This is a genomic window from Streptomyces sp. NPDC001732 (assembly GCF_053596315.1).
In genome coordinates this window covers 56,812-171,358 of record NZ_JBSFFY010000003.1, presented here as the reverse complement: position 1 = coordinate 171,358, position 114,547 = coordinate 56,812, and the positions used below count along the sequence as shown (strand labels likewise).

Annotated in this window: 91 protein-coding genes and 5 pseudogenes (2 of these 96 running past the window's edge); 53 read left to right on the top strand and 43 right to left on the bottom strand. The window is 72.8% G+C overall.

The genetic code is table 11. The annotated features are described in order from the left end of the window. Positions 1 to 1,768, top strand: partial view of a phosphodiester glycosidase family protein gene (locus ACWCXX_RS05760; protein WP_451124669.1) — the 3' portion only. Its footprint begins 1,661 nt before the window's first position; only the last 1,768 of its 3,429 coding nucleotides appear in the window; its start codon lies off the left edge, out of view; the stop codon is at positions 1,766 to 1,768. 177 nt (positions 1,769 to 1,945) lie between these two features. On the opposite strand, the gene ACWCXX_RS05755 is transcribed toward ACWCXX_RS05760, so the two are convergent. From ACWCXX_RS05755 to ACWCXX_RS05740, 4 genes are all read right to left on the bottom strand, one after another. Next, positions 1,946 to 2,356, bottom strand: a complete 411-nt coding sequence (locus ACWCXX_RS05755; RefSeq protein ID WP_451124667.1) for a PTS-dependent dihydroxyacetone kinase phosphotransferase subunit DhaM — start codon at positions 2,354 to 2,356, stop codon at positions 1,946 to 1,948. Next, the gene (dhaL, locus tag ACWCXX_RS05750; protein ID WP_451124665.1) at positions 2,353 to 2,979 is read right to left on the bottom strand and encodes a dihydroxyacetone kinase subunit DhaL; all 627 of its coding nucleotides are present in this window, start codon (positions 2,977 to 2,979) and stop codon (positions 2,353 to 2,355) included. Before dhaL ends, ACWCXX_RS05755 begins: the two co-directional genes overlap by 4 nt. Positions 2,980 to 3,026: 47 nt before the next feature. Then, on the bottom strand, positions 3,027 to 4,019 hold the full coding sequence (gene dhaK / locus ACWCXX_RS05745; RefSeq protein WP_451124663.1) for a dihydroxyacetone kinase subunit DhaK: 993 nt from the start codon (positions 4,017 to 4,019) through the stop codon (positions 3,027 to 3,029). Positions 4,020 to 4,259: 240 nt separating this feature from the next. Beyond that, positions 4,260 to 5,189, bottom strand: a complete 930-nt coding sequence (locus tag ACWCXX_RS05740) for an LLM class F420-dependent oxidoreductase (RefSeq protein ID WP_451124661.1) — start codon at positions 5,187 to 5,189, stop codon at positions 4,260 to 4,262. A 324-nt stretch (positions 5,190 to 5,513) separates the two neighbouring features. Here ACWCXX_RS05740 and ACWCXX_RS05735 point away from each other — a divergent pair, with 324 nt between their 5' ends. The 5 genes from ACWCXX_RS05735 (at position 5,514) to ACWCXX_RS05715 (ending at position 12,515) form a co-directional block, all read left to right on the top strand. Continuing rightward, the gene (locus ACWCXX_RS05735; RefSeq protein WP_451124659.1) at positions 5,514 to 7,736 is read left to right on the top strand and encodes an NADP-dependent isocitrate dehydrogenase; all 2,223 of its coding nucleotides are present in this window, start codon (positions 5,514 to 5,516) and stop codon (positions 7,734 to 7,736) included. A 195-nt stretch (positions 7,737 to 7,931) separates the two neighbouring features. Next, positions 7,932 to 8,669, top strand: coding sequence for an SDR family oxidoreductase (locus tag ACWCXX_RS05730; RefSeq protein ID WP_451124657.1), 738 nt, complete (start codon positions 7,932 to 7,934; stop codon positions 8,667 to 8,669). Between the two features lie 253 nt (positions 8,670 to 8,922). Then, on the top strand, positions 8,923 to 10,650 hold the full coding sequence (gene ctaD, locus ACWCXX_RS05725; RefSeq protein ID WP_451124655.1) for an aa3-type cytochrome oxidase subunit I: 1,728 nt from the start codon (positions 8,923 to 8,925) through the stop codon (positions 10,648 to 10,650). Positions 10,651 to 10,679: 29 nt separating this feature from the next. Beyond that, the gene (locus tag ACWCXX_RS05720; protein WP_451124929.1) at positions 10,680 to 11,021 is read left to right on the top strand and encodes a hypothetical protein; all 342 of its coding nucleotides are present in this window, start codon (positions 10,680 to 10,682) and stop codon (positions 11,019 to 11,021) included. A 132-nt stretch (positions 11,022 to 11,153) separates the two neighbouring features. Beyond that, a complete protein-coding gene (locus ACWCXX_RS05715; RefSeq protein ID WP_451124653.1) occupies positions 11,154 to 12,515 on the top strand; it encodes an NAD(P)/FAD-dependent oxidoreductase in 1,362 nt (453 codons plus the stop codon). Between the two features lie 59 nt (positions 12,516 to 12,574). On the opposite strand, the gene ACWCXX_RS05710 is transcribed toward ACWCXX_RS05715, so the two are convergent. Then, entirely contained in the window at positions 12,575 to 13,573 is a 999-nt protein-coding gene (locus ACWCXX_RS05710) for an aldo/keto reductase family protein (protein ID WP_451124651.1), read from the bottom strand. Positions 13,574 to 13,803: 230 nt separating this feature from the next. On the opposite strand from ACWCXX_RS05710, the gene ACWCXX_RS05705 reads away from it, so the two are divergent. Then, positions 13,804 to 14,685, top strand: a complete 882-nt coding sequence (locus tag ACWCXX_RS05705) for a GNAT family N-acetyltransferase (protein WP_451124649.1) — start codon at positions 13,804 to 13,806, stop codon at positions 14,683 to 14,685. 54 nt (positions 14,686 to 14,739) lie between these two features. On the opposite strand, the gene meaB is transcribed toward ACWCXX_RS05705, so the two are convergent. Genes meaB through ACWCXX_RS05690 form a run of 3 tightly spaced genes read right to left on the bottom strand, consistent with a single transcriptional unit; the run spans position 14,740 to position 19,802 of the window. Next, the gene (gene meaB / locus ACWCXX_RS05700) at positions 14,740 to 15,729 is read right to left on the bottom strand and encodes a methylmalonyl Co-A mutase-associated GTPase MeaB (protein WP_451124647.1); all 990 of its coding nucleotides are present in this window, start codon (positions 15,727 to 15,729) and stop codon (positions 14,740 to 14,742) included. A 12-nt stretch (positions 15,730 to 15,741) separates the two neighbouring features. Continuing rightward, a complete protein-coding gene (gene scpA, locus ACWCXX_RS05695; RefSeq protein WP_451124645.1) occupies positions 15,742 to 17,943 on the bottom strand; it encodes a methylmalonyl-CoA mutase in 2,202 nt (733 codons plus the stop codon). Further along, positions 17,943 to 19,802, bottom strand: coding sequence for a methylmalonyl-CoA mutase family protein (locus ACWCXX_RS05690; protein ID WP_451124643.1), 1,860 nt, complete (start codon positions 19,800 to 19,802; stop codon positions 17,943 to 17,945). The genes scpA and ACWCXX_RS05690 overlap by 1 nt, the downstream gene beginning before the upstream one ends. Positions 19,803 to 20,008: 206 nt before the next feature. Between ACWCXX_RS05690 and ACWCXX_RS05685 the strand changes: the two genes are divergently transcribed. The 8 genes from ACWCXX_RS05685 to ACWCXX_RS05650 all read left to right on the top strand — a co-directional run bounded on the left by ACWCXX_RS05685 (position 20,009) and on the right by ACWCXX_RS05650 (position 27,813). Next, positions 20,009 to 20,404, top strand: coding sequence for a TOBE domain-containing protein (locus ACWCXX_RS05685; protein ID WP_451124641.1), 396 nt, complete (start codon positions 20,009 to 20,011; stop codon positions 20,402 to 20,404). A 48-nt stretch (positions 20,405 to 20,452) separates the two neighbouring features. Beyond that, positions 20,453 to 21,244, top strand: a complete 792-nt coding sequence (gene modA / locus ACWCXX_RS05680; RefSeq protein ID WP_451124639.1) for a molybdate ABC transporter substrate-binding protein — start codon at positions 20,453 to 20,455, stop codon at positions 21,242 to 21,244. Between the two features lie 278 nt (positions 21,245 to 21,522). Next, complete coding sequence (locus ACWCXX_RS05675; RefSeq protein ID WP_451124637.1) at positions 21,523 to 23,466, top strand: ABC transporter permease; 1,944 nt, start codon at positions 21,523 to 21,525, stop codon at positions 23,464 to 23,466. Between the two features lie 525 nt (positions 23,467 to 23,991). Continuing rightward, complete coding sequence (locus tag ACWCXX_RS05670; RefSeq protein WP_451124635.1) at positions 23,992 to 24,789, top strand: tyrosine-protein phosphatase; 798 nt, start codon at positions 23,992 to 23,994, stop codon at positions 24,787 to 24,789. Positions 24,790 to 24,965: 176 nt separating this feature from the next. Continuing rightward, positions 24,966 to 25,907: a hypothetical protein gene (locus ACWCXX_RS05665; RefSeq protein ID WP_451124633.1), complete on the top strand. Its 942-nt coding sequence runs from the start codon at positions 24,966 to 24,968 to the stop codon at positions 25,905 to 25,907. Positions 25,908 to 26,069: 162 nt separating this feature from the next. Then, on the top strand, positions 26,070 to 26,474 hold the full coding sequence (locus ACWCXX_RS05660; RefSeq protein WP_451124927.1) for a DnaJ family domain-containing protein: 405 nt from the start codon (positions 26,070 to 26,072) through the stop codon (positions 26,472 to 26,474). A 57-nt stretch (positions 26,475 to 26,531) separates the two neighbouring features. Further along, the gene (locus ACWCXX_RS05655; RefSeq protein ID WP_451124631.1) at positions 26,532 to 27,074 is read left to right on the top strand and encodes a GNAT family N-acetyltransferase; all 543 of its coding nucleotides are present in this window, start codon (positions 26,532 to 26,534) and stop codon (positions 27,072 to 27,074) included. A 208-nt stretch (positions 27,075 to 27,282) separates the two neighbouring features. Next, positions 27,283 to 27,813, top strand: coding sequence for a DUF6328 family protein (locus ACWCXX_RS05650; protein ID WP_451124629.1), 531 nt, complete (start codon positions 27,283 to 27,285; stop codon positions 27,811 to 27,813). 82 nt (positions 27,814 to 27,895) lie between these two features. On the opposite strand, the gene ACWCXX_RS05645 is transcribed toward ACWCXX_RS05650, so the two are convergent. Together ACWCXX_RS05645 and ACWCXX_RS05640 are read right to left on the bottom strand one after the other, a co-directional pair. Continuing rightward, entirely contained in the window at positions 27,896 to 28,720 is an 825-nt protein-coding gene (locus tag ACWCXX_RS05645; protein WP_451124627.1) for a VOC family protein, read from the bottom strand. Positions 28,721 to 28,910: 190 nt separating this feature from the next. After that, positions 28,911 to 29,243, bottom strand: coding sequence for a DUF6479 family protein (locus ACWCXX_RS05640; RefSeq protein WP_451124625.1), 333 nt, complete (start codon positions 29,241 to 29,243; stop codon positions 28,911 to 28,913). Between the two features lie 350 nt (positions 29,244 to 29,593). Between ACWCXX_RS05640 and ACWCXX_RS05635 the strand changes: the two genes are divergently transcribed. From ACWCXX_RS05635 to ACWCXX_RS05605, 7 genes are all read left to right on the top strand, one after another. Continuing rightward, positions 29,594 to 30,025, top strand: a complete 432-nt coding sequence (locus ACWCXX_RS05635) for a hypothetical protein (RefSeq protein WP_451124623.1) — start codon at positions 29,594 to 29,596, stop codon at positions 30,023 to 30,025. Between the two features lie 83 nt (positions 30,026 to 30,108). Then, positions 30,109 to 30,675, top strand: coding sequence for a 2Fe-2S iron-sulfur cluster-binding protein (locus ACWCXX_RS05630; RefSeq protein ID WP_451124621.1), 567 nt, complete (start codon positions 30,109 to 30,111; stop codon positions 30,673 to 30,675). Continuing rightward, positions 30,672 to 31,658 carry an FAD binding domain-containing protein gene (locus tag ACWCXX_RS05625; RefSeq protein WP_451124619.1) on the top strand — a complete coding sequence of 329 codons (987 nt, stop codon included), beginning with the start codon at positions 30,672 to 30,674 and terminating at the stop codon, positions 31,656 to 31,658. The genes ACWCXX_RS05630 and ACWCXX_RS05625 overlap by 4 nt, the downstream gene beginning before the upstream one ends. Positions 31,659 to 31,698: 40 nt before the next feature. After that, positions 31,699 to 33,798 carry a xanthine dehydrogenase family protein molybdopterin-binding subunit gene (locus tag ACWCXX_RS05620; protein WP_451124617.1) on the top strand — a complete coding sequence of 700 codons (2,100 nt, stop codon included), beginning with the start codon at positions 31,699 to 31,701 and terminating at the stop codon, positions 33,796 to 33,798. 152 nt (positions 33,799 to 33,950) lie between these two features. Next, positions 33,951 to 34,454, top strand: coding sequence for an ATP-binding protein (locus ACWCXX_RS05615; RefSeq protein WP_451124615.1), 504 nt, complete (start codon positions 33,951 to 33,953; stop codon positions 34,452 to 34,454). Between the two features lie 201 nt (positions 34,455 to 34,655). Beyond that, complete coding sequence (locus ACWCXX_RS05610; RefSeq protein WP_451124613.1) at positions 34,656 to 36,092, top strand: NADP-dependent succinic semialdehyde dehydrogenase; 1,437 nt, start codon at positions 34,656 to 34,658, stop codon at positions 36,090 to 36,092. Next, positions 36,089 to 38,476 carry a phosphoketolase family protein gene (locus ACWCXX_RS05605; protein WP_451124611.1) on the top strand — a complete coding sequence of 796 codons (2,388 nt, stop codon included), beginning with the start codon at positions 36,089 to 36,091 and terminating at the stop codon, positions 38,474 to 38,476. The genes ACWCXX_RS05610 and ACWCXX_RS05605 overlap by 4 nt, the downstream gene beginning before the upstream one ends. A gap of 28 nt (positions 38,477 to 38,504) precedes the next feature. Here ACWCXX_RS05605 and ACWCXX_RS05600 read toward each other — a convergent pair whose 3' ends face one another. Continuing rightward, positions 38,505 to 38,810, bottom strand: coding sequence for a plasmid stabilization protein (locus ACWCXX_RS05600; RefSeq protein WP_451124609.1), 306 nt, complete (start codon positions 38,808 to 38,810; stop codon positions 38,505 to 38,507). A 151-nt stretch (positions 38,811 to 38,961) separates the two neighbouring features. Next, the gene (locus ACWCXX_RS05595) at positions 38,962 to 39,786 is read right to left on the bottom strand and encodes an endonuclease I family protein (RefSeq protein WP_451124607.1); all 825 of its coding nucleotides are present in this window, start codon (positions 39,784 to 39,786) and stop codon (positions 38,962 to 38,964) included. A 250-nt stretch (positions 39,787 to 40,036) separates the two neighbouring features. On the opposite strand from ACWCXX_RS05595, the gene ACWCXX_RS05590 reads away from it, so the two are divergent. The 3 genes from ACWCXX_RS05590 to ACWCXX_RS05580 all read left to right on the top strand — a co-directional run bounded on the left by ACWCXX_RS05590 (position 40,037) and on the right by ACWCXX_RS05580 (position 42,767). After that, positions 40,037 to 40,237, top strand: coding sequence for a hypothetical protein (locus ACWCXX_RS05590; protein WP_451124606.1), 201 nt, complete (start codon positions 40,037 to 40,039; stop codon positions 40,235 to 40,237). 93 nt (positions 40,238 to 40,330) lie between these two features. Continuing rightward, positions 40,331 to 41,488 carry a methyltransferase gene (locus ACWCXX_RS05585; RefSeq protein WP_451124604.1) on the top strand — a complete coding sequence of 386 codons (1,158 nt, stop codon included), beginning with the start codon at positions 40,331 to 40,333 and terminating at the stop codon, positions 41,486 to 41,488. A gap of 100 nt (positions 41,489 to 41,588) precedes the next feature. After that, a complete protein-coding gene (locus ACWCXX_RS05580; protein ID WP_451124602.1) occupies positions 41,589 to 42,767 on the top strand; it encodes an acyl-CoA dehydrogenase family protein in 1,179 nt (392 codons plus the stop codon). Positions 42,768 to 42,947: 180 nt separating this feature from the next. Here the strand turns inward: ACWCXX_RS05580 and ACWCXX_RS05575 are convergent, their stop codons facing one another. Beyond that, positions 42,948 to 43,613: a CBS domain-containing protein gene (locus ACWCXX_RS05575; protein WP_451124600.1), complete on the bottom strand. Its 666-nt coding sequence runs from the start codon at positions 43,611 to 43,613 to the stop codon at positions 42,948 to 42,950. A 109-nt stretch (positions 43,614 to 43,722) separates the two neighbouring features. Then, a complete protein-coding gene (locus tag ACWCXX_RS05570) occupies positions 43,723 to 44,400 on the bottom strand; it encodes a CBS domain-containing protein (RefSeq protein ID WP_451124598.1) in 678 nt (225 codons plus the stop codon). A 338-nt stretch (positions 44,401 to 44,738) separates the two neighbouring features. Here ACWCXX_RS05570 and ACWCXX_RS05565 point away from each other — a divergent pair, with 338 nt between their 5' ends. From ACWCXX_RS05565 to ACWCXX_RS05550, 4 genes are all read left to right on the top strand, one after another. After that, positions 44,739 to 45,644 (top strand): universal stress protein, encoded by a 906-nt coding sequence (locus tag ACWCXX_RS05565; RefSeq protein WP_451124596.1) that lies wholly within the window; start codon positions 44,739 to 44,741, stop codon positions 45,642 to 45,644. Then, positions 45,641 to 46,552 (top strand): universal stress protein, encoded by a 912-nt coding sequence (locus ACWCXX_RS05560; RefSeq protein ID WP_451124594.1) that lies wholly within the window; start codon positions 45,641 to 45,643, stop codon positions 46,550 to 46,552. Before ACWCXX_RS05565 ends, ACWCXX_RS05560 begins: the two co-directional genes overlap by 4 nt. A 404-nt stretch (positions 46,553 to 46,956) precedes the next feature. Then, positions 46,957 to 47,415 carry an Hsp20/alpha crystallin family protein gene (locus ACWCXX_RS05555; protein WP_451124592.1) on the top strand — a complete coding sequence of 153 codons (459 nt, stop codon included), beginning with the start codon at positions 46,957 to 46,959 and terminating at the stop codon, positions 47,413 to 47,415. 118 nt (positions 47,416 to 47,533) lie between these two features. Continuing rightward, the gene (locus ACWCXX_RS05550) at positions 47,534 to 48,127 is read left to right on the top strand and encodes an Rv1733c family protein (protein ID WP_451124590.1); all 594 of its coding nucleotides are present in this window, start codon (positions 47,534 to 47,536) and stop codon (positions 48,125 to 48,127) included. Positions 48,128 to 48,169: 42 nt separating this feature from the next. Here ACWCXX_RS05550 and ACWCXX_RS05545 read toward each other — a convergent pair whose 3' ends face one another. Continuing rightward, a complete protein-coding gene (locus tag ACWCXX_RS05545) occupies positions 48,170 to 48,775 on the bottom strand; it encodes a CBS domain-containing protein (RefSeq protein ID WP_451124588.1) in 606 nt (201 codons plus the stop codon). Between the two features lie 350 nt (positions 48,776 to 49,125). Here ACWCXX_RS05545 and ACWCXX_RS05540 point away from each other — a divergent pair, with 350 nt between their 5' ends. From ACWCXX_RS05540 to ACWCXX_RS05515, 6 genes and pseudogenes are all read left to right on the top strand, one after another. Continuing rightward, complete coding sequence (locus ACWCXX_RS05540) at positions 49,126 to 49,530, top strand: alcohol dehydrogenase catalytic domain-containing protein (RefSeq protein ID WP_451124586.1); 405 nt, start codon at positions 49,126 to 49,128, stop codon at positions 49,528 to 49,530. Beyond that, positions 49,527 to 50,300: an HAD family hydrolase gene (locus ACWCXX_RS05535; protein ID WP_451124584.1), complete on the top strand. Its 774-nt coding sequence runs from the start codon at positions 49,527 to 49,529 to the stop codon at positions 50,298 to 50,300. The genes ACWCXX_RS05540 and ACWCXX_RS05535 overlap by 4 nt, the downstream gene beginning before the upstream one ends. Next, positions 50,297 to 50,488 (top strand): annotated as a pseudogene (locus ACWCXX_RS05530) (hypothetical protein); the annotation flags it as partial. The gene ACWCXX_RS05535 and the pseudogene ACWCXX_RS05530, both read left to right, overlap by 4 nt. Continuing rightward, positions 50,413 to 50,967, top strand: a pseudogene (locus ACWCXX_RS05525) (hypothetical protein); the annotation flags it as partial. The pseudogenes ACWCXX_RS05530 and ACWCXX_RS05525, both read left to right, overlap by 76 nt. After that, a pseudogene (locus ACWCXX_RS05520) lies at positions 50,961 to 51,844 on the top strand (hypothetical protein). The pseudogenes ACWCXX_RS05525 and ACWCXX_RS05520, both read left to right, overlap by 7 nt. A gap of 47 nt (positions 51,845 to 51,891) precedes the next feature. Continuing rightward, positions 51,892 to 52,029 (top strand): annotated as a pseudogene (locus tag ACWCXX_RS05515) (hypothetical protein); the annotation flags it as partial. Positions 52,030 to 52,298: 269 nt separating this feature from the next. Here ACWCXX_RS05515 and ACWCXX_RS05510 read toward each other — a convergent pair. Next, positions 52,299 to 52,922: a CBS domain-containing protein gene (locus ACWCXX_RS05510; RefSeq protein ID WP_451124582.1), complete on the bottom strand. Its 624-nt coding sequence runs from the start codon at positions 52,920 to 52,922 to the stop codon at positions 52,299 to 52,301. A 435-nt stretch (positions 52,923 to 53,357) separates the two neighbouring features. On the opposite strand from ACWCXX_RS05510, the gene ACWCXX_RS05505 reads away from it, so the two are divergent. Both ACWCXX_RS05505 and ACWCXX_RS05500 read left to right on the top strand, forming a co-directional pair. Beyond that, complete coding sequence (locus ACWCXX_RS05505) at positions 53,358 to 54,218, top strand: universal stress protein (protein ID WP_451124580.1); 861 nt, start codon at positions 53,358 to 53,360, stop codon at positions 54,216 to 54,218. Between the two features lie 220 nt (positions 54,219 to 54,438). Further along, the gene (locus ACWCXX_RS05500) at positions 54,439 to 56,208 is read left to right on the top strand and encodes a GAF domain-containing protein (protein WP_451124578.1); all 1,770 of its coding nucleotides are present in this window, start codon (positions 54,439 to 54,441) and stop codon (positions 56,206 to 56,208) included. On the opposite strand, the gene ACWCXX_RS05495 is transcribed toward ACWCXX_RS05500, so the two are convergent. From ACWCXX_RS05495 to ACWCXX_RS05470, 6 genes are all read right to left on the bottom strand, one after another. Further along, entirely contained in the window at positions 56,205 to 56,906 is a 702-nt protein-coding gene (locus tag ACWCXX_RS05495) for a response regulator (protein WP_451124576.1), read from the bottom strand. The two genes, ACWCXX_RS05500 and ACWCXX_RS05495, sit on opposite strands and share 4 nt — an antisense overlap. 255 nt (positions 56,907 to 57,161) lie before the next feature. Then, positions 57,162 to 57,986, bottom strand: a complete 825-nt coding sequence (locus tag ACWCXX_RS05490; RefSeq protein WP_451124574.1) for an ABC transporter ATP-binding protein — start codon at positions 57,984 to 57,986, stop codon at positions 57,162 to 57,164. Further along, on the bottom strand, positions 57,983 to 59,008 hold the full coding sequence (locus ACWCXX_RS05485; protein WP_451124572.1) for an ABC transporter ATP-binding protein: 1,026 nt from the start codon (positions 59,006 to 59,008) through the stop codon (positions 57,983 to 57,985). The genes ACWCXX_RS05490 and ACWCXX_RS05485 overlap by 4 nt, the downstream gene beginning before the upstream one ends. A 5-nt stretch (positions 59,009 to 59,013) precedes the next feature. Then, complete coding sequence (locus ACWCXX_RS05480) at positions 59,014 to 59,910, bottom strand: ABC transporter permease (protein ID WP_451124570.1); 897 nt, start codon at positions 59,908 to 59,910, stop codon at positions 59,014 to 59,016. Then, positions 59,907 to 60,860 (bottom strand): ABC transporter permease, encoded by a 954-nt coding sequence (locus ACWCXX_RS05475; RefSeq protein WP_451124568.1) that lies wholly within the window; start codon positions 60,858 to 60,860, stop codon positions 59,907 to 59,909. Before ACWCXX_RS05475 ends, ACWCXX_RS05480 begins: the two co-directional genes overlap by 4 nt. Continuing rightward, the gene (locus tag ACWCXX_RS05470) at positions 60,860 to 62,494 is read right to left on the bottom strand and encodes an ABC transporter substrate-binding protein (RefSeq protein WP_451124566.1); all 1,635 of its coding nucleotides are present in this window, start codon (positions 62,492 to 62,494) and stop codon (positions 60,860 to 60,862) included. The genes ACWCXX_RS05475 and ACWCXX_RS05470 overlap by 1 nt, the downstream gene beginning before the upstream one ends. A 132-nt stretch (positions 62,495 to 62,626) precedes the next feature. Here ACWCXX_RS05470 and ACWCXX_RS05465 point away from each other — a divergent pair, with 132 nt between their 5' ends. Further along, positions 62,627 to 63,691, top strand: a complete 1,065-nt coding sequence (locus ACWCXX_RS05465) for a LacI family DNA-binding transcriptional regulator (protein WP_451124564.1) — start codon at positions 62,627 to 62,629, stop codon at positions 63,689 to 63,691. A gap of 54 nt (positions 63,692 to 63,745) precedes the next feature. Here ACWCXX_RS05465 and ACWCXX_RS05460 read toward each other — a convergent pair whose 3' ends face one another. After that, a complete protein-coding gene (locus tag ACWCXX_RS05460) occupies positions 63,746 to 65,380 on the bottom strand; it encodes an amidohydrolase (RefSeq protein ID WP_451124562.1) in 1,635 nt (544 codons plus the stop codon). A 145-nt stretch (positions 65,381 to 65,525) separates the two neighbouring features. Between ACWCXX_RS05460 and ACWCXX_RS05455 the strand changes: the two genes are divergently transcribed. From ACWCXX_RS05455 to ACWCXX_RS05445, 3 genes are all read left to right on the top strand, one after another. Continuing rightward, entirely contained in the window at positions 65,526 to 66,236 is a 711-nt protein-coding gene (locus ACWCXX_RS05455; RefSeq protein ID WP_451124560.1) for a TetR/AcrR family transcriptional regulator, read from the top strand. 120 nt (positions 66,237 to 66,356) lie between these two features. Then, entirely contained in the window at positions 66,357 to 67,748 is a 1,392-nt protein-coding gene (locus ACWCXX_RS05450) for an NAD(P)/FAD-dependent oxidoreductase (protein ID WP_451124558.1), read from the top strand. Between the two features lie 38 nt (positions 67,749 to 67,786). Further along, entirely contained in the window at positions 67,787 to 69,133 is a 1,347-nt protein-coding gene (locus tag ACWCXX_RS05445; RefSeq protein ID WP_451124556.1) for a carboxylesterase/lipase family protein, read from the top strand. Between the two features lie 69 nt (positions 69,134 to 69,202). Here the strand turns inward: ACWCXX_RS05445 and ACWCXX_RS05440 are convergent, their stop codons facing one another. Next, a complete protein-coding gene (locus tag ACWCXX_RS05440; protein ID WP_451124554.1) occupies positions 69,203 to 70,333 on the bottom strand; it encodes a carboxylate-amine ligase in 1,131 nt (376 codons plus the stop codon). 278 nt (positions 70,334 to 70,611) lie between these two features. Here ACWCXX_RS05440 and ACWCXX_RS05435 point away from each other — a divergent pair, with 278 nt between their 5' ends. Both ACWCXX_RS05435 and ACWCXX_RS05430 read left to right on the top strand, forming a co-directional pair. Next, the gene (locus ACWCXX_RS05435; RefSeq protein WP_451124552.1) at positions 70,612 to 72,876 is read left to right on the top strand and encodes a tetratricopeptide repeat protein; all 2,265 of its coding nucleotides are present in this window, start codon (positions 70,612 to 70,614) and stop codon (positions 72,874 to 72,876) included. Positions 72,877 to 72,898: 22 nt separating this feature from the next. Further along, complete coding sequence (locus tag ACWCXX_RS05430; RefSeq protein ID WP_451124550.1) at positions 72,899 to 74,443, top strand: phytoene desaturase family protein; 1,545 nt, start codon at positions 72,899 to 72,901, stop codon at positions 74,441 to 74,443. A 39-nt stretch (positions 74,444 to 74,482) separates the two neighbouring features. On the opposite strand, the gene ACWCXX_RS05425 is transcribed toward ACWCXX_RS05430, so the two are convergent. The 11 genes from ACWCXX_RS05425 to ACWCXX_RS05375 are packed head-to-tail and all read right to left on the bottom strand — an operon-like array spanning position 74,483 to position 88,441. Further along, positions 74,483 to 75,457 carry an acetylxylan esterase gene (locus tag ACWCXX_RS05425; protein ID WP_451124548.1) on the bottom strand — a complete coding sequence of 325 codons (975 nt, stop codon included), beginning with the start codon at positions 75,455 to 75,457 and terminating at the stop codon, positions 74,483 to 74,485. 4 nt (positions 75,458 to 75,461) lie between these two features. Further along, positions 75,462 to 77,873: a polysaccharide lyase 8 family protein gene (locus tag ACWCXX_RS05420; protein ID WP_451124546.1), complete on the bottom strand. Its 2,412-nt coding sequence runs from the start codon at positions 77,871 to 77,873 to the stop codon at positions 75,462 to 75,464. A 10-nt stretch (positions 77,874 to 77,883) separates the two neighbouring features. After that, entirely contained in the window at positions 77,884 to 79,032 is a 1,149-nt protein-coding gene (locus ACWCXX_RS05415) for an SGNH/GDSL hydrolase family protein (RefSeq protein ID WP_451124544.1), read from the bottom strand. Next, the gene (locus ACWCXX_RS05410; protein ID WP_451124542.1) at positions 79,029 to 80,108 is read right to left on the bottom strand and encodes a DUF1565 domain-containing protein; all 1,080 of its coding nucleotides are present in this window, start codon (positions 80,106 to 80,108) and stop codon (positions 79,029 to 79,031) included. The genes ACWCXX_RS05415 and ACWCXX_RS05410 overlap by 4 nt, the downstream gene beginning before the upstream one ends. Continuing rightward, positions 80,105 to 80,710, bottom strand: a complete 606-nt coding sequence (locus tag ACWCXX_RS05405) for a hypothetical protein (protein ID WP_451124540.1) — start codon at positions 80,708 to 80,710, stop codon at positions 80,105 to 80,107. The genes ACWCXX_RS05410 and ACWCXX_RS05405 overlap by 4 nt, the downstream gene beginning before the upstream one ends. 2 nt (positions 80,711 to 80,712) lie before the next feature. Further along, entirely contained in the window at positions 80,713 to 82,692 is a 1,980-nt protein-coding gene (locus ACWCXX_RS05400) for a hypothetical protein (protein ID WP_451124538.1), read from the bottom strand. Between the two features lie 3 nt (positions 82,693 to 82,695). Then, a complete protein-coding gene (locus ACWCXX_RS05395) occupies positions 82,696 to 84,486 on the bottom strand; it encodes a heparinase II/III domain-containing protein (RefSeq protein WP_451124536.1) in 1,791 nt (596 codons plus the stop codon). Next, positions 84,474 to 85,238, bottom strand: coding sequence for an SDR family NAD(P)-dependent oxidoreductase (locus ACWCXX_RS05390; protein WP_451124534.1), 765 nt, complete (start codon positions 85,236 to 85,238; stop codon positions 84,474 to 84,476). The genes ACWCXX_RS05395 and ACWCXX_RS05390 overlap by 13 nt, the downstream gene beginning before the upstream one ends. 44 nt (positions 85,239 to 85,282) lie before the next feature. Next, positions 85,283 to 86,206, bottom strand: a complete 924-nt coding sequence (locus tag ACWCXX_RS05385; RefSeq protein ID WP_451124532.1) for a carbohydrate ABC transporter permease — start codon at positions 86,204 to 86,206, stop codon at positions 85,283 to 85,285. After that, complete coding sequence (locus ACWCXX_RS05380) at positions 86,193 to 87,161, bottom strand: carbohydrate ABC transporter permease (RefSeq protein ID WP_451124530.1); 969 nt, start codon at positions 87,159 to 87,161, stop codon at positions 86,193 to 86,195. Before ACWCXX_RS05380 ends, ACWCXX_RS05385 begins: the two co-directional genes overlap by 14 nt. 11 nt (positions 87,162 to 87,172) lie before the next feature. Continuing rightward, entirely contained in the window at positions 87,173 to 88,441 is a 1,269-nt protein-coding gene (locus tag ACWCXX_RS05375) for an ABC transporter substrate-binding protein (protein ID WP_451124528.1), read from the bottom strand. Positions 88,442 to 88,667: 226 nt separating this feature from the next. On the opposite strand from ACWCXX_RS05375, the gene ACWCXX_RS05370 reads away from it, so the two are divergent. Together ACWCXX_RS05370 and ACWCXX_RS05365 are read left to right on the top strand one after the other, a co-directional pair. Next, a complete protein-coding gene (locus tag ACWCXX_RS05370) occupies positions 88,668 to 89,774 on the top strand; it encodes a LacI family DNA-binding transcriptional regulator (RefSeq protein ID WP_451124526.1) in 1,107 nt (368 codons plus the stop codon). A 320-nt stretch (positions 89,775 to 90,094) separates the two neighbouring features. Further along, positions 90,095 to 91,900, top strand: coding sequence for a protein-arginine deiminase family protein (locus ACWCXX_RS05365; RefSeq protein WP_451124524.1), 1,806 nt, complete (start codon positions 90,095 to 90,097; stop codon positions 91,898 to 91,900). Positions 91,901 to 92,013: 113 nt separating this feature from the next. On the opposite strand, the gene katG is transcribed toward ACWCXX_RS05365, so the two are convergent. Beyond that, positions 92,014 to 94,242, bottom strand: coding sequence for a catalase/peroxidase HPI (gene katG, locus ACWCXX_RS05360; protein WP_451124522.1), 2,229 nt, complete (start codon positions 94,240 to 94,242; stop codon positions 92,014 to 92,016). A 430-nt stretch (positions 94,243 to 94,672) separates the two neighbouring features. On the opposite strand from katG, the gene ACWCXX_RS05355 reads away from it, so the two are divergent. Next, the gene (locus ACWCXX_RS05355; protein ID WP_451124520.1) at positions 94,673 to 95,083 is read left to right on the top strand and encodes a Fur family transcriptional regulator; all 411 of its coding nucleotides are present in this window, start codon (positions 94,673 to 94,675) and stop codon (positions 95,081 to 95,083) included. A 43-nt stretch (positions 95,084 to 95,126) separates the two neighbouring features. Here the strand turns inward: ACWCXX_RS05355 and ACWCXX_RS05350 are convergent, their stop codons facing one another. The 4 genes and pseudogenes from ACWCXX_RS05350 to ACWCXX_RS05335 form a co-directional block, all read right to left on the bottom strand. Next, positions 95,127 to 96,347 (bottom strand): MFS transporter, encoded by a 1,221-nt coding sequence (locus tag ACWCXX_RS05350; protein WP_451124518.1) that lies wholly within the window; start codon positions 96,345 to 96,347, stop codon positions 95,127 to 95,129. Positions 96,348 to 96,401: 54 nt separating this feature from the next. Then, positions 96,402 to 96,880 (bottom strand): annotated as a pseudogene (locus ACWCXX_RS05345) (diadenosine tetraphosphate hydrolase). A gap of 38 nt (positions 96,881 to 96,918) precedes the next feature. After that, complete coding sequence (locus ACWCXX_RS05340) at positions 96,919 to 97,794, bottom strand: aminoglycoside phosphotransferase family protein (RefSeq protein ID WP_451124516.1); 876 nt, start codon at positions 97,792 to 97,794, stop codon at positions 96,919 to 96,921. 189 nt (positions 97,795 to 97,983) lie between these two features. After that, positions 97,984 to 99,834, bottom strand: coding sequence for a serine hydrolase (locus ACWCXX_RS05335; RefSeq protein ID WP_451124514.1), 1,851 nt, complete (start codon positions 99,832 to 99,834; stop codon positions 97,984 to 97,986). Positions 99,835 to 100,016: 182 nt separating this feature from the next. On the opposite strand from ACWCXX_RS05335, the gene ACWCXX_RS05330 reads away from it, so the two are divergent. The 3 genes from ACWCXX_RS05330 to ACWCXX_RS05320 are packed head-to-tail and all read left to right on the top strand — an operon-like array spanning position 100,017 to position 103,840. After that, positions 100,017 to 101,126, top strand: a complete 1,110-nt coding sequence (locus ACWCXX_RS05330) for an NAD(P)H-dependent flavin oxidoreductase (RefSeq protein ID WP_451124512.1) — start codon at positions 100,017 to 100,019, stop codon at positions 101,124 to 101,126. After that, positions 101,123 to 102,673 carry an acyl-CoA synthetase gene (locus ACWCXX_RS05325; RefSeq protein WP_451124510.1) on the top strand — a complete coding sequence of 517 codons (1,551 nt, stop codon included), beginning with the start codon at positions 101,123 to 101,125 and terminating at the stop codon, positions 102,671 to 102,673. The genes ACWCXX_RS05330 and ACWCXX_RS05325 overlap by 4 nt, the downstream gene beginning before the upstream one ends. Positions 102,674 to 102,733: 60 nt before the next feature. After that, positions 102,734 to 103,840, top strand: a complete 1,107-nt coding sequence (locus ACWCXX_RS05320; protein ID WP_451124508.1) for a calcium:proton antiporter — start codon at positions 102,734 to 102,736, stop codon at positions 103,838 to 103,840. Between the two features lie 39 nt (positions 103,841 to 103,879). On the opposite strand, the gene ACWCXX_RS05315 is transcribed toward ACWCXX_RS05320, so the two are convergent. Further along, complete coding sequence (locus ACWCXX_RS05315) at positions 103,880 to 106,300, bottom strand: penicillin acylase family protein (protein ID WP_451124506.1); 2,421 nt, start codon at positions 106,298 to 106,300, stop codon at positions 103,880 to 103,882. A gap of 150 nt (positions 106,301 to 106,450) precedes the next feature. Here ACWCXX_RS05315 and ACWCXX_RS05310 point away from each other — a divergent pair, with 150 nt between their 5' ends. Further along, complete coding sequence (locus tag ACWCXX_RS05310; RefSeq protein WP_451124504.1) at positions 106,451 to 107,953, top strand: acyl-CoA synthetase; 1,503 nt, start codon at positions 106,451 to 106,453, stop codon at positions 107,951 to 107,953. A gap of 70 nt (positions 107,954 to 108,023) precedes the next feature. Here the strand turns inward: ACWCXX_RS05310 and paaK are convergent, their stop codons facing one another. Then, positions 108,024 to 109,313, bottom strand: a complete 1,290-nt coding sequence (gene paaK / locus ACWCXX_RS05305) for a phenylacetate--CoA ligase PaaK (protein WP_451124502.1) — start codon at positions 109,311 to 109,313, stop codon at positions 108,024 to 108,026. Positions 109,314 to 109,485: 172 nt separating this feature from the next. Here paaK and ACWCXX_RS05300 point away from each other — a divergent pair, with 172 nt between their 5' ends. Further along, positions 109,486 to 111,009 (top strand): alpha/beta fold hydrolase, encoded by a 1,524-nt coding sequence (locus ACWCXX_RS05300; RefSeq protein ID WP_451124500.1) that lies wholly within the window; start codon positions 109,486 to 109,488, stop codon positions 111,007 to 111,009. 57 nt (positions 111,010 to 111,066) lie between these two features. Here ACWCXX_RS05300 and ACWCXX_RS05295 read toward each other — a convergent pair whose 3' ends face one another. Next, positions 111,067 to 112,695, bottom strand: coding sequence for an FAD-dependent oxidoreductase (locus ACWCXX_RS05295; RefSeq protein ID WP_451124498.1), 1,629 nt, complete (start codon positions 112,693 to 112,695; stop codon positions 111,067 to 111,069). Between the two features lie 266 nt (positions 112,696 to 112,961). Between ACWCXX_RS05295 and ACWCXX_RS05290 the strand changes: the two genes are divergently transcribed. After that, the gene (locus ACWCXX_RS05290) at positions 112,962 to 114,083 is read left to right on the top strand and encodes a SchA/CurD-like domain-containing protein (protein WP_451124496.1); all 1,122 of its coding nucleotides are present in this window, start codon (positions 112,962 to 112,964) and stop codon (positions 114,081 to 114,083) included. Positions 114,084 to 114,159: 76 nt separating this feature from the next. Next, positions 114,160 to 114,547 carry the 5' portion of a cupin domain-containing protein gene (locus ACWCXX_RS05285; protein WP_451124494.1) on the top strand. It continues 47 nt past the right edge of the window, so the window shows 388 of its 435 coding nt (coding positions 1-388); it begins with the start codon at positions 114,160 to 114,162; the stop codon falls past the right edge of the window.

Genomic DNA, 114,547 nt, shown 5'->3' with positions numbered 1-114,547 from the left:
CCGCGCGCTCTTCGACATCCGCGACGACGGCCGGGGCTCCTTCACCGTCGCCTCGCGCACCGGCTCCGGCGCCGGGCAGATCAAGGCGACCGTGGCGGGCACCACCACCGTCCTCGCCGTCGGCGTCGGCCTCACCGAGCAGGCGGTCTCCTCCTTCGACGACGCCGGATCCTGGAAGTTCAGCCAGGCCCGCGCGAGCGGATCGCTGGAGGCCACCCCCGACGGCCACACCGGCACCGGGCTGCGGCTCCGCTACGACTTCACCGGTTCCACCGCCACCCGCGCCGCCTACGCCACACCGCCCCGGCCGGTCGCCGTGGACGGTCAGCCCCAGTCGTTCAAGCTGTGGATCAAGGGCGACGGCAAGGGCGCCTGGCCGACCCTGCACCTCAAGGACGCCGCGGGCTCCGACCAGTTGCTGCGCGGTCCGTACCTCACCTGGACCGGCTGGCGGCAGGTCACCTTCGCCGTGCCGCAGGGAGCCGCCATGCCGCTCTCCGTGCACCGCTTCTACCTCGCCGAGACCGCGGCAGCCAAGCAGTACACGGGCGACGTCGTCATCGACGACCTCACCGCCCAGGTGCCGCCCACCGTCGACCTCCCCGAACAGGCCGCGCCCGCCGACGACCTGATCGACACCGCGGCCGTGACCGGGCGCCGGGACTGGCGGTTCGCGGTGATGTCCGACGCCCAGTTCGTCGCCCGCGACCCGGACAGCGCGATCGTCGCCCAGGCCCGTCGCACCCTGCGCGAGATCAAGGCGGCCGCCCCCGACTTCCTGGTCGTCAACGGCGACCTCGTCGACGAGGGCGCGCCCGAGGACCTGGCCTTCGCCCGGCGTGTCCTCACCGAGGAACTCGGCGACTCGCTGCCCTGGTACTACATACCGGGCAACCACGAGGTGATGGGCGGCAGGATCGACAACTTCGTCGGCGAATTCGGGCCCGCCCAGCGGACGTTCGACCACAAGAGCACCCGCTTCGTCACGCTCGACACCTCCAGCCTCAGCCTGCGCGGCGGCGGCTTCGCCCAGATCCGGCAGCTCCGGGCCCAGCTGGACGCGGCGGCGAAGGACCGCGCCGTGGGCTCGGTCGTGCTGATCGAGCACGTGCCGCCGCGCGACCCCACCGTGCAGAAGGGCAGCCAGCTGGGAGACCGCAAGGAGGCGGCCCTGGTCGAGCAGTGGCTCGCCGGCTTCCGCCGTACGACGGGCAAGGGCGCGGCCTTCATCGGCAGCCACGTGGGGGTCTTCCACGCCTCGCACGTCGATGGAGTGCCGTATCTGATCAACGGCAACTCCGGCAAGGCACCGGCCGGGGCCACGGACGAGGGCGGCTTCACCGGCTGGTCGCTGGTCGGCGCCGACCGCGTCACCGCCGACGAGCAGGCCGCCGCGCGCCTGAGGCCGTGGCAGGGCGGGCCCGACTGGGTCTCCGTGCAGACCCGGGCACACGTCGACGCGCTGAGCATCGACGCGACCCCGGTGCTCGGCACGGGAAGCCGTACGAAGGTGACGGCGACGGCCACCCAGGGCACCCGCGTCGTCCCGGTCGGCTTCCCGATGGCCGCGGACTGGACCGGCTCCCCGAACGTCCACATCGGTGACCGGAACGGCGCCCGCCCCCGGCACACCGCCGTCCTCGACCCGTCCACCGGAACGCTCACCGCGCTCCGGCCGGGCACGATCACCCTCGCCGTGACGGTCAACGGCACGACGCAGCGGACACGGATCGGGATCGTCGCGACCGGAGCCGCGCCGGCGGCCTGACGGGCCGGAGCCCCGCCGACGTCGCCATGCTCCGACGCCGCCCCGCGCCCACGACACGGCGCGGGGCGGCACCGTACGACGGAGGCATCCACCCCGGTACGGCGGGCGGGCCGCACCCGTGGCCCGGTGCGGCCCGCCCGCCGTGGGGTTTCGGCCGCCCCACGCCTTCCGGTCGCCTCACACCTTGCGGTAGCCGTACGCCTCCGTCGCCGCGGCCTCCACCGCCGCGATGTCGCCACCCGCCGACGCGGTGACCACCGCGGCCACCGCGCCCTCCACGAACGGCGCGTCCACCAGCCGCGAGCCCTCCGGCAGCTCGTCGCCCTCGGCCAGCAGCGACTTGACCGTGAGCACCGCGCTGCCCAGGTCCACCAGCAGCGCGACACCCGCACCGGAGTCCACCGACCTGGCGGCCTCGGTGATCAGTTCCGCGCTCGTCCCGAGACCACCCGCGGGAGTGCCGCCGGCGGCCGCCACCGGCGCCGTCGCACCACCCGCGGCAAGCTCCCTGGCCAGTTCGGCGACGGACTCGGCCACCGGGCCGCTGTGCGAGACCAGTACGATCCCGACCTGCTTCCCGCCGCTCATGCCCGCTCCCCGTCCGTCTCCCCGCCGGTCTCCCCGGTCCCGGCCAGCGCGGCGATCAGCAGGGCCGAGGACGTCGCCCCCGGGTCCTGATGACCGATGCTCCGTTCACCCAGATAGCTCGCCCTGCCCTTGCGGGCCTGCATCGGCACCGTCGCCGCGGCCCCCGCCTCCGCCGCCTTCCGGGCCGCCTCGAACGAGGTGCCCAGCACCTCGGCGGCCGGCAGCAGCGCGTCGAGCATCGTCTTGTCCCCGGCCTGCGCCCCGCCCAGCTGCGCCACGGCCGCCACACCCACCCCGAAGGCCTCCGCCAACTCCTGCGGCGTCACCTCCGGGGCGTCGCCCAGGGCCTTTCCGGTACGGCGCAGCAGCGTCCCGTACAACGGGCCCGAGGCCCCGCCGACCGTCGAGATCAGATTCCGGCCGGCGAGCATCAGCAGGGCGCCCGGCGTCTGCGGCCGTTCCTTGTCCAGAACGGCGGTCATCGCGGTGAACCCGCGCTGCATGTTGCTGCCGTGATCGGCGTCCCCGATCGCCGAGTCGAGCTCGGTGAGACGGTCCGCCTCGCGGCCGACCAGGGCGGCGGCCCCGGTCATCCAACGGTGGAAGAAGTCGGCGTCGAGCACATGATCTCCTTGTCGCTCCGGCATGACGGGATTGCGGTACGGACGGATCAGCGGCCCCAGCGCAGCGCGGGCGTCTCCACCGGCGCGTCCCAGAGCCGCAGCAGCTCCTCGTCCACCTGGCAGAGCGTCACCGAACAGCCCGCCATGTCGAGCGAGGTCACATAGTTCCCCACGAGCGTACGAGCTGCCACCACGCCCCGCTCGGACAGCACCCGCTGAACCTCCGCGCCGAACCCGTACAGCTCCAGCAGAGGCGTCGCCCCCATGCCGTTGACCAACACGATCACCGGACCGGTCGGCCGCAGGTCCTCCAGCACCGTGTCCACCGCGAAGTCCGCGATCTCCCGCGACGTCATCATCGGACGCCGCTCCCGCCCCGGCTCGCCGTGGATCCCGATGCCGAGCTCCAGCTCACCCGGCGGCAGATCGAAGGTGGGGGAGCCCTTGGCCGGTGTGGTGACGGCGCCGAGAGCCACCCCGAAGCTCCGCGACGCCTCGTTCACCCGCCGGGCGACGGCCGCCACCCGTTCCAGCGGCGCCCCCTCGTCGGCCGCCGCCCCGGCGATCTTCTCGACGAACAGGGTCGCGCCCGTGCCCCGTCGGCCGGCCGTGTACAGGCTGTCGGTCACCGCCACGTCGTCGTCGACGAGCACCTGGGTCACCTGGATGCCCTCGTCCTCGGCGAGTTCGGCGGCCATCTCGAAGTTCAGGACGTCACCCGTGTAGTTCTTGACCACGAACAGCACCCCCGCCCCGCTGTCGACCGCGGCCGCCGCCCGCACCATCTGATCGGGCACGGGCGAGGTGAACACCTCTCCGGGGCAGGCCGCGGACAGCATGCCGGGGCCGACGAACCCCGCGTGCAACGGCTCGTGCCCGGAACCGCCGCCGGAGACGAGCGCCACCTTCCCGGCCACGGGCGCGTCGCGCCGCACGACGACTCGGTTCTCGACGTCCACGGTCAGCTCGGGGTGGGCGGCGGCCATGCCGCGCAGCGCGTCCGCGACGACGGTCTCGGGAACGTTGATCAGCATCTTCAACGGGATCTCCTGGTGGGGTGGGAGGGACGGGAAGAAGAAGGAGAGCGGCGCCGGGCAGGGGTCTTTGCGGCGAGGCCGTCGGCCCGCCGCCGACTCTACTGACGGGGCGTCGTGTTGTGGCGGAGGCGGCGGAACCGACCTCCGGCCGACGTCCACGGACCCGGCCGGGCAGCCGAACCCACGGGTGCTCCGGGCCGCGCAGGGGTACCGGCCCCGCGGACGCGCCCCGGCGTCGTGCCGTCAGACGCCCGCCGCACGGGCCGCCGCGTACACCTCGGCCGCCACGTCGATCAGCTCCGCGGCGTCACGCGTCGTGCCCTGGAGATCGATCAGGAACTCCGGGACACCCGTTTCGGCATGGGCCACCAGGTCCTCGACGATCTGGGCGACATCGCCGTGGAAGGGGGCGCGGCCCGCACCGGTGACCGGCTCGGCGCTGTACCTGGCGTTCACCCGGGCACAGACACGGAGCGGTCGCTCCCGGCCGCGCTCGGCCGCCAGGTCCCGCACCTGCTTCCACTGCTCGGCCAGCCGGCCGGCGCCCATCGCGACGGGCATCCAGCCGTCCGCCCGGTCGACCAGCCGGCGCGTGGCCCGCGGGCCGGTCGCCGGCAGATAGACCGGAATGGGACGCGCCGGCTTCGGACCGACCTCGGACGGGGCGATCGTGGTCAGTTTGCCCCGGTACGAGACCGGGTCCGGCCCCCAGACGGCCGCGCACACGTCCAGCAGCTCGTCCAGGACCGCGCCCCGCTTCTCGAAGGGGGCCACGGAGGCCGCCGCGTACTCGTCGAGCGACCAGCCCGTGCCGAGCCCCGCGACCACCCGGCCGCCGCTCGCGGCGTCGAGCGAGGCGAGCGAGCGGGCCAGCTGGAACGGTACGTGCAGCGGCGCGACCAGGACGCTGGTGCCCAGTCGGGCCCGCTCCGTCGCCCCGGCGGCGAGCGCGAGCGTGATCAGCGGGTCGGCGACACTGCGGTACTGGTCGGGCCACGGCAGACCCGGTACGCCGTACAGCCCCTGCGTGGCGGGTTCGGGGAAGATGATCCGCTCGAAGACCCACAGGCTCTCGTAGCCGGTCTCCTCCGCCGCGCGTGCCACGGCGGCCACATCGCGGCCGATGTCGTACTGCTTCATCTGCGGAAGACCGAGACCGAGCGAGACCGGCATGTGTGCACTCCTTCGGACGGGCAGTGGGACAACCACCGTATGGCACCCGTCTGTTGAGCGGTCGGCATGATGTCCGGAGCGGCGCCGGAAAGGCGGTGGACGGCCCGCGCGGCGTGCGGCGGGAGCGGTGCCCGGCACGGTGCGCGGGCCGGGCGGGGAGGGGCGGCGACGGGCCCGCCGGGCAGGGAACGGGGCGGTCCGGACCGGCCCGCGGCAGGGGTGACGCGTGTCGCCCGCCCGCGGGGACGGGGTCCTGTCGAGTCGGGGGCGATCACGAGATATCTTGATGTCAAGCAATGTTGTAGACGTGGAGCGGAGCACAGGGTGACTGACTCGACCATCATCTATACGCACACCGACGAGGCCCCGGCCCTGGCGACCTATTCGTTCTTGCCCGTGGTCCAGGCCTACGCCTCGACGGCCGGTGTCAACGTCGAGAGCCGTGACATCTCGCTGGCCGGACGCATCATCGCGGGCTTCCCCGAGCGTCTCGAGGAGGGCCAGCGCATCGAGGACGCGCTCGCCGAGCTCGGTGAGCTGGCCAAGCGGCCCGAGGCCAACATCATCAAGCTGCCGAACATCTCGGCGTCGATCCCGCAGCTGAAGGCCGCCATCGCCGAGCTCCAGGCGCAGGGCTACGCGCTTCCGGACTACCCGGACGACCCGCAGACCGATGAGGACAAGGACGTCCGCGCGCGCTACGACAAGGTCAAGGGCAGCGCGGTGAACCCCGTGCTGCGCGAGGGCAACTCCGACCGCCGTGCCCCCGCCTCGGTCAAGAACTACGCCAAGGCGCACCCGCACCGCATGGGCAAGTGGAGCGCCGACTCGAAGACGAACGTCGCCACCATGGGCGTCGACGACTTCCGCTCCACCGAGAAGTCCGTGGTCGTCCCCGAGGCCGGTTCGCTGCGCATCGAGCTCGCCGGCGACGACGGCAGCACCACCGTGCTGCGCGAGTCGGTGCCGGTGCTCGCGGGCGAGGTCGTCGACGCCGCGGTCATGCGCGTCGCCGCCCTGCGCGAGTTCCTCGCCGCGCAGGTGGCCCGTGCCAAGGCCGAGGGCGTGCTGTTCTCCGTCCACCTCAAGGCCACCATGATGAAGGTCTCCGACCCGATCATCTTCGGCCACGTGGTCCGCGCCTTCTTCCCGAACACCTTCGCCAAGTACGGCGACGTGCTCGTCGCGGCCGGTCTCTCCCCGAACGACGGCCTCGGCGCCATCCTCAAGGGCCTGGACTCGGTGCCGCACATCGGCGCCGAGATCAAGGCCTCCTTCGAGGCCGAGCTCGCCGAGGGCCCCGCGCTGGCCATGGTCGACTCGGACAAGGGCATCACCAACCTGCACGTGCCCAGCGACGTCATCGTCGACGCCTCCATGCCGGCCATGATCCGCACCTCCGGTCACATGTGGGGCCCCGACGGCCAGGAGGCCGACACCCTCGCCGTGCTGCCCGACAGCAGCTACGCGGGCGTCTACCAGGTCGTCATCGACGACTGCCGTGCCAACGGCGCCTTCGACCCGTCCACCATGGGCTCGGTGCCGAACGTCGGCCTGATGGCGCAGAAGGCCGAGGAGTACGGCAGCCACGACAAGACCTTCGAGATCCCGGCCACCGGCACGGTGCGGGTCCTCGACGGCAACGGCGACGTCGTGCTGGAGCAGGCCGTGGGCGCGGGCGACATCTTCCGCATGTGCCAGGCCAAGGACCTGCCGATCCAGGACTGGGTCAAGCTCGCCGTCACCCGGGCCCGCGCCACCGGCGTCCCGGCCGTGTTCTGGCTCGACGAGGACCGCGCCCACGACGCGCAGCTGATCACCAAGGTCAGGAAGTACCTCGCCGACCACGACACCGAGGGCCTGCAGATCGAGATCATGTCGCCGGAGAAGGCGACCGCGTTCTCGCTGGAGCGCATCCGCCGGGGCGAGGACACCATCTCGGTCACCGGCAACGTGCTGCGCGACTACCTGACCGACCTGTTCCCGATCCTGGAGCTGGGCACGAGCGCGAAGATGCTCTCCGTCGTCCCGCTCATGAACGGCGGCGGCCTGTTCGAGACCGGGGCCGGCGGCTCCGCGCCCAAGCACGTCCAGCAGCTCGTCAAGGAGAACTACCTCCGCTGGGACAGCCTGGGCGAGTTCTTCGCGCTCGCGGCCAGCTTCGAGCACCTGTCGACGACCACGGGCAACGCCCGCGCCAAGGTCCTCGCCGACACGCTCGACCGCGCGACCGGCACCTTCCTCAACGAGGACAAGTCGCCGAGCCGCAAGCTGGGCGGCATCGACAACCGCGGCAGCCACTTCTACCTGGCCCTGTACTGGGCCCAGGAGCTGGCGCAGCAGACCGAGGACGCGCAGCTCGCGCAGGCCTTCGGCGAGCTCGCGAAGACGCTGGGCGAGCAGGAGCAGACCATCGTCGACGAGCTGATCGCGGTGCAGGGCTCGCCGGCCGACATCGGCGGCTACTACCAGCCCGACCCGGCCAAGGCCGCCGCCGTCATGCGGCCGTCGGAGACGTTCGTCCGGGCCATCGCCTCCATCGGCTGACGGAACGACCGAAGGAACAGCCGCGGAACGGGGTGCGCCCGCGCACCCCTTCCCCGCCCCGGCCGGCACCGCGCCCGGCCGGGGCGGTTCCGTGTCCGGGACCGGTGCGGGGCGATCCGCGCGAACCGGGTACGGGAAACCGCCCCGGCGTGTAGGTTCGCAGCCCGGACCGACCGTCACTGGAGGGCAGGAACCGTGCTGACAGGCAGGAACGCCGTGGTCACCGGAGGATCGCGGGGCATCGGCCGCGCCATTGTCGAACGGCTCTGCCGCGACGGGGCGCGCGTGGTCTTCAACTACGCCACCGACGACGAGGCGGCCCGGGAGGTCGTCCGCGCGGTACGGGAGGGCGGTGGCGAGGCACGGGCCGTCCGGCAGGACCTCGCGGACCCGGACGGCCCGGAGCGGCTGATGGCGGTCGCCGAGGAGGAGCTCGACGGGCTGGACATCCTGGTCAACAACGCCGCCCTCTGCCCCGCCCCGTCCCTGATCGCGGACACCGACCCGGAGCTCTTCGACCGGGTGATGGCGGTCAACACCCGCGCGGTCTTCCTGACGATCCGTCACGCGGCCCTGCGGATGCGCGACGGCGGCCGCATCGTGAACATCTCCACGGCCAACACCGTGCGGCCGGGCCCCGGCATCTCCGCCTACGCCGCCGGCAAGGGCGCGCTCGAACAGCTCACCGCCGTGGCGGCCCACGAACTCGGATCCCGCGCGATCACCGTCAACACCGTCTCGCCCGGAGCCACCGACACCGACATGCTGCGCGCCGCCAACCCGCCGCAGGCACTGGAGACGGTCGTCGGCATGACCCCCCTGCGGCGGCTGGGGGAGCCCGCCGACGTGGCCGACGTGGTGGCCTTCCTCGTCGGCCACGACGGGCGCTGGATCACGGGACAGAACGTACGGGCGACGGGCGGGCTGGCCTGAACGACGCCCTGCGGACCCGTGACGGCACCGGTCGCGGACGCGCCCCGGGCCCCCCGCGTCCGGCGGCGCCCTGACGGGTGAAAGTCGCGCGACGGCGGGTGCAGGGCCGCGCACGGCCGCTTCGCGGCTGATTTGCTGCACCTGGAATCCGGCGTGACGCGCGCGGACCGGTCCGCGCGTCGGCCGGGTGGGGCCGGGCGCCCCTGCCGGGTGCCCGGCCCCACCCGCGCATGACGATCGAAGGAGCGTCCCAGTGACGACGACGGGCACAGCAGGGGAGACCGAGGAGGAGGAGTACGAGAACGAACTCCCGGTCCGGCGCAAGCGGCCGGGAAACGTCGTCGTCAAGTGGCTGACCACCACCGACCACAAGACGATCGGCACGATGTACCTGGTCACGTCGTTCGCGTTCTTCGTCCTCGGTGGGGTGCTGGCCCTGGCCATGCGCGCCGAACTGGCCCGTCCGGGAATCCAGATCCTGTCGCCCGAGCAGTTCAACCAGGCGTTCACGATCCACGGCACGATCATGCTGCTGATGTTCGCGACGCCGCTGTTCGCCGGGTTCACCAACTGGATCATGCCGCTGCAGATCGGTGCGCCCGACGTGGCGTTCCCGCGGCTGAACATGTTCGCCTACTGGCTGTACCTCTTCGGCTCGGTCATCGTCGTGGCGGCCTTCCTCACGCCGAGCGGGGCCGCGGACTTCGGCTGGTTCGCCTACTCCCCGCTGACCGACGCGGTCCGCTCGCCGGGCATCGGCGGCGACATGTGGATCATGGGCCTGGCCTTCTCCGGCTTCGGCACGATCCTCGGTTCGGTCAACTTCATCGCCACGATCATCTGCATGCGTGCCCCCGGCATGACCATGTTCCGCATGCCGATCTTCACCTGGAACGTCCTGCTGACCGCTGTCCTGGTCCTGATGGCCTTCCCGGTGCTCGCCGCGGCCCTGCTGGTGCTGGAGGCCGACCGCAAGTTCGGTGCCCACGTCTTCGACCCGGCCAACGGCGGCGCACTGCTCTGGCAGCACCTCTTCTGGTTCTTCGGCCACCCGGAGGTGTACATCATCGCCCTGCCGTTCTTCGGCATCGTCAGCGAGGTCATCCCGGTCTTCAGCCGGAAGCCGATCTTCGGCTACGTCGGACTGATCAGCGCGACGATCGCCATCGCGGGCCTCTCCGTGACCGTGTGGGCGCACCACATGTACGTCACGGGCGGTGTGCTGTTGCCGTTCTTCTCGTTCATGACATTTCTCATCGCGGTACCGACCGGTGTGAAGTTCTTCAACTGGATCGGCACGATGTGGAAGGGCTCGTTGTCCTTCGAGACCCCGATGCTCTGGGCCGTCGGCTTCCTGGTCACCTTCCTGTTCGGTGGTCTGACCGGTGTGATCCTGGCGTCGCCCCCGCTGGACTTCCACGTCTCGGACTCGTACTTCGTCGTCGCGCACTTCCACTACGTCGTCTTCGGCACCGTGGTCTTCGCGATGTTCTCCGGATTCCACTTCTGGTGGCCGAAGTTCACCGGGAAGATGCTGGACGAGCGGCTCGGCAAGATCACGTTCTGGACGCTGTTCACGGGCTTCCACGGCACGTTCCTGGTGCAGCACTGGCTCGGTGCCGAGGGCATGCCGCGTCGTTACGCGGACTACCTCGCCGCGGACGGCTTCACCGCGCTGAACACGATCTCGACGATCGCCTCGTTCCTGCTCGGCCTGTCGATGCTGCCGTTCTTCTACAACGTGTGGAAGACCGCCAAGTACGGCAGGGACGTCGCCACCGACGACCCGTGGGGCTACGGCCGCTCGCTGGAGTGGGCGACCTCCTGCCCGCCGCCGCGGCACAACTTCCTCACCCTGCCCCGGATCCGTTCCGAATCCCCGGCCTTCGACCTCCACCACCCCTCGCTCCGCGCACTCGACGAGGTCCTCAACCGCCCCGGCGCCGGGACGACCGGCACCCCGGGGGACACCCGGGCGTGAGTACGGCGCCCCGGGACGAGGAGGGACGAGTGGACCCGGCCGAGGAAAGCGCCCGCGGACTGGCGCAGCTGCAGGGCTATCTGCTGTGGAGCGCCGAGATCGAGGAGGCCCGCCGCCGGGCGGCCCGCTTCACCGACGAACTGCCCTGGCTCACCACCGCCCAGCGCGAGGACGTGGAACGGGTCTACACGGCCGACCGGCTCACGGCGGCACGGACGACGCTCGCCCGGATCGCCGCCCGGTCCACCGCGCTGCGCGACGAGTACGAGACGCGCTACCGCAGGCTCAAGGCCCGCTGCGTGGCCACCGGCGTCGTGCTCGTCGGCGCGGCCGGCGGCACCTGCGCGGCGCTCGCCCTGCTGTCCCGCTGACCGCGCGCCGTCGTCCGTCCGCCGCCCTCAGCAGGCGAAGTCCGCGCCGACTCGTAAGGATGAGTGACGACGGGCGCGTGCGACGTGGCAGGCGAACGGACGACCGTGCAGGCCCGAGAAGGGACGAACACCGTGGCACGACCCAGGATTCTCGTTGTCGGCGCCGGATTCGCCGGGGTGGAATGCGTACGCCGGCTGGAGCGCGGGCTCCTCCCGGGCGAGGCGGAGATCGCACTCGTCGCCCCGTTCTCGTACCAGCTCTACCTCCCCCTGCTGCCCCAGGTGGCAGCCGGTGTCCTCACCCCGCAGTCGGTCGCCATCTCGCTGCGCCGCAGTCAGAAGCACCGCACCCGGATCGTCCCGGGCGGGGCGATCGGGGTGGACCCCAAGGCGAAGATCTGCATCATCCGCAAGATCACCGACGAGATCGTCCACGAGCCCTACGACTACATCGTGCTCAGCCCCGGCAGCGTCACCCGCACCTTCGACATCCCCGGCCTGCTGGACCACGGCCGGGGCATGAAGACCCTGGCCGAGGCCGCGTACGTACGCGACCACGTGATCTCCCAGCTCGACCTCGCCGACGCCAGCCAGGACGAGCACGAGCGGGCCTCGCGGCTGCAGTTCGTGGTGGTCGGCGGCGGGTACGCGGGCACCGAGACGGCCGCCTGCCTGCAGCGTCTCACCAGCAACGCGGTCAAGCGCTACCCCCGGCTCGACCCGGATCTGATCAAGTGGCACCTCATCGACATCGCCCCGAAGCTGATGCCCGAACTGGGGGACAAGCTCGGCCGCAGCGCCCTGGAGGTGCTGCGCGCCCGGGGCATCGAGGTGTCGCTCGGCGTCTCGGTCGCCGAGGCCACCGCCGACACGGTCACCTTCACCGACGGCAGGGTGCTGCCCTGCCGCACCCTGATCTGGACCGCCGGAGTAGCCGCGAGCCCGCTCGTCGCCACCTTCGACGCGGAGACGGTGCGCGGCCGGCTCGCCGTGACGGCCGAGTTGCGCCTGCCCGGCCTCGACGGCGTCTTCGCGCTCGGCGACTGCGCTGCCGTACCGGACCTGAGCAAGGGCGACGGGGCGGTCTGCCCGCCCACCGCGCAGCACGCCATGCGCCAGGGCCGCAGGGCTGCCGGCAACCTCATCGCGGCGTTGCGCAACCAGCCGTTGAAGCCGTACGTCCACAGGGACCTCGGCCTCGTCGTGGACCTCGGCGGCAAGGACGCCGTCTCCAAGCCGCTCGGCATCGAGATGCACGGAGTTGCCGCACAGGCCGTCGCCCGCGGCTACCACTGGTCGGCGCTGCGGACCAATGTCGCCAAGGCGCGGGTCATGACCAACTGGATGCTGAACGCCGTCGCGGGAGACGACTTCGTCCGCACCGGTTTCCAGGCCCGGAACCCGGTCAAGCTGCGGGACTTCGAGTACACGGACGCCTATCTGACCCCGGCCCAGGTCCGCGAGTACACCGCCGCACTGCACACCGGCACCTGAGCCCGCACCGCGCCGCTCCGGCCCCCCTCGCGGCGGGGCCGGAGCGGCGGCCGGCCGGATCAGCCGCCGTTCGCGTGCCCGGCCGTCAGCCGGGGGTCCCGCTCGACCACCGGGTCCAGGATGCTGTCGATCCCCTTCATCAGCTCCTCGTCGAGCGTCACCCCGGCCGCCGCGGCGTTCTCCGTCACCTGCTCGGGCCGGGAGGCGCCGATGATCGCGGCGGAGACGTTCGTGTTCTGCAGGACCCACGCGACCGCGAGCTGGGCCAGGCTGAGACCGGCGCCGTCGGCGAGCGGCCGCAGTCGCTGGACGCGCTCCAGCACCTCGTCGCGCAGCCAGCCGGCGACCATGTCCGCGCCGCCCTTCTCGTCCGTCGCCCGGGAACCGGCGGGCAGCGGCGCACCGGGCTTGTACTTGCCCGTGAGCGCGCCCTGGGCGATCGGGGACCAGACGATCTGGCCGATGCCCAGCTCTTCGGACGCGGGCACCACATCGCTCTCGATCACCCGCCAAAGCGCCGAGTACTGCGGCTGGTTGGAGATCAGCGGCACCCGCAGCTCGCGGGCCAGCCCGTGCGCGGCGCGGAGCTGGTCGGCGGTCCACTCCGAAACACCGATGTACAGGGCCTTGCCGGAACGGACGACGTCGGCGAACGCCTCCATGGTCTCTTCCAGCGGCGTGGTGTGGTCGTAGCGATGGGCCTGGTACAGGTCCACGTAATCCGTCTGCAGGCGGCGCAGCGAACCGTCGATGGACTCCATGATGTGCTTGCGGCCGAGCCCCCGGTCGTTGTGTCCGGGACCGGTCGGGAAGTAGACCTTGGTGAACACCTCCAGACCTTCACGGCGTTCGCCCCTGAGCGCCCGGCCCAGGACGGCCTCGGCCCGGGTCTCGGCGTAGACGTCCGCGGTGTCGAAGGTGGTGATCCCGGCGTCCAGGGCGGCGCGGATGCAGGCGACCGCCGCGTCCTCCTCCACCTGGGAACCGTGGGTGAGCCAGTTTCCGTAAGCGATCTCACTGATGGTCAGGCCGCTGCGGCCGAGCCGGCGGAACTCCATGTGACTGCTCTCCCTGCGTTCGTGAGGCGCATCGTGCAATGGTCCGGCCATGCTATTGCGCCGGACCGGTGCCGTCCGGGCGGACCCGGGCCTCCGGAACGGCGCGGTGCACGGCGCGGAGGAGGGCCCCGATATCCGGTTGCCGCGGCGTTCGCGGAGTGATGTGGTTCTCCGGGGCACCCGCCCGCTCCACTCGTTCCGGCCTGCGCCCCGGGTGCGGAGGAGTCAATTTGTCGCTCTGCATCACCGCACTGACCGACCCCGATCGGTCCGGCGGGAGCCACCGCCTGGTCTGGCTCGCCTCCGATTCCGGGGGCAGCCCGCTCGGCTCGGCGTTCCTGCGCGTCTTCACCCGCGAGGGCCAGGACCACCTCGCCGAACTGGAGCTCCACGTCCATCCGGCGGAGCGCCGCAAGGGGGTCGGATCGCGGCTGTTCGACACGGCGGTCGCCGCCGCCCGCGAGAAGGGGCGGCGCAGCGTCATCGCGCAGGTCGAGGCCGATTCCCCGGGGGACGGTTTCCTGCGGGCCAAGGGGCTGCGCAAGGTGCTGACCCTCACCTACGTCCGGCTTACGCTGGCGAAGGTTGACACCGGGGCCCTGCGCCGGACCGTCGGGCAGCCGCATCCGGGCTACCGGCTCATCTCCTGGGACGGCCCCGTCCCCGACGAACTCGCGCCGACGTTCGCCGCGTCCCGCCGGGCCATGGACGACATGCCCATGGACGACACCGACTTCGGCACGGTCGTCTGGGACGTGGACCGGGTCCGGTCCGCGGCGGCGGCCGTCGCGGCACGCGGCGACCTGCTCCACACGGTCGCGGCGGTCGACGAGTCCGACGACACGATCGTGGGCTTCACGGAACTCGTCGTCCCGGGCGACGGGAAGGGCGACGGTCAGCACTACGGCACCGGGGTTCTTCCCGAGCACCGGGGACACGGCCTCGGCCGGTGGATGAAGGCCCGGTCCATCCTCGGGGCCCGCGAGCACCACCCGGACCTGGCAGGGCTGTTGACCGACACCGCCGACAGCAATGCGCACATGCGACGCATCAACGACGAGCTCGGCTACGAACCGACCCGCAAATCGGTCGAGTACCAGCTCGATCTGTAGGAACCGTCCGTCCGGTGGCCGGGGCGAGGCCCCGGCCACCGGCCTGCTTCCGGATCAGGCCGTGCCCCGGAACGCGCCCAGGATCTGCTCGGCCGCGAGCGTGGCCGTCAACTCGCCGTCCCGTACCCGCTGTTCGAGCGACGGGGCGAGCGCACGCACCGCCGGATGGCCGTGCAGGCTCTCCAGCAGCTCGTCCCGCACCATCGTCCACGTCCAGTCGATCTGCTGGTCGCGCCGCTTCGCGGCGAGCCGACCGGTCGATTCGAGCAGTGCGCGGTGCTGCTCCAGCCGCTCCCACAAGGTGTCGAGACCGGTGGACTCGCGCGCGCTGCAGGTGAGCACCGGCGGCGTCCACGCCGCGTCCGCCGGGTGCATCAGCCGCAGCGCACCGGCCAGTTCCCGGGCCGCCGCCCGCGCGTCGCGCTCGTGCGGGCCGTCCGCCTTGTTGACCGCGACGGCGTCCGCCAGCTCCAGGACGCCCTTCTTGATGCCCTGGAGCTGATCGCCGGTACGGGCCAGGGTCAGCAGCAGAAACGTGTCGACCATGTTGGCCACCGCCGTCTCCGACTGGCCCACGCCGACCGTCTCCACCAGCACCACGTCGTAACCCGCGGCCTCCATCACCACGATGGACTCCCGGGTCGCCTTCGCCACCCCGCCGAGCGTGCCGGCCGTGGGGGACGGGCGCACATACGCCGCCGGGTCCACCGCGAGACGCTCCATCCTGGTCTTGTCGCCCAGGATGGAGCCCCCCGTACGGCTGGAGGAGGGGTCGACGGCCAGCACCGCGACCCGGTGCCCGAGCCCGGTGAGCATCGTGCCGAGGGCGTCGATGAAGGTGGACTTGCCCACGCCCGGCACCCCGCTGATGCCGATCCGCCGGGCCGCGCCGGAGTGCGGCAGCAGCTCGCGCAGCAACTGCTGGGCCAGCACCCGGTGATCGGGGCGGGTGGACTCGACGAGAGTGACGGCCCGCGCGATCTGCGCGCGCCTCCCGTCGAGCACCCCCTTCACATAGCTGTCGATGTCGATCTTCGGAGCCATCGGGTCAGCGGCTCACAGCTCGTGGCCGAGCACGGCACCGAGCCGCGTCACCAGGTCGTACGCGGCGTCCGGGATCACCGTGCCGGGCGGGAACACGGCCGTGGCGCCCGCCTCGTGCAGCGCGTCGACGTCCTGCGGCGGAATCACCCCGCCCACCACGATCATGATGTCCTCGCGCCCCTCGGCCGCCAGCTCCTCACGGAGCGCCGGCACGAGCGTGAGGTGCCCGGCGGCCAGCGAGGAGACGCCCACGACGTGCACGTCCGCCTCCACCGCCTGCCTCGCCACCTCGGCCGGCGTCTGGAACAGCGGGCCGACGTCCACGTCGAAGCCCAGGTCCGCGAAGGCCGTCGAGATCACCTTCTGGCCGCGGTCGTGACCGTCCTGCCCCATCTTGGCGACCAGGATGCGCGGACGGCGTCCCTCGGCCTCCTCGAACCTGTCCACCAGTGCCCGGGTCCGGTCCACGGAAGGGGACTCACCCGCCTCGTTGCGATACACACCGGAAATCGTACGGATCTGGCCGGCGTGCCTTCCGTAGACCTTCTCCAGTGCGTCCGAGATCTCACCCACGGTCGCCATCGCGCGGGCCGCGTCGACGGCCAGCGCCAGCAGATTGCCCTCCAGACCGGGGCCGGGCTCCCGCTCGGCCGCCGCGGTCAGCGCGCGCAGCGCGGCCCGGCAGGCCGACTCGTCGCGCTCCTCGCGCAGTCGGCGCAGCTTCTCGATCTGCTGGGCACGCACCGAGGAGTTGTCGACCTTGAGCACCTCGATCTGCTCGTCGGTCTCCACCCGGTACTTGTTGACCCCGATCACCGGCTGGCGGCCGGAGTCGATCCGCGCCTGGGTGCGCGCCGCGGCCTCCTCCACCCGGAGCTTCGGGATGCCCGCGTCGATGGCCCGCGCCATGCCGCCCGCCGCCTCGACCTCCTCGATGTGCTGCCAGGCCCGGCGCGCCAGGTCGTACGTCAGCTTCTCCACGTACGCGCTGCCGCCCCACGGGTCGATCACCCGGCCGGTGCCCGACTCCTGCTGGAGCAGCAGCTGGGTGTTGCGGGCGATCCGCGCGGAGAAGTCCGTCGGCAGGGCCAGCGCCTCGTCGAGCGCGTTGGTGTGCAGCGACTGGGTGTGCCCCTGGGTGGCGGCCATCGCCTCCACACAGGTCCGGGTCACGTTGTTGAACACGTCCTGCGCGGTCAGCGACCACCCGGACGTCTGCGAATGGGTGCGCAGGGAAAGGGACTTGGCGTTCTTCGGCTCGAACTGACCGACCAGCTTGGCCCAGAGCAGCCGGGCCGCCCGCAGCTTCGCGATCTCCATGAAGAAGTTCATGCCGATCGCCCAGAAGAACGACAGCCGCGGCGCGAACGCGTCCACGTCCAGCCCCGCCTCCCGCCCGGCCCGCAGGTACTCCACCCCGTCCGCCAGGGTGTACGCCAGCTCCAGATCGGCCGTCGCACCCGCTTCCTGGATGTGGTAGCCGGAGATGGAGATCGAGTTGTAGCGCGGCATCTTCTGCGAGGTGTACGCGAAGATGTCGGAGATGATCCGCATCGAGGGCTTGGGCGGATAGATGTAGGTGTTGCGGACCATGAACTCCTTCAGAATGTCGTTCTGAATGGTCCCGGCCAGCTTCTCCGGCCCGACGCCCTGCTCCTCCGCGGCCACGATGTACAGCGCGAGCACGGGCAGCACCGCGCCGTTCATCGTCATCGACACCGACATCCGGTCCAGCGGGATGCCGTCGAAGAGCTGACGCATGTCGTAGATCGAGTCGATCGCCACGCCCGCCATGCCGACGTCACCGGTCACCCGCGGGTGGTCGCTGTCGTAGCCGCGGTGGGTCGGCAGGTCGAAGGCGACGGACAGCCCCTTCTGCCCGGCCGCGAGATTGCGGCGGTAGAAGGCGTTGGACTCCTCGGCGGTGGAGAACCCGGCGTACTGCCGGATCGTCCAGGGCTGGTTGACGTACATCGTCGGGTACGGGCCCCGCAGATACGGGGCGATGCCCGGGTACGTGCCGAGGAAGTCGAGCCCTTCCAGGTCGCGCCCGGTGTACAGCGGCTTGACCGCGATGCCTTCCGGGGTCTGCCACAGCAGGTCGTCGTCCGAGCCGCCGGAGGACTCCTTCACCGAGGCACGCCACTGGTCCTCGGACACTTCGGCGGCACCGCCCGGACCGAGCTCGATCCCGGAGAAGTCGGGGATACGCATTACGCCACATCCATACGGTCGAGGAGGGAGGAGAGCACGGCCACCACGTCGGAGCCGGCGAAGACGTACTCGTCGACACCGGCGTGCTCGCCGGGCCGGCCCGCCAGGAACACCCGCCGCGCACCCGCCGACCGCAGCGCCCCGGCGACCGCCGCGGCCTGCTCGACGTAGAGCGCGTCGCTGGAACACAGACACGCCACGGTGGCCCCGGAGGCCGAGAACGCCTCGGCGGCCGTCGTCGCGTCGACGGAGACCGGGTCGTGGACCGGCTCGATGCCGCCCGCCTGGAACAGGTTCGAGGCGAACGACGCCCGCGCGGTGTGGGCCGCGGCGGGCCCGAGCGCGGCGAGGAACACCTTCGGCCGCTGCCCGGTCGCCGCGAGATGCGCGTCCGACCGGGCGCGCAGCGCTTCGAACGCCTCGTCGCGGCGGACCCTGGGCAGACCGCCCCGGGCCACCGGATCGGCGGGGGCCGCCTCGCGCTCCACCGGGCGCTCCGCCAGCAGCGGGAACTCGCTCACCCCGGTGATCGGCTCCTTGCGGCGCGCCAGGTCCTTGCTGCGCGCCGCCCAGGTGGCCGCGAGACGCTCACCGATCATCCCGGAGCGCAGGGCGGCGGCCTGACCGCCGGAGCGCTCGATCTCCTGGAAGAACGACCAGGCGGCATCGGCGAGTTCGGCGGTGAGCCGCTCCACGTACCAGGAACCGCCGGCCGGGTCGATCACCCGGGCCAGGTGCGACTCCTCCAGCAGGATCGTCGACGTGTTGCGGGCGATGCGCCGGGCGAACGCGTCCGGCAGCCCCAGGGAGTGGTCGAACGGCAGCACGGTGACGGAGCCGGCCCCGCCGACCCCCGCACCCAGACAGGCCAGCGTCGTCCGCAGCATGTTCACCCACGGATCGCGCCGCGTCATCATCACCGGGGACGTCACCGCGTGCTGGCGCTGCGCCCCGGCACCGGCGGCCCCGCACACCTCGGCCACCCGGGACCAGAGCCGTCGCGCGGCCCGCAGCTTGGCGATGGTCAGGAACTGGTCGGCGGTCGCCGCGTACCGGAACTCCAGCTGCCCGCAGGCCTGTTCGACCGTGAGACCGGCCTCCGTCAGCTCCCGGAGGACGGCGACGCCGGTCGCCAGCGAGGCCCCCAGTTCCTCGGCGGCCGAGCCCCCGGCCTCGTGGTACGGCAGCGCGTCCACGGTCAGTGCCCGCAGTCCGGGGAACTCCCGTGCGCACCGCAGCGCCCAGCGGATCGCCTCCGACGGGTCGGGTTCGGCGCCGCTGCGGGCCGCCAGACCGAACGGGTCCGCGCCGAGGTTTCCGCGAAGGTCCGGGGCTCCGACCCCGCGCTCCGCGGCGATCCGCAGCAACTCCGCGGCTGCGGCGTCGAGTTCGCCACCGGCGTCGAGGACCACGGGGGCCAGGTCGAGGTAGACGCCGTCCAGCGCTCTCGCCAGACCGGGCACCGGAACACCTCCGGCGCCGCCCACGGTCAGCCACAACGAGGTGACGCCGTTCTCCAGATCGGCGAGCACCGCCTCGTTGAGCCGTGCGGGATCGGCGAGGCTGTGCCGCTGCCGTACGTCCCAGCCGCCCGCCGCATTGCCCTCGGCCTTGCTGCCGCGGGTGAAGGGGACGAAGCCCGGACGTCCGGCATCGGGTGCGCTGTCGCGCGAAGTGTAGAGAGGGCGGGTGATGAGCCCGTCCTCCACCGTGGTGGACAGCGCTTCCTCGGCGGCCGTACCCGCGACCTCCTTGCCCGACTTGCGCAGCACGCCCTCGACGAGGCGTTGCCACTGCTCATGGGCGGGGGCGGGGAATTCGGCGGCCAACGAAAGCCCGTCGGCAGGCAGGACCGTCATGCCCAGATGCTAGGTCAGGTCACTGGAGGGCAGCATGCGTTCCGCTTGTGACCTTGCACTCTCCGACCGCACTTGATCCTTCACGCACCGTGGCGTAGCCCGGCCGCTGCCGATGCCCGGTGCTTCCTCCATCCCGCCTGGCATTTGCTCCGTAGAACGCCGCAACGCATTGCAGCTGCCAGATCAATTCGAATATCTTGTCGCACATGCAGTCCTACACCATCGGGCAGGCAGCGCGCCTGCTGGGAGTGAGCCCCGACACGGCGCGCCGCTGGGCGGACGCCGGAAGGGTCGCGACCCACCGTGACGAAAGCGGCCGCAGGCTCATCGACGGCCGCGACCTGGCCGCGTTCTCCATCGAGATCGGCCAGGGCGGCGGGAGCGAGGACGACCCCTCGTACACCTCGGCCCGCAACGCCTTCCCGGGCATCGTCACCGCGGTGAAGCTCGGCGACGTCGCGGCACAGGTCGAGATCCAGGCGGGCCCGCACCGGCTGGTCTCCCTGCTCACCCGGGAGGCCGTCGAGGAACTCGGGCTGGAGGTCGGCATGCGGGCCACCGCCCGGGTGAAGTCCACCAACGTGCACATCGACCGCATCTGATCGCACACCGCCCACGACGCACCCCCTCCCCAAGGAGCCACCGTCACCATGACGACCACCCCCGGCAGACGCCGCGTTGCCGCCGTGCTCGCGACCGCCGCCCTGCTGCTCCCGCTCGCCGCCTGCGGCAGCGGTGACGAGAAGGAACCCGCCGGAAAGTCCGCGCCGTCCTCCGGTGCCCGGCTGACGGTGCTCGCGGCGGCCTCCCTCACCGATGTGTTCAAGGCGGCGGGCGCCGCGTACGAGAAGGAGCACCCGGGCACGAAGGTGACCTTCTCCTTCGCCGGTTCCCAGGAGCTGGCCGCGCAGGTGAAGCAGGGCGCCCCCGCCGACGTGCTGGTCACGGCGGACACCAGGACGATGGACGGGCTGGGGGACGACACCGGGGCCCCCACCGTCATCGCCAAAAACCGCCTGGTCATCGCCACCGGCGAGGGCAATCCGAAGAAGATCGACGGCCTGAAGGACCTGACGGACCCCGGGTTGAAGGTCGTCCTGGCCGCCCCCGAGGTGCCGGTCGGCCGCTACAGCGAGCAGGTCCTCGACGCCCAGAAGCTCACCGTGAAGCCGGTCTCCCAGGAGCCCAGCGTCCGCGCCGTCCTCAGCAAGGTCGAGCTCGGCGAGGCGGACGCGGGCATCGTCTACCGGACCGACGCCGCCACGGCCCCCGACAAGGTCGACGCCGTCGACATCCCCGACGCGCAGAACGCCGTCGCCTCCTACCCGGCCGCCACCCTGCGCCAGTCCGGGAACACCAAGGCCGCGACGGCGTTCGTGAAGTGGCTGAGCACCCCCGCCGCGCAGAAGATCCTCCGGGAGGCGGGCTTCCAGCAGCCGTAGCCCCGCCACGGCCGACCGCCCGCCGGACGGGCGCCGGGGCGACATGCGTGCCGCGCTGCGGTCGGCCGGCGCACGTACCGCACGACGGCCGGTCGCCGCACGCCCCCGCGGGGCGGCCGACCGGCGCCCCCGCCGCGCGACCGCCGGCCGGCGCCCCCGCCGCGCGACCGCCGGCCGGCGGTCGCGCCGTGCGACCGCCGGCCGGCCCGGGGATGCGACGGCCGCGCCCGGACCCCCGCCTCCGTACCCGTACCGACCGACCGATCCAGGGAATTTCGATGAGAGTCCTCCGCAGCCGTGCGCCCGGTGTGCGCACCCCCGTCGCCCTGGCTCTCCCCGCCCTGCTCGCCGTCGCGTTCCTGCTGGTGCCGCTCATCGGGGTCCTGGCCAGCACCCCCTGGGCCGACCTCGGTACCCATCTGACCGGGCCGGACGTCACCCAAGCGCTCAGGCTGTCCCTGCTCGTCTCCTTCTGGGCCCTGGGACTGTCCCTGCTGCTCGGGGTGCCACTGGCCTGGCTGCTGGCCCGGGTCGACTTCCCCGGCAAGGCGCTCGTCCGTTCCCTGGTCCTGCTGCCGATGGTGCTGCCGCCCACCGTCGGAGGCGTGGCCCTTCTCCTCGGCTTCGGCCGACGGGGACTGCTGGGACCCTGGCTGGAGGACACCTTCGGCATCACCCTGCCCTTCCACACGTCGGGCGCGGTGGTCGCGGCGACCTTCGTCGCGATGCCGTTCCTCGTCATCAGCCTCGAAGGGGCACTGGCCGGTCTGCGCCCCGCGTACGAGGAGACCGCGGCCTCCCTCGGGGCCCCGCCCGTCCGGGTGTTCCTCACCGTCACCCTCCCGATGGTCGCCCCCGGACTCGCCGCCGGGGCCGCCCTCACCTGGGCGCGCGCATTGGGCGAGTTCGGGGCGACCATCACCTTCGCGGGCAACCTGCCGGGCACCACACAGACCCTGCCCCTCCAGGTCTACCTGCTGCTCCAGGAATCCCCGGAGGCCGCCACCTCCGTCTCGTTGCTGCTGCTCGCCATCGCCATGGCCGTACTCGTCGCACTGCGCGGGCGCTGGACCGGAACGTCGCGCGACCGCTCGCCCGCCCCCCGCCCGGCCCCGGACGGCCCGGAGGAGGCGGGTGCGACGGAGCCCCCGGCCGGGCGGGAGACGCCCCCCGCCCGACAGGAGCCCCGGTCGCTGCACGCCGAGGTGACCGGCTTCAACCGGCTGACCCTCGACGCCGGACCCGGCACCACGATCGCCGTCGTCGGCCCCAACGGCGCGGGCAAGACGACCCTCCTGCGCGCACTGCTCGGCCTGACCCCGCGCGCCAGGGCGCGACTGCGCCTCGGCGACACCGACGTCACCGCGCTGCCCCCGCACCGCCGCCAGGTCGCCTGGGTGCCGCAGGACGGCGCGCTCTTCCCGCACCTGAGCGCGTTGACGAACACGGCGTACGGGCTCCGCGCCCGCGGCGTCCCCCGGGCCGAGGCCCGGCGCGAGGCGCAGCGGTGGCTCGCCCGGCTGGGCGTCGGCCATCTCGCCCACCGCAGGCCCGCCCAGCTCTCCGGCGGCCAGGCCCAGCGCGTGGCCCTGGCCAGAGCGCTCGCCGCCCGCCCCTGGCTGCTGCTGCTCGACGAACCCCTCGCGGCCCTCGACCAGACCACCCGTGCCCAGGTCCGGCACACCCTGCGCACCCACCTCGCCGGGTTCGGCGGCGTCTGCCTGATCGTCACCCACGACCCCGTCGAAGCGGCGTCGCTGGCGGACCGGGTGCTCGTGCTCGACGAGGGCCGCACCCTTCAGTACGCGACCCCGGCCGAGGTGACCCGGCACCCGCGCTCGCCGTGGGTCGCCCGGATGCTCGGCCGCAACGCCTGGCCGGGCACCGCCGCCGGGGACGGGGCCCTCGCCCTCGCGGGCGGCGGCCGACTGGTCGTCGCGGACGCGCCCGCCGAGGGGACGGACGTCCTCGCGGTCATCGCGCCGGAAGCGGTCGCGGTGCACCACGACCGGCCGGCGGGAAGCCCGCGCAACGTCTGGCCCGGCACCGTCCGGGAACTCACCGCCGTGGGAAGCCGGCTCCGGGTGGTCGTCGTCTCCGACGAGGCACCCGACCTGGTCGCCGAGATCACCCCCGAGGCGGCGGCCGAGCTGGGCCTCGGCGAGGGGACGGACGTGTGGACGAGCGTCAAGGCGACCGAGGTCACCGTCGTCGCCCTGTGAATGCGGGAGACGGCCGCGTCCCGCGAGAAACGCCGCTGCCCGCGGGAGCCGGATTCCCGGAAGGAGCCGGGGCTCCGGGAAGGGGGAGGAACGCACGGACCGGAGCGGAGGAGAGCGGACCGGACCGGAACGGAGAGGAGCGGACCGAAGCGGAGAAGAACGCGGACCGGATCCGTTCCGGGCCGGATGCGTACGGCCGGGAAACCCGGGTCCGGAAATCGGCTGAGGAAAGCGGGTCCGGAAAGCAGTACCGGAAAGCGGCGCCGAAAATTTGATTCCCTTCGCCCGGCCCGTTCGGCGAAAGCACCTCGGGCCGCTCGGCAAGGCCGGAAAAGGGCTGTCTTCCCCCGAGGAACGCCCCTGACCTGGGTACAGGGGGTGCGACTTCACACTTCCTTTATCTCCATCGGGGTTCCCGGTCGCCGCCCACCGGCGTTTTACTTTGTCGATTTCCCGAGCGCGTGCGACGTTTGACCGGCCAGGTCGAATCAATGCGCACACGCGTCGGGAACAGGGGAATTCATCGTGCAGACCGCCAGGGCCGTCCCGGCATCCACCGTCCTCAACCTGCGCGACCTGGGCGGCATCGCCCTGGGCCCGGACCGCCGGGTCCGGCCGGGTGCCGTGCTGCGCTCCGGGCAGCTCAGCGGGCTCGACGCGGCGCAGGACTCGGAGGTGGCCGCGCTCGGCATCCGTACCGTCGTCGACCTGCGGACCGCCGACGAGCGCTCCGCGGCACCGGACCGGCTGCCTGCCGGGGCGCGGCTGTTCGTCGCCGACGTGCTCGGGGACAACCCGGGCGTGGCGCCCACCCGGCTGCGCGCGCTGCTCACCGACCCCGCCGAGGCGGAGCGGCTGCTGGGAGGCGGGAAGGCGGAGGAGATGTTCGCCGGGACCTACCGGCAGATGGTCCTCTCGCCGGGGGCCGCTGCGGCCCACCGGGCCTTCGTCGAGACGGTCGCCGACGACCGTGCCCGTCCGGTGCTCTTCCACTGCACGGCCGGCAAGGACCGGACCGGCTGGGCCGCCGCGCTCCTCCTGATGATGCTCGGCGCGTCGCGCGAGGTCGTACGGGCCGAGTTCCTCGCGGTGAACCCCGTGGTGCGGGCCGCATTCGCCCCCTATGTGCAGGACTTCCTCGACGCGGGCGGCGACCCGGAGATCGCGTCCGCGATCGTCGAGGTCCGGCCCCGGTACCTCGACACGGCGCTGGACGCCATGGACGAGCGGTGGGGCGGGCTGGAGGGCTATGTGCGCGACGGCCTGCGGATTCCGCGGGCCGCGATGGAGCGACTGCGCGACGGGCTCGTGATGTCCGCCTGAGCCGCACACGGGGCGCCCCGTGGCCTCGCCGCAAGGCCCCGATCCCCGTGAATCCCCGCGAATCCCCGCGAGGGGAGGAGGATGGCGCGCCGCCGGGTTGACTTGATACCCCCAGGGGGTATCTTGTGGTGTGTCGGGGGGCGCGGCCTCCCGGTCCACCCGAGGAGGAAACCGTCATGAACAACGCACTGAGGATCACCGCCTTCGCCGCCGCGCTCGCCGCGACCTTCGGGACCGCGTACGGCGTCGGCAAGAGCGTCGACCCGCTGGTGGCCGCCGAGGAGCGCCCCGCGCAGCACGGCGGCCACGGCGGGGGAGAGGAGGCGGGCGGGGGCAGGAAGGCGGCGGCGGACCACGCGGCCGGCGGCCTGGAGATCTCCGAGGGCGGGTACACGCTGGCGCTCGAGAACCCGGTGATCCGCGCCGGGGCCCCGACCCGGCTCCGGTTCACCGTCAAGGACGACAACGGGCGCAAGGTCACCGCCTACCGGCGCGAGCACGGCAAGGAACTGCACTTCATCCTCGCGTCGAGCGACCTCACCCAGTACCGGCACCTGCACCCCGTCCGCGCGGCCGACGGCACCTGGTCGACCCCCGTCGAACTGCCCGAGGCCGGTGGCTACCGGGCGTTCGCCGACTTCACCCCCGCGGTCGCGGGAGCCGAGAACCTCACCCTGGGCGCGGACCTGGCCGTCTCCGGCTCGTACCGCCCCGCCGCTCTGCCCGCCCCGCGCGCCACCGTCGGGGTCGACGGCTACGAGGTCGAGCTCGGCGGCGACCTCCGGGCCGGGCGGGCGGACGAACTGAAGCTGACCATCAGCAGGAACGGCCGCCCCGTCACCGACCTCCAGCGCTACCTCGGCGCGTACGGGCACCTGGTCGCCCTGCGCTCGGGCGACCTGGCCTACCTCCACGTCCACCCGAACGAGGGAGGTCCGGGGCCCGAGGTGTCCTTCACGGCGACGGCGCCCAGTGCGGGCACGTACCGCCTCTTCCTCGACTTCCAGCACGAGGGCAAGGTGCGCACGGCCGCCTTCACCGTCCGGGTGCCTGCGTCCGGCGAGAAGGGCGAGGACCACCGGGAGAGCGGTGCGGAGGGCGCCGGACACGCGCACTGACGCGGGCGCGGCGGTCCGCGACGGGTCCGCACCACCAGGCAGGGCCCATGGGCCACCGCCGCGACGGACCCCGCCGGAGGCGGCTGCCCGCCCGCGGCGGCCGATCACCGGCCCTGGGTATCGTGAGGACACCGGATGGTGGAACTCCGAGAGGGGCGTACGTTGACCGAGCGCAAACCCGCGGGCATCAGCTTCGAATCCTGGGTCGACAAGCAGATCCGGGAGTCCGAACAGCGGGGAGACTTCTCGCAGTTGCCGGGCTTCGGCAAGCCGCTCGACAGCGTCGAGGCCCCCTACGACGAGAACTGGTGGATCAAGCGGAAGATGCAGCGCGAAGGGGTCTCGGTGCTCCCGCCGGCCCTGGCCCTGCGCAAGGAGGCGGAGGACGTGGCCGCGGCCGTGCCCGGTGTGCGCACGGAGGCCGAGGTGCGGCGCATGCTCACCGGGATCAACGAGAAGATCCGGGCGGCCGTCAGGCGTCCGCCGCCGGGACCACTGCTGAACCTCCGGCCGTTCGACGTCGAAGCCGTGGTCGAGGAGTGGCGCGCCACGCGCGACTCCGCGTGAGGGCGTCTGCGCCACGGGCCGTCCGGTCCCCGGGCCCGGATGCGCAATACTCGGCCCATGACATCGAGCACCACCCGTCCGGGCGGCGCGCCACGCCGGGGAACCGTGCACGTCAGACGGGCGACCGCCCGGGACGCGAAGCGGCTCACCCGGCTGGTCAGGACCTCCCGCGCCTACGAGGGGCACTACGCCGCGATGGTCTCCGGCTACCGGGTGGGGCCCGACTACATCGAGACCCACCGGGTCTTCGCGGCCGTCGAGGCCGACACCGGGCGACTGCTCGGCTTCTACTCGCTCGTCCTCTCGCCGCCGGAACTCGACCTCATGTTCGTCGCCGACGACGCGCAGGGGCTGGGCATCGGGCGCCTCCTCGTCGGGCATCTGCGCGGTGAGGCGCGCCGCGCCGGACTGAGCGGTGTCCGGGTCGTCTCGCACCCGCCCGCCGAGGGCTTCTACCGGAGCATGGGCGCCCTGCGCACCGGCACGTCGGCGGCCCGTCCGCCCGCGGTGATGTGGGACCGGCCCGAACTGCTGCTGCCGGTCGGGGCGCCGGAGGAAAGGGCCCGCCCGGATTCCGGCGCGGTCCCGCACCACAGGTGATCCCGGGCTCCTCGGGCTCACCGGACCCCTCGACCCCTCGGGCCTCCTGGGCCTTCCGGTGCGGGCGTACGCGATGCCGGACCCGGCCCCGGGGCGGGAGGGCGCCCTGCCGCATGTCGAGGAGCATGCACATGCCCTCGCCCGCCGTCGGTACTACGGTGGGGGAGGAGGGGGACACCTACGGGGGGTGCGCGGACGGAGGCTCCCGGTGACCCCGACAGCAGGCCCCTCCGGCGGGCCGGGCCGCCACGAGACGCCCGAGGAACGGGCGGACCGGCGGTGGACGGACCTGCTCCAGGAGCTGCGGGTGGCCCAGACGGGCGTCCAGATCCTGTTCGGCTTCCTGCTCGCCGTGGTGTTCCAGCCGCGCTTCGCCGGACTCCCGGACGTCGACCGCAACATCTACGTGGTCACCGTGATGCTGGGATCGGCCACCGCGGGCGCCCTGATCGGGCCCGTCTCGTACCACCGGCTGCTCACCGGGCGGCGGCTCAAGCCGCAGACGGTCACCTGGGCGTCCCGGATGACCGTCCTCGGGCTCGGCCTGCTGTTCTGCACCATGTGCTCCACCCTGCTGCTCATCCTGCGGGTGGCCCTGCACAACTCCGTCGCCCTGTGGCTGGTGGGCGGCATGGCGCTGTGGTTCCTGGCCTGCTGGCTGGGGTTCCCGGCCTGGGCCCTGGCCCGCCCCTCGCCGCCCGACCGCGGGGGACGCCCCAGGAGCGACCGCAGGGAATGACCCGGGCGCGGGGAAGGGCCTCGACCACGGGGAAACGGTCCCGGCCGTACGGCGAACGGCCCCGTGCGCGGGGCGGGTCCGGTCAGGGGGAATCCGCCACGGCGAGTTCCGGGACGTCCGTGACCGTGAAGAGGGCGCCGTCCGGGTCCAGCAGGGTCGCCTCGTCGCCCCGGCCCAGCGGTCGCCGCTCGACCAGGCCACCGCCGTTCTCCCGCGCCGCGGCGACCGTGGCCGCCACGTCGGCGACCGGGAAGTACACCTGCCAGTGCGGGCGGACCATCGGATCGGGGGCCGCCTCCACCGCGCCCGAGCCGATCCGGGCGAGCCGTCGGCCGCGGCAGTCGACGACGACCTCGTCCTTCTCGTACGACACCTCGCAGCCCCCGGGGCGTCCGCTCGCCCAGTCGAGCACCTCCCCGTAGAAGATCGCGGCGTCGAAGGCGTTCCGGGTGTGCAGCCGGAGCCAGGCGTGCGAGCGGGCGTCCGGTGCGGGCGAGGTCGCGGGCTCGGTCCGCTCCCAGATGCCGAACACCGCGCCGTCGCGGTCCGCCGCCAGGGCCCCGCGTCCCTTGCCGAGCGCCAGCGGCCCCACCGCGACCGTGCCGCTGCGTTCCCGGATGCGCGAGGCGGCCGCGTTCGCGTCGGGGACGGCGAAGTAGGGCGTCCAGGCCACGGCCACCTGGTAGGCGGTCGCCACCGCGCCGATCCCGGCGACCGGTACGTCGCCGCGGCGCGCGACCGAGAACTCCTGCCCCAGCCTGCCCGGCCGGAAGGACCATCCCAGCACGGCGCGGTAGAACTCCTGCGCCGCCTTCAGGTCGCGGGTCATGAGGTTGACCCAGCAGGGCGCCGCAGATCCGGTCAGCGGCGCCGGCGTCGGTGCCTTCCCCGGGTGGCTTCCGGTCATGGTCCCACTGCCTTCGTCGGTTCCGCGGTCCGCTTCTGCCCGGCGGTCGGGCCTCCACCAGCCTCACCGCGGGCGACCGCCCCCGCAACACGCGACAGGGCCGCCCGCCCCGTGCGTCACCGGCCCGGCGGCCGGGTGCACGGAGGCGCCGGCCCGCGCCCCGGGGAGTCGTCGTGAGGGAACCCGGGGTTCATTCGCGGCGTTCGTCGCCGTTGCGGTGGATGATCTCGTTCCCGTGGTCCCCGAGTTCGTAGGGGGAAAGGCCCCTGCCGTTGGGCGGGAAGCTGTCGTCGCCGTGCACGTCGTGCGCCTCGACGTGGCTCCGATGGTCCGGATGCGGTGGCTGCTCATCGGGTCTGGGGGGTGGCAGCTCCTGGTCCCGGCGCCGCTTGCCCAGCCAGAAGCCACCGATCAGCATGGCCACCAACGCCACTCCGACGACGCCCATCACCGCTCCGGTCGCGCCCCGGCCGTCGGCGAGGGTGGAGGCCAGTGAACTCAGGTCCATGTGCGATACGTCCATGTGAGATCCGTCCATGTGTGCCGGATACCCCGGGATGAGCCACGCACTCGGCAAGTGCCATGAATTCATATTTTAAGCGGATATAGCCTGAAAAGCGTTTCGCTCAAGGGGGCGGGCACGCCCCCGCGGGCGGCGCAGGGGCGGATGAGCGGGCCCACCCGATCAGCGGGTTCCCGGGAGGGGAGGGGTCCGTGGCGGCGTCCTCGTGTCGCTGTCGCACCGCCGGGGAGCGAGGCTGGAGACAGCTCCCGAATCGCCGGAGAGGAACGGAGGGGCGCCGGGCCCGTCCGGCCGACGGGCCGGCTTCGGCGCGGGAACGTGCGGCGCCACACCGACCGGAAGGAACCGCGGTGAACACGATCAAGGAGAAGCAGGCGGCGGCGAGCGGATACGGCCAGGAGGTGTCGGTCGTCATCACCGGGTGCGAGAAGGACGACGCGAGGATGGTCTTCGACGTGCTGCGGGCGGCGTTCACCACCGACCGGGCCTCGGTCGACGTCCCGCAGGATCTCGCGGACAAACGCCCCACCGCATGGGTGGTGACCGTCGACGTCACCGAGGCCCGGGTGGTCTCCGGGACGGTCGCGCTCGGCGCGCCCGTGAGCGTCGACGCGCAGGGCGGCTACTGGGCGGTCGAACGGCTCCGGCGGAGCCTGGCGCACGCCTTCGACGTCCAGGTCGTCGGCACGGTCTCCGGCGACCAGGAGGAAGAGGTGTGCCTGCGCCTGCGGAGCCGGTCGGGCGACCGTCCGGCGGGCCACGGCACGGGGACGGGGCAATGAGCCGGGAAGGCGCCCCGCTTCTGGTAGAAAACGGATCATTCATGAGGAAACACGCAAAAGTCACCCCTGAAAGGTGCGAGTGAGTGGACCTCTCCCACGGGCGGGACGACGGCGCCCGGCAGCAGGCGGCGACCGGTGACCGTTCCACCCTGACGCTGCAGATCAACGGAATCGGGCGGACCCTCACGCTGGACCACCGCACCACGATCCTGGACGCCCTGCGCGAGCACCTCGGGCTGACGGGCACCAAGAAGGGCTGCGACCACGGCCAGTGCGGAGCGTGCACCGTCCTCGTCGACGGCCGGCGCGCCAACAGCTGCCTGCTGCTCGCCGTCGCCCACGACGGCGCCGCCGTCACCACCGTCGAGGGCCTCGCCGACGGCGACCGGCTCCACCCGCTCCAGGCGGCGTTCCTCGAACGCGACGCCCTCCAGTGCGGCTACTGCACCCCCGGCCAGCTCTGCTCGGCCGTCGGCATGCTCGGCGAGGCGGCGGACGGCTTCCCGTCCCACGTCACCGCGCGCACCGCGCCCGTCACCGCCCCGGCCCCCCTCGACGCCGCGGAGATCCGCGAACGGATGAGCGGCAACCTGTGCCGCTGCGGCGCCTACCCCCGCATCGTCGAGGCGATCGAGGACGTGGCGCCGTGAAGCCCTTCGCCTACCTCCGCGCCCGCTCCGCCGAGGAAGCCGTCCGCGAGCACGCCGCCCACCCGGGCGCCGGTTTCCTCGGCGGCGGCACCAATCTCGTCGACCTGATGAAACTCGGCGTCGAGACCCCCGCCCTGCTCATCGACGTCAGCCGGCTGCCCCTGGACCGGGTGACCGGCACCGACGACGGCGGACTGCGCATCGGCGCCACCGTGCGCAACAGCGACCTGGCCGCCCATCCCACGGTGCGCACCCGCTACCCCGCCCTGTCGCAGGCGCTGCTGTCCGGCGCCTCCGGACAGCTCCGCAACACCGCCACCACCGGTGGCAACCTGCTCCAGCGCACCCGCTGCCCGTACTTCCAGGACACCTCCAAACCCTGCAACAAACGGGAACCCGGCACCGGCTGCCCCGCCCGCGAGGGTGCCCACCGCGACCTCGCCGTGCTCGGCCACTCCGAGCACTGCGTCGCCACCCATCCGTCCGACATGGCCGTCGCGCTGTCCGCCCTCGACGCCACCGTCCACCTGCACGGGCCGGACGGCGAACGGACCGTGCCCGCCACCGGATTCCACCGGCTGCCGGGCGACACCCCGCACCGCGACACCGAGCTCCGGCCGGGCGAACTCGTCACCGAGGTGCTCCTGCCTCCGCCCCCGGACGGCGCCGCCTCCCTCTACCGCAAGGCCCGCGACCGCGCCTCCTTCGCCTTCGCCCTCGCCTCGGTCGCCGTCGTGCTGAGCGTCCGCCACGGCCGGATCGAGCACGCGGCGCTGGCCTTCGGCGGGCTCGCCCACCGGCCCTGGCGCGCACACACCGCGGAAGCGGCGCTCCGGGGCGCACCGGCCGTCCGCGAGAGCTTCGAACAGGCCGTGGACGCCGAACTCGCCGCGGCCCGGCCGCTGCGCGACAACGCGTTCAAGGTGGGGCTCGCCCGCGCCCTGGCTGTCGACGCGCTGACCGGACTCGCCGCCGACAGCTGAACCCCAGCCCCCGCCGACCCGCAGACGTGAGGACCCCGTCATGAGCCAGGCCCCGTCACCACTGGGCACCCCCGTCGTCCGCCGCGAGGGCCGGGACAAGGTCACGGGCGCCGCCCGGTACTGCGCCGAGCACACCCCGCCGGGGTGCCTGTACGGGCGGCCCGTCCCCGCCACGATCGCCCGCGGCCGGGTCACCGCCGTCCACGCGGACGAGGCCCTGGCCCTGCCGGGCGTGCGCGCCGTGCTCACCCACGACAACGCCCCCCGGCTCAAGGAGCCCGACGACCCGGTCCTCGCCGTCCTCCAGAACGACCGGGTCCCGCACCGGGGCTGGTACGTCGCACTCGTGGTGGCCGACACACCCGAGGCCGCCCACGCCGGGGCCGAGGCGCTGCGGATCACGTACGAGACCGCCGGGCACGACGTTGTCCTGACCGAGGACCACCCCGGCCTGTACGTCCCCGAGGCGGTCAACGGCGGCTACCCCGCCGTCCGCGAGCGCGGCGACACCGACCGGGCCTTCCGCGCGGCCCCCGTACAGGTCGACGCCACGTACACCATCGGCCCCCTGCACAACCACCCCATGGAGCCGCACGCCACGACGGCCCGGTGGGACGAGGACGGACACCTGACCGTCCACGACTCCAGCCAGGGCTCCACGACGGTCCGCGACAGCCTCGCCGCCGCGTTCGGGCTCCGGCCGCATCAGGTCACCGCGGTCTCCGAACACGTCGGCGGCGGCTTCGGCTCCAAGGGCACCCCGCGCCCGCAGGCCGTCCTCGCCGCCATGGCCGCCCGCCACACCGGACACCCGGTCAAGATCGCCCTGCCCCGCCGTCAGATGGCCACCGCGGTCGGCCACCGGGCCCCCACCGTTCAGCGCGTCCGGCTCGGCGCCGAACTCGACGGCACCCTCACCGCGGTCGACCACGAGATCGCCACCCACACCTCCACCGTCAAGGAGTTCGTGGAGCAGGCCGCCGTACCGGCCCGGGTCATGTACGGATCCCCGGCCGGCCGCACCGTCCACCGGGTGGCCGCACTGGACGTGCCGACCCCCTCCTGGATGCGCGCACCGGGCGAGGCCCCCGGCATGTACGCGCTCGAATCCGCCATGGACGAACTCGCCGCCGCCCTCGGCATGGACCCCGTCGAACTGCGCGTCCGCAACGACCCGGCGTACGAACCCGACTCCGGCCGGCCGTTCAGCAGCCGCGGCCTCACCGCCTGCCTGGAGGCGGGCGCCGCACGCTTCGGCTGGTACGACCGCGACCCGCGCCCCGCCGTCCACGAGGAGGGGCCGCTGCTCGTCGGTACGGGCGTCGCAGCCGCCACCTACCCCGTGTACATCACCGCCTGCGGCGCCTCGGCGCACGCGGCCCCCGACGGCTCGTACCTCGTCCGGGTCAACGCCACCGACATCGGCACCGGCGCCCGCACCGTGCTCGCACAGATCGCGGCCGACGTACTGGGCACCCCCGTGGACAACGTCCGGACCGACATCGGCAGCAGCGAACTGCCCGACGCCCCGGTGGCCGGCGGCTCAGCGGGAACCGCCTCCTGGGGCTGGGCCGTGCACAAGGCGTCCACCCTTCTGCTGCGGCAACTGGGTGAGCACACCGGCCCCCTCCCCGAGCGGGGGCTCACCGCCACCGCCGACACCCGGCAGGAGACCGCCGAGGAGTCCCCGTACGCGCGCCACGCCTTCGGGGCGCACTTCGCCGAGGTCGCCGTCGACTCCCGCACCGGAGAGGCGCGGCTGCGCCGGATGCTCGGCGTCTTCGCCGCCGGACGCATCCTCAACTCCCGTACCGCACGCTCCCAGTTCATCGGCGGCATGACCATGGGAGTCGGCATGGCCCTGACCGAGGGCAGCACCGTCGACCCCGTCTTCGGGGACTTCACCGAGAACGACCTCGCCTCCTACCACGTGCCGTCCTGCGCCGACGTGCCGGAGATCGAGGCGCACTGGATCGACGAGGACGACCCGCACCTCAACCCGATGGGCAGCAAGGGCATCGGCGAGATCGGTATCGTCGGCGCCGCCGCGGCGGTCGGCAACGCGGTCCGGCACGCCACCGGCATCCGACTGCGCAGCCTCCCGCTCACCCCGGACAAGCTGCTGCCCTACCTGTTGTGAACGCGCAGGGCGGCGCTCCTCGTGTTGCGCGCCGGGCCCCGCCGGGCCACGCTGAAAGTGACCCAGAAGAGACATCTGCTCACTCTTCGTGTTCGGGGGGCGTTGGTTCAACGGGGCGAAGCCAGTGGGCCTCGATGTGAGGAGCCTCGACGATGACCGTTCCACTCGACCGGCACTATCTGGTCGAACTCCAGGTTTCGGCAGAGCGTGTGACCCAGCTGCGGCGAATAATCGCCGCGCATCTGCGTCACTGGAGTCTCGAACTCCACATCCGGCCGGTGTGCCGCGGTGTGGAGGAGCTGCTGACCAATGTCCACCGGCACGTCGGTGACGACAACAACTGCATCGTCGAACTCCGATGGTCCGGACGACATCTCACGGTCTCCGTCGCCGACAACGGCTCCGGCATGCCGCGGCTGCTCAGCACCGGCGGCGGTGGCCTGAGCCGGGTCATGGCCCTGAGCGACAGCTGGGGCACCTGCCGTACCGCCGAGGGCAAGGTCGTCTGGTTCACCCGGTACGCGAAGGAACCGAACGGCATCGACCGGGTGCCGCTGTCGCCGCTGCCCGGCGTGCGCGAATTCCGCCGCCCGCCCGCCGAGGCCGCCGCCCCCGGCCCCGCGACCGCCCCGGAACCCGCCGCCGCCCTCGTCTGAGCCGGGAGCAGAGCCGCGGGCACCCGCCCCGCCGGGCCCGCACCCGCCGGACGCCGCCCCTTCCGGCCACCTCCCGGCCCCCTTCCGGCGCGGACGGCACGCACCCCGCCCGCGCCGGCCGGGCGTCCGCCCGGCGGGCCCGCGTTGCGGTGCGGCGCGGGGCGCGGCACGGTCGAAGGACCGAGGCAAGGAGACACAGCCATGCCCATCGCGACGGTCAACCCCGCGAACGGCGAGACCCTCAGAACGTTCGACGCGCTGGGGGAGGCGGAGATCGAACGCCGGATCGCGGTCGCCGACACCGCGTTCAGGCAGTACCGGACCACCGGATTCGCCGAGCGGGCCCGGCTGATGGAACAGGCCGCGGACCTGCTCGACGAGGACCGGCGGGACATCGCCCGCACCATGACCACCGAAATGGGCAAGCCCGTCACGGCGGCCCGCGCGGAGGCCGCCAAGTGCGCCAAGGCGATGCGCTGGTACGCGGCGCACGCGGAGGAACTCCTCGCGGACGAGCACCCCTCCCCGGCCGACGTGCGGGACTCCGGCGCCTCCCGGGCCTACGTCCACTACCGGCCGCTCGGCCCCGTCCTCGCCGTGATGCCGTGGAACTTCCCGCTGTGGCAGGTCGTGCGGTTCGCCGCCCCCGCGCTGATGGCCGGGAACGTCGGCCTGCTCAAGCACGCCTCCAACGTCCCGCAGACCGCGATGTACCTGGAGGGCCTGTTCCGCCGGGCGGGATTCCCCGACGGCTGCTTCCAGACCCTCCTCGTGGGATCCGCCGCGGTCGAGTCGATCCTGCGCGACCCCCGGGTCGCCGCCGCCACCCTCACCGGCAGCGAACCGGCCGGCCGCTCGGTCGCCTCGATCGCCGGCGACGTGGTGAAACGGACCGTCCTGGAACTGGGCGGCAGCGACCCGTACCTCGTCATGCCGTCCGCGGACGTCGTCCGGGCCGCCCGCACTGCCGTGACCGCCAGGGCGCAGAACAACGGCCAGTCCTGCATCGCCGCCAAACGCTTCATCGTGCACGCGGAGGTGTACGAGGAGTTCGCCGAGCGGTTCACCGTCGGCATGCGCGACCTGACGGTCGGCGACCCGCTCCAGGAATCCACCGACATCGGCCCCCTGGCCAGCGAACAGGGCCGCGCCGACCTGGAGGAGCTGGTGGACGACGCGGTACGGCAGGGCGCGGACGTGCTGTGCGGCGGCGGCCGTCCCGAACGCCTCGGCCCGGAACTGAAGGGCGGCTGGTTCTACGCCCCCACCGTCCTCACCGGCATCACCCCCGCCATGCGCATCCACCGCGAGGAGACCTTCGGCCCCGTCGCCGCGCTCTACCGCGTCGAAGGGCTCGACGAGGCCGTGGAGCTCGCCAACGACACCCCCTTCGGCCTCAGCTCCAACGTGTGGACCAGGGACCCGGACGAGGCCCGCCACTGCGTGCGCGACCTGCAGACGGGCGGGGTCTTCTTCAACGGCATGACGGCCTCCCACCCCGCGCTGCCCTTCGGCGGCGTCAAGCACTCCGGCTACGGGCGGGAACTCGCCGGCCACGGCATCCGTGAATTCTGCAACGCCACCACCGTCTGGTACGGCCCCGACCCGGTCGGCACCGCACCCCGGGAGACCGCATGAGCGACGGCGCCGGCCCGGTGCACGCCCCGGGCCCGTCCGACGAGGAGATCGCGGCACTCGACGCACACTGGCGGGCCGCCAACTACCTGGCCGTCGGCCAGATCTACCTGATGGACAACCCGCTCCTCGTCCGGCCGCTCGCCCGGGAGCACATCAAGCCGCGACTGCTCGGCCACTGGGGCACCTCACCCGGACTGAACCTGGTCCACACCCACCTCAACCGCGTCGTCAAGACCCGCGGCCTGCGCTGTCTCTGCGTCTGGGGTCCCGGCCACGGCGGGCCCGCCGTCCTCGCCAACTCCTGGCTGGAGGGCAGCTATTCGCAGACGTACCCCGACGTCGGCCGCGACGCCGAAGGCATGAGACGGCTGTTCCGGCAGTTCTCCTTCCCCGGCGGCGTGCCCAGCCACGTGGCACCGGAGACCCCCGGCTCCATCCACGAGGGCGGCGAACTCGGCTACGCCCTCGCCCACGCCTACGGCGCCGCCCTCGACCACCCGGACCTGCTCGTCGCCTGCGTCGTCGGCGACGGCGAGGCCGAGACCGGACCGCTCGCCGCGTCCTGGCACTCCAACAAGTTCCTCGACCCGGTGCACGACGGGGCCGTCCTCCCGATCCTCCACCTCAACGGCTACAAGATCGCCAACCCGACCCTGCTCGCCCGCCTCCCGGAGACCGAACTCGACGCGCTGCTGCGCGGCTACGGGCACGACCCCCTGTACGTCGGCGGCGACGAACCGCTCAACGTCCACCGGGCGATGGCCGCCGCGACGGACCGGGCCGTCGACCGCATCCGGGAGATCCAGGCCGCCGCCCGCGACGGCGGCGACACCCGGCGTCCGCACTGGCCGATGATCGTGCTGCGCACCCCCAAGGGCTGGACCGGCCCGGCCGAGGTCGACGGGGTGCCCGTCGAGGGCACCTGGCGCGCCCACCAGGTCCCGCTGTCCGGGGTCCGGGACGACCCGGAACACCTGCGACAGCTGGAGGAGTGGCTGCGCTCCTACCGGCCCGAGGAACTCTTCGACACGTCCGGACGGCCCCGCCCCCAGGTCCTCGACTGCGTGCCCGAGGGCGACGCCCGGCTCGGCTCGACCCCGTACGCCAACGGCGGCCTGCTGCTGCGCGAACTGCCCCTCCCGCCGCTGGAGGAGCACGCCGTCGAGGTCCGGGTGCCGGGCACCGTGCTCCACGAGCCGACCCGGGTGCTCGGCGGTCTGCTGGAGGCCGTCATGGCCGCCACCGCCGAGCGCCGCGACTTCAGGGTCGTCGGCCCCGACGAAACCGCCTCGAACCGGCTCGGCGCCCTCTACGGGGCCACCGCCAAGAACTGGCAGGAACGCATCCTGCCCACCGACGAGGCCCTCTCCCGCGACGGGCGCGTCATGGAGGTGCTCTCCGAGCACCTGTGCCAGGGCTGGCTGGAGGGCTACCTCCTCACGGGCCGGCACGGCCTCTTCTCCTGCTACGAGGCGTTCGCCCACATCGTCGACTCGATGGTCAACCAGCACATCAAATGGCTCAAGACCTCCCGCGGACTGGTCTGGCGCCGCCCCGTCGCCTCGCTCAACTACCTGCTCACCTCGCACGTCTGGCGCCAGGACCACAACGGCTTCTCCCACCAGGACCCGGGCTTCGTCGACCACGTCCTCAACAAGAGCCCCGAAGTCGTGCGGGTCTATCTGCCCCCCGACGCCAACACCCTGCTCTCGGTCGCCGACCACGCACTGCGCAGCCGCGACCGCGTCAATGTGATCGTGGCCGGCAAGCAGCCGGCCCTCGACTGGCTCACGATGGACCGGGCCCGCGTGCACTGCGCCCGCGGCGCCGGGGTGTGGGAGTGGGCGGGGACGGAGGACGGCAGCCGCGAACCCGACGTGGTGCTCGCCTGCGCCGGTGACGTGCCCACGCTGGAGACCCTGGCCGCGGCGGACCTGCTGCGCAGGCATCTGCCGGAGCTGGCCGTGCGGGTGGTCAACGTCGTCGACATGACACGGCTGCTGCCCCGCGAGGAGCACCCGCACGGCATGCCGGACGCCGAGTACGACGCCGTGTTCACCCGGAACGTCCCGGTGATCTTTGCCTACCACGGCTATCCGTGGCTGATCCACCGGCTCACCTACCGCCGCGCGGGCCACGCGAACCTGCACGTACGGGGCTACAAGGAGGAGGGCACCACCACGACGCCCTTCGACATGGTGGTCCGCAACGACCTGGACCGCTACCGGCTGGTCATGGACGTCGTCGACCGGGTGCCCGGTCTCGGCGTCCGGTCCGTGGCCGTGCGCCAGGCGATGGCGGACGCCCGCACCCGCCACCACGCCTGGATCCGGGAACACGGCACGGACCTGCCCGAGGTGGCCGACTGGACCTGGGGCGGCTGACCCGCGCACCGGGCCCCGCGCGGCGGGTTCAGCGGCCGACCGCCCGTGCCAGTTCGGCCTTGGTCATGGCCGACCGTCCATGGACGTTCTTCCGTTTCGCCTCTTCGTAGAGCTGGTCGCGGGTAGGGCTTCCGGCCCCGCCGCGCCGCGAGGGCGGCATGCTCTCGGCGGACGCGCGGTTGGCGGCTCCCGGCCCGCCCGCGCGGAGGTGCTCCTCGCCGACCGTACGGACCGCGATCTGCTCGGCCCGCTCCTCGCCGACCCCGCGCTCCTGTGCGCTCTCCTTGACGTGCTCGTACTGGCGTCGCCGTCCGGTGTCCGATCCGCGTGACATGGTGCGGTCACCCCTCTTCCCGGCACCCGCGCCGGGGTTCGGTACGGGTCCGGCCGGGACCCTCTCCAGTGTCCCAGCGCCCGCGGGGTCCCGCACGCCTGCCGGGCCCGGCGGCGCCGGGACGCCGTGCGGCGTCCCGGCGCGACACCGGCTACCAGATGGACTCGACCCACTCGGGGTGGTCGATGAACGGGTTCCGGTTGTGCTGGTACTTGTCGAATATGACGTCGTTGCGACGCTTCTCGAAGCTGTCCGGCGGGTCCTGCTGGCTCCACGCCTTCAGTACCGACAGCCGGCCCATGTACGGGGCGGAGCCGTTGGACACCCGGTCGTTGGGCTCCAGGTCGGCGAAGCCGTCGCCGCCGTCGTAGCGCACGGCCATGTAGAGGATCATGCGGGCCACGTCGCCCTTGACCGCGTTGCGCGGCTCGAAGGAGTCGCTGTCGGTGTAGTTGCCCGGGGCGCCGCTGACCGCGCTGCCGCCGTTGTCGAAGTCCTTGTTGCCGCGGATCGAGTTGACGGTGACGTCCTCCGGGCGCAGGTGGTGGACGTCGGTGCCGGGACCGGTGGCGGTGCCGAAGTCGCCGTGGGACTTGGCCCAGACGTGCTCGCGGTTCCAGTTCCCGACCGAGCCGCCGCTGGCGTTCTTGGACAGGGAGCGGCCGGTGTAGAGCTCGATCACGTTCGAGCTGTTGGCGGGGTCCTGGTCGGTGTCCTTGAGGGCTTCCCAGACCTGGCTGTAGGAGATCTTGGTCTGGTTGCTGATGATCCCGTGCAGCGCGCTCTTCAGCTGGGTCCCGCTCTTGCCGAGCGCGGCCTGGTAGTACGTGTCGTCGAGTACCCGGAGCGAGGTCGTGGAGGTCGGCGCGTCCTGGGGTGTGGCGGCCGGGGCGGCGGCAGCGGTGCCGCCGAGTACCGCGAAGGCGGCAAGGGTCGCCAGCAGCGTGCGCCGGTGGCGAGGATGACGACGGGACATGGGGGGTGTCCTCTCCGGAAATACGTGCGCCGCGACACCACCACAAGGTGGGGGTGGCCCCGCGGCGGTCGTGTGGTATTTGGTAAGCGGGAGCGTGCCACACGCACAGTGACCATGGTGTGAACGCTCCGTACCTATCATGTGCAGGTCAAGTGAGAGTCGGTCCTCTGCGGAGGAAAGGGGGTCCGAGGGCCTCGGATGCGGTGCGTCGGGCGCGGGGCGAGAATGACCGAAAGAACGAGGAGGCGGCATGAGCGACGAGCCCGAATCCGTATCCGCATCCCGGGGAGTGACCCCCGACAGCCTCTTGCACACGGGCGGCAGCGACCATCCGTCGGCGGAGGACCTGGTGCTCGCCTCCGGGCGGGACCTCACTCCGGAGAATCTCCAGTGGGCGGAGCGCAGGCTCGCCCGGGAGGGCCGGTCGGCGATCGACAAGGCGCTGCCCTAGAACGTGTTTCGAACAGTGGCGTGGTCCGCCCGGCGGCCGGGCCGCGGGGAGTGTTGTGGGCGCTCCCCGCGGCTCGGCTAGCCTGGGTGCACGATGAACCGTTTGACGACGTCAGGGGCCGGGTTCGAACTGGCCCGCTTCCCCGAGAACCCGCGCGACCCGTTCCGTGCCTGGGATGCCGCCGACGAGTATCTGCTGCGGCGGCTGGAGGGGGGCGAGGAGGCGGAACCGGTCGACCTGTCCGGCACCGTGGTCGTGGTGGGCGACCGGTGGGGAGCCCTGAGCACCGTACTGGCCGACCACCGGCCCGTGCAGATCGCCGACTCCTACCTGGGGCGGCGCGCCACCCTGGCGAACCTGGCCCGCAACGGCGCGGACGCGGACGCCGTACGCCTGCTGTCGGCCAGGGACGCACCGCCGGACCGCGTCGACGTCCTGCTGGTGCGCGTGCCGAAGAGCCTCGCGTTCCTGGAGGACCAACTGCACCGGCTCGCCCCGGCCGTCCACGCGGGCACCGTCGTCATCGGCACCGGCATGGTCCGGGAGATCCACACCTCCACCCTCGAACTCTTCGAGCGGATCATCGGCCCGACCCGCACCTCCCTCGCGGTGAAGAAAGCCCGGCTCATCCTCTGCACCCCGGACCCCGGCCTGGCCCGGACCCCCAGCCCCTGGCCCCGCCGCTACGAGCTGCCCGAGGGGATCGGCCCGGTCTCCGGCCGGACCGTCGTCAATCACGCGGGCATCTTCTGCGCCGACCGCCTCGACATCGGCACCCGCTTCTTCCTCGGCCACCTGCCCGCACGCAGCGGCCCCGACCGGGTCGTCGACCTCGGCTGCGGCAACGGCGTCGTCGGCCTCGCCGCGGCGCTCGCCAACCCCGAGGCGTCGGTCACCTTCATCGACGAGTCGTACCAGGCGGTCGCCTCCGCCGAGGAGACCTTCCGGGCCAATGCCGGCCCGGAGGCCGAGGCCGAGTTCAGGGTCGGCGACGGGCTGGCGGACGTGCCGCCCGCCAGCGTGGACCTGGTGCTCAACAATCCGCCGTTCCACTCCCACCAGGCCACCACCGACGCGACGGCCCGCGCCATGTTCCACGGGGCCCGTGCCGCGCTGCGGCCCGGCGGCGAACTCTGGGTCGTCGGCAACCGGCACCTCGGCCACCACACCCGACTCCGCCGCATCTTCGGCAACTGCGCCACGGTCGCGGGCAACCCGAAGTTCGTCGTCCTGCGCGCCGTCAGACGCTGACCCGCACGAGGAGCACCGGCCCTTCCGGATTCCTGCAACACGTTCTACTGTGTGCGCCGCCGCACACGGGCGACGCGAACGCGAGACTCCTGGAGGGGCCGTGCACCTCGAATACACGCCTGAACAGCAGCAGTTGCGCGCCGAACTGCGCGCCTACTTCGCCGACCTGGTCCCCGGCGACGCACATGCGCGCCACACCGACCCCGAGGACCGGAAGCGCTTCTACCGGGAGACGATCCGTCGCCTCGGCGCCGACGGCCGGCTCGGCGTCGGCTGGCCGACGGAGTACGGCGGACAGGGCCTGTCCGCGATGGAGCAGTTCATCTTCTTCGACGAAGCCGCCCAGGCGGGCGTGCCGCTGCCGCTGATGGCCCTCAACACCGTGGGGCCGACGATCATGCGGTACGGCACCGACGAGCAGAAGGCGTACTTCCTGCCGAGGATCCTCAGCGGTGAGATCGACTTCGCCATCGGCTACAGCGAACCGGATGCGGGCACCGACCTCGCCGCCCTCAGGACCCGGGCCGTGCGCGACGGCGACGACTACGTCGTGAACGGGCAGAAGATCTGGACGACCAACGGCGACACCGCCGACTGGGTCTGGCTCGCCGTCCGCACCGACCCGGACGCGCCGCCGCACAAGGGCATCACCATGCTGCTCGTCCCGACCACGGACCCCGGCTACTCCTGCACCCTGATCAACACCCTCGCCTCGCACGACACCACCGCCAGTCACTACGAGAACGTCCGCGTCCCCGTCTCGCACCGCGTCGGCGACGAGAACCGGGGCTGGCGGCTCATCACCAACCAGCTCAACCACGAACGCGTCACCCTCGCCGCCCACGGCACCATGGCCATCCGCGCCCTCCACGACGTCCAGCGCTGGGCGGTGGACACCCGCCTCGCCGACGGCCGCAGGGTCGCCGACCTCGGCTGGGTCCGCACCCTCCTGGCCCGCACCCACGCCAGGCTCGACGCCATGAAACTGCTCAACTGGCAGATGGTCTCCGCGGTCCAGTCCGCAACCCTCACCCCCCAGGACGCCTCCGCCGTCAAGGTCTACGGCTCCGAGGCCCGCCGCGATGCCTACGCCTGGCTGATGGAGATCGTCGGCTCGGCGGCCCCCCTCAAGGAGGGCTCGGCGGGCGCCGTGCTGCACGGCGAACTCGAACGCGGCTACCGCTCCGCCGTCATCTTCACCTTCGGCGGCGGCAACAACGAGATCCAGCGGGAGATCATCTCGTGGATCGGCCTGGGAATGCCGCGCGTGCGGCGCTGAGCGCGTGGTCACAGCGCGTGTGGTCCCAGCACGTGCGACGAAGCCGCCCGGCCGGCCCGGGAGGGACATGGGCGGACCTGCCCCGAGGGCGTTCGCCGGCCCGGGGTGTCCGTCCTCCTCGTGGGCCCGTGAAGGGGGAGTCGGTCCGGGCCCACGACGTCCGGCGCCGGGGCCGTCCGCCTACCGGTCGGTGTCGTCGACGTCGTAGGCAAGGCGGGCCGTGGAGACCGAGACAACTCCGTCGACCATCGCGCACATGCGCTCGACGGCCGGGATCATGCCGCGGAACGGCAACTTCCCGCCGAGCTCCACCCGCCCCTCGCCCACCTCGACGGTGAGCGAGGCCGGGTCGAGGCGCAGGGTGCCGACGAGTACGGCGTCGACGATCTCGCGGCGGATGTCGTCGTCCTCGCGGAGGAAGACCCGCATCAGGTCGCGGCGGCTGACGATTCCCCTGAGCCGGTCCTCCTCGTCGACCACGACGAGGCGCTTGATGCCCTGGATCTCCATCAGCCGGGCCGCCTCCGCCACGGTCCAGTCGGGGCGGCCACACACGGCGGGGGCCGACATCAGCTCCTCGGCACGGGTCCCCTCGGCCTTCGCCCGCTCCCACCCCTCCAACCCCGGCACGGGCGGCAGATCGCCCGGCGCGGCGGCCCGGTCGGCGGCCTTGCGCAGCAGGTCCCCCTCGGAGACCACGCCGACCACCCGGCCCTCGCCGTCCAGCACGGGCACCGCGGTCACCCGGTGCTGTGCGAGCACCCGGGCGACCTCCTTGAACGAGGCGTCGCCGTGGACGCTCACCACGTCACGGGTCATCAGCTCTGCGATCCTGCTGTGGCGCATCATCCGCTCCTTCCGTGTGCGGGCGCCCCTGCCGCGGCCTGCGGGCGGGCGACGCAACGCGGCCCGGACGCCGTCGCAGCCGGGCACCACGGGGCCGCCCGCAGGGCGTTCATCGCGGTGGCTCCACGTCGAGGGCGAGGTTGTCGTAGGCGTAGTCGATCGACTCGTGCAGGGCGACGACTCCGTCGACGGAACGGCACAGCCCCACGATCACGGGGATGTCGGCCCGCCCGTCGACGCGGCCCGTCAGGGTCACGACTCCATCGGCGACAGCGACGCGAAGAGCGCCGGGGGCGAGCCGCAGGGTGCCGGCCAGGACGTCGTGCTCGATCTCGTCACGGATGGCGGAGTCACTGCGGAGGAACGGCCGCAGCAGATCGCTGCGGCTGACGATCCCGACGAGCCGACCGGTCCCGTCGGTCACGGGAAGCCGCTTCACCCCCTTGCGGTGCATCGTCCGGGCCGTCTCGACGAGGTTCCATCCCGGCTGTGCCGTGACGGCCGGCGAGGTCATCAGCTCGGCCGCCGTCTCCGCGTCGGGCAGCCCGCGCTCCCGGGACAGGGGCCGGGCGCCCGTCCAGCGGCCCTCCCGGCCGGGGAGTCCGGCGGTGGCCCGCAGCAGGTCGCCCTCCGAGACCACGCCCAGCAGACGCCGGTCCTCGCCGACGACCGGGACCGCCGAGACGTCGTTCTCGGCGAAGAGACGGGCGATCTCCTTGAACGAGGCGGAGGGAGTCGCGGTGACGACGTCGTGCGTCATCACTTCGAAAACCGTTCGATGCCGCATGACGTTCCTCCTCACGGGGCACGGGGTCCGGGCAGATCCCACCCTGCTGCGCCGATGCCGCAGGCGGGCAGTGCCGAACGGTCCCCTTCCGGGACCGATGGCCCCCATGAGGGGAAGCCGGCCGGGCGCAGGGCGGACCGGGCCCTCGGCACCGTCTCCCCGGCCGTGCCGGTTCGGGACTCCGGGCTCGTACCGCGTCTTCCTGCGGAGAGAGGGCCGGGCAGGTCTCGATCGGGGCCGAACGGCCCATGCCGGTGAAGCCCGCAGGGATGCCAGCGTGAGGAGTGTCGTCCGCGGGGACGGGTGCGAACCCCCCCGGGCGGACCGAAGGAGGAATCATGAACAGCGAGACCCCCGTCCGGCCCGAGCTCGCCGACGTCGTCGTGGGAATCGACGGATCCCCTTCCGCGCGGACGGCCGCGCTCTGGGCCGCCGCGGAGGCGGACCGACGGTCCCGCACCCTGCACCTCGTCCACGCCGCCGACACCGACCGACGCGCCTACTGGAGCGACGCGGAGACGATCCAGGCGGTACGGGAAGCGGGGCGCGACCTGCTGATCGAGACCGCGCACGCCGTCCGGGAACGCTTCCCGGGCCTCACCGTCACCAAGGAGCTCGGCCGTCAGGAGCCGGTCGCCGGACTCGTGGCCGCCGCCGGCAGACGGGGAACGATCGTGGTCGGCAACAGAGGACTCGGAGGTTTCTCCGCCCTTCTGCTCGGCTCCGTGGGACTGGGCGTGGCGGCCCGCGCCGAGGCGCCCGTGATCGTCGTGCGAGGAGAACCGGAGCGCCCCGAGTCGGGCTCGGTGACCGCGGCCGTGCACGACTCCGCGGACCTGGGATGGCTGCTCCTCGCAGCCGAGGAGGCGGACATCCGCAAGGCGGCACTGCGCATCGTGAGCGTGTGGAACGTGCTCACCCACATCGGCAGCGTCGCGACCATGCTCGACGACCTCGACGAGATCGCCCGGCGGCGGGTGCACGACATGAAGGCGCTCGCCGACCGCGTCCGCGAGCGGTACCCCGACCTGATCGTCGGGCACCATGTGGAGACCGGCACGAGCACCCCCGGAATCCTGATCGAGGCCAGTGCCCACACCGACCTGCTGGTGATGGGCCGGGGCCGCCGCCCGCTGGGGGCGGGGCCGTCCCTCGGCCGCGTCGCCCACACGCTCATCCACCACGCGCACTGCCCCGTGGAGATCGTCCCCTCGGGCTTCGCGAACCGGGACGGCACGACATGAACGACCTTCTGTTCGGCGTCGATCCAGGAGGACCGGCCGTCCCGGCTCTCACCTGGGCCGCCGCCGAGGCAGACCGAAGACGACTGCGGCTGCGTCTCGTCGTCGCGTTGCCCCCCGTCCACGACCGGCTGTGGTACGACGCCGTCGGCCACTGGAGCGCCCTGCGGCTCCGGGCGGAGTCGGCACTCGCCAACGTGGAGGACCTCGTACGGGAACTGCACGGCGACGTGCGGACCTCGACGGAACTCGTGGACGGGGCGCCGGCCACGGTACTGCTCGACCGGGCGGCCGACGCCACCCTGGTCGTCCTGGGGTCGCGCCGGCTCGGCAGGGCCGCCGAGCTGCTCGGCGAAGGCTCGGTGGCCGTCCCGCTCACCGCGCGTGCTCCCTGCCCCGTCGTCGTGGTCCGTACGCCGGAGCACACCGCGGTGCACCCGCCGACCCTCGTCGTCGGTGTGGACGGCAGCGAGTCGAGCCGGGAGGCCGTCGCGTTCGCAGCCGAGGAGGCGAGTCTGCGCGAGGCGCGGCTGCGGGCGGTCTGGGTCTGGCCCCGCCCGGTTCTCACCCACGACGAGGCCGAGGCGGGACTGGCCGAGCGGCGGCGCCTGCTCGCCGAGTCCGTGGCCGGTCCGGCGGAGCGGTACCCGGACGTGGTCGTCGCCGAGGAGGTCCGCCGGGGACATCCGGTCGAACAACTCGCCCTGGCCGCACAGTCCTCCCTCGCCCTCGTCGTCGGACGTACGGGCCGGGGCGGCTGCACGGGCATGCGCCTCGGCTCGACGGTCCACGGCCTGCTGCGCCACGCGGACTGCCCGGTGATCACCGTCCCCTCCGCCGGGTGGGACGGCGCCCCCGCACGGGCCGGAGGGTCCCGGCCCCGCACCACCGACCGGCACCCGCCGTACTGACCCGGGACCGCCCGGGAGCCGTGGGGGACGCGGTGGGAGCCGGGCTGCGCGTCGTACCCTTCGCCGGGCTGATCCGGGCTGATCCGGGCTGATCCGGGCTGATCCGGGCTGATCCGGGCTGATCCGGGCTGATCCGGGCTGATCCGAGCCGGGCCGAGCCGGGCCGAGCCGCGACCGGGCCTCGGACCGGTGACGGTGTTCTGTGCGGAGGGCGGCACCGGTCGTGGCATGGGCCGGTCGGTCCCCCGTGGATCGGGCCCGTTCGGCCCTCCCCGACAGCCCCCTTGGGCACTGCGCCGCGCACCGCGCGGGCGGAAGGTGGAGGAGTGGAGCCGGACCGGGCTCCGTGACCCGATCCGCCCGTGGGGCGGCGCCCCCGGGCCCCGGACACGAGGAGCAGAACGATGGCCGGAGCGAAGGTGGAACGCAGGCACAACTTCTTCCCCGACTTCAACGACTGGTTCAGCAGGGAGTTCCCCGGCCTGCCCGGCTGGCGTCCCGCCATGGCCGCCCACTCCATTCCGATGGAGGTCACCAGCGGCGACGGCGCATACGTACTGCGGGCCGAACTTCCCGGAATGGACCCGGACGAGGACATCACCATCACGGTCGACGGCCACCTGATCACGGTGAGTGCCGAGCACGGCGAGAGCACGGAGGACAAGGAGCACTCGGAGTTCCGCTACGGAGCGTTCCGCAGGACCGTGCGCCTCCCGGACCCCGTCCCCGCCGAGGGGGTCGAGGCCTCCTACGCGGACGGCATCCTCACCATCCGTGTCCCGATGCCCGACCAGGAGACCCGGGCGGCACGGACCATTCCGGTGAAGCGGTCCGATACCCCCGACGACGGGGCCCGGTCATGAACCCGGAGCACGACCCGGTCGCCCCCGGCCGGGCCCGCCACGCCGGAACCGGACGCGGCACCGCCCGCTGAGCCCTGCCGAGTCCCCGTCCGGTGGGACATCCGCCCGGAGGTGCGCCATGACCGACCACGAGCAGTCGGACCGCGGGTTCAGCCCGTCGGGCCGTGAGCCCGGCGGGCGGGCAGCCGTGGTCCTCGTCCTGACCATTGCCCTGATCTGCGGCGCGGTCGCCGCCGGGTGGCTGTGGAGCGCCGGAGGCTGGGCGGACCGCGCGCTCGTCGAGCACCTCCACCGGGTGACGGCGACCACCACGGGGCCGGCCAGGGAGCTTCCCGACCCGGCCGGGCACGGCGTACAGCCGCGGGCCGTCGCACCGGCGGTCTGGAAGTACCCCGAGCACGTCCGCCGGTCCGGAACCGTCCAAGTGCCTCCCCGAACGCCCCGGGGCCGCACCGTGCCCATTTGGGTGGACGCCACCGGCGCCCCCGTCCGTCCGCCGGACAGGGGCACGGAACGCATGCTGGCCTCGCTCACCGCGGGCACGGCCGCGGCCGGGGTCGTCGGGGCGGCCGGTGCCGGTGCCCTCGTCCTCGTACGACGGCGCACCGAAGGCCGTGCCCTCGCGGCCCTGGAGCGCGAGTGGGAAGAGGTGGAACCCGTGTGGTCCGGCCGGCTCCGGTGGGGCAGTGGGTCCGGGACCGACGAGGAATGAACGCGACGGCGGCCGGTGTCGCGCGACACCCGGCGGCGACCGTCACTTCCCCGCGGCGGCGCCGTCCTCGTGGCGGAGTCTGTCGACGACCCCCACGACACCGTCGACGCTGTTGCAGAGCCTGAGGAGAACAGGCACGAGTCCGGGGCGCCGGACCGCGCCGCTGAGCGTGACCCGGCCGTCCTCGACGGCCACCGACAGATCCGACGGGCTCAGCCCGAGGGTGCGGGTGACCACGTCCTCGACGATCTCCTCCTGGATCGCCCGGTCCCTGCGGAGAAACAACTGGACGAGGTCGCTGCGGCTCAGCACACCCACGAGCCGCCCCTCGTCGTCCACCACCGGCAGGCGCTTCACCCGGGACCGGTCCATCACCCGGGCGGCTCGCACCACACTCCATTCGGGCCGGGCCACCACAGCGGGGCTCGACATGAGCGCTCCCGCCGTATGGAGCCCGGATCCGACGGCGCGGGGGCGTACGAGATCGGCTTCGGAGACGACACCGAGCGGCCGGTTCGCCTCGTCCACCACACAGACGGCGGTGATGTCGAACTCGTCCAGGAGCCGGGCGATCTCCTTGAAGGAGGTGCCCGGCACGACGCTGACGGCCGTGGGCGTCATCAGCTCGGCGACACTTCGGTGCCTCATCCCCGGTCACCTTTCCCGTGCCTCGGTCCTCTGGCTTCCACCTCTCAGGATCACCCGTGCCCGGCGGCCGGGGGAGGGCCGACCGGCCCTCGGGGGGCCCGGGACCGTCCTGCGGGTGCCGCTCCGGCTCCTTTCGGTGCGTTCGTGCCCCGCGTCGGGGCCGCCGAAGACGGCCGGTGCGTGTGCGTCCTTCAGGGTGAGACGCGCCCGGTTGCGTCGCCGCGGGTTCGCGAAACCCTGGAAGAGACCGCAGTCGAGGAGGACCCGTGCACGGCCGCTCCCGACCAGGAACCTGCTGCCGGTGACTCCGTGGGGGCGAATCCCGCGGCCGGCCCGGGGAGGCGGCTGTCATGAAGGCTCTCGTGTTCCGGGGAACGGGCGGCATCGCGTGGCAGGACGTGCCGGACCCCGGGGTCGAGGACGCGACCGACGCGATCGGCCGGGTCGACGCCGTCACCATCCGCGGCACCGACCTGCACATCGTCGAGGGGGACGTGCCGGAGGTCGAACCCGGTCGCTTCCTCGGCCACGAGGCGATGGGCACGGTGGTCGAGACGGGCGGAGGCGTGCGCCCGGGAGACACGGTCGTCGTGTCCGGCGCGGGCCCCGCCGGCCTCGCCGCGATCGTCACGGCACGCCTCTGCAGCCCCGGCCGGATCGTGGCCGTCGACCTGGCGGAGCCCCGCCTCGGCGCGGCCCGCGGGCTGGGCGCGGACGCGGCCGTTGAGGCGGTGGGCTCCGCGGGGGCCGGATGAACGACCGCCGCACCGGCCCACCGCCGCCACGAGGTGTCGTCCTCGACACCGACGGCGTGCTGCTCGCCTCCGCCACCGTCCACGCGGCGGCGTGGAAGGCCGCGTTCGACGCCTGCCTCGCCCGGTGGACGCCCGGAGGACGGATACGGGAGCCGTTCGACGCCGACGCCGACTACCGCCGGTTCGTCGACGGCAAGTCCCGGTACGACGGGGCCGAGGCCTTCCTGACCGCCCGCGGCATCCGCCTTCCGCCCGGGGGACCCGACGACCGCCCCGGCTGCGACACGGTGTGGGCCGTGGCGGCGCGCAAGGAGCAGGCGTTCCGGGACGCTCTGCGCGAGGAACCGGTCGTCGCCTTCGAGGACGCCGGGCGGGCGCTCACCGCCCTGCGCTCCCTCGACGTACCGTGCGCGGCGGTGTCGGCGTCCCGGCACGCGCGGGCCCTGCTCGCCGCCGCCGGACTCGACCGGCTCCTCACCGCCGTCGTCGACGGCGAGGACGCCGCCCGACTCGGCCTCGCCGGCAAACCGGACCCCGCACTCTTCCTGCACGCCGCCGGCCTCCTCGGCACCCGCCCCGAGGACAGCGCGGTCGTCGAGGACGCGCTCGCCGGAGTCTCGGCGGCCCGCGCCGGCCGCTTCGGGCTCGTCGTCGGCCTCGACCGCACCCCCGACCGGCACCACACCGCACCCCTGCGGGAACAGGGTGCCGACCTCGTCGCCGCCGACCTCGCGGAACTGCTGGAGACCGTGTGGGGAGTGCGCCCATGAGCACGGCATGGACCTGGCGGTACGACGACTACGACCCGGCGCGGGAACGGCTGGTGGAAGCACTCTGCACGCTCGGCAACGGCAGGTTCGCCACCCGTGGCTCCGCGCCCGAGTGCACCGCCGACGCGTCCCGCTACCCGGGCACCTCCCTCGCCGGCTGCTACGACCGGCGCACCTCGCTCGGCGCCGGCGAGCGGGTCGAGAACGAGGACCTCGTCAACCTGCCGAACCGGACGCTGCTGCGCTACCGCCGGCTCCCGGACCACAGCCCGCCGGGGGACTGGCTCACCCCGACTCCGCGCAACTGCGCCACTACGGCGTACAGCTCGACCTGGCCCGGGGCGTCCTCGCCCGGCCCCTCTTCTTCCAGGACGCCCAGGGACGTGGTCTGCGGGTCGGCCACCTGCGGATCGTGCACCTGGGGGACCCGGGACTCGCGGCCCAGCTCACCACCTTCCACGCGTACGGCCGGACCGGTGCCGTCGAGGTCGAGTCCGCCCTGGACGGCGCCGTCACCAACTCCGGCGTCGAGCGCTACCGTCACCCGGAGAGCCGTCACCTCATCGACCACCGCAGCGGTTTCGGGCCACCTGATCGCCCTGGCCGTACGCACGGGCACCCGCCCCGGGCGGTCGCCACGCCGACCGGCACCGTCCAGACCTGCCGTCTGCCCCTGGGCAGGGGCCGTTCGGCGAGCGTGGAGAAGACCATGGCCCTGCGCACATCGCTGGACCGCCCCCCGGGCGCCCCCTCACGGAGGCCCTCGGGACCGTCGCCCGCGCCCCGGAGTTCCCCCGGCTGCTGGCCACCCACCGGGGCCTGGCAACGGCTCCGGGAGGAGGGCGAGTTGCACGTACCGGGAGAAGCGGGCCGCAGCCTGCGGCTGCACATGTTCCATCTGCTGCAGACGCTCTCCCCGCACACGGCGGAGCTCGACGCGGGCGTCCCGCCCGTGGGCTGCCCGGGGAGGCGTACCGGGGCCACGTCTTCTGGGACGAGCTCTTCGGCCTTCCCCACCTCGACCTCCACTTCCCCGAAGCGGCCAGGGCCCTGCTCATGTACCGTCACCGTCGGCTTCCGGCCGCCCGCGCCGCGGCCCGTCGCACCGGTCACCGGGCGCCATGTACCCCTGGCAGAGCGCAAGTTCAGGAGACGAGGAGACGCAGCGGCTCCATTTCAATCCGCGGTCCGGCCGCCGGCTGCCCGGTCGCTCCCGGCTCCAGCGGCACGTCGGCTCGGCCGTCGCGTACAACGTCTGGAAGTACGCGCAGGCCACCGGCGACCACCGCTTCCTGCACACCGAGGGCGCCGAGATCCTGCTGGAGATCGCCCGGTACCGGGCCGGTGCCGCCGCCTTCGACCCGGCGCTGGGCCGCTACCGCATCCGTGGGGTGGTGAGCCCCGACGAATACCACGACGCGTATCCGGATGCGACGGCTCCGGGCATCGACGACAACGCCTACACCGACGTGACCGCCGCCTGGGTGCTCGCCCGCGGCCTCGACCTGCTGGACGAACTGCCCCCCCGCGGCGGGCGGAACTGAGCGAACGACTCGCGCTCGACGACGGGGAACCCGACCGCTGGAACGAGGTGTCCCGCCGCCTCCACGTGCCGTTCCACCAGGGCGTCGTGAGCCAGTTCGAGGGATACGGGGAACTGGCGGAGCTCGACCGGGAGACGTACCGGGCCCGCTACGGGGACATCCGCCGGCTCGACCGCGTCCTGGAGGCCGAGGGCGACACCGTCAACCGCTACCAGGCGTCGAAACAGGCCGACACCCTCATGCTCGGCTGCCCGCCTGGGGACAAAGGTCCCCGCCTCGCCGAGGGGGCCGCTCACCGTCGTTCTGCCGGGAGGGCGGCGGTCCGCCGTCACACCGGGGGAGGAACGGTGGTTCCGGCCGTGAGCGTCCGCCCCGCGAGCGGGCCCGGTTCGCCGCCGGCCTCGCCGGGGCCGTCGGACCGTACGGCGGCGAGATGCCGGGGGCATCGGGACGGTCACCCGGAAAAGCCGTGGACCGTCCGCGCGGACGGGGCGAGGCGGGTGTCCTCCTCACGGACGGACAGCCGGTCCACGACGGCGACGACCCCCTCCACGTGCCCGGCGAGCCGCAGGAGCATCACGGCCTGGCTCCGGCTCCGGACACGGCCGGCGAGGGTCACCGCACCGTCCAGCACGTGCACGTCCACCGCGTCCTCGGGCAGATCCATGGCATCCGCGAGGACGTCCTCCCGGATGCGGTGCCGGATCTCCGCGTCCGGACGGAGGAAGACGTGGAGCAGGTCACGGCGGGTCACGATGCCCACCAGCCGCTCCTCCTCGTCGACCACGGGAAGACGCGCCACCCCGCGGCGCACCATCAGCCGGGCCGCGTCCGCCACCGACTCCTCGGCGTGCACCGTGACGGCCGGCACGGACATCAGTTCCAGGGCGGTGAGCATCCGGCGGGCCAGGAGGTCGCTCCCGGAGACGACCCCGACGACATGATCGTCCTCGTCCACGACGGGCAGCCCGCCGATGTCGTGCTCCGCGAGCAGCTTCGCCACCTCCCCGAACGACGTCTTCGGAAGGACGGAGACCACGTCGTCGGTCATCAGGCCGCCGACCTTCATGCGCTTCATCGCGGGCCTCCTGTTCGCGCCGTCGACGGTGGCCGCCCCCGTGTCCCCACCGTCCACCGCCCGCCGGGCGTCCGCGAGGGGCCGAACGGTCCTTCCGCCGGGCCCGACCGGGCCCCGGCCGGTGCCCTGCCGCCACCCGGGGGACCTTTGGCCCCACCTGTGCCCCCAGCGGCCCTCCGGCCTCAGGGCGCCGGGTGCGAGGGTGGGAGCAGCCCTCGTGGACCCGGCGAGGAGGAACCACCGGCCGTCGAGGCACCGGAAGGGCCGTTGTCGACGCGGACGGAACACGGTCCGCCCCGAACGGCACGCCCGACGGCCGGCGGGCCTCCGGGCTCCCCGGACCGATCCCGGCCGGAGCGCGCCCACCCTGCCGCGACACGCCCGCTGCCCGGTGGCGCCCGTCCCCGGTGCGGGCGCCGGAGAAGGGAGCACATCATGGCCGCCGGCACGGAACGCCGCGACATCGTCGTCGGCATCGACCCCGTCCGCACCGGGCATCTCCCCCTGGCCTGGGCGGTCGACGAGGCACACCGGCGCGGACTGGCGCTCCGCCTCGTCGTCGCCGTACCGCCGCTGCACGACACGCGGCGCAACGAAGACACCCCCGGGCACCGGGCACGGACCCAGGCGGGGAAGGGCGCGCTGCACGCCGCGGCCGACTGGGCACGGGCCCGGCAACCGGCCACGGGCGTCAGCTCCGCGCTCCTCGACGGGGCCCCGGCAGCCGTGATGGCCGGCTTGTCGCAGGAGGCCGCCATGGTCGTCCTCGGCTCCCGGCACCTCAGCCGCACCGAGGAGTTCCTGAGCGCCGGTTCCGTGGTCGTCCCGGTCACCGCACGGGCGCGGTGCCCCGTCGTCGTTGTGGGCGACGCGGAGCACAGCACGCAGGACCCGGCGTACCTCGTCGTCGGTGTCGACGGCAGCGAGCCATCCCGGGCCGCCCTGGCCCTGGCCTTCGAGGAGGCGGATCTCAGGCACTGCGCGTTGCGTGCCGTCGCGGTCTGGCAGCCGCCCGTCTTCTCCCTCCACACGGGCGACACGCCGTTCCGTGCCGAGCGCCGTCTGCTCTCGGAGACCACCGCGGGATGGGCGGGCAAGTACCCCGACATCCGGCTCACCCACGAAGTGCTCGTCGGTTCGCCCGTCGAGGTGCTCGCGGACGCCGCCGAGCACGCCCTGGCCGTCGTCGTCGGGCGCCGGGGCCGGGGCGGCTACACCGGGATGCGGATCGGATCCGTCGTCCACGGACTGCTGCACCGCGCCCACTGCCCCGTGATCACCGTTCCCACCGGGTGAGAGCGCGCCGCCGACGGCCGCTCGGCCGTCCTCGGCGGCGTCGCCCGGAAGCGGCTGCTCCGCCTCGCCACCGCCCGCGCACCGGCCGGACTCCTCGCCATGCGACCCGTCCGGACCGCGTTCCGACGGACGAGCCCGCCAGGAACGACCGGGGCATCCGGACTACCGTGAAGTCGGGTGCGGCGGGTGTCATGCGCACCGGATGCGACCGGAGGTTTCGATGGGCCGGGAAGACGCCGGGGCTGCGGACCCACGGCTGCCGCAGCTCCGGCTCGACGAGCTGCTCGACGAGCTCCAGGCCCGCATCGACGAGGTACGGGGCACCCGGGACCGCCTCAACGGGCTGCTCGCGGCCGTCATGGCCGTCGGCCGCGAACTCGACCTCCCGCAGGTGCTGCACGACATCATCGAGGCCGCGGTCTCTCTCGTCGACGCCGAGTACGGAGCGCTGGGGGTCATCGGCGAGGACCGGAAGCTCTCCGAGTTCCTCACCGTCGGCATCGACGACGACCTGCACCGGCAGATCGGCGCCCTGCCGTCGGGCCACGGCATCCTCGGCGAGCTGATCCGCCACCCGGAGCCGCTGCGCCTGCCCGAGCTGTCCGAACACCCCGCCTCGTACGGCTTCCCGGCCCACCATCCGCCGATGCACTCGTTCCTCGGCGTCCCCATCCGGGTCCGCGACGAGGTCTTCGGCAACCTCTACCTCACGGAGAAGCACGGAGGGGCCGACTTCGACGCCGAGGACGAGGCCGTCGTGACCACCCTGGCCGGCGCCGCCGGCATCGCGATCGAGAACGCGCGGCTGTACGAGGAGGGCAGGCGTCGGCAGCGGTGGCTTGCCGCGAGCTCCGACTTCACCAGCGCCCTGCTCTCCGGTACGGGAGAGAGCGAGGTCCTGGACGGGATGCTGGAACAGGTGGTGGACATCGCCGACGCCGACACGGGGGTCTTCTACCTGGTGGGCGCGGGCGGCGAGCTGAGGGGCTCGCTGGCCCGGGGCGAGGACGCCGAAGCCCACCGGGGCGTCGTCCTGCCGAGCAGCGAGGGCACCCTGGCGGCCGCCGCCCTGGCGGAGAAGGACGGCCTGGTCACGGTGGCGGACGCCGAGAGCGACGAGCGGGTGAGGGCCCGGACCGAATGCTGGAAGGGGTTCGGTCCCGCGGTGGCGGTCACGGTGGGCACCAGGCAACGCCTGAGCGGCGTGCTGGTCCTCGCCCGGCGCGGCGGCCGTGCGCCCTTCACGGGCGCCGAGACCGCCGCCCTTCCCGGGTTCGCGGGGCAGGCGGCCCTGGCCCTCGAACTGGCCGCCCACCGCCGCGACGCCGAGCAGGTGACCATTCTGGAGGACCGTGACCGGATCGCCCGTGACCTGCACGACCTGGCGATCCAGCGACTCTTCGCCACCGGCATGACCCTGCAGAGCGCCCGGCGTTTCGTCGAACATCCGGAGGCGGTGGACCGGCTGAACCGGGCGATCGACGACCTGGACGCCACCATCAAGATCATCCGGTCGACCATCTTCGGCCTCCGGGAACACGACAGCCCCGGCACCGCGCCGAAACTCAGGAGCCGCATCGTCTCCGCGGTCGACTCGGCCGCGCCGACCCTCGGGTTCGCCCCCGCGCTCCGCATGGAGGGCCTGCTGGACACGGACGTGCCGGTCGAGGTGGCCGACGACGTCGTCGCGGTGATCGGTGAAGCGCTCACCAACGTGGCCCGGCACGCCCGTGCGGGCAGGGCCGAGGTCGCCGTCCTCGCCGAGGCAGGGGGCCTGACCGTGACGGTGGGCGACGACGGAGTGGGCATCCCGCAGGGCCGGACCAACCGAGGGCTGCGCAACCTCTCCGAACGGGCCGAGCGCCTGGGCGGTTCGCTCTCCGTCCGCCCCCTGACGGCGCCCCGAAGCGGCACCCTGCTCGAATGGCGCATCCCCCTGCCGCCGGACCGGGGCACGCGAGCCCGGCATGATCCGAACGAAGGACCCTAACCCTCCTCGGCACCGTCCTCGGGGGCATCGTGCTCATGGGCCTGCGCGGCGATCACGGCCGCCTGCACCCGCCGTTCCACTCCCAGCTTTCCGAGCAGCCGCGAGATGTGGTTCTTGACCGTCTTCTCCGACAGATAGAGCTGCTTGGCGATCTGCCGGTTGGTGAGCCCCTCGCCGATGAGTTCCAGGATCGACCGCTCACGCTCGGACAGCGCGGAGAGGCGTTCGTCCTCCGGCGGCTTCGCCGCTTCGGGGTCCCGCAGGGAACGCATGAGCCGGGCGGTGGTGGCCGGATCGAGCATCGACTGCCCGGTCGCCACGGTCCGGACCGCCGCCACGAGATCGGAGCCCTTGATCTGCTTGAGGACGTACCCCGCCGCCCCCGCCATGATCGCGTCCAGCAGGGCGTCCTCGTCGTCGAACGAGGTCAGCATCAAGCACGCCAGGCCGGGCATCCGCGAGCGCAGCTCCCGGCACACGGTGATCCCGTCGCCGTCGGGCAGCCGCACGTCGAGGACGGCCACGTCCGGCCGCAGAGCAGGCCCCCTGGCCAGGGCCTGGGCCGCCGTGGACGCCTCACCGGCCACCTGCATGCCCGGTGCGTCGTCGATCAGGTCGCGAAGACCCCGGCGGACCACTTCGTGGTCGTCCACGAGAAAGACCCGCGTGGGAGTGTCGGCTGCCGTCAGATCGGTCATGGCGATCCCTGCGGTCGATGGGCACGTACCCGCCCCCACGGGAATTGTCCTTCATGAGGCGCCCGCGTGGGCACCGGGATCCGTCCGGACGCCGACGCCACCCTCCGGCACGCCGACGCCGTTCACCACGGAAGGCGCTTCCCCCCTCTCCGCGTGGCACGATCCGTGCCGCCTCCGGGCACCGGACGGGGCGGGGCCGTCGTACCGGAACTCCTCCCCGGGCGGTGGCCGAGCCGGCCGCCCGGCCGCCGGGAGTCACTCCGGCAGCCGACGCCCCGACGCCGCGAGAGAGGCGTCCCACCCGCGCCGGGGAACGGAGCCCAGGAGCAGCTTCGTGTACGGGTGTTCCGGTGAGTCCAGCACCCGGTCGGTCTGCCCCGTCTCCACGACCCGTCCCCCCTTGAGCACCAGTACCTCGTCCGCGACGTGCCGGACCACGGCGAGGTCGTGCGTGACGAAGAGGTAGGCGATCCCCGCCTCGCGGCGGATCGTGGCGAGCAGATCGAGGATCTGGGCCTGGATGGACACGTCCAGCGCCGCGACCGCCTCGTCGAGTACGAGCACCCGCGGCTCGACCGCGAGAGCCCGCGCGATGGCCACGCGCTGGCGCTGACCGCCGGACAGCCGCCGGGGCAGTGCCGCCGCCTCGCGCTCGCCGAGACCGACCTGGTCCAGGAGCTCCCGCACCCGGGCGGTGCGGGCCGCCGGGGCGAGCCGGGTGTGCAGCCGCAGCACCTCGGCCACGCAGTCCGCCACCGTCACCCGGGGGTCCAGCGAGAGGTACGGGTCCTGGAAGACCATCTGGATCTCCCGGGCGCGGGCCAGGCGTTCGCCCCGGCCGCGGGCCCGCGCCGAGCGGTCCCGGCCGTCGAGGCGCACGGTGCCGCCGTCGGGGCGCTCCAGGCCGACGAGCATCCGCACGGTGGTCGTCTTGCCGCTGCCGGACTCCCCGACGAGGGCGAGACAGGCGCCCGGGGCCAGGGCGAACGACACGTCGTCGACCGCCTGGTGGTCGCCGTACCGCTTGCACAGCCCCTCGACCACGAGGCCGTTCTCCGTCGTCGTCGCGGTCGGTGTCACAGCGTGATCCCTTCGTCGGCGCGGTGGCACGCGGCGAGACCGTCGCCGTACCGCGCCAGTACGGGGGACTCCTCGGCGCAGCGCGGCAGCGCGTGGGCGCAGCGCGCGGCGAAGGCACACCCCGGCGGGGCCTCGGCGAGCGAGACGGGGCGGCCGGGGATGGGCCGGGGCGGCGGGGCATCCCGTTCGATACGGGGCGTGCAGGCGAGCAGCCCCGCCGTGTACGGGTGCCGCGGCCGGTCGAACAGCTCGTCCGTCCGCCGCGTCTCGACGATCCGGCCCGCGTACATCACGTACACGCGGTCGCAGATCGCGGAGGCCAGTTCCAGGTCGTGCGTGACGAACAGGAGGCCGGTGCCGTGCTCGGCCCGCAGCCCGGTGAGGATCGCGATGATCTCGGCCTGGGTCGTGACGTCCAGCGCGGTGGTCGGTTCGTCGGCGACGAGCAGCGCGGGTTCCGACGCGAGTGCCGCGGCGATCACCACGCGTTGCAGCATGCCGCCGGAGAACTGGTGCGGGTAGCGGCGCAGCGCCCCCCGCGGGTCCCGGATGCCGACCGCGCCGAGCAGTTCCTCGGCCCGCGCCGTGGCCGCGGCGGCGGAGGTGCCGGCCGCGCGCAGCCCCTCGGTGAGGAAGTCCCCGACGCGGCGCAGCGGGTTGACGGAGGCACGGGGGTCCTGGAAGACCATGGCGACCCGACGGGCCCGCAGCGCGGCCAGTTCCGCGCGGTCCATGGTGAGCACGTCCCGGCCGGCGACCCGCACCTGGCCGGTGGTGTGCGCGCCGTGCGGCAGCAGGCCGAGCACGCTGCGGCAGGCCACGGACTTGCCGGAGCCGGACTCGCCGACCAGGCCGACGGTCTCTCCCGGGGCGATCTCGAGGCCGACCCCGTCGAGGATCGGACGCGCGGCCCGGTCGCCGGGCAGCCGGACGCCGAGCCCGTCGATCTCCAGGACGGGAGTGTCGCCAAGGGCGCCGGGAGGGGCGCCGGTGTCGTGTGCGGGGGTCTTCCGCTCGGTCATGTGGTTCACCGCTCCCGCCGTGCGATCCGGTCGGCGAGCCCCTCGCCGACGATGCCGAACGCCACCACGGCGAGCACGATGCAGGCCGAGGGCGCGAGAGCGGGCAACATCGCTCCCTGGAGGACGGCCGCCTGACCGTCGTTGATCATGGCGCCCCAGTCGGCGGCCGGGGGCTGGACCCCGAAGCCGAGGTAGGACAGTGCCGCGAGGTCCATCAGCGCGTACCCGAAGTTCATCGCGGACTGCGCGAACACCGTCGGCGCGATGTTGGGCAGCAGGTGCCGCAGGCAGATGGTCCAGCCCGACCAGCCCTGCACCCGGTAGGACTCGATGTAGGGACGGGCCTTCTCCTGCCGGGCGATCCCGCGCACCAGCCGGCCCACGTACGGCGTGTAGGCCACGGCCATGGCGATCACGGGGGCCGTCATGCCGGAACCGATCACGGAGACGAGCAGGATCGCGAGGAGCAGCCCGGGGATCGCGAACACCAGGTCCATCGACCGGGAGAGGAACGTGTCCGCCCAGCCGCCCCGCCAGGCCGCGACCGTGCCGAGCACCGCGCCGAGGAGGGTGGAGACGACGACGATGAGCAGCGGGCCGAGCAGCCCGGTGCGGGCGCCGTGGATCAGCCGGGAGAGGATGTCGCGCCCGGACTGGTCGGTGCCGAGCAGATGGTCGCCCGAGGTCCCGACCAGGCTGGCCGAGAGGTCGAGCGCCTCGGGGTCGTACGGAGCGATGAGCGGGGCGGACAGGGCGACCAGGACGAGTACGGCGAGTACCGCGACGGAGGCCGTGAACAGGGGGCCCTGACCGAGCAGGCGCAGACCGCGCAGGCCCGGACGGCGGGACGGCCCGAGGGGTTTTGTGCGCGCCGCGTCGGCCGCGGTTGCTGGTGAGGTCATGAGGAACCTTCCCCCCGGAGGGACAGACGGGGGTCGATGAGCGGGACGAGCAGGTCGACGACGAGGTTCACCACGGCGAAGGCCGCCACGCTGAGCAGCGTGATGGCCTGGACGACGGCGAAGTCCTTGGCCGTCACCGACTGCACGAGCAGGGAACCGAGGCCGGGGACGTCGAAGGCGGTCTCGACGATCGATGTGCTGATGAGCAGTCCGGCCAGCATCGTTCCGCCGACGGTGACGACGGGGCCGAGCGCGTTGCGCAGGACGTGCCTGCGCACCACGGTCCGCCCCGCGACACCGCGGGCGCGCGCCACCTCCACGTGTTCCCGCCCGAGTTCGTCGAGCATCGCCGAGCGGGTCACCCGCGCGAGCAGCCCCGCGAAGGACAGCGCCAGGGCGAAGGCCGGGAGCGTCAGGTGGTACAGCCGTTCCGTCAGGCCGGAGGGCGTGCCGCCCGGACCGGGGAACCAGCCGAGGCGCACGGAGAAGACCGACACCAGCACGATGGCGGTGACGAACGCGGGCGTCGCGGTGGCCACCCCGGTGCCGATGAGCACGGTGCGGTCGAACGGTCCGGGACGCAGCGCGGCACCGATGCCGGCGGCCACCCCGAGCAGTGCCACGAGCACCGCGGCGTACCCGATGAGCAGCAACGTCCCCGACATGCGGGAGCCGATGAGGGACGAGACGTCCTGGTGGTACTGGGCGGAGCGGCCGAAGTCGCCCTGCAGCGCCGAGCCGAGCCACTTCGCGTACTGCACCGGCAGCGGGTCGTCCAGGTGGTACTGGGCGCGCAGCGACTCCACCGCCTCCGGGGTCGCCGGACGGCCGTGCAGCAGGAAGGACACCGGGTCGCCGGGCGCGAGATGGACGGAGCCGAAGACCACGAGGGAGGTCACGAACAGCACGGCCACCAGGCCGAGCAGTCGTCCGGTGACGAAACGGGTCATCACTTCGCCGCCCCGATGCTTGCCGCCCACGGGTAGTAGAGCTGGGCGATACCGGTCGGCGCACCGGTGATGCGGTTGCCGAGGAAGACCGAGTACGGGGCCTCGTACACCGGGATGACCGGGAGGTCCCGCAGGGCGATCCGCTGGAGGCCGGCGGTCAGTTCGGCACGCTTCTCCGGGTCGGGCTCGGCGTTCGCCCGGTCGAAGGCGGCGTCGAACTCGGGGTTGGAGTAGTTCCCGTAGTTCCCGAAGTCGCCGGTGCGCAGGTACTGGTAGAACTCGATCGGGTCCGGGGTGTTGTCGTAGCCGTTGGTGATCACCAGGTCGAGACCGGCGCGTGCCGACGGGTCGACGAAGATGCTGCTGTACGCGTCCGGGGAGACGGACTTGAGCTCGACGTCGAGGCCGATCTGCCGGCCCGCCCCCTGCACGGCGTTGGCGACGACGCTGATCTCGGGGGCGAGCGTGCTGGTCACCAGCGTGACCTTCTTGCCGTCCGCACCCGCCTCCCGCACCAGTTTCTTCGCCGCGGCGAGGTCGTACTCGGGCTCGGGAAGCACGTCGTAGTACGTGCCGGCGTCGTCCGGGGCCAGCGCCCAGGCACCGCGTGCCGCCGGGGCCTTGGCGGGGACGCCCACACCGCCCGCCGCGGCCTTGATGATCTCCTTGCGGTCGAGCGCCATCGACAGGGCCCTGCGCACCCTGACGTCGCCGAGCGTGCCCTTGAGGTCGAGCACGGAGAGGTCCGCGGCGGCCGTGTTGGGGCCGAACAGGACCTTCCCCCTGCCGCTGCTGCGCAGCTGTGCCAGCGCCGACGACGGCACCATGTAGCCGCCGTCGGCGGTGCCGGAGAGGAACGCGTTGGAGCGCGCCGCCGGGTCCTCGATGAAGGTGAACCTCACGGACTTCGACTTGGGGCTGAGCGAGCGGTCCCAGTAGCCGGGGAACTTCTTCAGCGTCACGCTGTCGCCCCTGGCCCACTTGTCGAGGGCGTACGGGCCGGTGCAGTTGACCCCGCCGTCCGCGGTGCCGTAGTCCTTGCCGGTCTTCTTCAGGTACGCGGCGCTCTCGACGGTGCCGGGCGAGGCGGCCATCATCTCGTGCAGCAGGACATCGGGCTTGGAGAGGCGCAGCGTCACCTCCAACGGGCCCGTCCTGTCGACGGACTTGACGTTCTTGAACGTCGAGGCCCAGGGCGAGCCGACGGCCGGCTCCAGGTGGCGCTTCAGGGAGGCGACCACGTCGTCGGCCGTCATGGTCGTGCCGTCGTGGAACCTGACGCCCGGACGCAGGGTGTAGACGAGCGTGCGCGGGTCGGGACGGTCGTACTTGACCGCGAGGCCGGGCTCGATCCTGTGGTCGGGGGTGACCCGCATCAACTGCTCGCAGACATTGGCGAGGACGGTGTTGGGCGGGTAGTCGTAGGCAAGGGCGTAATCCAGGGTGTACGGCTCCGCGTAGAGGGACCAGGTGACGGAGTCCAGACCGCCCTTCGCGGGCGGCGAGGTCGGCGTGACCTCGTAGTCGGTCACGGCGCCGGTCCGCCGGGAGGTGTCGGCACCGGAACAGGCGGTGGCGAAGACCGCGAGGACAGTGGTGCAGGCGATCAAGGTGGCGGTTCTGCGCATGCGCATGCGGACCAACCCCTTTACGGGTGTTGTGACGGGCGCTGGGAGGATGCAGCGAGTATTAATGCGGGAACGTTCCCGCACAAGACTTTGCGGGAACGGTTTTGCAGAGGTCACGAGGGTGGCAACATCAACCGCATGACCGAAGCCCCACGCCATGCAGGAAAGCCCTCGCAGGTCGGCCCGCGCGTCCGGCTCGTCGACGTCGCCCGCGAGGCGGGCCTCTCGAAGACCACCGTCTCGGCGGCGCTCAACGGCACCGGACGCCTCTCCCCGGCCGTACGGGAGAAGGCGCGCGAAGCCGCACGGAGAATGGGCTACCGGCCCAACGCCACCGCACGCCAGCTGCGCGCGGGACGGGCCCGGCTGATCGGGTACGTGGTCGGGGAGCTCGCCCACGCCCCGTGGACGTTCCTGGAGTCCCCGTACTTCGCCAAGCTGACCGGTGCCACCGCGGCGACCGCGCTCGAACGCGGCTACGCGGTGGTGCTGCTGCCCGCCGGCTCCCTGCAGAGCGAGTGGGCCGAACTGCCGCTCGACGCAGTGGTCGTCGCCGACCCCGTCGCGGGCGACCGGATCGTCGACGACCTGCTGGCCGCCCGTATCCCGGTGTTCAGCGACCGCTCCGTCGAGGGACGCGCGGGCGCCCACTGGGTGGACGTCGACGCCGCGGCGGCGACCCGCGAGACACTGGACCACCTCTGGCGGGAGGGAGCCCGGCGGCCCGCGATGGTGCTGCCCGACAGCACGACCGGATTCCACACGGGGATGCTCGCCGCGTACCGGGACTGGTGCGCCGCGCGTGCGCTGCCGGAGCGGATCACCCGCGCCGCGGCCCCCGGCAACGGGCCGGTCGTCGCGGCGGTCGAGACGGCCCTGGCCGGCACCGGGAAGAAGGGCGAGCGCCCCGACGCCCTGTTCGTGGTCGCCGAGGCGAGCCCGCCCCTCGTCCTGGAGGCGGCCCGCCGGGGCGGCTACGAGGTCCCCGGCGACCTGCTCCTGGTGTGCGTGAGCGAGGACGCGACCGCGGAGCACACCCGGCCGGCGGTGACCACGCTCAGCCTGCGGCCCCGGGAGATCGCCCGTGCAGGCACCGAACTCCTCATGAACGTCCTGGAGCTGGGTCGTACGGAACCGTCCGGCCTGCTGGTGCCCACCCGGCTCGAAGTGCGGGAGTCCTCGCGGCGGTCGCTGCCCGGCTGAGCTGTGCGGCGGCCGAGGCCGCCCCCCGCGCGACCCCGGCCGCCATGTCATCGGTCAGACCGCGTGGACGAGCCGGCCGCCCACGTAGGTCCGCTCCACCCGCGCCGACGCGATGTCCTCGGGCGGCGCGGTGAAGAGGTCCCGGTCCAGGATGACCAGGTCGGCGAGGTTCCCGGCGCGCAGACTGCCCGCGTCGTCGTGGCCGTTCACGTGGGCGGAGCCGGCGGTGTAGGCGGCCAGGGCGGTGGTGAGGTCGATCCGCTGCTCGGGCAGGAAGACCCGGTCGTCGGCGGTCCCGGGCTCCTTGCGGTTCACCGCCACATGGATGCCTTCGAGCGGGTCCGGGCTGCTGACCGGCCAGTCGCTGCCGGCGGCCAGGGTGGCGCCGGAGCGCAGCAGGTCGCCGAAGGGGTACTGCCAGGCGGCGCGTTCGGGGCCGAGGAAGGGGATGGTCAGCTCGTCCATCTGGGGTTCGTGGGCGGCCCACAGCGGCTGGATGTTGGCGATCGCGCCGAGAGGAGCGAAGCGGGAGAGGTCGTCGGGGTGGACGACCTGGAGGTGGGCGAGGTGGTGGCGGTTGCCGCGCCGGCCGTTGGCGGTGAGTGCGGCCTCGACGGCGTCGAGGGCCTCGCGGACGGCGCGGTCGCCCAGCGCGTGGAAGTGGACCTGGAAGTCGAGCGCGTCGAGGCGCGTGACGTACTCCCGCAGCGCGGCGGGGTCGACGAAGCTGAGGCCGCTGTTGGCGGTGGCGCAGCCGCAGCCGTCCAGGTACGGAGTGGTCATCGCGGCGGTGAAGTTCTCCGCGATGCCGTCCTGCATGATCTTCACCGAGCCCGCCCGGAACCGCCCGTGGCTCAACTCATCGCGCCGGGCGACCAGTTCGGGGAGCTGCTCGGTGCCGCGCTCCCGGTCCCACCACAGCGCGCCGGTCACCCGGGCGGTGAGCGAGCCGTCGCGGGCCGCCGTCGCGTAGGCGTCCGACGGATCGGGTTTGCCGTCGAGCACCCCGAGCAGCGCGTCCTGCCAGCCGGTGATGCCCAGGGAGTGCAGCAGCTTCTGGGCGCGCAGCAGTCCGGCGAGCCGGTCCGCCGGGCTGCCCGGCGGAACCAGGCGGGCGACCAGGGTGATCGCACCCTCCTGGAGCATGCCGCTGGGCGTGCCGTCCGGCTCGCGCTCGATCCGGCCGTCGGCGGGGTCGGGGGTGTCGGCGGTGATCCCGGCGAGTTCGAGCGCGCGGGTGTTGACCCAGGCGCCGTGGTGGTCCCGGTTCGACAGGAACACCGGGCGGTCGGCGACCACCGCGTCCAGCAGCTGACGGGTGGGCAGGCCGCCCTCGAAGCTCTCCATCGACCAGCCGCCCCCGGTGATCCACGCGTGGTCGGGGTGGGCCTTCGCGTACGCCCCGATCAGGTCCAGGTACTCGGCGACCCCGACCGTCCCGCTCAGGTCGCACTCGGCCAGCTCGACCCCGCCGCTCACGGCGTGGACATGGGCGTCCTGGAACCCCGGGAGCAGCAGCCTGCCCTTCAGGTCCACGACCTCGGTGGCGGGACCGATGAGATCGCGCACCTCGTCGTGGCCGACGGCGGCGATCCGCTCGCCGACCACGGCGAGGGAGGTCGCCCGGGTGCGGGCCGGATCCATCGTGAGAACGGGGCCGCGGGTGAAGACCAGATCGGCTGTGGTCATGGGCTGCTCCAGACGGGTGGGACGGCGGTCGACACGGGGCGACGGGCGTCGGGGAAAGGGGGCGGGGGTGCCGGGAAGAGGCGACGGGCGTCATGGAATAGGAGAGACGGTTAACACGTCAATGGTGTTGACATAAGATCGGGGCATGACAGAACGGGTGGTTCCCGAAGGCAGGCGGCAGCGCCGCAGGCCCACCAAGCAGGGCGCGGTGCTCTCCGAGCGGCTGATCGTCGAGACCGCGCTGAACCTGATCGCGCAGCACGGCGCCGATGCGCTCTCCGTACGGCGGCTCGGCGCCGCGCTGGGCGCCGACCCCAGTGCGCTGTACCGCTACTTCCGCAACACCGACGCCCTGCTGCTCGCCGTCGCCGACGAACTGATCGGCCGTGCCCAGCAGGGCTGGACCCCGACCGGCTACTGGCGGGCGGACCTGCGCGCCATCGGTCTGCGCATCCACGACTCGTACCGGTCGAACCCCCAGGCGGCCCTGCTCGCGGCGCACCGGACGACCGGCCGCCCCCACGAGATGCGCGCGGTGGAGACGATCCTGGGCGTACTGCGGGAAGCCGGCTTCCCGGACGGGCTCGCGGTGCGGATCTACCACGCCTTCGTGGACCAGGCCCTGGCCTTCGCGGCCCAGGACGCCGCGGCCCTCGCCCTGCCGCCTGCCGCCCAGGCCGCCGACAACGAGGTCTGGCAGGAGGCGTACGGCAGGCTCACCCCGGACACGCACCCGCACATCGCCGCCGCCTTCCCGCTGCTCGCCGCCGACATGAGGGGCAGTGGCTACCCCTTCGCGCTGGAGCTGATGCTCGACGCGGTGGCGGCGCTCAAGCCCGCGGCCGACGAGGGATAGGCGAGCCCGTCCGGGCTTATGTCAACGCCATTGACGTTGATGGGGTCGACGGCGTCTCATGGGCGGTACTTCGGAGGGGCCGCGCTCCGGTCGCCTCCGTGATCCGAAGGAGCGCCACCCGTGAACCCTCTCGTCTCACTCACCGACGCCGCCCCGGCCCCGTTCTGGCTCGACGACCCGCAGCGGCCGGAGCCGCGCCCCGCGCTCGTCGGCGGCACCCGCTGCGACCTGCTCGTCGTCGGCGGGGGCTACACCGGCCTGTGGACCGCCCTCGTCGCCAAGGAACGCGACCCGGGCGCCGACGTGGTGCTCATCGAGGCCGACCGGGTCGGAGGCGCCGCCTCCGGTCGCAACGGCGGATTCTGCGAGGCCAGTCTCACCCACGGGCTGGGCAACGGCCTGGAGCGCTGGCCCGACGAGATCGGACGGCTCGAACGCCTCGGCCGGGAGAACCTCCGGGCGATCGGGGACGCCGTCGCCCGGTACGACATCGACTGCTCCTGGGAACGCACCGGCGCCCTCGACGTCGCCACCGAGCCGTACCAGCTCGACGACCTGGCGGAGGCGGCCGAGGCGTCCGCCCGGTACGGCGGCGATCCGCTCCTGCTCGACGCCGAGGCCGTCCGCGCGGAGATCGACTCGCCGACGTTCCTGGGCGGCGTGTGGAACAAGGACGTGGCGATGGTCAACCCCGCCCGGCTCGCCTGGGGCCTCGAGCGCGCCTGCCTCGACCTCGGTGTCCGGATCTACGAGCACACGCCCGCCACCGGGCTCGACGAGTACGGCGCGGTGATCGCCGTCCGCACCCCCTACGGCCGCGTCACCGCCGGCAGGGTCGCGCTCGCCACCAACGCCCATCCGTCCCCGCTCCGGCGCCACCGTCTGTACACCGTCCCCGTGTACGACTACGCGCTGATGACCGAACCGCTGACCGACGAGCAGTTGGCCTCCGTGGGCTGGCGGAACCGCCAGGGCTTCTCGGACTGCGCCAACAAGTTCCACTACGTACGGCTCTCCGCCGACAACCGCATCCTGTGGGGCGGCTACGACGCGGTCTATCATTACCGGGGCCGGGTCCGCGCCGAACACGACCAGCGGCCCGAGACGTTCGCCACCCTCGCCCGGCACTTCTTCACCACCTTCCCGCAGCTCGAAGGAGTCCGGTTCACGCACGCCTGGGGCGGAGCCATCGACACCAGCACGCGTTTCTGCGTCTTCTTCGACACGAGCCACCGGGGGAAGGTCGCCTACGCGGCCGGGTTCACCGGTCTCGGCGTCGGCGCCAGCCGCTTCGGTGCCGAGACCATGCTCGACCTGCTCGCGGGCGACCGCACCGAGCGCACGGAGCTGGAACTCGTCCGCCGCAAGCCCCTGCCGTTCCCGCCCGAACCCGTCCGCGCCGTCGGCATCGGCATCACCCAGTGGTCCATGGCCCGCGCCGACCGCAACCAGGGCCGCCGCAACGTGTGGCTCAAGACGCTCGACCGCCTCGGCCTCGGCTTCGACAGCTGACCGCCGCCCCACCCGCCGCACCCCAGGAGTCACTCCCGATGCCCGACACCGTCGTCGCCACCCGGCTCGGTCCGGTACGAGGGGAGCGCCGGACCGACGGCACCCTCCGCTTCCTCGGCATTCCCTATGCGAAGCCGCCCGTGGGCACACTGCGCTTCGCGTCCCCGGTGGCACCGGACCCGTGGACGGAGCCGCTGGACGCCACGGAGTACGGGCCGACCGCGCAGCGCCGCGCCTTCGCCGAGGTCACGACGATCCCCGAACCGTCGGTCCCCGGCGCGGGCGTGCTGAACCTCAACGTGTTCACCCCGTCCGCCGACCCGCGGGCCGCGCTGCCGGTCCTGGTGTGGATCCACGGCGGCGGCTTCGTCGCAGGCTCGGCGGCCAGCCCCTGGTACGACGGATCGGCGTTCAACCGGGACGGGGTGGTCCTGGTGTCGGTCGGCTACCGGCTGGGCATCGAGGGCTTCCTGCACCTCGCGGACGCACCCGACAACAGGGGAGTACGGGACTGGATCGCCGCCCTGGAATGGGTGCGCGACAACATCGCGGCCTTCGGCGGCGACCCGGCCCGGGTGACCGTCGCCGGACAGTCGGCCGGCGGCGGCGCGGTGCAGACCCTGCTCGCCGTCCCCTCGGCCCGCGGCCTGTTCCGCGCGGCCGTCTCGGCCTCCGGGGCGCTCCCGCCGTCCTGGGGCAGGGAGGCCGCCGAGGCCGTGTCGGCACGGTTCACCTCCCGCACCGGCCTGCCGGCGACCGCCGCCGCCCTCCGCGACGTCGGCGACGACGAACTGCTGCGGCTCCAGGACCGTCTGGGTGAACCCGGGGCCGACGGGGAGGACGGGCCGCCGCTGCTCCTCGCCCCCTTCGCGGACGGCGGACTCGTCCCGGAGCCCGTGCCCGAGGCGCTCGCCGGCGGCACGGCCGGGGCGGGCGTCCCGCTGATGCTGGGGTTCACCGCGCACGAGTTGCACGGGGTGGAGCCCGCCGGAGCCGGGGCGGCCCTCACGGACGCGGTCTTCCGGGAACCCGCCCTCGCGATCGCCGAGGGACGCGCCCGCGCGGGACACCCCACCTGGCTGTACCAGTTCGAGTGGCAGGCCACCGCGCCCGCCTTCGCGGGCCTGGCGCACCACTGCTCCGACCTGCCCTTCGTCTTCGACCTGCTGGCCGCTCCCGGAGTCCGCGAGGCGCTCGGCGACTCCCCGCCGCAACAGCTCGCCGACGAACTCCACGGTGCCTGGGTCCGCTTCGTCGGCCACCTCGACCCGGGCCCCGCCTGGCCGCCCTACACCCCCAAGACCCGCGCCACCCGCCTCTGGTCCGGCCGGTCCCGCACCGCGCACGACCCGCTGCGGCTGCTGCGGGAGCGGCGCCCGGAATGACCGTCTCCGGCGGTGCGGCGCACGCCGTGGGCGGCCGGGCCGACGGGGGAGCGGCCCCGGCCGCGCCGGTCAGCGCAGCGCGACGGCCGGGTCCCGCGTCACCAGGGCGTCCACGACGTCGACGAGCGAACCCCGGCGCGCGTGGACGGCGCGCTGGCGGTCGGCGCCGGTGCCGGTGGCCGTCAGCCGCCGGAGCAGCGCGACGACGGTCTCCCGGTCACCGGTCTCCTCCAGCGCGGGGCCGATGTGGCGCAGCAGGGCCGGGACGCGCTCACCGGCCGGCGACAGCCGCCCCGTGTGCGGATCCATGCCCTGGCCGCGCAGCCCGTCGCGCGCCGCCCGCCAGCACGCAGCCCGCAGCAGTTCGGCGGGCGGCCGGGGAGCGGGGCGCCCCTCCTCGACGTCCCGCAGGGCGGTGAGGGCAAGCGCCCGCACCAGCACGGCCAGCAGGGCGCTCTCCTCGGCCGTCACGGGAACGTCGGCGGCCCGCACCTCGATTGTTGGATAACGCGACGAGAGCCGGAGGTCCCAGAAGACCGTGCGGCGGTCCGCCAGGGTGCCGCCGGCGGTCAGCCCCTCCAGGAGGGCCTCGTACTCGTCGTGGTCGTGGAAGTACGGCGGAGGGCCGGAAACCGGCCACCGCTGCCACATCACGTGACGCCAGCTGGCGTAACCCGTGTCGCGCCCGCAGGAGAACGGCGAGTTCGCCGACAGCGCGATCAGGAGCGGAAGCCAGGGGCGCAGATGATTGCTCATGAGGACGGCGACGTCCCGGTCCGGGACGCCCACGTGCACATGGGTCGCGCAGATGAGGTGCTCGTGGACCAGACCCCGATAGATCTGCAACTGCTCCTCGCAGCGGGGCCCTTCGCTGATCCGGATCGGGACCGGAACCCCGAGCGGAAACGTGCCGGCCGGAACCGGGCTGGACCCCATGGCCTCGGCGGCGGTCCCGACGGCCGCCCTCAGACGCCGCAGCTCCCCGCGCAGTTCACCGAAGGTGCGGCACGGCGGGGTCTTCGTCTCCACCTGGTACCGGCTCAGTTCCCGGGACACCAGATCGCCCAGGTCCTCCGCGGCCTTCCCCACCACTTCGGCCGCGTACGGGACGGCTTCACGGGTGACGGGGTCGACGAGGAAGCACTCCTCCTCCACGCCCATGAGCAGTGCCGAAATGCGTAATCCGGTTGTATCGGCCATGGCGGCCACCCTAAGCGCTGCCCCGCCGGGTATTGCGGGACAGCTCTCGGAAGGAACGGCATACGTACCGCAACGGAGTCTCCCTCCGGCGAAAACCGTGCCGGAACCCGCGGGGCCGCCGTTCCCGGCGGATGCCGCCCGGCCGCATTCCCGGCACGACGGCCCGGCCCGGTCCCGGCCGCCGCCCCACCCCGTACGAACCGCGCAGCGGGGCAGCCATACTGGACGGGCCGGGGAGGGCGCAGCGGCAGGCGGAACGACGGGGGCGACAGCAGGCGATGGCGGACACCAGGCTGATCCAGAGCCGGTACCGACTGCTCGATCTGATCGGGCGCGGGGGCATGGGCGAGGTGTGGCGCGCCCATGACGAATCGCTCGGCCGGCACGTCGCCGTCAAGTGCCTCAAGCCGATGGGCTCGCAGCACGACCAGTCCTTCACCCGCGTCCTGCGCGAACGCTTCCGCCGCGAGGCCCGCGTCGCCGCCGCGCTCCAGCACCGCGGCGTCACCGTCGTCCACGACTTCGGCGAGCACGAGGGCGTCCTCTACCTGGTCATGGAACTCCTGGAGGGCCGCAACCTCAGCCAGCTCCTGGAGGACAACGAACAGCACCCGCTGCCGGTGGCCGACATCGTCGACATCGCGGAACAGGTGGCCGACGCCCTCGGCTACACCCACCGGCAGGGCATCGTGCACCGCGACCTCAAGCCCGCCAACATCATGCGGCTGACCGACGGCACGGTGAAGATCTGCGACTTCGGCATCGCCAGACTCGGCCACGACATCGGCTCCTCCTCCCGCCTCACCGGCACGGGCATCGCCATGGGCACCCCGCACTACATGTCGCCCGAACAGATCAGCGGCGGCCGGGTCGACCACCGCAGCGACCTCTACTCGCTGGGCTGCGTCCTGTACGAGATCGCCACCGGCGCACCGCCGTTCGACCTGGAGGACTCCTGGGCGATCCTGGTCGGACACCGCGACACCCAGCCCCGGCCCCTGCGCACCCACCGGGCCGAACTCCCGGACTTCTTCGACCGAGCCGTCCTGGAACTGCTGGCCAAGACCCCCGAGGAACGGCCCGTCGACGCGGGCGCCCTGAAACAGCGGATCGTCGTCGGCCGCACCGGCGAGCAGCCGCGCCCGGAGCCGTCGGGGCGGGTACGGCTCGCGCCGCCCGTCCCGGTCGTGCGCCCGGGGCAGCAGCTGCCGGCCTGGACCCGCGGCATGACCACCGGCCACAAGGCGGCCGGCACCCGCCTGCCCGTCGCCCTGCCCGACCACTCCGCGGGCCTCACCGGCGAGTGGACCACCGGCACCGACCTGCGCGACCTCACCGGGGAACTGCCGCTCGCCGCGGCCGAGCGCCCGACCCCGTCGCCGGAACTGCTCTCCGTCCTCGCCAGCAGGCACAGCGCGGGCCTCAACCTGGGGCGGCTGGGCCACTGGGAGGAGGCCGGCGAGGTGCACCGCGCGGTCGCCGCCGAACGCGAGCACGCCCTGGGCCCCGACCACCCCGACACCCTCGCCAGCCGGTACGAGGTCGCCTTCACCCTCGGCCGCACCGGCCGCGTCCCGGACGCCCTGCGGGAGTTCGACCGGGTCGCCCGGGGCCGCGAACGCGTCCTGGGCCCCGACCACCCCGACACCCTCGCCGCCCGCCAGGAGACGGCGTACATGCTGGGCCGCCTCGGCCGGCACTTCGAGGCCCACCAGGTGTACGCGGAGGTCCTCGCCTCACGGGAACGGTCGATGGGCCCCGACCACCCCGACACCCTGCGCTGCCGCCACAACCTCGCCTTCAACCTCGGCCGGCTCGGCCGCCTGGAGGACTCGTACCGCATGGCCAGGGAGGTGGCGTCGGCCCGCGCCCGGCTCCTGGGCGCCGAACACCCCGACACCCTGGTCACGCTCTACGAGGTGGCGTACACGCTCGGCCGGCTGGGGCGCTGGCCGCAGGCCCTGCAGACCTACCGGGAAGTGGCCCGGGGCCGGGCGAGATCGCTCGGCGCCGACCACCCCGACACCCTCGCCGCCCGCTACGAGGTCGGCATCGGTCTCGGCCGCATGGGCCACAGCGCGGAGGCGCTGGAGCTGTACCGCGCCCTCGTCGACGACCGGACCCGGGTGGGCGGCCCCACCGACCCCGAGACGCTCCGCGCCCGCCACGGCCTCGGCGTCAACCTGGGACGCCTCGCCCGCTGGGAGGAGGCGCTCGCCGAGGCCCAGGACGTGTGCGCGATCCGCGAACGCGTCCTGGGCGCCGACCACCCCGACACCCTCGTCAGCCGCCGGGAGGTCGCCGTCGGTCTCGGCTGGCTGGGCCGCTGGGCCGACGCCCTCACCGCCTACCGCCAGGTCGCCGGGGCCCGCGAGCGCCTGCTCGGCGCCGGCCACCCCGACACCCTCGCCGCCCGCAACGACGAGGCGCACTGCCTGGAACAGCTCGGCAGGGGAACGGAGGCCGTCGAGCTGTACCGGCAGGTCGCGGCGCTGCGCCGCGGACAGCGGGCCCCCGGCACCACGACCTCTGGCCAGGTGTGATCGTGCCGTGCTACGAAGGGTCATGCCCGCACCCGACAGCTATGACGCAGTGATCGTGGGCGGCGGCCACAACGGACTGGTCGCCGCCGCCTACCTCGCCCGTGCCGGACAGTCGGTCCTCGTCCTGGAACGCCTGGCCACCACCGGGGGAGCGGCCGTCTCCACCCGCCCCTTCGCCGGGGTCGACGCCCGCCTTTCGCGCTACTCGTACCTCGTGTCCCTGCTCCCGCCGAAGATCGTCCGCGACCTCGGACTGGACTTCGCCGTACGCAAGCGCACCGTCTCCTCCTACACCCCCACCGTGCGCGACGGCCGCGCCACCGGACTCCTCGTCGGCGGGGAGAACACCCGGGACTCCTTCGCCGCGCTCACCGGCTCCGACCGGGAGTACCGGGCGTGGCAGCGCTTCTACGGAATGACGAGCCGGGTCGCCGAACGGGTCTTCCCGACCCTCACCGAACCCCTGCCGGACCGTGCCGCGCTGCGTGAACGAATCGACGACGAGGAGGCCTGGCGGACGCTCTTCGAGGAGCCCATCGGCGTCGCCGTCGAGAAGAACTTCACCGACGACCTCGTACGCGGAGTCGTCCTCACCGACGCCCTGATCGGCACCTTCGCCGACGCGCACGACCCCTCGCTGCTCCAGAACCGCTGTTTCCTCTACCACGTCATCGGCGGCGGCACCGGCGACTGGGACGTCCCCGTCGGTGGCATGGGCGCGCTCACCGACGCCCTGGCGCGGGCCGCCCGCGAGGCCGGGGCGGAGATCCGCGTCGACCACGAGGCGACCCGGATCGAGACCGACGGGACACGGGCCGAGGTCACCGTCCGCTCGCCGGAGGCGGAACACGTCGTCGCCGCCCGTCGGGTCCTCGTCAACGCCTCGCCGCAGGCCCTCGCCGCCCTCCTCGGCGAGGCACCGCCCGCCCCCGCCGAAGGGGCCCAGCTGAAGGTGAACATGCTGCTCACCCGGCTGCCCCGGCTGCGCGACCGCTCCGTCGACCCGCGCCGGGCGTTCGCCGGGACGTTCCACATCGCCGAGGGGTACGGGCAGCTCGCCGACGCCTACCGGGACGCGGCCGAGGGACGGCTGCCCGCCACCCCGCCGTCCGAGATCTACTGCCACTCGCTGACCGACCCGTCGATCCTCGGCCCCGACCTCGCCGCCAGTGGCCACCAGACCCTGACCCTCTTCGGCCTGCACACCCCGGCCCGGCTCTTCACCGCCGACAACACGGCGGCGCGCGCCGAACTGCTCGCGGCCACGCTCGCCGCACTCGACGCGCACCTGGACGAGCCGATCACCGACTGCCTGGCGCTCGACGGGAACGGCGAGCCGTGCATCGAGGCGAAGACCCCGCTCGACCTCGAACGGGAGCTGCGGCTGCCGGGCGGCCACATCTTCCACCGGGACCTCTCCTTCCCGTACGCCACCGGGGAGAGCGGACGGTGGGGCGTGGAGACGGCGCACGCCAATGTGCTGCTGTGCGGTGCGGGCGCGGTGCGCGGCGGCGGGGTCAGCGGAGTGCCCGGCCACAACGCCGCGATGGCGGCCCTGGGCCGGTGACGGAAACGGGGGCCGGCCACCGGCCGGCCCCCGTCCCCCCTACCGCCCGAACACCCCGCGCAGCGCGCCGATCTTGCGCGGCAGGTCGTACTCCGCGCCGCCCTCGTGCCCGTTGTACGTGAACACCTCGATCTCGGCCGGCCCCGCGTAGCGGTGGTACGCGGCGAACACCGTGGACGACGGGCAGATCCTGTCCATCAGGCCGACGGAGAACCATGCCGGGGCGCTCGCCCGCGCCGCGAAGTTGACCCCGTCGAAGTAGGACAGGGTCTCCATCGCCTCGTCGATCCGGAAGCGGTGCCCGGACAGCCAGCGGGCGATCTCCGCGTACGGCCCGGCGTCCGTGATCTGCGAGGCCCGCCGGTAGTGGCAGAGGAACGGCACGTCGGCGACGGCCGCCGCGACGTCGTCCCGCAGCCCGGCCACGGCCAGCGCGAGCCCGCCGCCCTGGCTGCCCCCGAGCACCGCCACCCGGGCGGCGTCCACCGCCTCGTGGGCCTTCGCCGCGTCCACCGCCCGCACCGCGTCCGTGATCAGCCGCCGGTAGTAGTGGCGGTACGGGTCCTCGATGCCGCGGGTCAGGAAGCCGGGGGAGGAGGAACCGTGCCCGTCGGGGCCGATGTCGGGGGTGTCCGCGGTGTTCTTGCCGCCGCCGCCCTGGCCCCGGTTGTCCATGACCAGATGGGCGTACCCCAGCGCACTCCAGGTCAGCCAGGAGTACGGGATGCCCCGGCCGCCGTTGTAGCCGATGTACTGCACCACGGCGGGCAGCGGGCCCGAACGCGTCCGCGGCAGCAGCAGCCACGCCTTCACCGGCTGCCCGCCCCAGCCCCGGAACGTCACGTCGAACACGTCGACGGTCGCGAACCCGGCGTCGTACGGGACGAACACCGCGTCCAGGTCGTGGCGGGCCGTCTCGGCGAGGGTCTTCTCCCAGAAGGCGTCGAAGTCGGCCGGCTCCTCCGGCTCCGGCCGGTACGCGCGCAACCGGTCGAGATCCATGTCGAACAGCAAGGGTCTAGCTCCTCTTCAGGGTGAGGTTGAGAGTCGCACCGTGGCGCCCGGCGGTGTCGGCGGTGATCCGGACGCCGCTGCCGGTGGTGGCGACGCTCACGCCCGGGTCGGCGGAGACGACGCCCAGGCCCCGCTGCGCCAGCTCCAGCACGACCGAGGAGCGCGACTGCGTCGGGTCGGACAGCGCCACCTTCACCGTCTTCCCGTCCGGGCGCACGAGGACCGAGGCCGGGCCGTCCGAGGACAGCTCCTGCGCGGTGCCCGCGGTCCAGAAGTTCGCCGCGACCAGCCCGTCCGCGCAGCGGCGCACCGCGTGCACGGCGGTGGTGCGGGCGACGGGTTTCACCGGCGGCGCGGACGCCCACTGCCTGGTGCGTTCCGCGGAGGCGGCCGGGGCCTGCAGCCAGTAGTAGCCCGCCCCGTCCGGCGCCGCCCCGTGGTCCTGCCACAGCGTCAGGTACGGTCGGGTGACCGGGGTGTCCGTGCCGTACTTGAGGTTGATCTCGCGCCAGGTCGCGGTGCGTTCCTCGCGCAGGCCCCGGAGGGTGACGGGCTCGGGGAAGACGTAGCCGCCGGTGCCGGCGAGGTGCAGCCACTTCACCTTCTCCAGCGGGGCCGACCAGCCGGCGTCCGAGGGCGCCGCCGTGCCGTCGACGAGCAGGGCCGCCCCCGGGTCGCGGAGCTTGCGGTTCTCCACGACCGTCTCGACGGTGCCCGCGTCGGCGGTGATGCCCGAACCGACGCAGACGATCACGTCGTCCAGGCAGAACCAGCTCTTCAGGCCGCGCAGCGAACTCCCGTACGCGCGCAGCTCCATGCCGTACGCCCCGAGCGTCGTGCCCGGCAGCGCGGTCCCGCCCGCCCAGTCGGCGGTGCTCGTGGTGCGCTGCCCCGCCGCGTCCGCCTGGCGGCCGGCGACGACGGTGGTGCCGGGGAGCCGCGCCGGGTCGACGGTGGGCCAGTAGTCCTCGCTGTAGTGCCCGAGGTCGTCGGTGTACAGCAGGACCATGCCGTCGGAGAGGTGCCAGGCGTGCAGGTTCTCGTTCTGGATCGACTCGTAGTTGTAGATCCGGGACGAGTACGCGGAGATGCCCAGCGCGAAGGACGGCCGGTGGTGGGCCGCCTTGTCCATCCGGGGGTGCTGCTTGTGCGCGACCAGCGGCCCCCGAGCGGGGACCGGGGAGGCGAGGACCTGCTGGGTGGCGACGAGCGAGGCGAGGTCGGTCACGGCCAGGAAGTCGCGGTAGGTGTCCTCGGCGATCCACTGCTTGACCAGGGCGGTGAACCGGTCGGCGGTCTCGCCGGGGAAGCTCGGTATCAGCCGCACCACCGCCTCGACGACCGTCTGTGCCGAGACGTGGCCCTGCTTGCTGGGGCGGGCGATCTCGCGTCCGCACACCGACGCCATCACGTCGCCGCGCACCAGCAGTGGGTCGAAGCCGTCGTCGACCCAGCGGCGGACGTTGTCGAGGTCCGGGTCGGTGACCTTCCACGCGGTGCCCGCCAGGAGGTTCAGCAGCCGGGACAGGTTGTTCAGCAGCTCCTTGCCGTACCCGCCGTTGTAGGGGTGCTTGTAGTGCTGGAGGAACGAACCGTCGGAGTAGAAGCCCTCGCCGGTGCCCTCCGCGGCGGCGCTCGCGTCGTTGAAGGCGAGGACGCTGTTGGCGCCCGAGCCCTCGACGTCCGAGAGCGCGTCACGGACCCGGGCCAGGTCGTCCCCGTTGTCGCGGAGCACGGCGTTGACGGCGACGACGGTGGAGATCCACACCCGGTTGGCCCCGGTCGCGATCTGCCGGTCGGCCCGCCAGAGGTTCGGATCGGGGGTGTAGTGCCGTACGGCCGCGGTGATCCGGTCCAGCCGCTCCGTTCCGAGCACGTCGTACAGCAGCACGGTCGCGTCGTTGAGGGCGAGCGCGGAGCCGATCTCCCAGTCCCAGTCGTTGTCGAACCGGGTGTGGCCGGGACCGTAACGGTTCGTCAGCATCCAGTCGAGGCCGGCCAGCAGCAGATCGCGCAGCGCGGTGTCGCCGTACTGCGGGGTGCCGGGGACGGCCCACGCGGTGGCGACCGTGGCGAGCCGCTTGAACGACGTGGTGACGTGGTTGGAGAGCGCGGTGCTGGTCAGATCGGGGAACAGCCCGTCGGTACGGGTGGGGTCGAGGCCCTTGGCCGCGGTGGTCGCGGCCCGGCCGACCCGGGCCACGGCCGCGGCGATCCGCGGGTCGGCCGGGTCGAGGCCGGGGCCGCCGGTGAGCAGGGTGTGCCAGCGGGTGCGCAGCGCGGCGGCGGTGTCCTCGGCCGCGTGCGCCGCGCCCTGGGCGACGGGTGCCAGTGGCAGGGCGACGGCCGCGCCGAGCGCCGCCGCCCCTGCGAGAACGGTGCGTCGGGTGGTGCCGGGGGTGCTGCCTGGGTTCATGATGCGGCCCTCACAGAAGGTGTCGGCGGTCGACGGCCGCGGCCAGCGCGGCGTGACCGGCGGGGTTGGGGTGGAGTCCGTCGCCGCTGTCGTACGCGGGCAGCATCCGCGACGGGCGTTGCGGATCGCGCAGTGCCGCGTCGAAGTCGGCCACGGCGTCGAAGACGCGCCCGGTCCGTACGGCGGAGTTGATCCGCTGCCGGACCGCCTCCAGCTCCGGCGTCCAGCGGATCCAGCCCTCGAACGGGGTGATGGTCGCGCCGACCGCCCGCAGCCCGGCGTTGCGGGCGCGCAGCACCAGTTGCCGGTACCCGGCCAGGACGAGTGCCGGATCGGTCTGGCTCGGCGGCTGCTGGAGGTCGTTGACGCCGAGGTGGACCAGTACGGTCCGCAGCCCCGGCAGCGACAGCACGTCGCGGTCGAAGCGGGCCTGCCCGCCCGGACCGAACCGGGCGTCGTCCAGCAGCAGCCGGTTGCCGCTGATGCCGAGATTGGCGACGGCCGAACCGGGCAGGCGCCTGGCCAGTTGGTCGGGCCAGCGCAGATCGGCGTCGTCCGGGGTGCCCACGCCCTCGGTGATGGAGTCGCCCAGCACCGCGACCACCGGCCCGTGCGCCCCCGTCACCTCGACGCCCGTCAGCAGGAACACAGACGCGGTGCGCTCGCCGTCGAGGGAGTGCGAGGCGTGGGTGTTGCGGTGGAAGGACAGCGGGCCCGTGGGTCCGGGGAGCCGGGTCTCCACGGTCAGCCGTGCCGCCTCGGCCGCCCGCAGGCCCTCGACCGGATCGCTGGTCAGCGAGGCGCCCGCCGCGAGCCATGCCTGGCGCCGCCCGCCGAACGTGACCGGTCTGCCGCCCGCCGTCACCGGGCCGACGAGGACCGGGACGGTGCCGAAGGCGTGCCCGTAGCGCAGCCGCACGGCCCCGCCCGCGGACAGCCGTACGTGCGCGGTGAAGGCGGCGTCGGTCAGGCCGGCGCTCGCCACCGTGTCGGCGGCGGTCGGCGCGGTCTGCGCGGTCGCCCAGGACGTCGTCCAGCGCGACCGGCTCCCGCCGCCCGACCGCTCGGCCGCCCGTGCCCCCGGCGCCGTGGCCGCGACCGCCGCCAGACCGGCCGCCGCCGTCAGTACCCCGCGTCTCGCGGGTCCCCGCCCGGTCACTTGGGGCACACACCCGTCGGGTCGTACTCGCTGCCGTAGGTGCCGACCGCGTTGCCGCCGGTGTTGCCGCTCATCGTGTTGGTGCACACCGGGCCCTGCGGGGTGCGCATGAACTTGATGCCGCCGCCCGCGTTGTTGGTGATGGTGTTGCCGTAAATGCTGGTGTCGATGCCGTCGGTCGCGGTGTCGCCGCCGAGCCGGATGCCCGCGCCGACGTTGTCGTGAACGGTGTTGTAGCGGAAGATGTTGCCGCTGCCGCGCGCGTCCAGTCCGCCGGAGCTGGGGTCCTTCTGGCCGCTGCAGTCGTTGTACTCGACGTAGTTGTTGGTCGAGTTCTCCTTCACGTCCACGCACTCGTTGCCCTGTGTGGCGATGGTGTTGTGATGGATGCGGTTGTTCCTGCTGACGTCGGGGGCCGCGTCCGGGGCGCCGTTCGCGCCCTGTTGCTCGGGGGCCGTGCCGAGGTAGATTCCCTCGCCGTTCTTGCCGCCCCCGCCGAACTTGAAGTCGGCGACCCCGCAGTTGGTGATGGTGTTCTCAAAGATGTCGGCGCCGGTCACCAGGTAGCGCACCCGCAGGCATTCGTCGGCGGCGTTCTTCAGCGTCATCCCGGTGATGCGCAACGCGCCCACCCCGTTCCCCGGGGTCGTGCTCATGACATAGACGAGTTTGAGGCGGTAGCCCGACACGTCGGAGGACGAGCCGTGCAGGCCGTCCACGGTGAAACCGCTGAGCGTCGTCGAATCGTGCTGCACCTGGATGATCCGGGCGTCCCCGGCCCCCTTCACCACGGCGTTCGACGGGCCGGTGATCGTGACCCCGGCACGCCTGGTCACGATGTCCTGCCGGTACGTCCCGGCTGCGAGGTTCACCGTCGCGCCGGTCGGCGCCAGATCGACCGCCTTCTGGATCGTGGCCAGCGGGGAGCCTGCCGACGTACCGGAGTTGGAGTCGCTGCCGGACGGCGACACGTAGTACGCGGTGGCGGCCTCGGCGGCCACCGACGGCGGAGGGAGGACGAACGGCGCGCCGGCGGCGAGCGCGGCGACGAGGGCGGTGCGCAGTACACGGCTCATGGGGTGTGCCTCCTGGGGTCTGCGAAGGACAGGGCGAGCAGTACGGGAACGCTGGGGCCGAGGAGCAGGGGGCCCAGCGGTACGACGAGGGAGAGCAGCGCGGCGGAGATCACCGCGCCGAGCAGGGCGGTGCCCCGGGCCGGTGACCCGAAGCCCAGGGCCAGCGCCCCGCGCGACCAGGTGCGGACCGTGCCGTGCGGCGAACGGCCCGCCTCCGCCGCGAGCGCCACGTGGTGGACGACGAGTGCGGCGGCGATGCCCACCTGCGCGGCGAGCAGCACGAACGTCCATGCCTCCGCACGCCCCAGCAGATGGACGATGTTGGCGACCAGGACGACCGCGGCGGCCGTGGACACCAGCGAGTGCCGCCACAGGGCGTGCCAGTACCGGGGGAACGCGGTGAACGTGTGGACGAAGCACCGGCTGTCGCCCTCCGCCCGCCACCGCTGCAGGGCGCACCCCATCGCGGCGAGCGCGGGCAGCCAGGTCACGACACCGAGCGCCAGCACGGTGAACGCGGCCCCGGCGGCGGCCGGGTAGGCGATGAACTCCAGCCGCCGCAGCAGCAGCGTCGGCCGGCCGGACGAGAGGGTTGCCTGCATGATCAGCCGACCTTTCCTGTGTACGGCTCCGGGACGTCGAGCAGTACGTGGCCGTCCAGCTCCAGCCGGGTGGCCGCCACCACGTACGGGGCGCCGCCGTCGAGCAGTACCGCTGCCGCGTCGGCCGATACCGCGGCGGTACGGATGCGGCGGGCGACGGGCGAGAGGAGCACCGTCTCCTCGCCGAGGACGACGCCCTCGCCCGCCGCGCATTCGGCCCGCCGCGCGACGACCGGTCCGGTGCCCGGGACGATCGCGGTGAGGAAGAGACCGCTCGACGAAGGCGTGGTCGTCGAGCGCAGGGTGTGCAGGGTGCGGGTGAGACGCAGCTCCGGCGTGCTGGACGTCGGATTGGCCTCGACCTCGGTGGCCTCGGAGACGACCCGGGCGTCCAGCGGCGCGAACTGCCGCACCAGCGCCGAGGCCGCCCCGGACCGGATCAGCCGGCCGCCGTCCGGCCGCGGCTCGGTCGGCCGGTCGGTCTGGAGCAGGAACGTCCACTCCCGCTCCGTGTCCGCCTCGGCGAGGTCCAGCAGCACGAGCCGCCCCGACGGGGTGAACACCAGCGTCCGGTCCAGCCGCCGCACCCCGAGCGCCGGGTCGTACATCGCGGCGATCTCCGCCGTGGCGTGCGCCCAGCCGCAGTCGTCGGCGACCAGCACGTCGCGCTGCCGGGCCTGCCGCTCGTGGGGGATGTCCCGGTACACGTGGTACCGGTCCTCGTCCGCGTACCCCTGCCCGTCCACCAGCAGCAGATTGTGGTGCGCGGCCCGCTTGCGGTTGCTGTAGCCCTCGTCGACCGCGAGGAACGCGCCCTGCGAGACCAGCACGAACGAGCCCGAATCGGGGTGGTGGTGGCCCTGGTCGAGAGTGTCCCAGCCCTTCTCCGCCCGGTGCTTCGCGGAGGTCTCCCACGCCTTGTGGCCGCCGCCGGGGCTCGCCTTGAACGAGACGAGCGTGGCGGCGTCCTCCCACCCGGTGCGGGCACAGAGCAGACCGAGGTCCGGGAAGAACGCCCGCGTCCCGGTGGGCGGCGCGGCGGCCACGGACGGGTCGTACCAGAGATGTTCGAGATACGCCTCCGGCAGGATGCCCGGCCGCACCCCGCTCTTTGAAGCCTCCTGCCACAGCAGCTCGCCCGAGGCGAGATCGCCCAGCCACTGCGCCTCGGGAATGCCGTACCGGGCCGCGAGACGGTAGTACAGGGCGGCACTGTGCCCGCTGCGCCGGTCGTGGCAGTCGCCGTGGTCCACGTTGAACGCGAAGCCGGGCGCCGTCTGGTGCAGCCGGTAGCGGAAGGTGTTGCGGAGGAACCCGCCCCGCTCCCACCAGTCGATGCCCTCCGCCTCCTGGAGGAGGTCCAGGTGGATCGCGAGGAACGGCACGCCGTACCGCCAGTAGACGACCCCCTCGGCGTGCGAACCGTCGTCCGGCATCAGGTCGAGGACCGTGCCGAGGTTCTCCTTGGCGCGCTCGGTCCACTCCTCCTTGCCCAGCACGTAACCGGCGGTCGCCAGGCCCGCGTAACAGATCCAGTTGTGGTTCTGCCAGTACGAGGACGACCACCAGCCGCCCTCGCTCGCCACCGCGAACTCGTACATCCGCCGCCCCTGGAGCAGCAGCTTGTACCGCAGCAGTGCCGCCACGTCGTCCGGCAGTTCGTCGCCGATCCACCGGTGGGCGAGCGAGAGGTGGTGCAGCAGCCAGCCGGCGTCCAGGTCATGGTCCGGCATGTGCGCCCGGCCCCAGTGCGGCAGCCGCACCGCCGCCTCGATCCAGCGCCTGCTCTCCGCCAGATGGGCCGGATCGCCGCCGACCCGGTACGCGAGCGCCGGGTTGGAGGCGGCGGGGCCCAGCCAGGTGATGCTGGCGAGGGGATGGGTACGGGGCGGGGTCAGCCCGCGGTGGCGGGCGGCCTCCTCGTACAGCCGCGCCTCCTGGGCGGGGCGGGGGCCGGGCGGCGGGGTCGCCGAGAGCAGCAAGGGTCAGTCCTCCGTCCGAAACCGTGCGGAACGTCCGTCGGCCAGCGCCACGGTCAGCACCCCGTCGCCGTCCAGCCGTACGTCGGCCACGGCGGGGCCGGCCGACGCCGCCTGGTACACCGAGGCGAACGTGACCCGCTCCGACCGTGTGGTGAAGTCGACCCGGGTGCACACCCGTTGCGGATCGTCCGCCGGACCCGGACCCGGCCGGGTGACCGGGCGCACGGTCCGGCCCGGGGTGTGGGTGTGCCGGCCGTGCAGGATCTCGTCGCCGTACCAGGTGGTGTCCACCTCGCCCGAGGGCCGGAGCTGGACGTCCAGCGCGACACCGGGTCGCAGCTGCGCGGCCAGGCTCCGCTCGTCCCCGGCGTCCACGGTCAGCAGGTCGACCAGATAGCCGTCGCCGAGCACGACCCGGCGCACCGCCCGCACCCCCTCGTACGCCGTCGTCACCTCGGCGGTGACGGACGAACCGTCCGAGCCCAGCAGCCGGCCGGCGCACTCGGCCTGTTCCGCCCCGTCCGCCCGGAACGCGGGATGGGCTTCCGTCGACGCGTACAGGTCACGGAATTCGGCGTGTGCGTAAGGCACTTGGCCGGGGTCGGGCTGCCAGGGGGTGGTGTCCCCGTACAGATACAACGACAGCTTGTCGCGGTGTCCGTGCGAACCGCCGTGCGGACCGAAGTCCAGCAGCGCGTGGACGCCCGCGTGGCGCAGCACCGCGTACCCGGCCGTCGGGAACACCGTGACCGGACCGGGCGCCGGACGCTCGGGCAGTGGCGGCCCGGAGAACCAGCCGCCCAGCTCGCAGTCGAGCCCGTCGTCGTCCCCGCCGAGCTCGGCGCGGGCCCGCCCGGCCACCGCCTCCAGGGCGGGGGAGGGCGCCAACTGCTGGGCCAGGGCCACGAGTTCGAGCCACTCCAGGGCGAGCGGACCGCGCAGGTACGGGCCGTCGTGCAGCGCCGGGAGAATGCCGCCCGGTGTGGCGATCGCCGCCAGCACGTCCGTCATCCCGGCCAGCACCTCCACCACGTCGGACGGCAGGTCCGCGGGATCGGTGCCGCGCAGCGCCAGCAGAGCGGCCCGCAGCACGAACCCGTGGTAGTACGTGCTGCCCTCCCACTCCCAGCCGTCGTCGGCGACCGCGACCCGCAGATGCGCGTACAGCCCGTGCTCGCCCTCCAGCCACCGCTCCCCGCCGTCCCACTCACCATCGCGCGCCGCGGCCGCGGCCCGGCTCGTGGCCGCACCGGCCGCGTTGAGCCACGCGGTGTAGTTGGACGCCAGCAGGTCCTGACCGGTGAGCACGTCCCGGGCGTCGAGAGCGGCCCGCTCCAGCGCGTCCAGCAACGGCAGCACCCCGGCCAGGTCGTCGGTGGAGTGCTCGGCGAGCGTGATCACGGCGTGCCCGATGTTCACCGCCCAGATGGCGTCGGTCAGCGCCTGGTGGAACAGCCGACCGCGCAGCATCCAGCCCTGCGCCTCGCCGTGCCGCTCGGTGGCCAGCTCCGCGTACAGCCCGGCGTACTCCACCAGCCGCGCCACCGACTCGGCACGCTCCCCGCGGTGCGCGAGCACCCGCAGATGCCGCGCCCACGCCTGGTGCGACAGCACCAGCCAGGCGCCGCGCACCGCCTCGTCGTCCACCCGGCAGCCGTACGCACAGCGCGCACCGCCCTCGGGGAACACCCCGGCGAGCAGATCACCGTGGTCGAGCTCCACGCCGTGCGCCGGGCAGACGTACGCGTGCCACCAGCCGCCCCGCTCCCGGGCGATCCGCCTCAACGCGGCCACGCGCCACCGTCGATGTCCACCGTGGTGGCGGTCAGGAAGCCGGACGACGGCGACGCCAGGTGCACGACCGCGGCGGCGACGTCCTCCGGCGTGCCGGCCCGGCCGACCGGGATGCCCGCCTCCATCGCCCGCTGCGCCTCGGGGGCGGTGAACGTGTCGTGGAAGGCGGTGCCCTTGATGAAGCCGGGGGCCACGGTGTTGACCGTGATGCCGGTGGAGCCGAGCTCCTTGGCCAGGCCCTTGGTGAACCCGCGGACACCGGCCTTGGCCGCCGCGTAGGCGACCGAACCGGGGCCGCCGCCGTTGTGCGCGGCCAGCGAGGACATCGTGATGATGCGGCCGGCCGACGACTGCGTCAGGTGGGGGATCGCGGCGCGCACGGTGCGGAACGTGGACGTCAGATTGGTGGAGAGAACCTGGTCGAAGTGGTCGTCGGACATCTCGGCGACGGTGGCCCGGCCGATCAGATGACCCGCGTTGCAGACCAGGACGTCCAGGCCGCCGAGGAAGCCGGTCGCCTCCTCGACGAGCCGGTCCACCTCGGTGGTCACCGTGACATCGGCCCGGAACGCTTTCGCCCGGCGGCCCAGCGCCTCGATCGCGGAGACGGTCTCTGCGGCCCCGTCGGCGGAGGAGTGGTAGTGGACGGCGACGTCGGCACCGGCCTCGGCGAGCGCGACGGCGATGGCGCGGCCGATGCCGTGGCCCGCCCCCGTCACCAGTGCGCGGGAGCCGTTGAGATCAGCAGACATGGAGTGAGAACCTTTCGAGGACCGGCCGCTCGGACCGGAACCGGTCACTTGAGACCGGCGGTTGCGAAGCCCTGCACGAAGTAGCGCTGGCCGATGAGGAAGAGAATGACCATGGGGAGGGTGGCCAGCGTGGTGCCGGCCATCAGGAAGTGCCACTGGGGGCCGTTCTCCGTCTTGAAGACGGAGAGCCCCACCTGGATCACCCGCAGACTGTCCGTGCGGGTCACCAGCAGCGGCCACAGGAAGTTGTTCCACGACGACTCGAAGGTCAGCAGCGCAACGGTGGTGAGCGCGGGCTTGACCTGCGGGGTCATGATGCGGGCGTAGATCCGGAACTCGCCCAGACCGTCGAGCCTGGCCGCCTCCTCCAGCTCCACCGGGAGGTCCAGGTAGAACTGGCGGAAGAGGAAGACCGCGAAGGGCGTGACGGCGCCGGGAATGATCAGCGCCCACCAGGAGTCCAGCCAGCCGCTGCCGCCCTGGCCGAAGATGTCGTTCCCGCCGGCCAGCGGCATGAAGCGGACGATCAGGAACTCCGGCAGCACCTTGGTGTACGTGGGGATCATCAGCGCGGCGATGAAGAGGTAGAAGATGACCTCGCTGCCCCGGAACCTGATCCGGGCCAGCGAGTAACCGGCCATCGACGCCACGACCACGTTGATGAGGGTGTGGCTGAAGGCGATGATGAAGCTGTTGCGCGCGTACGTTGCGAACGGCGCCGCCTTCAGCGCGTCGATGTAGTTCCCGAAATCCCAGTGTTCCGGCAGCAGTCCGGCGTCCTGCGAGGCGATCTCCACCGGCGTCTTGAGCGAGGTGAGCACCATCCAGACGAACGGCACCACCATCAGCAGCGACACGACGGTGAGGGTCATGTAGAGCGCGATCCGGCCGGCGGTGAGCGGCTTGCCGTTCTTCACCGGCCGGGGCTTGCGCGTGGCCCCCGGCGCGTGCAGCTCAGTTGTGGCCACGGGTGCCTCCCATGATCCGCCGGTTGACCAGGGTGAAGCCCATCAGCAGCACGAACAGCACCAGTGACTGCGCGGAGGCGTAGCCGACGCGGAACTCCCGGAAGGCGGACTTGTAGATCTCGAACGTCATCATCGTGGTGCTGTTGCCCGGGCCGCCGTCGGTCAGGATGTAGATCTGGTCGAAGGACTGGAACGCGCTGATCATCGACGTGATGAGGACGAAGAACGTCGCGGGTTTCAGCAGCGGCAGAGTGATCGAGAAGAATTGGCGCACCTTGGACGCGCCGTCCACCGAAGCCGCCTCGTACAGCTCCTTCGGCAGGGACTGCAGCGCGGCCAAGTAGATGAGCATCTTCATGCCGATGCCCTGCCAGATGCCGACCAGGATCACCGAGGGCATCGCCCACGTGGTCGACGAGAGCCAGGCCGGGCCTTCGATCCCGAGGAAGGACAGGAGTGTGTTCAGCAGCCCGTTGCCCGGGTTGTAGATCCACAGCCAGACCAGCGCGATCGCGACGGTGGCCGTCACCTGGGGAATGAAGACCGCGGTACGGAAGATGCCCCTGGCCTTCAGGCCGGTGTGCAGCGCCAGGGCGATGAGCAGCCCCAGCGCCATGCCGAACGGCACGGTGAAGAAGGTGTAGATGATTGTGTTGACGATGGACTTGCGGAAGACCGCGTCGCCCATCATCTCGCTGAAGTTGTCCAGGCCCACGAACTGCGGCGCCGTCAGCACGTCGTACTTCGTGAAGGCCAGGACCACCGATGCGACGACCGGCAGGCCGATCCAGAGCGAGGCATGCAGCAGCGCGGGCGCCACCATCAGCATGCCGGCGCGCTGTCTGCGGCGCCCCGGCCCCGTCGGGGCCCGGCCGGAGCGCTTCTTGGGGACCGTGCGTCCGGCCGGGGCGGAGGGCGGCGCGGGGCGCGCCTTCAATACGGATGTAGCTCCCACGGTACGGGTCCTTACATCCGGCCGATGGCGGCCTCGGCGAGCCGGCCGAGTTCCGCGATGGCGTCCTTCGCGGACTGGCTGCCCACGATCGCGGGCTCCAGCGTGGGCTTGATCTTCTCGCGGATCTCCATCCAGGCGGCGGTGCCGCCCTCGGAACACGCGTCACCCATGCTCCGCAGGGAGAGGTCGACGAACTTGTTCTCCTTCACGTACGAGGTGTCGCTGAGGTCCTTCAGGCCGGGTACGGAACCGCGCTGCTCGGCCGCACCGAGGATCGACTCGGGAGTCGCGAGGTACTCGACGAGCGCGCGGGCCGCCGCCGGGTGCTTGGAAGTGGCGGACTGGGTGACGAGGGTGCCGCCCTGGAGCATGGCGGGCCTGCGGTTGGCCAGGATGAAAGACCCGAGCTTGTCGTCCTCGATCAGGTCCGGCGTCTGTTCCCCGGCCTGCTTCCACAGCGCGCTGGTCGTCATCATCATCGACGCCTTGCCGGTCTGCACGTTGGTCGGGGTACCGGGGTCCGTCTTCTTGGCGTAGTCGGCGGAGCCGTCCTTGATGAGGTCCTTGAAGAACTGCAGGGCCTCGACCCCGCGGGCGTCGGTGAACAGCACCTTCCTGCCGTCGGCGCTGAACAGCTGGCCGCCGTTGGCGAAGAGGAAGGTCTCCCAGCACTGGCGCAGATCGATCGAGAACGGGTCGAAACCGATCCGGCCGTTCTTGGTCAGCTGCTTGGCCACGGCGCGCAGCTCGGCCCAGTTCGCCGGGGTCTTCTTGATGCCGGCCTCGGCGAAGTGGTCCTTGCGGTAGACGACGATGCGGGTGTCGAGGACGACCGGCAGCGCGTACAGCTTGCCGTCGTACCGGGACGGCTCCAGTACCCGCTTCTCGTAGTCGTGCGCGGCGGCGAGCTTCTCCGGCAGTTCGGCGATCGCCTTCTTGGCCGCGAACGGCGGGATCCAGCCCACACCCATCATCAGCACGTCGGGCAGCAGACCGCCCGCGAGACCGGTGGTGATCTTCTCGTTGAGCTGTTGGTACGTGGTGTAGTCCACGTTCACCTTGACGTCCGGGTACTTCTTCCGGAAGCCGCCGAGGATCTCCTTCTCCAACAGCGTCTTGCCGTCGGCGCCCTCGTAGATCGGGGTGAGCAGCGTGATCTCGCCTTCGGCGGGGCCGTCGGCCGAACCGCCCGCCGACGTGCCCGTTCCGCACCCGCCGAGGGCGGCGGCAGCGGTGCCCGCGCCGATGGCGGCAAGCAGCGACCGTCTTCTGAGTTCCATGGGACACCCCTTTTGAGGTGGAGGCTGTGGATCGATCCAGCGATGACATCCCGACAGTGGCTGGGAAGTGCTGGTAAATCGATGCAGTGATGCTAGGAACGCCCTCGGAGGGACGTCAACAGCTGATGCACATGAATTTTCGGGGACGTTAACTGGTGAACCGGTGAACCTGGTTCAGTAAATCGATACACTGCTAGAGTCAGACGGATTCCGAACCGGAGGTGGCATGAGCGGGATAACGATCCATCAGGTCGCGGAGGCCGCCGGCGTCTCCGCGAGCACGGTCTCCAACGTCCTCAACGGACGGACGGACCGCATGCAGGCGGCCACGCTGGCCCGCGTGGAGCAGGTGATCGAGCAACTCGGCTACCGGCCCAACCGGGCGGCCCGGATGCTGCGCACCGGACGCATCAAGGTCATCGGCCTCATCGTGCCGTCCGTCGCCAACCCCTTCTGGGGGGCGCTCGCCCGTGAGCTGGAGGCCATCGCGCTCGCCGAGGGGTACCACGTGCTGCTCTGCAACAGCGAGCGCGACCCGGCCCGCGAGCTGAAGTACGGCGAGGAGCTGCTCGCGGACGGGGTCAGCGGAGTGGTGCTCTGCTCCTCGCTGCCCTCGCTCGACCATGTGACGCCGCTGCTCAGCCGCGGTCTGAAGATGGTCGCCTTCGACCGCGCCGCGCAGGCGGGCGACCCGCCGTCGCTGGCCTCCATCAGCGTCGACAACGCGATGGGTGCCGAGCTCGCCACCCGCCATCTGATCGAACTCGGCCACCGAAGACTCGCGTTCGTCTCCGGCTCGGTCCACAGTGTCAACCGCCGCGAGCGGCTGCGCGGCTTCCGGGCGGCCCTGGAGTCGGCCGGCCTCGACCCGGCCGACGCGATCGTCTGGCCCGGCGCCGACACCGCCGAGTTCGGCGACAAGGACGCGGCCGAACTGGGACGGAACGCGGCCAGGGAACTCCTCTGCGGCCCCCGCCCGCCCACCGCGTTCGTCGCCATCAACGACATGTGCGCGATCGGCATCTGCCGGGGGGCCAAGGACGCCGGACGCAGCGCGGGCCGGGACGTGTCCGTGGTCGGCTTCGACGACATCCTCCTCGCCGACCTCTTCGAACCCCCGCTCACCACGGTCCGCCAGCCGCTGCCGGAGATGGCCGCGGAGACGTTCCAGCAACTGCGGGCCCGGATCGACTCGGCCCCCGCGGCGGGACGGTCCCTGCTCATCCGCCCGCGACTGGTCGTCCGGGAGTCCACGGCCCCGGCTCCGGCGCAGAGCGGCACATCGGCCACGGTGCCCGCGGCGAAGCGGCCGACGGCGGGACAGCCGGCCTGAAGCGGCGCCAGGGGGCGGTGACCCGGTCCGGGGAGGGCCGGGCCCGGTGGGGAACGGGGCGGGGCGTCCGGAGCCGCGGCCCCCGTCGCCGGTGTCCGTCCGGGCGCGGTGTGCGGTCGGCGGGTCCTGGCCGCCGACGAGCCGGCCGGCCCTTCGTGTTCATCGGCCTCCCGGCCCATGGGTGGGCACCGCGCCGGGTCACTGCATCGAAGGGTCTACCCCCGGCTCGCTCCTGCGCAGGACGTGAACGAGGGGCGGTGACCGGCACAGTGGAGCGCGATCCAGGTCCCCCTGACGGCACTGCCTCGGAAGGTGCTCCCATGCGCTCCTCTGCCGACCGCCCCCGCACCGCGCTGCGGGCCGCGGTGACCGGTATCTGCTGCGCCGCGGTGGCGGCGTCCATGATGGTCCCGGTCGACGCGGGCGCCGCCCCGCGCTCCGCGACCGAAACCCCCGCACCCGGGATCGAAGCACCGTTCGGCACGGTGTTCCTGCCCAACCTCGACGACGACTCGCGCCGCTGCACCCTGCGCCCCGGCGACCTCGACCGGCTGGACGTGGCCGTGGACGAACGCCTCGCGGCCTGCCACGACGCCGCGAACGCAGTCGTCGACGGCCCCGAGGACGCCAAGGACCTCACCCCGCTCCTGGTGCCGCCCATGGCGGTCGGCGAGGACGCCGTCGGCAGGCTCACGGTGCCCGCCGCGCAACGGCCGTACATCCGGATCTTCGTGCAGGAGGGCAGGCGGTACACCCCGCTCGGTGACGAAGGGGTGCTGACCGCGCGCGCCCTGCGCCGCGGTGTGCGGCTCGCCGTCGAGGGGCGGGACATCGTCCGCGACCGCACCCGGTGGGACGGGCGCGTCGTCGTGACCCTCGCCGTCACCGACCGCGGGCGCACCGGCAGCACGCGGCTCGGGATGAGCGTCGCCCCCGTCCTCCTCCAGCACGATCTCCAGCGCGCCCGGCACGTCTTCGCCGCGGCCCCCGGGAAGGGGCCGGGACAGCCCGCGGAAGTCCCGGCCGCCACCCGCGTGCCCGGCCGATGGGAGGAGTTCGCCGGGTCGCTGCGCGCCGCGACCCGAGCCGTGGGGCTCCCCGACCGGGAACTGAACTTCCAGCCGGGCGGGGCCCGGTGGTGGAAGGACATCTGGCGGCAGGACATCGCCGAACCGGCCTATGCGACCAGGCCGGGACCCGGCGGGCCGCAGACGATGCGGCTCCTGCTGCGCTCGCCGAACCACTGGAAGTCCCCCGACGGTACGAGCGCGAGCCTGCGCAGGGCCGGACGGCTCCTCTTCAAGGACCTGCGCGGACCGGACGTGGGCGTCGTCCAGCAATACACCACCGACCGCGCGGAGAACGTCGACGAACTCCTCAACTTCACCGGCAACATCGAGTCGCTGCCTCCGTACCGGGGCTACCCCGAGGGCCGTGTGGTGTACGGGAGTTCGGCGGACCGGCGCCCCGATCCCTCGTTCGTGCGGATGCTGCGCGACCAGCGGGAACAGCCGCCCGTGGTGATCGACACCTCGTGGCTGCTGGTCGGGCACGCGGACGAGACCGTGCACGTCGTGCGCGCCGACAACGCGCGCGGCTGGACCCTCGCCGTCTCCGACCCCCGCCTCGCGATCGGACTGCTCGAGAAGGTCCGGCGGGCGGGGGAGGGCGGGCAGCAGTTGTTCGCCGACACCGACGCGGAGGACAAGCCCACCGTCGACCAGTTCCTGCGGTACGACGCGGCCAAGGGCGACAACGAGGACGCCGCGCGCCACATCGACGAGCAGGTGCGGGTGCTTCTGCGGGCGACCGGACTGAAGCCCGCCGAACTGGTGCGGCTGCCGGTGCTCTACTTCCGGGTGACCGGCACACCGGGGGCGGACGGCCGCCACATCGCCTTCTCCCCGGCCCTGGCCAACGGCCTGTCGCTGACGGCCGGGGACTTCGCGGCCCCCGCGCCGCACGGCCCCCGGCTCGCCGGGCGCGATCTGTTCCGGACGGAGGCCGAGCGGCGGCTGACGGCGAACGGCGTACGGGTGCACTGGGTGGAGAACTTCTCCTGGGCCCACCTGGGCGGCGGCGAGGTGCACTGCGCGACGAACGCGCTCCGCGACATCGACCGGTAGCGAGGCCGGCGCCGGGCACGACGCCCCGTCCCGCCGCGTCGGTGCTCGGGGCGGGACGTCCGGGCCGGGCGAGTGCGCCCGGCCCGGACCCTCGTGCCGGAGCGCCGGACGCGTCAGACGAGGTCGAACCTGTCGAGGTCCATCACCTTGGCCCACGCCGCGGCGAAGTCGCGCACGAACTTCTCCTTCGCGTCGTCGCTCGCGTAGACCTCGGCCAGGGCGCGCAGCTCCGAGTTCGAGCCGAAGACCAGGTCGGCGCGGGTGCCGGTCCACTTGACCTCGCCCGTGGCGGCGTCGCGGCCCTCGAAGACGTCCTGGGCCCCGGACGCCGACTTCCACGTCGTACCCAGGTCGAGCAGGTTGACGAAGAAGTCGTTGGTCAGCGTGCCCGGGGCGTCGGTGAGGACGCCGTGCCCGGACTGCTGGTGGTTGGCGCCCAGGACGCGTAGACCGCCGACGAGGACGGTCATCTCGGGCGCGCTCAGGGTCAGCAGGTTCGCCCTGTCGAGCAGCAGGTACTCGGCGCGCAGCCGGTTGCCCTTGCCGACGTAGTTGCGGAACCCGTCGGCGGCCGGCTCCAGAGCGGCGAACGACTCCACGTCGGTCTGCTCCTGCGACGCGTCGACACGGCCCGGCGTGAACGGCACCTCGACGCCGACGCCGCCCTCCCGCGCCGCCTGCTCGACGGCCGCGCTGCCCGCGAGCACGATCAGGTCGGCCAGCGAGACCTGCTTGCCGCCGGTCTGCGCGGAGTTGAAGGACTCCTGGATGCCCTCCAGGGTGTGCAGCACCGCTGCCAGGTCGTCGGGGTTGTTGACCTCCCAGCTCCGCTGCGGCTCCAGGCGGATGCGGGCACCGTTGGCGCCGCCGCGTTTGTCGCTGCCGCGGAAGGACGAGGCCGCGGCCCACGCGGCGGACACGAGCTGCGGGACGGTGAGGCCCGAGCCGAGGACCTGCTCCTTGAGGGAGGCGATGTCCGCGGCGTCGACCAGCTCGTACGTGCGCTCGGGCAGCGGGTCCTGCCACAGCTGGGTCTCGGCGGGGACTTCCGGACCCAGGTAGAGCGAGACCGGGCCCATGTCGCGGTGGGTCAGCTTGAACCACGCACGGGCGAAGACGTCGGCGAACTCGTCCGGGTTCTCGTAGAAGCGCCGCGAGATCTGCTCGTAGACCGGGTCGAAGCGGAGCGACAGGTCGGTGGTGAGCATCGTCGGGGGGTGCTTCTTGGACGGGTCGTGCGCGTCGGGGACGACCGCCTCGGCATTCTTCGCCACCCACTGGTGGGCGCCGGCCGGGCTCTTGCCGAGCTCGTACTCGTACTCGAAGAGGTGCTTGAAGAAGTCGTTGCTCCACCGGGTCGGTGTGGTGGTCCAGGTGACCTCCAGACCGCTGGTGATGGCGTCACCGCCCTTGCCGGTGCCGTACGTGCTCGCCCAGCCCAGGCCCTGCGCCTCGATCGGGGCGGCCTCGGGGTCGGCGCCCACGTGGTCGGCCGGGCCCGCGCCGTGGGTCTTGCCGAAGGTGTGGCCGCCCGCGATGAGGGCGACGGTCTCCTCGTCGTTCATCGCCATGCGACGGAACGTCTCGCGGATGTCACGGGCCGCGGCGACCGGGTCCGGGGTGCCGTTGGGGCCCTCGGGGTTGACGTAGATGAGGCCCATCTGCACGGCGCCCAGCGGGTTCTCCAGCTCCCGGTCACCGGTGTAGCGCTCGTCGCCGAGCCAGGTGGTCTCGGGGCCCCAGTAGACGTCCTCCTCGGACTCCCACACGTCCGCGCGGCCGCCCGCGAAACCGAAGGTCTTGAAGCCCATCGACTCCAGCGCGACGTTGCCGGCGAGGATCAGCAGGTCGGCCCAGGAGATCGACCGGCCGTACTTCTTCTTGACCGGCCACAGCAGACGGCGGGCCTTGTCGAGGTTGCCGTTGTCCGGCCAGCTGTTGAGCGGGGCGAAGCGCTGCTGCCCCGCGCCCGCGCCGCCGCGGCCGTCGCTGATCCGGTACGTACCGGCGCTGTGCCAGGCCATGCGGACCATCAGCGGGCCGTAGTGGCCGAAGTCGGCGGGCCACCAGTCCTGCGAAGTGGTCAGCACCTCCGCGATGTCCCGCTTCACGGCCGCCAGGTCGAGGGCCCGGAACGCCTCGGCGTAGTCGAACTCCTCACCGAGCGGGTTCGCGACGGCGGGGTTCTTCGCGAGGATCTTCAGGTTGAGGCGCTCCGACCACCACTGGCGGTTTCCGCCGCCCTGTGTGGGGTGCGGCGCGCGCTCGTGCGCGACGGGACAGCCACCGCTCGCCTCCTCCGACTTCGGGACGGTGACGATCGCGTCGTGGTTCTCAGACATGGGAATCCTTCCGGGCCGAGCGGGTCACATCGTTCAGAAGCTGCATGCGCAGGTCCACAGGTGCTGCTGGTACAGGAGTTGCCGGTACGGAGATCGCTGATTCTGGAACGGCCGGGTGCGCGATCGCGCGTTCAGGGAGGCGGGTGAGACGCCTCGACGCCCAGGTGCCCGGCATCCCGCTCGGTCCCGAAGGGCGCGCCACGCGTGTTCGCCGTCTGCCGGAGAGCACCGCCCGTCACGTCCGCAGTGGTCCCGTCATGTCTCAGTCTCCCGCCGTACCGGACTTTCCCGTTCCCTTGGCCTGCGCTGGGATCGATCCTACGATCGACGGAGTCCAGGTCAAGAAGCACGTCTGTTCCGAATCGAGTCGGAAGCTGTACGACTACCGCTGGAATCCGGTACTTCAACGAGCCTGAATGGGTGGACCGACATGAGCGACCTGCTGGAGCGGCTCCGGGGACGTGGTTGGCGGGTGACCTCTCAGCGGCGTGTCGTCGCGGAGGTCCTCGACGGCGACCACGTGCACCTGACGGCCGACGAGGTGCACGCCCGCGCGACGGAGCGGTTGCCGGAGATCTCCCGGGCGACCGTCTACAACACCCTGGGGGAGATGGTCTCGCTCGGCGAGGTCGTGGAGGTCTCCACCGACGGCCGCGCGAAGCGCTACGACCCGAACGCGCACCGTCCGCACCAGCACCTCGTGTGCTCGGGCTGCGGCACGATCCGCGACGTGCACCCGACGGGCGATCCGCTGGCCGGGCTGCCGGCCGAGGAGCGGTTCGGCTTCACCGTGTCCGGGGCCGAGATCACGTACCGGGGGCTGTGCCCGGCGTGCCGCTAGTGCTGTGGCCCCTGCCGTACGAGCGGCTGTGTGCGGGGTGCGCTCAGGCACGATGGATGCGGTACACGTCCCTGACGCAGAGGTTGAGGAGGGTGGCCGCCACGATGGCACAGGAACAGACCAGGAGCACGGTGCGGTCGGCCCAGGCGTGGGCGGCGAGTGCGGTGACGAGGTAGCCGAGCGGGATGGCGAGACGCTCCCCGACACCGTTGAACGAGCTCATCCGGCCCATCTCCTCCTGGGGCACGTGCTGTTGGAGCGCCGTGGTCCACGCCACGACGGCGACGTCCACCCCGATGCCCGCCAGCACGGCGGCCAGGAGCACCCAGGGCAGGGGCAGACCGAAGCCCAGTGCCGCCGGTGGCAGACAGAGCCCGGCACCGGTGACGACGGCCGTGGCCAGCAGCCGGTACGGCTTCCACCGCAGGCACACCACTGTCCCCGCCAGCAATCCGGACGCGAACGCGCCCTGCACGAGCCCCCAGGAACGTGCCCCCGCGTAGTGCTCGGCCGCGACCACGGGGCCGAGGAGCTGAAAACCGGCCAGCCACGCGGCGACCACCACCGTCCCGGCCGCGGTGTACGTCCACAGCCAGGTGCGGCGCCGGAAGCCGGACCAGCCGGCGCGCAGATCGGCCAGGACGCCGCTCCTCGCGACCGGTGCGCTCAACCGCAGGCCGAGCAGCAGGAGCGCCGCGACCAGAAAGCTGAGCGCGTCCCACGACAACGCCCACGCCGGGCCGCCGACCGCCACGATCACTCCTCCGACGACGGGACCGAGCACTTTGACGGCGTTGCCCGGGAGCCGGAGCAGCGCGTTGGCCTGCTGCAGATGCTCCGCCGCGACCACCTGCGCCACGACGCCCGTCGCGGCCGGAGCGGTGAAGGCCGTGGCCACCCCGGACGCGAAGCCGCACACCGCGATCGAAGCGGTCGTCGCGTGCCCGGTGGCCACGAGCGTCGCGAGCACTCCCTGCGCGGCTGCGGCCAGGAGATTGCCCAGGAACAGAATCCGGCTGCGCGACAGACGGTCGGCGAGGACGCCTCCCGCGACGGTGAAGACGATCGTCGGGACCGAATTCGTCGCCAGCACGACACCGAGCGACCCGGCCCCGCCGCCCTGCCCGATCACCGCGTAGGCGAGCGCGACCGGTGCCATCGCGGAGCCGGTCGCCGAGACGAGATTGGCGAGCACGAACCGCCGGAAGGCAGGAACTCGCAAGGGCGCCAGACGGGTCGCGGGCGGTTCGGCGGTGGTCTTCATGGTCCTCCCGTGACCGGCGCGGAGGTTGCTCCGGTCCCTGCCGCGTCCGGGCCGTCAACCCCTCGGTGCGGTCCGGTCCGGCTCCTCGCCGATCGCTGTTCGCAGCGGGTCGTGGCGGGGCCGGGCGCGAAACGCGCGTCGCTCCACCGATCACGGGGGTACAGCCGGACGGGCATGCGCACCAGGTCGTCCGGCTCCCACGCGTAGCGGGGCCGCACAGGGGCGTGCAGGAAGCCGTCGTTGTTGCCGAGGACCTCCGGGTTCACCCTGCGGAACGCGGGGTCGGCGCGGCGGCAGGCGCGTTCGACGGCTTCACCGAGCCGGTCCATGTCGGCGAGGAAGGACAGCGGCTCGGCCCTCGGCAGCCCGGACAGGCGTTGTACCCGCGGTTCGTCGGTGAGGAGCACCGAGTACCCGGGCAGGAACTGCACGTCCCCGACCGCGGCGAACCCCGCGTCCGGACGCCGCAGTACGGTCGGGTTCTCACTCCGCGGCGCGCTGCCCGTCCGGTCGGGCCGCCAGTCGGAAGCCATTCCCGAAACCTACCTCCGGTCCAGCCGGAACCGCTCCGTCACAGGCGTTGTTCGGCCAGATCCAGCCAGTGCTCCACGTCGCCCGGGGCGAAGTGCCGGACGGCCCAGTCGGCCATGCGCAGACTCATGTGGGCCCAGCAAGGGCGCAGGACGTCCTCGGGCAGGGCGTCCAGGACGGCGTCGAGGCGACGGACGACCCCGGGGGCCTGCTCCTTCGCGTGCAGTCCGAAGCGCAGGGTGACCAGGTCGAAGCGGCGGTCTCCCCGTCCGGCACCGTCCCAGTCGACGACCCCGGTGACGGAACCGTCCACGGCGAGCAGGTTGCCGTGGTGGAAGTCCTGGTGCACGACGTCGTCCCCGGCCAGGTGGGGAGGACGGGCGGCGCCGGCCGATCCGATCCGCCGTTCCAGGGCCGCGCCGCGCCGACCGTGCCGGCGCAGCGGTTCGTGAAGGCAGTAGCCGGGGCCGTCCTCGAGCAGGTACAGGTTCACCGGCGGGACGTCCGCGCGCCCGGCGAGCAGCCCCGCCTGCGACTCGTTGAGGGCGAGGGCCCGGTCCAGGCCGTGGTGGTCCAGCAGTTCCAGCGGCGCGCCCGGCAGGAGTTGCTGGACCAGCACCACCGCGCCGTCCACCTGGAGCGCCAGCTCCGTCGACGGGCAGGGATACCCCCGGCCGCGCAGCACCTCGCACACCGCCAGGGGGCCCGCCCGCAGCTCGTCGAGCCGGGCGCCCGGCCGCCACTTCAGCACGGACCGGTGGCCGTCGGGCCACCGCACGTACGCGGCACCCACCTCGCCTCCCGGACAGGGGCCCTCGACCACCAGTCGTACGCCCGCCCCGGCATGCACGGCGGCCACCAGCCGGTCGGGGTCGAGGCGTTCGGTACGTGTCCAGTTCTGCGGTGGTGCGGTCATCGGAGCATTCTCCGACGCGGCAGCGGCCGTCCTTCCGCAGGGGCGGAAGGACGGCCGGTGGTGCCGGTGCCCTCGTGTCGTGGCTGCCGTGCCGGGGGAGGGGGACGGCCCTTCCCCGGCACGGCAGGTTTGGTGCCGGTGCGGGAGGGGCGCCGGGCCGGACGACACCGGCACCCCTCCCGCACCGGGTCAGTCGGCCGACGCCGTCCAGCCCCGGGCCTCCATCAGGGCCGCGTCGCCGGAGCGGCTGTCGTCGAAGGCCGTCCGGCCGCCGTCCTCGACGCGGACGGCGTCCACGTACACCCCGCGGCCCACGTACCGCTGGTCCGTCGTGTACCGCCAGCGCAGGCGCACCTCCTTGCCGCGCCACGGGGCGAGGTCCGCCTCCAGGCGGTGCCACACCCGGCCCGACCAGCCGGAGACGGAGCCGGTGGGGTGGGCCTCCGGTGCCGGGCGGGAACCCTGTGCCGTCGGGACGGTGGTGAACGGCACCGGCTGCCAGGTGGTCCCGGCGTCCGCCGACGCCTCCAGGAAGACGAAGTCGGAGCCGGGCTCGGTGTCCCACCACAGCGCCGAGTCCAGCCGGGCCCTGGAGGACGAGAGCCGCAGCGGGGGCAGGGCGAGCGTCGCCTCGGTGGCGTTCGCCTGGCCCGAGAACCACGCCGTGCGCCCCCGGAACGGACGGACCGCGACCGCGCGCGCCATCCGGTTGGCGGCAGCCACCCGCGGTGCGCTGCCGGAACGCCAACTGCGCACGGGGTGAACGGAGTTGCCGAGAACGATCAGGAACGAGTCGGTCGTCGGGTCCAGGACGAGGCTGGTGCCGGTGAAACCGGTGTGGCCCGCCGTGCGGGGCGTGGCCATCGCGCCCATGTACCAGTGCTGGTAGAGCTCGAAACCGAGCCCGTGCGCGTCGCCGGGGAACGCGGTGTTGAAGTCGGTGAACAGCAGCTCGACCGAGGCGGGGGAGAGGATGCGTGCCCGCCCGTACACCCCGCCGTTGAGCAGCGTACGGGCGAGGATCGCGAGGTCCCAGGCACAGGAGAAGACCCCGGCGTGCCCCGCCACCCCGTCCAGGCTGTACGCGTTCTCGTCGTGCACCTCGCCCCAGACCAGTCCGCGGTCCAGCCCGGACCAGGGGAGCCGGGCGTCCTCGGTCGCGGCGATCTTCGGCTTCCAGGAGGCCGGCGGGTTGTACCGGGTGCGGTGCATCCCGAGCGGAGCGGTGATCTGCTCGCGGAGCAGGACGTCCTGCGTGCGGCCGGTGATCTTCTCCAGGACCAGTTGCAGCGAGATCAGGTTGAGGTCGGAGTAGAGGTACACCGTGCCCGGCGGATTCGCGGGCACCTCGTCCCACAGGAGCCGCAGCTTCCCCTCCCGCGTCGGCGCCTTGTACAGCGGGATCCAGGAACGGAAACCGGAGGTGTGCGTGAGCAGTTGACGGATCGTGATGTCCTGCTTGCCACCGCCGGCGAAGTCGGGCAGGTACGAGGCGACCTTCGCCTCCAGTTCCAGCGTCCCGCGCTCCATCTGCTGCACCGCCAGGATCGAGGTGAACAGCTTGGAAACCGAGGCCAGGTCGAAGACCGTGTCCTCGGCCATGGGGATCTGCCGGTCGGGCGGGAACTCTACCCCGGTGTCGGTCTTCTCGTCGTACGCCTCGTAGCGCACGGCCTTGCCGATGGGGTGGTGCAGGGCCACCGTGCCGCCCCGCCCGGCGAGCAGCACCGCTCCCGCGTACCAGGGGTGCTTGGGGGAGGCGTCGAGGAACTTCTCCGCGTCGGCGACCAGTTGGTCCAGGGGCTCCTGCAACAGCCCGGCGCGGGCGGCCGTTCCGCGGCGCAGCGTGGGGCGGCCGTGCCCCGGCGCCCCGCTCGTCCCGGCCTCCGCGCTCATGTCCGACGACCCCGTCCCCGACTCCATGGCCGACGCCCGCTCCGCGAACGGAATCGGCGCCAGGGCGAGTGCTCCGCCCAGGGCCAGCATCCCACCGCCCAGCCTCCGTCGGCTGATTCCCCGGCCGGCCACGTCCTCGGTCATCCGGAACCCCTTCCTACCGCCTGAAAGTAACTTTCGAACTCTCTTCCGGAAGTGAAACTTCCTGCCGAGGCAGAGAGTACTGCCGCCCCGGCCGCCACGGAGGTCCCCTGCGTCACAAAGAATCTGACGAAGCATCAGAAAATCTCTTCCCTCGGCCGGCGGACTGCGGCATCCTGCGCCCCATGGAGACGGAGCTGAGCAGGAAACTGGGAGTCGAGCACGCCATCTTCGGCTTCACGCCGTTCCCCGCGGTGGCCGCGGCCATCACCCGGGCCGGAGGGTTCGGCGTGCTCGGCGCGGTCCGCTACACCGCCCCCGACGACCTCGCGCGCGACCTCGACTGGATGCAGGAGCACACCGACGGCAAGCCGTACGGCCTCGACGTCGTCATGCCCGCCAAGAAGGTGGCAGGGGTGACCGAGGCCGACATCGAAGCGATGATCCCGGCCGGGCACCGGAAGTTCGTCCGGGACACCCTGGCCGAGCACGGCGTCCCCGAACTCGCCGAGGGCGAGGCGTCCGGCTGGCGCATCACCGGCTGGATGGAGGAGGTCGCCCGCAACCAGCTCGACGTCGCCTTCGACTACCCCATCCGGCTCCTCGCCAACGCCCTGGGATCCCCGCCCGCCGACGTCGTCCGGCGCGCCCACGACCGGGACGTGCTCGTCGCCGCCCTCGCCGGAAGCGCCAAGCACGCCCGGCACCACGCCGACGCGGGCATCGACATCGTCGTCGCCCAGGGGTACGAGGCGGGCGGCCACACCGGGGAGATCGCCTCCATGGTCCTGGTGCCCGACGTGGTCGACGCCGTCGGACCGCTGCCCGTCCTCGCCGCCGGCGGTATCGGCAGCGGCGAGCAGATCGCGGCCGGACTCGCGCTCGGCGCCCAGGGCGTCTGGCTCGGCTCGCTCTGGCTGACCACCGAGGAGGCCGAACTCCACTCCCGCGCGCTGACCCGCAAACTCCTCGCCGCCGGCTCCGGCGACACCGTCCGCTCCCGCGCCCTCACCGGCAAACCCGCCCGCCAGCTCCGTACCGCGTGGACCGACGCCTGGGACGACCCGGCGGGCCCCGGACCCCTGCCCATGCCGCTCCAGGGACTGCTGGTCGCCGAGGCCGTCTCGCGCATCCAGAAGTACGAGACCGGCGCGCTGCTCGGCACCCCCGTCGGCCAGATCGTCGGCCGGATGAACAGCGAACGCAGCGTGCAGGCCGTCTTCGACGACCTGACCCGTGGCTTCGAACGGGCCGTGGACCGGATCAACCGCATCGCCGGACGGAGCACCTCATGACACCGCCGCCCAACGGATTCTGGACCCAGGCCACCGCCGACCCCGACCGGACGGTGCTGATCGCACCCGACGGCGGGAGCTGGACGGCCGGCCGGCTGCACGCCGCCGCCAACCGCATGGTCCACGGACTGCGCGCGGCCGGACTGGAGCGCGGCGACACGTTCGCGGTCGTGCTGCCCAACGGCGCCGAGTTCTTCACCGCCTACCTGGCCGCCGCCCAGGCCGGCTTCTATCTCGTCCCCGTCAACCACCACTTCGTCGGCCCCGAGATCGCCTGGATCGTCTCCGACTCCGGCGCCAAGGTGCTCATCGCCCACGAGCGGTTCGCGCGGGCCGCGACCGAGGCCGCCGACGAGGCGAAGCTGCCGTCGGGCCACCGCTACGCCGTGGGAGCCGTCGACGGCTTCCGCCCGTACGCCGAACTGCTCGAAGGACAGCCCGAGGACGCCCCGGACGACCGCACCCTGGGCTGGGTCATGAACTACACCTCGGGCACCACGGGCCGCCCGCGCGGCATCCGCCGTCCGCTCCCCGGCAGGCTCCCCGAGGAGAGCCACCTCGGCGGCTTCCTCGGCATCTTCGGCATCAGGCCCTTCGACGGCAACGTCCACCTGGTCTGCTCACCGCTCTACCACACCGCCGTACTCCAGTTCGCGGGCGCGTCCCTGCACATCGGCCATCCGCTGGTCCTGATGGACCGGTGGACCCCCCAGGAGATGCTGCGCCTCATCGACACCCACCGCTGCACCCACACGCACATGGTCCCCACCCAGTTCCACCGCCTCCTCGCCCTGCCCGAGGACGTGAAACGGCGCTACGACGTCACCTCCATGCGGCACGCCGTCCACGGGGCGGCCCCCTGTCCCGACCACGTGAAGCGCGCCATGATCGACTGGTGGGGGAAGTGCGTCGAGGAGTACTACGCGGCCAGCGAGGGCGGCGGCGCCTTCGCCACCGCCGACGACTGGCTGAAGAAGCCCGGCACGGTCGGCAGGGCCTGGCCGATCAGTGAACTCGCCGTCTTCGACGACGACGGCAACCGGCTGCCGCCCGGCGAGCTCGGCACCGTCTACCTGAAGATGAACACCGGCGGCTTCAGCTACCACAAGGACGAGGCCAAGACCCGGAAGAACCGCATCGGCGACTTCTTCACCGTCGGCGACCTCGGCATCCTCGACGAGGACGGCTACCTCTTCCTCCGCGACCGCAAGATCGACATGATCATCTCCGGCGGCGTCAACATCTACCCCGCCGAGATCGAGGGCGTCCTCCTCGGCCACCCCGCCGTCGCCGACGTCGCGGTCTTCGGCATCCCGCACCCCGACTGGGGCGAGGAGGTCAAGGCGGTCGTCGAACCCGCCCCCGGACACGGGGCGGGCGAGGAACTGGCCGCCGCGATCCTGCGCCACTGCGAGGCCCGGCTCGCCGGGTACAAACGCCCCAGGAGCATCGACTTCACCGCGGAGATGCCCCGCGACCCGAACGGCAAGCTGTACAAGCGCAGGCTGCGCGACCCGTACTGGGAGGGACAACCCCGGACGCCGTGAGCCGCCGTCCGTCCGCCGTCCGACGCGCGTTCCGGGCCGGGGTCTGGCAGCGTGTGGCCCATGAACGCGCGCGCGACGGTCCGGTCCCTGGCGACCCGGTGGACGGTGGCCGTGCCGGTCGTCGCCGCACTCGCACTGGTGTTCAGCTGGGGGCGGGAGCTGCCGGCGTTCGCCGTCGGCGTGGTCGCGCTCTGCCTCGCGGGTGCCGTCCTCGCCGCCGTGCACCACGCCGAGGTGATCGCCCACCGGGTCGGCGAACCGTTCGGCTCACTGGTGCTGGCCGTCGCCGTGACCGTGATCGAAGTGGCCCTGATCGTCACCCTGATGGCGGGCGGCGGCCCCAAGGCGGCCGAGCTGGCGCGCGACACCGTGTTCGCCGCCGTGATGATCACCTGCAACGGCATCGTCGGACTGTCCCTGCTCGTGGGGGCCGTCCGCACCCGCGTCGCCGTCTTCAACGCCGAGGGCTCCGGCGCCGCCCTCGCGACCGTCGCCACGCTCGCCACGCTCAGTCTGGTCCTGCCGACCTTCACCATCGGCAAACCGGGTCCCGAGTTCTCCCCTGCCCAACTGGCCTTCGCCGCCGTCGCCTCGCTCTTCCTGTACGGGCTGTTCGTCGCCGTGCAGACGGTGCGTCACCGCGAGTACTTCCTCCCGCTCACCCAGGAGGGCACGCTCAAGGAGGAGGAACAGCACGCACCACTGCCGGGCCGGGGCGCCACGGCCCTGAGCCTGACGATGCTGCTGGTCGCGCTCGTCGCGGTCGTCGGGGACGCCAAGTCCGTCTCGCCGGCCATCGAGGCCGGGGTGGGGGCGGCCGGGATGCCCCAGGCCGTGGTCGGCGTCGTCATCGCCCTGCTGGTGCTGCTGCCGGAGACCCTGGCGGCGGTGCGGGCGGCCCGCCGCGAACGCGTCCAGACCAGCCTCAACCTCGCCCTCGGCTCGGCGATGGCCAGCATCGGTCTGACCATCCCGGCCATCGCCCTCGCCTCGGTCTGGCTCGACGGACCGCTCCACCTCGGCCTCGGCGCCACCCACATGGTGCTGCTCGCGCTCACCGTGGTGGTCGGCGCGCTGACCGTCGTACCCGGACGGGCCACCCTGCTCCAGGGCGGCGTCCACCTGTCGATCTTCGTCGCCTTCGTCTTCCTCGCGATCAGCCCCTGACCGCCCGCGGGCGGTCAGGGGCCGATCGCACCACGGGGACTACCGGCGCTCGTGGACCCGCACCACCCGCAGCGCGGGCGAACGCATGATGTCCTTCTCGCAGAACCGGGACGTCACCCAGCGCTCGCCCGAGTACAGCTCGGTCTGGTCGCTGTAGTGCGCCGAGCCCGGGTCGGAGGACTGGGAGTACGTGAGCAGGGTGCGCGCCACCGGGCACCGGCTCCCGTCCCAGCCGACCGCCTGGACGTAGCTGGAACCGGCCGACACCTCCCGGTAGGAGCCGGCCGCCGCGTCCCACACCGGCTCGGTCTTGTTCCAGATGCCGAGCGACTCCGTGCCGCCGCCGACCGGGATGCGCCGACCGTTCCGCTCGACCCACTGGTGCCGGCCCAGCGGCGCGTCCAGCGCGGTACCGGCCGCCCGGAGTTCGGCCACCGCGTCGGCGAGCGCCCGGGTGACGCCGGGCGCCGAGACGTTCAGCGTGTTCGGGGTGGCGACCGGATCGGCGGGGGAGAAGGGCACCTTCCACAGCTCGGCCGCCGGGACCGTGCCCGCCACCCTGCGCCACAACCGGTCGAAGAGCAGCGCGCCCCGGCTGCCGGTGTCCACCTTCCGGTCCCAGCGCCGCAGCACCTCGCACGCCGCCGACACGTCCACCGCCGCGCCGTCGCTGCCGGTCGCCCGGCCGCCGGGCAGCGCGGCGCAGGCGTCCGCCAGGTCCGCCGCGGCCAGTTCACCGGCCGGCGCGCGGTTGGCGAACTGCTGCCGCTGGAGATCCGCCACGGTCAGCCCGCCCCGCGCCGCCATCGCCGACACGTCCTCGACCGCGCCCCGGGTCCGCACCGAACGGGGCGTGCCGATCGTGCCGAAGATCCGCTCGTAGCCGGTCAGCGGCGCGTCCGCGTTCGTCAGCCAGGCGCTGTCGTTGGAGTTCTCCACGTACGGGGCGTCCTCCAGGGTGGGCATCCGGTCCGGCCCGAAGATGCCCGGCTGCACGGCGCCCGGGTCCGAGCCCGGCGCGCAGTCGCCCCGCGAACCGTCCAGCACCGCGAGCCCGGACGCCGGATACGTCGCCCTGCCCAGCGGGGTGGAGCACCGCTGGGCGAGTTCGTCCGTGATCCGCGGCAGCACCTGCGACTGCGAGAAGAAGGAGTGCCCGGCGGAGTCGGCCGCGACGGTGTTCACCCACGGCAGCCCCTGCGTGCGGCGCAGCGCGGCCCGGACGTCCGCAGTGCTGCGCGCCCTGCTGAAGCCCAGGCCCGCGTCCGAGAACCGCAGGTTCACGGCGTTCGGGTCGTTGAGCGCGTACGCGGTCGTCGCCGTCCACGGCAGCGGCAGCCCGGCACCGAACGAGGTGACCACCGGCCCGTACCGGGTCCACCACTGGGTGCGGGTCACCGTGCCGCCGCCCTTCACCGCCACCGACACCGTGCGCTTCGTCATCCGCTCGGGCCGGCCGTCCACCAGGTACACGGTCGGGTCGGCCGGATCGAGAGCGAGCTGGTGGAGGTTGAGCGGCACACCGGTGGCCACGGTGTGGCTCCACGCGAGGTGCGCGTTGTGCCCGATCGACACGGTCGGCGCGCCCAGCAGCGAACCGCCCGCCACGTTCAGCTCACCGGGGATCGTCTGCTGCGACTGCCAGAACCGCCGCCCGCCCTGCCAGGGGTAGTGCGGATTGCCGAGCAGCAGGCCCCGCCCGCCGGCCGTCGTGTCGCCGCGGAACGCGACCGCGTTGGAACCCATGTCCGCGTTCCGCGTCGACAGCAGCCGCCGGGCCGCGTCCGCCGCGTCGCCGGGCGACGGGACACCGGAGGGCCGGGCCTCGCCCGCGGGCGGCTCGGCGGCCGTGATCCCGTCGACGGTGCGCCCCTGACCGCCGAGCACCGAGAGCGCGTAACCGCGCATCACCACGTCCAGCGTCGTCACCGGGCGCACCCAGTCGGCGCCCCGGCAGGCCGGGTCGTCGATCCGGTTCTGTGCCAGCCAGGCGTTGTAACCGGCCGCCCAGCCGCGTTCCAGTTCCTTGACGTCCCGGCTCTGCCCCGCCGGAGCGGGCGCCTCCAGCAGCTTCTCCACGGTGCGGCTCGCGCGGACCCCGCGGAAGTAGAGGTCGCTGGAGAGGTTCTTCGCCGCGGAGGACAGCGAACCGTCCGGGGCCGCGTCCGGGCCGAAGTACCGTGACCGCTCGCCGCGCAGGGTCACGAAGCCGTCGGCGAGCGTGCACACCTGGTCGGCGGCCTGGGCCCAGCCGTTGCCGAAGCCCAGGTTCGCGTAGTCCTTCGCCACGATGTGCGCAATGCCGTACTCGGTGTAGCGGATCGTGGCCGACAGCCCGCCGCCCGACGGACGGTGGGAACGGTGCGGGCCGTCGGCCGCCGCCGGGGGCAGCGAGGCCGAAACGGTGAACAGCGCGAGGCCGGATATCGCGAGGAGTCTCAGACGGTTGCGGAGCGGCAACGGTCCTCCCAACTGTGCGGGTGCGAAAGGCGATTGCCCGAGGGTTCGAGTCGCCACGCGTCACTCAGCCAGCACCCCCGCACCCCTGTCAACCTCCTCACCGGAGCCCGAACACTTGACCACCGCGTTCCGGCCGCCCAGGATCACGCCATGACAGGTGTACGGAGCAGCACAGTCGACGGAGTCGTGGCCCGCAGCGCCCGACGCACCCCCGGGCGCACCGCCGTGCGGTACGCGGACAGGTCGTGGAGCTACGCGGATCTCGACACGGCCGTCAGCACCGCGGCGGCCGTCCTCACCGGCGAGCACGGCCTGCGGCCCGGCGACCGGGTCGCCTCCTACGCGCACAACTCCGACGCCTATCTGATCGGCTACCTCGCCTGCGCCCGCGCGGGCCTGGTCCACGTGCCGGTCAACCAGAACCTCACCGGCGACGACCTCGCGTACATCCTCGGCCAGTCGGGCAGCGCCCTCGTCCTCACCGACCCGGACCTCGCCGACCGGGTCCCCGCCGCGTTCCCCGTGCGCCCGCTGCGCGACGCGCCGGACTCCCTCCTCGACGCCACCGCCACCCCGCGCCCCTTCGTCCCCGAACACGAACCGGCCGCGGGAGACCTCGTCCAGCTGCTCTACACCTCGGGCACCACCGCCCTGCCCAAGGGCGCGATGATGACGCACGGCGCCCTCGTGCACGAGTACGTCAGCGCGATCACGGCGCTCGACCTGCGCGCCACCGACCGGCCCGTCCACTCCCTGCCGCTCTACCACTCCGCGCAGATGCACGTGTTCCTGCTGCCCTACCTCGCGGTCGGCGCGCAGAACACCATCCTGGACTCGCCCGACGTGGACCGGATCTTCGACCTCGTCGAGACGGGACAGGCCGACAGCGTCTTCGCCCCGCCGACCGTCTGGATCGGCATCTCCCGGCACCCCGGCTTCGCCACCCGCGAGCTCGGCGGCCTGCGCAAGGCGTACTACGGTGCGTCGATCATGCCCGTGCCCGTGCTGGAACGGCTGCGCGAACGACTGCCCGCCCTCGCCTTCTACAACTGCTTCGGGCAGAGCGAGATCGGCCCGCTCGCCACCGTCCTCGGACCGGACGAGCACGAGGGCCGGATGGACTCCTGCGGCAGGCCCGTCCTCTTCGTCGAGGCCAAGGTCGTCGACGAGGACGGCAAGGAGGTCCCCGACGGCACGGCCGGCGAGGTGGTCTACCGCTCGCCCCAGCTGTGCGAGGGCTACTGGGACAAGCCCGAGGAGAGCGCGGAGGCGTTCCGCGACGGCTGGTTCCACTCCGGCGACCTCGCGGTGCGCGACGCCGAGGGCTTCTTCACCGTCGTCGACCGGGTGAAGGACGTCATCAACTCCGGCGGCGTCCTGGTCGCCTCCCGGCAGGTCGAGGACGCCCTCTACACCCACCCCGCCGTCGCCGAGGCCGCGGTCGTCGGGCTGCCCGACGAACGCTGGATCGAGGCCGTCACCGCCGTCGTCGTCCTGCGCGGGGACGCCACGCCGGACGAGCTCATCGCGCACGCCCGCGAGCGGCTCGCCCACTTCAAGGCCCCCAAGAAGGTCCTCTTCGTGGACGAGCTGCCGCGCAACGCCAGCGGGAAGATCCTCAAGCGGGAGCTGCGGGACCGGTTCGCGTCCTGAGAGCCCGCCGGGCGACCCGACGACCGGGCGGCCGTGCCCGGTCGGGGGTCGCCCGACAGGCCCCGGGGTGCTACCGCGGCTCGCGCTCGTCCACGATCCGCCGGAATTTGCCCACCGAGCGCTCCAGCGTCCCGGGGTCGACGATCTCGACCCCGACCGACACCCCGATCCCGTCCTTGACGGCCGCCGCGACCGACTCCGCGGCGGCCGTCCGCTGCTCCGGGCCGGCCTCCGCCCGCGCCTCCGCCCGCACGGTCAGCACGTCGAGCCGGCCCTCGCGGGTCAGCCGCAGCTGGAAGTGCGGGGCCACCCCCGGGGTGCGCAGCACGATCTCCTCGATCTGTGTCGGAAAGAGGTTCACTCCGCGCAGGATCACCAGGTCGTCGCTGCGCCCGGTCACCTTCTCCATCCGCCGGAACACCCGGGCGGTGCCCGGCAGCAGCCGGGTCAGGTCCCGGGTCCGGTAGCGGATCACCGGCATGGCCTCCTTGGTGAGCGAGGTGAAGACCAGTTCGCCCTCCTCGCCCTCGGGCAGCACCTCGCCGGTGAACGGGTCGACGACCTCCGGATAGAAGTGGTCCTCCCAGATGTGCAGCCCGTCCTTCGTCTCGACGCACTCCTGCGCGACGCCGGGGCCCATCACCTCCGAGAGCCCGTAGATGTCCACCGCGTCGATGGCGAACCGCTCCTCGATCTCGCGCCGCATCTCCTGCGTCCACGGCTCGGCCCCGAAGATCCCGACCTTCAGCGAGGTGGTGCGCGGATCGACGCCCTGCCGCTCGAACTCGTCGAGGAGCGTCAGCATGTACGACGGGGTCACCATGATGATCTCGGGGCGGAAGTCCTGGATCAGCCGGACCTGCCGGGCGGTCATGCCGCCGGAGGCGGGAACGACCGTGCAGCCGAGCCGCTCCGCCCCGTAGTGCGCCCCGAGCCCGCCGGTGAACAGCCCGTACCCGTACGCCACGTGGACCTTCTGGCCGGGGCGCCCGCCCGCGGCCCGGATCGAGCGCGCGACCACATCGGCCCAGGTGTCCAGATCCCGCTGGGTGTAGCCGACGACGGTCGGCCGGCCCGTGGTCCCGCTGGACGCGTGGATGCGCCGCACCTGCTCCTCGGGGACGGCGAACATGCCGAAGGGGTAGTTGTCCCGCAGATCGGCCTTGGTCGTGAAGGGGAAGCGCGCGAGGTCGGCGAGCGACCGGCAGTCCTGCGGCCGCAGCCCGGCCGCGTCGAACGCGGCCCGGTAGTGGCCGACGTTCTCGTACGCGTGGCGCAGCGTGGCCCGCAGCCGCTCCAGCTGGAGTGCCTCCAGCTCGTCCCGGCCCAGTCGTTCCGCCTCGTCCAGCAGAGCCGTCATCGGGATCTCCCTCTTCCGAGCAGACGACCGATCATTCGGTCGATCTTTCGACAGCAGTAATTCAGGCCACGGTGCCCCGTGGCAAGAGGGGTGGCGGGGTGGATCCGGAGCACGGCTTCGCTCATACCGAACAGGGCCGCACCGCCCGGCCGGGCCTGTTTGGATGGCGGGCATGCCGACCTTTCACGCGTACGACGGGACCGAGCTCTCCTACCGCCTCCTGGGGGAGGGCACACCGCTGATCTGCCTGCCGGGCGGGCCGATGCGGGCGGGCGAGTACCTGGGGGACCTCGGCGGGCTCGCCGCCCGCCGTCGGCTCGTGGTGCTGGACCTGCGCGGCTCCGGGGACTCCGCGGTGCCGGACGACCCGTCGACGTACCGCTGCGACCGGCTGGTCGACGACGTCGAGGCGCTGCGCGTCCACCTCGGCGAGGAGCGCATCGACCTGCTCGCCCACTCCGCCGCCGGCAACCTCGCCGCGCTTTACGCCGCCCGCCACCCGAAGCGGCTGCGGACGCTCACGCTCGTCACCCCCGGCACCCTGGCGGTGGGCATCGAGGCCACCGAGCAGGACTGGTACGAGGCGAGCGAACTCAGGCGCGACGAACCCTGGTACCCGGCCGCACGGGCCGCCCTGGGCGACTTCCTGGCGGGGAACGCCCCGGACGAGGTCCGGGAGGCTGTCGCGCCGCTCGTCTACGGGCGCTGGGACGAGGCCGCCCGTGCCCATGCCGCGGCCGGCCCCGGGCAGACCAACTCCGGTGCCGCCGCCTTCTATTACGCGGACGAGGCATTCGACCCGGCCGCCACGGGAGCCGCGCTGGCCGCGGTCACCGCACCGGTGCTCGTCCTCGCGGGGGAGTACGACGCAGGGCCCACCCCGGACCGCGCCGCCGAACTGGTCGCGTACTTCCCGAACGCCGAGTTCGTCGTGCAGCGCGGCGCCGCGCACTTCCCCTGGCTGGACGACCCGGGCGCCTTCGTCCGCACGGTGGAGGCGTTCCTCGACCCGGACGTGCACAGCGTGCAGGTCGGCGGCATCCGGCTCGCCTACCGGGTGTGGGGGGATCCGTCGGCACCGCCCGTCGTGCTCGCCCACGGCCGCTGCGGCGACAGCCGCACCTGGACCCGGATCGCCGAGGCCCTCGCGGCCGAGCACCGGGTGTATGCCTTCGACTTCCGCGGCCACGGGCTCAGCGACTGGCCCGGACGCTACTCCTTCGAACTCTTCCGGGACGACCTGCACGCCTTCCTGGAGGCCCGCAACCTGGCGGGGGCCACCGTCGTCGGGCACTCCATGGGAGGCACGGCCGCCTTCCTGCTCGCCGAGCGGGAGCCGGGGCTGATCGGCCGTCTCGTCCTGGAGGAGGTGCCGCCGCCCTTCCCGCTCGACCCGCCCCGCGGCATCGCCGAACGGCCCGAGGGGGAGCTGGACTTCGACTGGCCGGTGGTGCCGTCGACCGATGCCCAGCTCAACGCGCCGGACCCCGGGGCGCGGGAACGCCTCGGGGACATCACCGCCCCGACCCTCGTCGTGGGCGGCGGCCCCACCAGCCCGATCGCCCAGGAGAGGCTGGTCCGGATGGCGGGGCGGATACCCGGCGGCCGGTTCACCACCGTCGACGCCGGCCACCTCGTCCACACCGAACGGCCGGACGCCTTCCTCGCGGCGCTGAGGGAGTTCGGCCTGTCCTGAGCGCCCGAACGCCTGAGAGCCCGAGCGCCCGAGCGGCGGGCGACGGGCGGCGGCGGGTCAGGACCGGTGCAGCAGGGTGGTCAGGACCTCGCGCAAAGTGGCCTCGGCGTCGTCGGCCGGGCCCGTCGAACGCCAGGCGACGAAGCCGTCGGGGCGCACCAGCACGGCGCCCTCGGCCGTCGTCCCGTGCGCCCCGGCCCAGTCCGCACCGTCCTCCGGCTCCAGATCGGCGCCCGGCCCGATCCCGTACGTCCGGAGCCGCACCGCCAGCCGCTTCGCGACCCGGGCCGCTGCCCGGCGCCACACCGTGTCCGTACCGTCGGTGAGCAGCACCCACGTACGCTCGTACAGATCCAGGGTGGACTTGCGATCACCGCCCTGACGTACCCACAGATGAGGGGCGCGACTGCCGGGGCGGCCGTCCAGCTGCATGCCCTGCGGCACCACCGGATCCTGCGGGTCGACGCCGAGCACGGCACCGCGGACATAGCGGTAGCCCAGCGCCACGGTGAGCATCCCGCCCTGCTTCCCGCCGCCCACGCCCGGCGCCGCGGAATACCCCGGGTGACTGTGCTCGCCGGAGCGCGCCGACGCCCGCGAGCTCGTCGCCCGCGCCACCGGCAGCCGCTCCGCCCCGTAGGTGTCCAGCAGCCCCGGACCCGCCTCGCCCTTCAGCACGGCGGCCAGCTTCCAGGCCAGGTTGTGCGCGTCCTGGATGCCGGTGTTGGAACCGAACGCCCCGGTGGGGGACATCTCGTGGGCGGAGTCACCGGCGAGGAAGACCCGTCCGGACGAGTACCGCTCGGCGACCCGCTCCGCCGCGTGCCACGGTGCCTTGCCGGTGATCTCGATGTCGATGCCTGGCGCGCCGACCGCCGTACGGATGTGCTCGGCACACCGCTCGTCGGTGAAGTCCTCCAGGGTTTCTCCGAGTTGGGGCTGCCACGGCGCGTGGAACACCCATTCCTTCTTGTTGTCGACCGGCAACAGGGCACCGTCCGCAGCGGGGTTGGTCAGATAGCAGACGATGAAGCGCCGGTCGCCCAGCACATCGGCGAGCTGCCGGGAGCGGAAGGTGATGCTCACGTTGTGGAAGAGGTCGCCGGGCCCCGTACGGCCGATGCGCAGCTGCTCACGGATCGGGCTGCGCGGCCCGTCGGCCGCGATCAGGTAGTCCGCCCGGACACTGATGTGCTCCCCGGTCTCCCGGTTCTTGAGCGCCGCGTCCACCCCCGACGGGTCCTGCTCGAAGCTCTGCATCTCGGTGGAGAACCGCAGGTCGCCGCCCTGCTGGCGGGCCAGCTCCACCAGCACGGGCTCCAGGTCGTTCTGGCTGCACAGGCACCAGCCGGTCGGGCTGAAGCGGGCGATCCCGCCCCCCGGGTCGATCTCCCTGAACAGCCACTCCTGATCGTCCCCGGTCAGCGAACCGGCCTGCAGGATGCCGTGGTTGTCGGCGAGGACCGAGGCCGCCCGCCGGATGCCCGCCTCGGCCCCCGCCGTGCGGAACACCTCCATCGTGCGTACGTTGTTGCCGCGGCCGCGCGGATGGGTCGAGGTGGCCTGGTGTTTCTCGACCAGCAGGTGCTCGATGCCGAGCCGGCCGAGGAAGAGGGAGGCGGACAGCCCCACCAGGGATCCGCCCACGATGAGGACCGGCACACGGATGTCGACGTTCTCGTTCATCAGTTGCTCCAGCTCGGACGCCGTTCGGATGCCTTGTTCAATGCCCTGGTGAGAGCGGTTCGGACGCCCGCTCACCTGAACGGTTCATAAATCTCGCGCCACCCGGACCAGCGTTTAACGATCGGTCACGGAGACGACGCCCGCGGTCCTCGGACGGACCATCCACACCCGCCGTGAGAGTCCCCGCTCCGAAACCCACTCGCCAATCGACGGTTCCCGGCGTGCCACCCGGCAGGCCACGGAACCGTCTCGAAGGAGACCGAAAGATGACCACCACCCTCTCGGAGCGGATCTCCCAGTCCGCCTTCGACGGCTCCCGGCTGCGCGTCGTGCTGCTGCTGGACCTGTACGACGGGGCCCAGCAGCAGTTCCTGGAGGCGTACGAACACCTGCGCAACCAGGTGGCCTCCGTACCCGGGCACATCAGCGACCAGCTGTGCCAGTCCATCGAGAACCCCTCGCAGTGGCTGATCACCAGCGAGTGGGACAGCGCGCCGCCGTTCCTCGCCTGGGTGAACAGCGAGGAGCACGTCGCGACGGTACAGCCGCTGCACAACTGCGTCCGCGACACCCGTTCGCTGCGCTTCAGCGTCCTGCGGGAGACCGGAAGGGCCTTCGAGCTGGCGCCCGAGTCGGCCAAGGCGGGGCTCCAGTCCTCCCCGCGCCTGGGCGACGGCGTGGTGCGCCACGCGCTCACCTTCACCGTCAAACCGGGCACCGAGGACATCGTGGCGAAGATCCTGGCCGACTACGACTCCCCGAACGCGCGGGTCGACGAGGACACCAGGCTGCGCCGCACCTCGCTCTTCATGCACGGAAACCGGGTCGTGCGGGCCATCGAGGTCGAGGGCGACCTGCTCGCCGCCCTGCGCCACGTCTCCCGCCAGCCCGAGGTCCGGGCCGTCGAGGAGGCCATCAACCCGTACCTGGAGCAGGACCGGGACCTCACCGACCCGGACTCCGCCCGGATGTTCTTCACCCGGGCGGCGCTCCCGACCGTCCACCACGTGACCGCGGGCCGCCACAATGCCGAGGACGTCCGCAGGCACGCCCTCTTCTACCAGGCCAAGGAAGGCTGCGGCATGGCACTCGCCCGGCTCCTCGCCGAGCACGACGAGGAGGCGGCCGACGACCCGGCGAGCATCATCGACAGCAGCACCATCTTCCAGCGCGACGACGTCGTCGTGCGCCTCCTCGAAGCGGTGGAACCGATCGACGCGCAGGCCGCCCAGGCGGTCGGCATCGACGGTCCCGGCAAGGTGGCCAGGCTCGGACGTCTCCTCGACGGCCGTACCAATGCCGTGCCCGCGAACGAGCAGGAGATCTCGGACTTCCTCGCACAGTCCGAGATGACCCTGATCACGGACCGCCGGGCCGTGGAGTCCTGAACCGCGCATCCGCCCCCTGGGGGGTTCTCGCTCAACCCGTCGACACAACGCGCAATGCGCCAGGAGGAAAACAGTCATGACCATGCACCGGCCACGCATCGTGGACCTCAGCGAGACGCAGCCCAACCGCAGGCGAGGAGGCGACCTTCGCGCCATGCTCACACCGACCGCGGTGGGAGCCACCAGCGGCTTCATGGGACTCGCCATCGTTCAGCCCGGCGACCGCATCGGCGAGCACTACCACCCGTACTCCGAGGAGTTCGTGTACGTCGTGAACGGTCTCCTGGAAGTGGACCTGGACGGTGAGCCGTACCGGATGAAGTCCGACCAGGGACTGCTGATCCCGACCCATGTACGCCACCGATTCCGCAACGTGGGCGATGTCGAGGCCCGCATGGTCTTCCACCTCGGACCGCTCGCCCCGCGCCCGGAACTCGGCCACGTCGACACCGAGGAGACGGAAT

What these genes read in the sequence shown, in the direction of transcription:
- ACWCXX_RS05685 (WP_451124641.1), top strand. Translation starts at nt 20,009, where the DNA reads ATGCAGTCCTACACCATCGGGCAGGCAGCGCGCCTGCTGGGAGTGAGC.
- ACWCXX_RS05640 (WP_451124625.1), bottom strand. Translation starts at nt 29,243, where the DNA reads ATGGACGTATCGCACATGGACCTGAGTTCACTGGCCTCCACCCTCGCC.
- ACWCXX_RS05430 (WP_451124550.1), top strand. Translation starts at nt 72,899, where the DNA reads ATGCCCGCACCCGACAGCTATGACGCAGTGATCGTGGGCGGCGGCCAC.
- ACWCXX_RS05290 (WP_451124496.1), top strand. Translation starts at nt 112,962, where the DNA reads ATGACCACCACCCTCTCGGAGCGGATCTCCCAGTCCGCCTTCGACGGC.
- ACWCXX_RS05565 (WP_451124596.1), top strand. Translation starts at nt 44,739, where the DNA reads ATGAACAGCGAGACCCCCGTCCGGCCCGAGCTCGCCGACGTCGTCGTG.
- ACWCXX_RS05300 (WP_451124500.1), top strand. Translation starts at nt 109,486, where the DNA reads ATGCCGACCTTTCACGCGTACGACGGGACCGAGCTCTCCTACCGCCTC.
- ACWCXX_RS05610 (WP_451124613.1), top strand. Translation starts at nt 34,656, where the DNA reads ATGCCCATCGCGACGGTCAACCCCGCGAACGGCGAGACCCTCAGAACG.
- ACWCXX_RS05620 (WP_451124617.1), top strand. Translation starts at nt 31,699, where the DNA reads ATGAGCCAGGCCCCGTCACCACTGGGCACCCCCGTCGTCCGCCGCGAG.
- ACWCXX_RS05560 (WP_451124594.1), top strand. Translation starts at nt 45,641, where the DNA reads ATGAACGACCTTCTGTTCGGCGTCGATCCAGGAGGACCGGCCGTCCCG.
- ACWCXX_RS05310 (WP_451124504.1), top strand. Translation starts at nt 106,451, where the DNA reads ATGACAGGTGTACGGAGCAGCACAGTCGACGGAGTCGTGGCCCGCAGC.
- ACWCXX_RS05320 (WP_451124508.1), top strand. Translation starts at nt 102,734, where the DNA reads ATGAACGCGCGCGCGACGGTCCGGTCCCTGGCGACCCGGTGGACGGTG.
- ACWCXX_RS05340 (WP_451124516.1), bottom strand. Translation starts at nt 97,794, where the DNA reads ATGACCGCACCACCGCAGAACTGGACACGTACCGAACGCCTCGACCCC.
- ACWCXX_RS05325 (WP_451124510.1), top strand. Translation starts at nt 101,123, where the DNA reads ATGACACCGCCGCCCAACGGATTCTGGACCCAGGCCACCGCCGACCCC.
- ACWCXX_RS05295 (WP_451124498.1), bottom strand. Translation starts at nt 112,695, where the DNA reads ATGAACGAGAACGTCGACATCCGTGTGCCGGTCCTCATCGTGGGCGGA.
- scpA (WP_451124645.1), bottom strand. Translation starts at nt 17,943, where the DNA reads ATGCGTATCCCCGACTTCTCCGGGATCGAGCTCGGTCCGGGCGGTGCC.
- ACWCXX_RS05390 (WP_451124534.1), bottom strand. Translation starts at nt 85,238, where the DNA reads ATGTCTGCTGATCTCAACGGCTCCCGCGCACTGGTGACGGGGGCGGGC.
- ACWCXX_RS05555 (WP_451124592.1), top strand. Translation starts at nt 46,957, where the DNA reads ATGGCCGGAGCGAAGGTGGAACGCAGGCACAACTTCTTCCCCGACTTC.
- ACWCXX_RS05690 (WP_451124643.1), bottom strand. Translation starts at nt 19,802, where the DNA reads ATGACGGTCCTGCCTGCCGACGGGCTTTCGTTGGCCGCCGAATTCCCC.
- ACWCXX_RS05585 (WP_451124604.1), top strand. Translation starts at nt 40,331, where the DNA reads ATGAACCGTTTGACGACGTCAGGGGCCGGGTTCGAACTGGCCCGCTTC.
- ACWCXX_RS05615 (WP_451124615.1), top strand. Translation starts at nt 33,951, where the DNA reads ATGACCGTTCCACTCGACCGGCACTATCTGGTCGAACTCCAGGTTTCG.
- ACWCXX_RS05420 (WP_451124546.1), bottom strand. Translation starts at nt 77,873, where the DNA reads ATGAACCCAGGCAGCACCCCCGGCACCACCCGACGCACCGTTCTCGCA.
- modA (WP_451124639.1), top strand. Translation starts at nt 20,453, where the DNA reads ATGACGACCACCCCCGGCAGACGCCGCGTTGCCGCCGTGCTCGCGACC.
- ACWCXX_RS05335 (WP_451124514.1), bottom strand. Translation starts at nt 99,834, where the DNA reads ATGACCGAGGACGTGGCCGGCCGGGGAATCAGCCGACGGAGGCTGGGC.
- ACWCXX_RS05445 (WP_451124556.1), top strand. Translation starts at nt 67,787, where the DNA reads ATGCCCGACACCGTCGTCGCCACCCGGCTCGGTCCGGTACGAGGGGAG.
- ACWCXX_RS05435 (WP_451124552.1), top strand. Translation starts at nt 70,612, where the DNA reads ATGGCGGACACCAGGCTGATCCAGAGCCGGTACCGACTGCTCGATCTG.
- ACWCXX_RS05475 (WP_451124568.1), bottom strand. Translation starts at nt 60,860, where the DNA reads ATGACCCGTTTCGTCACCGGACGACTGCTCGGCCTGGTGGCCGTGCTG.
- ACWCXX_RS05550 (WP_451124590.1), top strand. Translation starts at nt 47,534, where the DNA reads ATGACCGACCACGAGCAGTCGGACCGCGGGTTCAGCCCGTCGGGCCGT.
- ACWCXX_RS05600 (WP_451124609.1), bottom strand. Translation starts at nt 38,810, where the DNA reads ATGTCACGCGGATCGGACACCGGACGGCGACGCCAGTACGAGCACGTC.
- ACWCXX_RS05570 (WP_451124598.1), bottom strand. Translation starts at nt 44,400, where the DNA reads ATGCGGCATCGAACGGTTTTCGAAGTGATGACGCACGACGTCGTCACC.
- ACWCXX_RS05405 (WP_451124540.1), bottom strand. Translation starts at nt 80,710, where the DNA reads ATGCAGGCAACCCTCTCGTCCGGCCGGCCGACGCTGCTGCTGCGGCGG.
- ACWCXX_RS05545 (WP_451124588.1), bottom strand. Translation starts at nt 48,775, where the DNA reads ATGAGGCACCGAAGTGTCGCCGAGCTGATGACGCCCACGGCCGTCAGC.
- ACWCXX_RS05710 (WP_451124651.1), bottom strand. Translation starts at nt 13,573, where the DNA reads ATGGAGTTCCGCCGGCTCGGCCGCAGCGGCCTGACCATCAGTGAGATC.
- ACWCXX_RS05540 (WP_451124586.1), top strand. Translation starts at nt 49,126, where the DNA reads ATGAAGGCTCTCGTGTTCCGGGGAACGGGCGGCATCGCGTGGCAGGAC.
- ACWCXX_RS05460 (WP_451124562.1), bottom strand. Translation starts at nt 65,380, where the DNA reads ATGACCACAGCCGATCTGGTCTTCACCCGCGGCCCCGTTCTCACGATG.
- ACWCXX_RS05365 (WP_451124524.1), top strand. Translation starts at nt 90,095, where the DNA reads ATGCGCTCCTCTGCCGACCGCCCCCGCACCGCGCTGCGGGCCGCGGTG.
- ACWCXX_RS05410 (WP_451124542.1), bottom strand. Translation starts at nt 80,108, where the DNA reads ATGAGCCGTGTACTGCGCACCGCCCTCGTCGCCGCGCTCGCCGCCGGC.
- ACWCXX_RS05440 (WP_451124554.1), bottom strand. Translation starts at nt 70,333, where the DNA reads ATGGCCGATACAACCGGATTACGCATTTCGGCACTGCTCATGGGCGTG.
- ACWCXX_RS05330 (WP_451124512.1), top strand. Translation starts at nt 100,017, where the DNA reads ATGGAGACGGAGCTGAGCAGGAAACTGGGAGTCGAGCACGCCATCTTC.
- katG (WP_451124522.1), bottom strand. Translation starts at nt 94,242, where the DNA reads ATGTCTGAGAACCACGACGCGATCGTCACCGTCCCGAAGTCGGAGGAG.
- ACWCXX_RS05535 (WP_451124584.1), top strand. Translation starts at nt 49,527, where the DNA reads ATGAACGACCGCCGCACCGGCCCACCGCCGCCACGAGGTGTCGTCCTC.
- ACWCXX_RS05485 (WP_451124572.1), bottom strand. Translation starts at nt 59,008, where the DNA reads ATGACCGAGCGGAAGACCCCCGCACACGACACCGGCGCCCCTCCCGGC.
- ACWCXX_RS05370 (WP_451124526.1), top strand. Translation starts at nt 88,668, where the DNA reads ATGAGCGGGATAACGATCCATCAGGTCGCGGAGGCCGCCGGCGTCTCC.
- ACWCXX_RS05755 (WP_451124667.1), bottom strand. Translation starts at nt 2,356, where the DNA reads ATGAGCGGCGGGAAGCAGGTCGGGATCGTACTGGTCTCGCACAGCGGC.
- ACWCXX_RS05465 (WP_451124564.1), top strand. Translation starts at nt 62,627, where the DNA reads ATGACCGAAGCCCCACGCCATGCAGGAAAGCCCTCGCAGGTCGGCCCG.
- ACWCXX_RS05665 (WP_451124633.1), top strand. Translation starts at nt 24,966, where the DNA reads ATGAACAACGCACTGAGGATCACCGCCTTCGCCGCCGCGCTCGCCGCG.
- ACWCXX_RS05575 (WP_451124600.1), bottom strand. Translation starts at nt 43,613, where the DNA reads ATGCGCCACAGCAGGATCGCAGAGCTGATGACCCGTGACGTGGTGAGC.
- ACWCXX_RS05500 (WP_451124578.1), top strand. Translation starts at nt 54,439, where the DNA reads ATGGGCCGGGAAGACGCCGGGGCTGCGGACCCACGGCTGCCGCAGCTC.
- ACWCXX_RS05605 (WP_451124611.1), top strand. Translation starts at nt 36,089, where the DNA reads ATGAGCGACGGCGCCGGCCCGGTGCACGCCCCGGGCCCGTCCGACGAG.
- ACWCXX_RS05740 (WP_451124661.1), bottom strand. Translation starts at nt 5,189, where the DNA reads ATGCCGGTCTCGCTCGGTCTCGGTCTTCCGCAGATGAAGCAGTACGAC.
- ACWCXX_RS05355 (WP_451124520.1), top strand. Translation starts at nt 94,673, where the DNA reads ATGAGCGACCTGCTGGAGCGGCTCCGGGGACGTGGTTGGCGGGTGACC.
- ACWCXX_RS05675 (WP_451124637.1), top strand. Translation starts at nt 21,523, where the DNA reads ATGAGAGTCCTCCGCAGCCGTGCGCCCGGTGTGCGCACCCCCGTCGCC.
- meaB (WP_451124647.1), bottom strand. Translation starts at nt 15,729, where the DNA reads ATGGCTCCGAAGATCGACATCGACAGCTATGTGAAGGGGGTGCTCGAC.
- ACWCXX_RS05645 (WP_451124627.1), bottom strand. Translation starts at nt 28,720, where the DNA reads ATGACCGGAAGCCACCCGGGGAAGGCACCGACGCCGGCGCCGCTGACC.
- ACWCXX_RS05350 (WP_451124518.1), bottom strand. Translation starts at nt 96,347, where the DNA reads ATGAAGACCACCGCCGAACCGCCCGCGACCCGTCTGGCGCCCTTGCGA.
- ACWCXX_RS05595 (WP_451124607.1), bottom strand. Translation starts at nt 39,786, where the DNA reads ATGTCCCGTCGTCATCCTCGCCACCGGCGCACGCTGCTGGCGACCCTT.
- ACWCXX_RS05495 (WP_451124576.1), bottom strand. Translation starts at nt 56,906, where the DNA reads ATGACCGATCTGACGGCAGCCGACACTCCCACGCGGGTCTTTCTCGTG.
- ACWCXX_RS05510 (WP_451124582.1), bottom strand. Translation starts at nt 52,922, where the DNA reads ATGAAGCGCATGAAGGTCGGCGGCCTGATGACCGACGACGTGGTCTCC.
- ACWCXX_RS05375 (WP_451124528.1), bottom strand. Translation starts at nt 88,441, where the DNA reads ATGGAACTCAGAAGACGGTCGCTGCTTGCCGCCATCGGCGCGGGCACC.
- ACWCXX_RS05655 (WP_451124631.1), top strand. Translation starts at nt 26,532, where the DNA reads ATGACATCGAGCACCACCCGTCCGGGCGGCGCGCCACGCCGGGGAACC.
- ACWCXX_RS05480 (WP_451124570.1), bottom strand. Translation starts at nt 59,910, where the DNA reads ATGACCTCACCAGCAACCGCGGCCGACGCGGCGCGCACAAAACCCCTC.
- ACWCXX_RS05505 (WP_451124580.1), top strand. Translation starts at nt 53,358, where the DNA reads ATGGCCGCCGGCACGGAACGCCGCGACATCGTCGTCGGCATCGACCCC.
- paaK (WP_451124502.1), bottom strand. Translation starts at nt 109,313, where the DNA reads ATGACGGCTCTGCTGGACGAGGCGGAACGACTGGGCCGGGACGAGCTG.
- ACWCXX_RS05590 (WP_451124606.1), top strand. Translation starts at nt 40,037, where the DNA reads ATGAGCGACGAGCCCGAATCCGTATCCGCATCCCGGGGAGTGACCCCC.
- ACWCXX_RS05455 (WP_451124560.1), top strand. Translation starts at nt 65,526, where the DNA reads ATGACAGAACGGGTGGTTCCCGAAGGCAGGCGGCAGCGCCGCAGGCCC.
- ACWCXX_RS05470 (WP_451124566.1), bottom strand. Translation starts at nt 62,494, where the DNA reads ATGCGCATGCGCAGAACCGCCACCTTGATCGCCTGCACCACTGTCCTC.